Annotated in this window: 95 protein-coding genes and 1 pseudogene; 56 read left to right on the top strand and 40 right to left on the bottom strand. The window is 54.5% G+C overall.

Features of this window, described 5'->3' with window-relative positions:
* The 5 genes from ftsZ to mutT form a co-directional block, all read left to right on the top strand.
* Positions 1-1,127: cell division protein FtsZ (gene ftsZ / locus RT644_RS21730; protein WP_313628065.1), on the top strand; the 1,127-nt coding region annotated here is incomplete at its 5' end.
* A 100-nt stretch (positions 1,128-1,227) separates the two neighbouring features.
* Positions 1,228-2,145: a UDP-3-O-acyl-N-acetylglucosamine deacetylase gene (lpxC, locus tag RT644_RS21725; RefSeq protein ID WP_020456551.1), complete on the top strand. Its 918-nt coding sequence runs from the start codon at positions 1,228-1,230 to the stop codon at positions 2,143-2,145.
* A 278-nt stretch (positions 2,146-2,423) separates the two neighbouring features.
* Positions 2,424-2,930 carry a secA translation cis-regulator SecM gene (secM, locus tag RT644_RS21720; RefSeq protein ID WP_313628064.1) on the top strand — a complete coding sequence of 169 codons (507 nt, stop codon included), beginning with the start codon at positions 2,424-2,426 and terminating at the stop codon, positions 2,928-2,930.
* Between the two features lie 60 nt (positions 2,931-2,990).
* Entirely contained in the window at positions 2,991-5,696 is a 2,706-nt protein-coding gene (gene secA / locus RT644_RS21715) for a preprotein translocase subunit SecA (RefSeq protein WP_020456553.1), read from the top strand.
* Positions 5,697-5,755: 59 nt separating this feature from the next.
* The gene (gene mutT, locus RT644_RS21710) at positions 5,756-6,145 is read left to right on the top strand and encodes an 8-oxo-dGTP diphosphatase MutT (protein ID WP_020456554.1); all 390 of its coding nucleotides are present in this window, start codon (positions 5,756-5,758) and stop codon (positions 6,143-6,145) included.
* Positions 6,146-6,172: 27 nt separating this feature from the next.
* Here mutT and yacG read toward each other — a convergent pair whose 3' ends face one another.
* Genes yacG through coaE form a run of 3 tightly spaced genes read right to left on the bottom strand, consistent with a single transcriptional unit; the run spans position 6,173 to position 7,742 of the window.
* A complete protein-coding gene (yacG, locus tag RT644_RS21705) occupies positions 6,173-6,367 on the bottom strand; it encodes a DNA gyrase inhibitor YacG (protein ID WP_160271175.1) in 195 nt (64 codons plus the stop codon).
* 11 nt (positions 6,368-6,378) lie between these two features.
* On the bottom strand, positions 6,379-7,122 hold the full coding sequence (zapD, locus tag RT644_RS21700) for a cell division protein ZapD (protein WP_097406981.1): 744 nt from the start codon (positions 7,120-7,122) through the stop codon (positions 6,379-6,381).
* On the bottom strand, positions 7,122-7,742 hold the full coding sequence (gene coaE / locus RT644_RS21695; protein WP_313628061.1) for a dephospho-CoA kinase: 621 nt from the start codon (positions 7,740-7,742) through the stop codon (positions 7,122-7,124). The genes zapD and coaE overlap by 1 nt, the downstream gene beginning before the upstream one ends.
* 319 nt (positions 7,743-8,061) lie before the next feature.
* Here coaE and RT644_RS21690 point away from each other — a divergent pair, with 319 nt between their 5' ends.
* The gene (locus tag RT644_RS21690) at positions 8,062-9,105 is read left to right on the top strand and encodes a GMP reductase (RefSeq protein WP_020456557.1); all 1,044 of its coding nucleotides are present in this window, start codon (positions 8,062-8,064) and stop codon (positions 9,103-9,105) included.
* Positions 9,106-9,137: 32 nt separating this feature from the next.
* Here the strand turns inward: RT644_RS21690 and hofC are convergent, their stop codons facing one another.
* The 4 genes from hofC to nadC all read right to left on the bottom strand — a co-directional run bounded on the left by hofC (position 9,138) and on the right by nadC (position 13,238).
* Positions 9,138-10,340 carry a protein transport protein HofC gene (gene hofC / locus RT644_RS21685; RefSeq protein ID WP_313628059.1) on the bottom strand — a complete coding sequence of 401 codons (1,203 nt, stop codon included), beginning with the start codon at positions 10,338-10,340 and terminating at the stop codon, positions 9,138-9,140.
* Complete coding sequence (gene gspE / locus RT644_RS21680) at positions 10,330-11,724, bottom strand: type II secretion system protein GspE (protein WP_313628057.1); 1,395 nt, start codon at positions 11,722-11,724, stop codon at positions 10,330-10,332. Before gspE ends, hofC begins: the two co-directional genes overlap by 11 nt.
* A 36-nt stretch (positions 11,725-11,760) precedes the next feature.
* Complete coding sequence (gene ppdD / locus RT644_RS21675; RefSeq protein ID WP_313628055.1) at positions 11,761-12,168, bottom strand: prepilin peptidase-dependent pilin; 408 nt, start codon at positions 12,166-12,168, stop codon at positions 11,761-11,763.
* Positions 12,169-12,344: 176 nt separating this feature from the next.
* Complete coding sequence (gene nadC, locus RT644_RS21670; RefSeq protein WP_044489563.1) at positions 12,345-13,238, bottom strand: carboxylating nicotinate-nucleotide diphosphorylase; 894 nt, start codon at positions 13,236-13,238, stop codon at positions 12,345-12,347.
* A 129-nt stretch (positions 13,239-13,367) separates the two neighbouring features.
* Here nadC and ampD point away from each other — a divergent pair, with 129 nt between their 5' ends.
* Together ampD and ampE are read left to right on the top strand one after the other, a co-directional pair.
* The gene (ampD, locus tag RT644_RS21665; RefSeq protein ID WP_020456562.1) at positions 13,368-13,931 is read left to right on the top strand and encodes a 1,6-anhydro-N-acetylmuramyl-L-alanine amidase AmpD; all 564 of its coding nucleotides are present in this window, start codon (positions 13,368-13,370) and stop codon (positions 13,929-13,931) included.
* The gene (gene ampE, locus RT644_RS21660) at positions 13,928-14,782 is read left to right on the top strand and encodes a beta-lactamase regulator AmpE (protein ID WP_020456563.1); all 855 of its coding nucleotides are present in this window, start codon (positions 13,928-13,930) and stop codon (positions 14,780-14,782) included. Before ampD ends, ampE begins: the two co-directional genes overlap by 4 nt.
* A 15-nt stretch (positions 14,783-14,797) precedes the next feature.
* Here the strand turns inward: ampE and RT644_RS21655 are convergent, their stop codons facing one another.
* The 3 genes from RT644_RS21655 to aroP form a co-directional block, all read right to left on the bottom strand.
* A complete protein-coding gene (locus RT644_RS21655) occupies positions 14,798-15,748 on the bottom strand; it encodes a family 43 glycosylhydrolase (protein WP_313628053.1) in 951 nt (316 codons plus the stop codon).
* Positions 15,748-17,154: a glycoside-pentoside-hexuronide (GPH):cation symporter gene (locus RT644_RS21650; RefSeq protein ID WP_045511951.1), complete on the bottom strand. Its 1,407-nt coding sequence runs from the start codon at positions 17,152-17,154 to the stop codon at positions 15,748-15,750. Before RT644_RS21650 ends, RT644_RS21655 begins: the two co-directional genes overlap by 1 nt.
* Positions 17,155-17,326: 172 nt before the next feature.
* On the bottom strand, positions 17,327-18,700 hold the full coding sequence (gene aroP, locus RT644_RS21645) for an aromatic amino acid transporter AroP (protein ID WP_313628068.1): 1,374 nt from the start codon (positions 18,698-18,700) through the stop codon (positions 17,327-17,329).
* Between the two features lie 534 nt (positions 18,701-19,234).
* Between aroP and pdhR the strand changes: the two genes are divergently transcribed.
* From pdhR to yacL, 8 genes and pseudogenes are all read left to right on the top strand, one after another.
* Positions 19,235-19,999, top strand: a complete 765-nt coding sequence (gene pdhR / locus RT644_RS21640; protein ID WP_017457950.1) for a pyruvate dehydrogenase complex transcriptional repressor PdhR — start codon at positions 19,235-19,237, stop codon at positions 19,997-19,999.
* A gap of 179 nt (positions 20,000-20,178) precedes the next feature.
* On the top strand, positions 20,179-22,842 hold the full coding sequence (gene aceE, locus RT644_RS21635) for a pyruvate dehydrogenase (acetyl-transferring), homodimeric type (RefSeq protein ID WP_020456568.1): 2,664 nt from the start codon (positions 20,179-20,181) through the stop codon (positions 22,840-22,842).
* Between the two features lie 14 nt (positions 22,843-22,856).
* Positions 22,857-24,761, top strand: coding sequence for a pyruvate dehydrogenase complex dihydrolipoyllysine-residue acetyltransferase (gene aceF / locus RT644_RS21630; protein WP_313628050.1), 1,905 nt, complete (start codon positions 22,857-22,859; stop codon positions 24,759-24,761).
* Between the two features lie 204 nt (positions 24,762-24,965).
* Positions 24,966-26,390: a dihydrolipoyl dehydrogenase gene (gene lpdA / locus RT644_RS21625; protein WP_044489788.1), complete on the top strand. Its 1,425-nt coding sequence runs from the start codon at positions 24,966-24,968 to the stop codon at positions 26,388-26,390.
* 62 nt (positions 26,391-26,452) lie between these two features.
* Positions 26,453-26,710 (top strand): annotated as a pseudogene (gene traT, locus RT644_RS21620) (complement resistance protein TraT); the annotation flags it as partial.
* Positions 26,711-26,897: 187 nt separating this feature from the next.
* Positions 26,898-28,331, top strand: a complete 1,434-nt coding sequence (locus RT644_RS21615) for a hypothetical protein (protein ID WP_313628048.1) — start codon at positions 26,898-26,900, stop codon at positions 28,329-28,331.
* 272 nt (positions 28,332-28,603) lie between these two features.
* On the top strand, positions 28,604-31,201 hold the full coding sequence (gene acnB, locus RT644_RS21610; protein ID WP_020456573.1) for a bifunctional aconitate hydratase 2/2-methylisocitrate dehydratase: 2,598 nt from the start codon (positions 28,604-28,606) through the stop codon (positions 31,199-31,201).
* Between the two features lie 197 nt (positions 31,202-31,398).
* Positions 31,399-31,761 (top strand): protein YacL, encoded by a 363-nt coding sequence (gene yacL, locus RT644_RS21605; RefSeq protein ID WP_020456574.1) that lies wholly within the window; start codon positions 31,399-31,401, stop codon positions 31,759-31,761.
* A 29-nt stretch (positions 31,762-31,790) separates the two neighbouring features.
* Here the strand turns inward: yacL and speD are convergent, their stop codons facing one another.
* The 3 genes from speD to RT644_RS21590 all read right to left on the bottom strand — a co-directional run bounded on the left by speD (position 31,791) and on the right by RT644_RS21590 (position 33,900).
* The gene (gene speD / locus RT644_RS21600; protein ID WP_020456575.1) at positions 31,791-32,585 is read right to left on the bottom strand and encodes an adenosylmethionine decarboxylase; all 795 of its coding nucleotides are present in this window, start codon (positions 32,583-32,585) and stop codon (positions 31,791-31,793) included.
* Positions 32,586-32,605: 20 nt separating this feature from the next.
* Positions 32,606-33,466 carry a polyamine aminopropyltransferase gene (speE, locus tag RT644_RS21595; RefSeq protein WP_020456576.1) on the bottom strand — a complete coding sequence of 287 codons (861 nt, stop codon included), beginning with the start codon at positions 33,464-33,466 and terminating at the stop codon, positions 32,606-32,608.
* Between the two features lie 86 nt (positions 33,467-33,552).
* Positions 33,553-33,900, bottom strand: coding sequence for a YacC family pilotin-like protein (locus tag RT644_RS21590; protein WP_020456577.1), 348 nt, complete (start codon positions 33,898-33,900; stop codon positions 33,553-33,555).
* A 144-nt stretch (positions 33,901-34,044) separates the two neighbouring features.
* Between RT644_RS21590 and cueO the strand changes: the two genes are divergently transcribed.
* Entirely contained in the window at positions 34,045-35,730 is a 1,686-nt protein-coding gene (cueO, locus tag RT644_RS21585) for a multicopper oxidase CueO (protein ID WP_313628045.1), read from the top strand.
* 113 nt (positions 35,731-35,843) lie between these two features.
* Here the strand turns inward: cueO and RT644_RS21580 are convergent, their stop codons facing one another.
* Entirely contained in the window at positions 35,844-38,234 is a 2,391-nt protein-coding gene (locus RT644_RS21580; protein ID WP_045511963.1) for a glucose/quinate/shikimate family membrane-bound PQQ-dependent dehydrogenase, read from the bottom strand.
* Between the two features lie 202 nt (positions 38,235-38,436).
* Between RT644_RS21580 and hpt the strand changes: the two genes are divergently transcribed.
* Positions 38,437-38,973 carry a hypoxanthine phosphoribosyltransferase gene (hpt, locus tag RT644_RS21575; protein ID WP_017457963.1) on the top strand — a complete coding sequence of 179 codons (537 nt, stop codon included), beginning with the start codon at positions 38,437-38,439 and terminating at the stop codon, positions 38,971-38,973.
* 30 nt (positions 38,974-39,003) lie between these two features.
* Here hpt and can read toward each other — a convergent pair whose 3' ends face one another.
* Positions 39,004-39,666 carry a carbonate dehydratase gene (gene can, locus RT644_RS21570; RefSeq protein WP_044489565.1) on the bottom strand — a complete coding sequence of 221 codons (663 nt, stop codon included), beginning with the start codon at positions 39,664-39,666 and terminating at the stop codon, positions 39,004-39,006.
* A 107-nt stretch (positions 39,667-39,773) separates the two neighbouring features.
* Here can and RT644_RS21565 point away from each other — a divergent pair, with 107 nt between their 5' ends.
* The 3 genes from RT644_RS21565 to RT644_RS21555 all read left to right on the top strand — a co-directional run bounded on the left by RT644_RS21565 (position 39,774) and on the right by RT644_RS21555 (position 42,847).
* A complete protein-coding gene (locus RT644_RS21565; protein WP_020456581.1) occupies positions 39,774-40,700 on the top strand; it encodes an ABC transporter ATP-binding protein in 927 nt (308 codons plus the stop codon).
* Complete coding sequence (locus RT644_RS21560) at positions 40,697-41,467, top strand: ABC transporter permease (RefSeq protein ID WP_017457966.1); 771 nt, start codon at positions 40,697-40,699, stop codon at positions 41,465-41,467. The genes RT644_RS21565 and RT644_RS21560 overlap by 4 nt, the downstream gene beginning before the upstream one ends.
* A 135-nt stretch (positions 41,468-41,602) precedes the next feature.
* Positions 41,603-42,847 carry a polysaccharide deacetylase family protein gene (locus tag RT644_RS21555; RefSeq protein WP_020456582.1) on the top strand — a complete coding sequence of 415 codons (1,245 nt, stop codon included), beginning with the start codon at positions 41,603-41,605 and terminating at the stop codon, positions 42,845-42,847.
* A gap of 4 nt (positions 42,848-42,851) precedes the next feature.
* Here RT644_RS21555 and panD read toward each other — a convergent pair whose 3' ends face one another.
* From panD to thpR, 9 genes are all read right to left on the bottom strand, one after another.
* Positions 42,852-43,232: an aspartate 1-decarboxylase gene (panD, locus tag RT644_RS21550; RefSeq protein WP_020456583.1), complete on the bottom strand. Its 381-nt coding sequence runs from the start codon at positions 43,230-43,232 to the stop codon at positions 42,852-42,854.
* Positions 43,233-43,369: 137 nt separating this feature from the next.
* Positions 43,370-44,224 (bottom strand): pantoate--beta-alanine ligase, encoded by an 855-nt coding sequence (gene panC / locus RT644_RS21545; protein WP_097406990.1) that lies wholly within the window; start codon positions 44,222-44,224, stop codon positions 43,370-43,372.
* Positions 44,225-44,235: 11 nt separating this feature from the next.
* Positions 44,236-45,027, bottom strand: coding sequence for a 3-methyl-2-oxobutanoate hydroxymethyltransferase (gene panB / locus RT644_RS21540; RefSeq protein WP_313628039.1), 792 nt, complete (start codon positions 45,025-45,027; stop codon positions 44,236-44,238).
* Between the two features lie 108 nt (positions 45,028-45,135).
* Positions 45,136-45,615 carry a 2-amino-4-hydroxy-6-hydroxymethyldihydropteridine diphosphokinase gene (gene folK / locus RT644_RS21535; RefSeq protein WP_097406992.1) on the bottom strand — a complete coding sequence of 160 codons (480 nt, stop codon included), beginning with the start codon at positions 45,613-45,615 and terminating at the stop codon, positions 45,136-45,138.
* The gene (gene pcnB / locus RT644_RS21530) at positions 45,612-47,009 is read right to left on the bottom strand and encodes a polynucleotide adenylyltransferase PcnB (protein WP_238328404.1); all 1,398 of its coding nucleotides are present in this window, start codon (positions 47,007-47,009) and stop codon (positions 45,612-45,614) included. Before pcnB ends, folK begins: the two co-directional genes overlap by 4 nt.
* Positions 47,010-47,064: 55 nt before the next feature.
* Complete coding sequence (gluQRS, locus tag RT644_RS21525) at positions 47,065-47,961, bottom strand: tRNA glutamyl-Q(34) synthetase GluQRS (protein ID WP_313628037.1); 897 nt, start codon at positions 47,959-47,961, stop codon at positions 47,065-47,067.
* An 87-nt stretch (positions 47,962-48,048) separates the two neighbouring features.
* A complete protein-coding gene (gene dksA, locus RT644_RS21520) occupies positions 48,049-48,504 on the bottom strand; it encodes an RNA polymerase-binding protein DksA (RefSeq protein WP_007373199.1) in 456 nt (151 codons plus the stop codon).
* A 173-nt stretch (positions 48,505-48,677) separates the two neighbouring features.
* Positions 48,678-49,382 (bottom strand): DNA/RNA nuclease SfsA, encoded by a 705-nt coding sequence (gene sfsA / locus RT644_RS21515; RefSeq protein ID WP_020456588.1) that lies wholly within the window; start codon positions 49,380-49,382, stop codon positions 48,678-48,680.
* Positions 49,383-49,391: 9 nt separating this feature from the next.
* Positions 49,392-49,922, bottom strand: a complete 531-nt coding sequence (gene thpR / locus RT644_RS21510) for an RNA 2',3'-cyclic phosphodiesterase (RefSeq protein WP_017457974.1) — start codon at positions 49,920-49,922, stop codon at positions 49,392-49,394.
* 73 nt (positions 49,923-49,995) lie between these two features.
* Here thpR and hrpB point away from each other — a divergent pair, with 73 nt between their 5' ends.
* From hrpB to fhuB, 6 genes are all read left to right on the top strand, one after another.
* A complete protein-coding gene (hrpB, locus tag RT644_RS21505; protein ID WP_313628035.1) occupies positions 49,996-52,425 on the top strand; it encodes an ATP-dependent helicase HrpB in 2,430 nt (809 codons plus the stop codon).
* A 117-nt stretch (positions 52,426-52,542) separates the two neighbouring features.
* Complete coding sequence (mrcB, locus tag RT644_RS21500) at positions 52,543-55,071, top strand: bifunctional glycosyl transferase/transpeptidase (RefSeq protein ID WP_017457976.1); 2,529 nt, start codon at positions 52,543-52,545, stop codon at positions 55,069-55,071.
* A 252-nt stretch (positions 55,072-55,323) separates the two neighbouring features.
* Positions 55,324-57,576 carry a ferrichrome porin FhuA gene (fhuA, locus tag RT644_RS21495; protein ID WP_020456591.1) on the top strand — a complete coding sequence of 751 codons (2,253 nt, stop codon included), beginning with the start codon at positions 55,324-55,326 and terminating at the stop codon, positions 57,574-57,576.
* Positions 57,577-57,623: 47 nt separating this feature from the next.
* On the top strand, positions 57,624-58,421 hold the full coding sequence (fhuC, locus tag RT644_RS21490) for a Fe3+-hydroxamate ABC transporter ATP-binding protein FhuC (RefSeq protein WP_269232216.1): 798 nt from the start codon (positions 57,624-57,626) through the stop codon (positions 58,419-58,421).
* Positions 58,421-59,311, top strand: a complete 891-nt coding sequence (fhuD, locus tag RT644_RS21485) for a Fe(3+)-hydroxamate ABC transporter substrate-binding protein FhuD (protein ID WP_045511994.1) — start codon at positions 58,421-58,423, stop codon at positions 59,309-59,311. Before fhuC ends, fhuD begins: the two co-directional genes overlap by 1 nt.
* A complete protein-coding gene (gene fhuB / locus RT644_RS21480; protein WP_313628031.1) occupies positions 59,308-61,290 on the top strand; it encodes a Fe(3+)-hydroxamate ABC transporter permease FhuB in 1,983 nt (660 codons plus the stop codon). Before fhuD ends, fhuB begins: the two co-directional genes overlap by 4 nt.
* 36 nt (positions 61,291-61,326) lie before the next feature.
* Here the strand turns inward: fhuB and hemL are convergent, their stop codons facing one another.
* Positions 61,327-62,607 (bottom strand): glutamate-1-semialdehyde 2,1-aminomutase, encoded by a 1,281-nt coding sequence (hemL, locus tag RT644_RS21475; protein WP_097406997.1) that lies wholly within the window; start codon positions 62,605-62,607, stop codon positions 61,327-61,329.
* Positions 62,608-62,777: 170 nt separating this feature from the next.
* On the opposite strand from hemL, the gene clcA reads away from it, so the two are divergent.
* Positions 62,778-64,184 carry a H(+)/Cl(-) exchange transporter ClcA gene (gene clcA, locus RT644_RS21470; protein ID WP_269232212.1) on the top strand — a complete coding sequence of 469 codons (1,407 nt, stop codon included), beginning with the start codon at positions 62,778-62,780 and terminating at the stop codon, positions 64,182-64,184.
* Between the two features lie 81 nt (positions 64,185-64,265).
* Positions 64,266-64,610, top strand: coding sequence for an iron-sulfur cluster insertion protein ErpA (gene erpA / locus RT644_RS21465; protein ID WP_017457984.1), 345 nt, complete (start codon positions 64,266-64,268; stop codon positions 64,608-64,610).
* 47 nt (positions 64,611-64,657) lie between these two features.
* Here erpA and RT644_RS21460 read toward each other — a convergent pair whose 3' ends face one another.
* From RT644_RS21460 to mtnN, 3 genes are read right to left on the bottom strand one after another with little or no spacing between them, the layout of a single operon-like run.
* Complete coding sequence (locus RT644_RS21460) at positions 64,658-65,281, bottom strand: TRIC cation channel family protein (RefSeq protein WP_020456597.1); 624 nt, start codon at positions 65,279-65,281, stop codon at positions 64,658-64,660.
* A 14-nt stretch (positions 65,282-65,295) separates the two neighbouring features.
* Positions 65,296-66,096, bottom strand: a complete 801-nt coding sequence (btuF, locus tag RT644_RS21455; protein ID WP_020456598.1) for a vitamin B12 ABC transporter substrate-binding protein BtuF — start codon at positions 66,094-66,096, stop codon at positions 65,296-65,298.
* Entirely contained in the window at positions 66,089-66,787 is a 699-nt protein-coding gene (gene mtnN / locus RT644_RS21450; RefSeq protein WP_313628026.1) for a 5'-methylthioadenosine/S-adenosylhomocysteine nucleosidase, read from the bottom strand. The genes btuF and mtnN overlap by 8 nt, the downstream gene beginning before the upstream one ends.
* A 106-nt stretch (positions 66,788-66,893) precedes the next feature.
* Between mtnN and dgt the strand changes: the two genes are divergently transcribed.
* The 3 genes from dgt (at position 66,894) to cdaR (ending at position 71,296) form a co-directional block, all read left to right on the top strand.
* Complete coding sequence (dgt, locus tag RT644_RS21445; RefSeq protein ID WP_045512012.1) at positions 66,894-68,408, top strand: dGTPase; 1,515 nt, start codon at positions 66,894-66,896, stop codon at positions 68,406-68,408.
* A 133-nt stretch (positions 68,409-68,541) separates the two neighbouring features.
* Positions 68,542-69,978, top strand: a complete 1,437-nt coding sequence (gene degP / locus RT644_RS21440) for a serine endoprotease DegP (RefSeq protein ID WP_044489568.1) — start codon at positions 68,542-68,544, stop codon at positions 69,976-69,978.
* A gap of 160 nt (positions 69,979-70,138) precedes the next feature.
* On the top strand, positions 70,139-71,296 hold the full coding sequence (gene cdaR, locus RT644_RS21435) for a DNA-binding transcriptional regulator CdaR (protein ID WP_020456602.1): 1,158 nt from the start codon (positions 70,139-70,141) through the stop codon (positions 71,294-71,296).
* A gap of 52 nt (positions 71,297-71,348) precedes the next feature.
* On the opposite strand, the gene RT644_RS21430 is transcribed toward cdaR, so the two are convergent.
* The 4 genes from RT644_RS21430 to map form a co-directional block, all read right to left on the bottom strand.
* Positions 71,349-71,738: a DUF3461 family protein gene (locus RT644_RS21430; protein WP_017457991.1), complete on the bottom strand. Its 390-nt coding sequence runs from the start codon at positions 71,736-71,738 to the stop codon at positions 71,349-71,351.
* Between the two features lie 121 nt (positions 71,739-71,859).
* On the bottom strand, positions 71,860-72,684 hold the full coding sequence (gene dapD / locus RT644_RS21425; protein ID WP_017457992.1) for a 2,3,4,5-tetrahydropyridine-2,6-dicarboxylate N-succinyltransferase: 825 nt from the start codon (positions 72,682-72,684) through the stop codon (positions 71,860-71,862).
* A 32-nt stretch (positions 72,685-72,716) separates the two neighbouring features.
* Positions 72,717-75,392, bottom strand: a complete 2,676-nt coding sequence (gene glnD / locus RT644_RS21420; protein ID WP_313628023.1) for a bifunctional uridylyltransferase/uridylyl-removing protein GlnD — start codon at positions 75,390-75,392, stop codon at positions 72,717-72,719.
* A gap of 156 nt (positions 75,393-75,548) precedes the next feature.
* On the bottom strand, positions 75,549-76,340 hold the full coding sequence (gene map, locus RT644_RS21415; RefSeq protein ID WP_020456604.1) for a type I methionyl aminopeptidase: 792 nt from the start codon (positions 76,338-76,340) through the stop codon (positions 75,549-75,551).
* A 309-nt stretch (positions 76,341-76,649) separates the two neighbouring features.
* Here map and rpsB point away from each other — a divergent pair, with 309 nt between their 5' ends.
* From rpsB to tilS, 20 genes are all read left to right on the top strand, one after another.
* Positions 76,650-77,375, top strand: coding sequence for a 30S ribosomal protein S2 (rpsB, locus tag RT644_RS21410; RefSeq protein ID WP_020456605.1), 726 nt, complete (start codon positions 76,650-76,652; stop codon positions 77,373-77,375).
* Positions 77,376-77,513: 138 nt separating this feature from the next.
* The gene (gene tsf, locus RT644_RS21405) at positions 77,514-78,365 is read left to right on the top strand and encodes a translation elongation factor Ts (RefSeq protein WP_017457996.1); all 852 of its coding nucleotides are present in this window, start codon (positions 77,514-77,516) and stop codon (positions 78,363-78,365) included.
* Between the two features lie 147 nt (positions 78,366-78,512).
* A complete protein-coding gene (gene pyrH / locus RT644_RS21400; RefSeq protein WP_017457997.1) occupies positions 78,513-79,238 on the top strand; it encodes a UMP kinase in 726 nt (241 codons plus the stop codon).
* A 149-nt stretch (positions 79,239-79,387) separates the two neighbouring features.
* A complete protein-coding gene (gene frr / locus RT644_RS21395) occupies positions 79,388-79,945 on the top strand; it encodes a ribosome recycling factor (RefSeq protein ID WP_017457998.1) in 558 nt (185 codons plus the stop codon).
* A gap of 97 nt (positions 79,946-80,042) precedes the next feature.
* A complete protein-coding gene (gene ispC / locus RT644_RS21390) occupies positions 80,043-81,242 on the top strand; it encodes a 1-deoxy-D-xylulose-5-phosphate reductoisomerase (protein ID WP_045512021.1) in 1,200 nt (399 codons plus the stop codon).
* A 183-nt stretch (positions 81,243-81,425) separates the two neighbouring features.
* On the top strand, positions 81,426-82,184 hold the full coding sequence (ispU, locus tag RT644_RS21385) for a (2E,6E)-farnesyl-diphosphate-specific ditrans,polycis-undecaprenyl-diphosphate synthase (protein ID WP_017458000.1): 759 nt from the start codon (positions 81,426-81,428) through the stop codon (positions 82,182-82,184).
* Positions 82,185-82,196: 12 nt separating this feature from the next.
* Entirely contained in the window at positions 82,197-83,054 is an 858-nt protein-coding gene (cdsA, locus tag RT644_RS21380) for a phosphatidate cytidylyltransferase (RefSeq protein WP_020456608.1), read from the top strand.
* A gap of 11 nt (positions 83,055-83,065) precedes the next feature.
* Complete coding sequence (gene rseP, locus RT644_RS21375; protein WP_020456609.1) at positions 83,066-84,415, top strand: sigma E protease regulator RseP; 1,350 nt, start codon at positions 83,066-83,068, stop codon at positions 84,413-84,415.
* A 31-nt stretch (positions 84,416-84,446) separates the two neighbouring features.
* Complete coding sequence (gene bamA / locus RT644_RS21370; protein WP_020456610.1) at positions 84,447-86,864, top strand: outer membrane protein assembly factor BamA; 2,418 nt, start codon at positions 84,447-84,449, stop codon at positions 86,862-86,864.
* A gap of 117 nt (positions 86,865-86,981) precedes the next feature.
* Entirely contained in the window at positions 86,982-87,476 is a 495-nt protein-coding gene (gene skp, locus RT644_RS21365) for a molecular chaperone Skp (protein ID WP_020456611.1), read from the top strand.
* Positions 87,477-87,479: 3 nt separating this feature from the next.
* Positions 87,480-88,508: a UDP-3-O-(3-hydroxymyristoyl)glucosamine N-acyltransferase gene (gene lpxD, locus RT644_RS21360; protein WP_020456612.1), complete on the top strand. Its 1,029-nt coding sequence runs from the start codon at positions 87,480-87,482 to the stop codon at positions 88,506-88,508.
* Positions 88,509-88,669: 161 nt separating this feature from the next.
* Positions 88,670-89,125, top strand: coding sequence for a 3-hydroxyacyl-ACP dehydratase FabZ (fabZ, locus tag RT644_RS21355; RefSeq protein ID WP_017458006.1), 456 nt, complete (start codon positions 88,670-88,672; stop codon positions 89,123-89,125).
* Between the two features lie 3 nt (positions 89,126-89,128).
* Complete coding sequence (gene lpxA, locus RT644_RS21350) at positions 89,129-89,917, top strand: acyl-ACP--UDP-N-acetylglucosamine O-acyltransferase (RefSeq protein ID WP_020456613.1); 789 nt, start codon at positions 89,129-89,131, stop codon at positions 89,915-89,917.
* Positions 89,917-91,065 carry a lipid-A-disaccharide synthase gene (gene lpxB / locus RT644_RS21345; RefSeq protein WP_313628019.1) on the top strand — a complete coding sequence of 383 codons (1,149 nt, stop codon included), beginning with the start codon at positions 89,917-89,919 and terminating at the stop codon, positions 91,063-91,065. The genes lpxA and lpxB overlap by 1 nt, the downstream gene beginning before the upstream one ends.
* A complete protein-coding gene (gene rnhB, locus RT644_RS21340) occupies positions 91,062-91,658 on the top strand; it encodes a ribonuclease HII (protein ID WP_020456615.1) in 597 nt (198 codons plus the stop codon). Before lpxB ends, rnhB begins: the two co-directional genes overlap by 4 nt.
* Before the next feature lie 39 nt (positions 91,659-91,697).
* A complete protein-coding gene (gene dnaE / locus RT644_RS21335; RefSeq protein WP_020456616.1) occupies positions 91,698-95,180 on the top strand; it encodes a DNA polymerase III subunit alpha in 3,483 nt (1,160 codons plus the stop codon).
* A 12-nt stretch (positions 95,181-95,192) separates the two neighbouring features.
* Positions 95,193-96,152, top strand: coding sequence for an acetyl-CoA carboxylase carboxyl transferase subunit alpha (accA, locus tag RT644_RS21330; protein WP_020456617.1), 960 nt, complete (start codon positions 95,193-95,195; stop codon positions 96,150-96,152).
* A 99-nt stretch (positions 96,153-96,251) separates the two neighbouring features.
* Entirely contained in the window at positions 96,252-98,390 is a 2,139-nt protein-coding gene (locus RT644_RS21325; RefSeq protein WP_313628017.1) for a lysine decarboxylase LdcC, read from the top strand.
* Positions 98,391-98,447: 57 nt separating this feature from the next.
* Positions 98,448-98,837, top strand: coding sequence for a VOC family protein (locus RT644_RS21320; RefSeq protein ID WP_020456619.1), 390 nt, complete (start codon positions 98,448-98,450; stop codon positions 98,835-98,837).
* Between the two features lie 62 nt (positions 98,838-98,899).
* On the top strand, positions 98,900-100,195 hold the full coding sequence (gene tilS, locus RT644_RS21315) for a tRNA lysidine(34) synthetase TilS (RefSeq protein WP_313628015.1): 1,296 nt from the start codon (positions 98,900-98,902) through the stop codon (positions 100,193-100,195).
* A 27-nt stretch (positions 100,196-100,222) separates the two neighbouring features.
* Here tilS and rof read toward each other — a convergent pair whose 3' ends face one another.
* On the bottom strand, positions 100,223-100,483 hold the full coding sequence (gene rof, locus RT644_RS21310; protein ID WP_017458015.1) for a Rho-binding antiterminator: 261 nt from the start codon (positions 100,481-100,483) through the stop codon (positions 100,223-100,225).
* Positions 100,470-100,670, bottom strand: a complete 201-nt coding sequence (locus RT644_RS21305) for a YaeP family protein (protein ID WP_017458016.1) — start codon at positions 100,668-100,670, stop codon at positions 100,470-100,472. The genes rof and RT644_RS21305 overlap by 14 nt, the downstream gene beginning before the upstream one ends.
* 195 nt (positions 100,671-100,865) lie before the next feature.
* Here RT644_RS21305 and RT644_RS21300 point away from each other — a divergent pair, with 195 nt between their 5' ends.
* The 3 genes from RT644_RS21300 to nlpE are packed head-to-tail and all read left to right on the top strand — an operon-like array spanning position 100,866 to position 102,564.
* Entirely contained in the window at positions 100,866-101,414 is a 549-nt protein-coding gene (locus RT644_RS21300; protein ID WP_020456621.1) for a YaeQ family protein, read from the top strand.
* The gene (arfB, locus tag RT644_RS21295; protein WP_313628012.1) at positions 101,411-101,833 is read left to right on the top strand and encodes an alternative ribosome rescue aminoacyl-tRNA hydrolase ArfB; all 423 of its coding nucleotides are present in this window, start codon (positions 101,411-101,413) and stop codon (positions 101,831-101,833) included. The genes RT644_RS21300 and arfB overlap by 4 nt, the downstream gene beginning before the upstream one ends.
* A gap of 35 nt (positions 101,834-101,868) precedes the next feature.
* A complete protein-coding gene (gene nlpE / locus RT644_RS21290) occupies positions 101,869-102,564 on the top strand; it encodes an envelope stress response activation lipoprotein NlpE (RefSeq protein WP_269232201.1) in 696 nt (231 codons plus the stop codon).
* Between the two features lie 205 nt (positions 102,565-102,769).
* Here nlpE and proS read toward each other — a convergent pair whose 3' ends face one another.
* From proS to metN, 6 genes are all read right to left on the bottom strand, one after another.
* Positions 102,770-104,488, bottom strand: a complete 1,719-nt coding sequence (gene proS / locus RT644_RS21285) for a proline--tRNA ligase (RefSeq protein ID WP_020456624.1) — start codon at positions 104,486-104,488, stop codon at positions 102,770-102,772.
* 112 nt (positions 104,489-104,600) lie between these two features.
* The gene (tsaA, locus tag RT644_RS21280; protein ID WP_020456625.1) at positions 104,601-105,308 is read right to left on the bottom strand and encodes a tRNA (N6-threonylcarbamoyladenosine(37)-N6)-methyltransferase TrmO; all 708 of its coding nucleotides are present in this window, start codon (positions 105,306-105,308) and stop codon (positions 104,601-104,603) included.
* Entirely contained in the window at positions 105,305-105,709 is a 405-nt protein-coding gene (gene rcsF, locus RT644_RS21275) for an Rcs stress response system protein RcsF (RefSeq protein ID WP_020456626.1), read from the bottom strand. The genes tsaA and rcsF overlap by 4 nt, the downstream gene beginning before the upstream one ends.
* 108 nt (positions 105,710-105,817) lie before the next feature.
* Entirely contained in the window at positions 105,818-106,633 is an 816-nt protein-coding gene (gene metQ, locus RT644_RS21270; RefSeq protein ID WP_017458023.1) for a methionine ABC transporter substrate-binding lipoprotein MetQ, read from the bottom strand.
* Between the two features lie 42 nt (positions 106,634-106,675).
* Positions 106,676-107,329 carry a methionine ABC transporter permease MetI gene (locus tag RT644_RS21265; RefSeq protein ID WP_017458024.1) on the bottom strand — a complete coding sequence of 218 codons (654 nt, stop codon included), beginning with the start codon at positions 107,327-107,329 and terminating at the stop codon, positions 106,676-106,678.
* Positions 107,322-108,353 (bottom strand): methionine ABC transporter ATP-binding protein MetN, encoded by a 1,032-nt coding sequence (metN, locus tag RT644_RS21260; RefSeq protein ID WP_020456628.1) that lies wholly within the window; start codon positions 108,351-108,353, stop codon positions 107,322-107,324. Before metN ends, RT644_RS21265 begins: the two co-directional genes overlap by 8 nt.
* 189 nt (positions 108,354-108,542) lie before the next feature.
* Here metN and gmhB point away from each other — a divergent pair, with 189 nt between their 5' ends.
* Complete coding sequence (gmhB, locus tag RT644_RS21255) at positions 108,543-109,109, top strand: D-glycero-beta-D-manno-heptose 1,7-bisphosphate 7-phosphatase (RefSeq protein ID WP_045512055.1); 567 nt, start codon at positions 108,543-108,545, stop codon at positions 109,107-109,109.
* Positions 109,110-109,229: the final 120 nt, after the last annotated feature.

The following is a 109,229-nucleotide window of genomic DNA, read 5'->3' as shown; positions in this document are numbered from 1 at the left end:
CCAACGACGCGGTGATTAAAGTCATCGGCGTCGGTGGCGGCGGCGGTAACGCCGTAGAGCATATGGTGCGCGAGCGCATCGAAGGGGTTGAGTTCTTCGCGGTGAATACCGACGCACAGGCGTTGCGTAAAACAGCGGTGGGGCAAACCATTCAGATCGGTGGTGGTATCACCAAAGGTCTGGGCGCTGGGGCAAACCCTGAAGTTGGCCGTAACGCGGCGGAAGAGGATCGTGAAGCGCTACGCGCTGCGCTGGAAGGTGCTGACATGGTCTTTATCGCAGCGGGAATGGGCGGCGGTACCGGTACCGGTGCGGCACCTGTAGTGGCTGAAGTTGCAAAAGATCTGGGTATCCTGACCGTTGCTGTCGTGACCAAGCCTTTCAATTTTGAAGGCAAGAAGCGTATGGCATTTGCGGAGCAGGGGATTACTGAGCTGTCTAAGCATGTGGACTCGCTGATTACCATCCCTAACGACAAACTGCTGAAAGTGCTGGGTCGTGGTATTTCTTTGCTGGACGCATTTGGCGCGGCGAACGATGTTCTGAAAGGCGCAGTGCAGGGTATTGCCGAGCTGATTACGCGCCCGGGTCTGATGAACGTCGACTTTGCTGACGTGCGTACCGTGATGTCCGAAATGGGCTACGCGATGATGGGTTCTGGCGTTGCCAGCGGCGAAGATCGCGCGGAAGAAGCGGCCGAAATGGCGATTTCCAGCCCGCTGCTGGAAGATATCGATCTGTCTGGTGCGCGAGGCGTGCTGGTTAACATTACGGCGGGCTTTGACCTGCGTCTGGATGAGTTCGAGACTGTGGGTAACACTATCCGTGCGTTTGCATCGGATAACGCAACCGTGGTTATCGGTACTTCCCTTGACCCGGATATGAATGACGAACTGCGTGTTACTGTTGTTGCGACCGGTATCGGTATGGACAAGCGTCCGGAAATTACCCTGGTCACCAATAAACAAGCGCAGCAGCCGGTAATGGATCGCTATCAGCAGCACGGCATGCAGCCGATGCAGCAGGAGCAGAAACCAGCGAAAGTGGTTAACGACAATACGCCGCAGACCACCAAAGAGCCTGATTATCTGGATATTCCAGCGTTTTTGCGTAAACAAGCCGATTAAGAATTTGCTGGAAGTTGGGCTTCGTCGCTCTTTGTGCTAAACTGGCCGTCCGATTGTGTTATACAATTTGGATGGATTGGTAATTAGGCGAGATTATACGATGATCAAACAAAGGACACTTAAACGTATCGTTCAGGCGACTGGTGTCGGTTTACATACCGGCAAAAAAGTCACACTGACGTTGCGCCCTGCGCCGGCAAATACCGGGGTCATCTATCGTCGCACTGACTTAAATCCACCGGTAGACTTCCCGGCTGATGCTAAATCTGTGCGTGATACAATGCTCTGTACTTGTCTGGTCAACGAGCATGACGTGCGCATTTCAACCGTTGAGCACTTGAATGCTGCTCTGGCGGGTTTAGGCATCGACAACATTATTGTTGAAGTTGACGCGCCGGAAATTCCGATTATGGATGGCAGTGCAGCACCATTCGTTTACCTGCTGCTGGATGCAGGGCTCGAAGAGCTGAACAGCGCCAAAAAATTTGTTCGCATCAAAGAAACGGTGCGCGTTGAAGACGGTGACAAGTGGGCTGAGTTCAAACCGCATAACGGTTTTACACTCGACTTCACCATCGACTTTAACCACCCGGCAATTGATGCCAGTACGCAACGTTACGCAATGAACTTCTCTGCCGACGCGTTTATGCGCCAGATTAGTCGCGCGCGTACTTTCGGTTTCATGCGTGATATCGAATACCTCCAGTCTCGTGGACTGTGCCTGGGCGGTAGCTTCGATTGTGCCATCGTAGTTGATGATTATCGCGTACTGAACGAAGACGGCCTGCGTTTCGAAGATGAATTTGTTCGCCACAAAATGCTGGATGCAATTGGTGATCTGTTCATGTGTGGTCACAATATTATTGGTGCATTTACCGCTTATAAATCTGGTCATGCTCTGAATAATAAACTGTTGCAGGCTGTTCTGGCGAAACAGGAAGCCTGGGAATATGTGACTTTCGAAGACGAAGCAGAACTGCCGCTGGCATTCAAAGCCCCGTCAATGGTTCTGGCGTAACGCCATAACCTCAAAATCGACTGGTTAACCTGGCACTCTCTCCGGTCAGGGAAACCAGTCGTTTTTATTTGTGCATTTCATCAAAAACGCCGGTGCGCGGATTAAATTCAAAACCTTTCTCCCGCTTTTTTTAGCGCGACTGCTGCTTTCCTGTCCAGTTTTCTGCCTTGCTATGCCCGAATACTGCTGTGGCGTGATGGCTTTAGTGGTAAGATTTGGGGCGCAAAACGACATACACTGACGCATTTTGAGACAGGTGTGATTTTAGGGTGGAGCAAGTGAGCGGAATACTGACGCGCTGGCGACAATTTGGCAGACGCTATTTCTGGCCGCATCTCTTATTAGGGATGGTCGCGGCGAGTTTTGGTTTGCCTGCACTTGCCTGCAATACAGAAACCGCTCAGCCAGCACGCGAAACGACCCGCAATCACGATAACGCCAGCGCGGTCAATTTCAGCAGCTTTGCCTTGCTGGAAGCCACACGCCGTCCGAACTTCACCGTCGACTACTGGCATCAACATGCCATTCGCACCGTTATTCGCCACCTTTCGTTCGCCATGGCACCGCAAGCGCTGCCGGTGGCAACGGAAGAGCCGTTGCCGATTCAGGCACACCATCTTGCTTTGCTGGACACGCTCAGCGCGCTGCTGACGCTGGAAAGTAAGCCGCCAGCAATTGTTCGTCTTGCAGCCCAAACCACCTTCGTACCGCATACCGCGTTTCGCGTTTCCACCTGGATAAGCCAGGTACAAGGTATCCGCGCCGGGCCTCAGCGTCTCAGCTAAAAAACGAGTCTTTTTATCCATTTTTTAGCTCCGTAAAACGGGGCGCTTGAGATTTTTATTATGCTTACCAATTTGTTAACTAAAGTATTCGGTAGTCGTAACGATCGTACGCTGCGTCGCATGCGTAAAACTGTTGCCCAGATTAACGCCATGGAACCGGCCATGGAGCAGCTCAGCGATGACGAGCTGAAAGGTAAAACTGCTGAGTTTCGCGCGCGTCTGGAAAAAGGCGAAAGCGTAGATAGCCTGCTACCAGAAGCGTTCGCTGTCGTGCGAGAAGCGAGTAAACGCGTGTTTGGCATGCGCCATTTCGACGTGCAACTGCTGGGCGGTATGGTGCTTAACGATCGCTGTATCGCAGAGATGCGTACCGGTGAAGGGAAAACATTAACCGCAACATTGCCGGCCTACCTGAACGCCCTGAGCGGTAAAGGCGTGCACGTCGTAACGGTGAACGACTATCTGGCGCAACGTGACGCCGAAAATAACCGTCCACTGTTTGAATTCCTCGGCCTGAGCGTTGGCATCAACCTGCCGGGCATGCCGTCTGTTGCTAAACGCGAAGCCTACGCCGCTGACATTACTTACGGTACAAACAACGAATACGGCTTCGATTACCTGCGCGATAACATGGCGTTCAGCCCTGAAGAACGCGTGCAACGTAAACTGCACTACGCACTGGTGGATGAGGTCGACTCCATCCTGATCGATGAAGCGCGTACTCCGCTGATCATCTCTGGTCCGGCGGAAGACAGCTCCGATCTGTATAAAAAAGTGAACAAAATCATCCCGCATCTGATTCGTCAGGAGAAAGAAGATTCTGACACTTTCCAGGGTGAAGGCCACTTCTCCGTAGACGAGAAAGCGCGTCAGGTTACCCTGACCGAACGTGGTCTGGTGCTGATTGAAGAGCTGCTGGTAAAAGAAGGCATCATGGAAGAGGGCGAGTCGCTCTACTCTCCTGCGAATATCATGCTGATGCACCACGTCACTGCTGCTCTGCGTGCCCACGCGCTGTTTACCCGCGATGTTGACTACATCGTGAAAGATGGCGAAGTCATTATCGTTGATGAACACACCGGGCGTACCATGCAGGGTCGTCGCTGGTCCGATGGTCTGCACCAGGCCGTTGAAGCCAAAGAAGGCGTGGAAATCCAGAATGAAAACCAGACTCTGGCCTCGATCACCTTCCAGAACTATTTCCGCCTGTATGAAAAACTCGCCGGGATGACCGGTACTGCGGATACCGAAGCGTTCGAATTCAGTTCAATCTATAAACTGGATACCGTTGTCGTTCCGACTAACCGCCCAATGATCCGTAAAGATATGCCGGATCTGGTCTATATGACTGAAGCGGAAAAAATTCAGGCGATTATCGAAGACATTAAAGAGCGTACGGCTAAAGGACAGCCAGTGCTGGTGGGGACTATCTCCATCGAAAAATCAGAAGTTGTGTCCAATGAGCTGACAAAAGCGGGCATCAAGCACAACGTTCTGAACGCCAAATTCCACGCCAAAGAAGCAGATATCGTGGCGCAAGCGGGATACACCGGTGCGGTGACCATTGCGACGAACATGGCCGGTCGTGGTACGGATATCGTGCTGGGCGGGAGCTGGCAGGCTGAGCTGGCTGAGATCGAAGATCCAACGCCTGAGCAAATCGCCAAAGTGAAAGCCGACTGGCAGGTGCGTCACGACGCGGTGCTGGCGGCTGGCGGCCTGCACATTATCGGTACTGAGCGTCACGAATCACGCCGTATCGATAACCAGTTGCGTGGTCGTTCCGGTCGTCAGGGTGATGCGGGTTCCTCCCGTTTCTACCTCTCCATGGAAGATGCGCTGATGCGTATTTTTGCCTCCGACCGTGTTTCCGGCATGATGCGTAAGCTGGGGATGAAGCCGGGCGAAGCGATTGAACACCCGTGGGTCACCAAAGCCATTGCCAACGCCCAGCGTAAAGTGGAAAGCCGCAACTTTGACATTCGTAAGCAGCTGCTGGAATACGATGATGTGGCCAACGATCAGCGTCGCGCGATTTACACCCAGCGTAACGAATTGCTGGACGTATCTGATGTTAGCGAAACGATTACCAGCATTCGTGAAGATGTCTTTAAAGCGACTATTGATGGTCATATTCCGCCGCAGTCTCTGGAAGAGATGTGGGATGTTCCTGGTCTGCAGGAACGTCTGAAAAACGACTTCGACCTCGACCTGCCGATCGCAGAATGGCTGGATAAAGAGCCGGATCTGCATGAAGAAACGCTGCGTGAACGTATTCTGCAAAGCGCGGTTGAAACCTATCAGCGCAAAGAGGAAGTTGTTGGCGCAGAGATGATGCGTCACTTCGAAAAAGGCGTAATGCTGCAAACGCTTGATTCCTTGTGGAAAGAGCACCTGGCGGCGATGGATTATCTGCGTCAGGGTATCCACCTGCGTGGCTATGCGCAAAAAGATCCGAAGCAGGAATATAAGCGTGAATCTTTCGCCATGTTTGCTGCGATGCTGGAGTCGCTGAAATACGAAGTCATCAGCACGCTGAGTAAGGTACAGGTGCGTATGCCGGAAGAAGTGGAAGAGATGGAGCAGCAGCGCCGTCAGGAAGCTGAACGTCTGGCGCAGATGCAGCAACTGAGCCACCAGGATGACGAATCCGCCGCTGCGGCTGAACTTGCCGCACAAACTGGCGAACGCAAAGTAGGGCGCAACGATCCGTGCCCGTGTGGTTCCGGTAAAAAATACAAACAGTGCCACGGGCGTCTGGCATAACGCGTTAATAATAATTACGAAGGCGCAGATATCTGCGCCTTTTTTATGGGATCTGCAGAATGAAAATACTCAACATCGCCGTAGGGATCATCCGTAATCCGCAAGGAGAAATCTTTATTACCCGGCGAGCCGCCGATGCGCATATGGCAAATAAACTGGAATTCCCCGGCGGCAAGATTGAAGCCGGTGAAACCCCTGAGCAGGCCATGATCCGCGAACTACAGGAAGAAGTGGGTATAACACCTGTTGAAGCGGTACTGTTTGATAAGCTGGAATATCAGTTCCCGGATCGCCATATCACGTTGTGGTTCTGGCTGGTAGAGCGCTGGGAAGGGCAGCCCTGGGGTAAAGAGGGACAACCAGGCGAGTGGATAGCGCAGGATAAGCTGAATGCGGAAGATTTCCCGCCGGCGAATGAACCCGTTATTACCAGGCTGGCGCAGCGCTAAGCAACACGCCAGCCGGTTCGTTGGCGATTACGGCTGCTCTTCACTCCAGTCATCGCTGTCGGAGAGATCGCCTGAACTTGGAATACGCTTCTCTTCTGCAGCCCATTCACCTAAGTCAATAAGCTGGCAGCGTTTGGAGCAGAAGGGGCGAAACGGGCTTTCTTCACCCCAGACCACAGTTTTGCCGCAGGTTGGGCAGTTAACCATCGTAGCTTCAGTCATTACGGAACTCCTTAACAGCAGGCCAGTTCAAAATCCAGCCGCTCCGGTACCAGGCCGTTTTCGCTGTCGAGGGGCATAAAACGTATAGCAAAGCGGCTCTTATGGCCGGAAATTTGTGGATATAAACGCTCTTTCAAAGGCAATTGCAGGCGCAGAAGGTCGGCATCTTCGCCATTATCCTGGTAAAAACCATTCAGGCTGGTCTGGCGACGAAATGGTGCAGCGTTGCGAATAAGATCAAGGATCAGCGATAGCGTTGCGCGCAGCGGTTCAAGGCTTGCAAGCCATATTTCGATTTGCGCATCGCGCTGTTCTTGCGGTAAGTGCAGCCACATATGCAACGTGGGCAAATCGAAACTACAACATCCGCCGGGGATACTCAGGCGCTGTCGCACCAGCCCAATCAGGCGATCTTCACGTAATAACTGACCGATGCGTGGTGCGGTCATCAACACAGCGCCGCTCTCTTTCAACTGCTGGCGGATAGCCTCAATACGATTGAGATCAACGCCGGGCACTTCGCTCCAGGCGCGCAGTTTACGTTGCTGACGTTCCAGCTCTTTCAGTAATTCAGTGCGGGTATCGCCCCGCTCAAACACATCCAGCAATTCACCTACGTTGCGGAAAAAGTGCAGCGCGCCTGCGTGATCGCTTACCGGTAAATGAACCGAAAGTTGTTGCAGTAAAAACTCAACGCGCAGCCAGGTACGCATCTTTTCATTAAGCGGATGTTCAAAAAGGATGTGGGTGTGCATTACGGTTTTTCCTGTGATACGGCCTGCGAAGCATAACGTAGATAGGCTGCATGCAGGCGGGCAACATCCGATGCTATCGCATCTGGTGCGCCATTATTGTCAATAACATCATCCGCGATGGCAAGTCGCGCTTCACGCGTGGCCTGAGCCGTGAGAATTTTTTCTGCATGTTCTCGGCTGACGCCATCGCGCTGCATGGTGCGTAAAATTTGTGTCTCAACCGGGACGTCGATGACTAAAACGCGATCGGCTTTATCATAAAGCTGGTTTTCCACCAGCAACGGAACAACCCACAGTACATAAGGTGACGTCGCTTGCGCAATCTGGTGCTGGGTCAGTTTTTGAATAAGCGGGTGGAGCAAACCGTTTAGCCATGCTTTATCGGCTGGGGATGCAAAAATATGTTCGCGCAACAAACGACGATTCAGTGATCCGTCCTTAAGCAGCATTTCAGCGCCGAAATGTCCGACAATGGCGCGTAATGCTTCGGTTCCGGGTTCCACAACCTGACGTGCGATAATATCCGCGTCGATAACATTAACACCCAATGCAGCAAAGGCATTTGCCACGGTGCTTTTACCGCTGCCGATGCCGCCAGTTAACGCGACCGTATACCCCATAACGCTTAGTCCTAAAATAGCCTGCTATTCACCACTCTGCGCCTTTTTTCCTGCTTTCGTAACGGTATTTTGCCGTCTCTGATAAGAGAAAAACGCAAAAGTGCTAATATAATTATTAGATTATTCAGTTGGTTGTGATTAAAGCAAGCGACAATGAAATCAATTAACCCAAACTTGCCTGTTCACCAGGTAAATTTATAGGATTGTAGCGTAAAAAAAGAGAATTTCGCAGTCTTGCACGGTCCTTATTAGCGCGTATGATAGCGTCACTGGAGTTGTGAGTTTGTCATGTCGCCATTAACCCCAGGAATCTGCACACATGCGTATTGAAGAAGATCTGAAATTAGGTTTCAAAGACGTTCTTATCCGCCCTAAACGTTCTACCCTCAAAAGCCGTTCCGATGTTGAACTGGAGCGCAAATTCACATTTAAACATTCCGGGATGAACTGGTCCGGCGTACCCGTTATCGCTGCCAATATGGATACCGTTGGCACGTTCGCGATGGCGAAAGCGTTGGCGTCCTTCGATATTCTTACCGCTGTACACAAACACTACTCTGTTGAAGACTGGAAAGCCTTTATTCAGCGTGAGTCTGCAGATGTGCTGCGTCATGTGATGGTTTCTACTGGCACATCCGATGCCGATTTCGAAAAAACCAAACAGATCCTCGCGTTACATGCAGATCTGAATTTTGTCTGCATCGATGTGGCGAACGGTTACTCAGAACATTTCGTGCAGTTCGTTGCTAAAGCACGTGAAGCCTGGCCAAATAAAACTATCTGTGCCGGTAACGTCGTCACGGGTGAAATGTGTGAGGAGCTGATTCTTTCCGGCGCCGACATCGTGAAAGTGGGTATCGGCCCGGGTTCTGTGTGCACCACTCGCGTAAAAACCGGCGTCGGTTACCCTCAGTTGTCTGCGGTGATCGAGTGTGCCGATGCGGCTCATGGCCTCGGGGGGCAGATTGTCAGTGACGGTGGCTGTACCGTACCTGGCGATGTGGCGAAAGCTTTCGGCGGCGGCGCGGATTTCGTTATGCTCGGCGGTATGCTGGCGGGCCATGAAGAGAGTGGTGGAACCATCGTTGAAGAAAACGGTGAGAAATACATGCTTTTCTATGGCATGAGCTCTGAATCCGCCATGAATCGCCACGTTGGTGGTGTTGCAGGTTACCGCGCGGCGGAAGGCAAAACCGTGAAGCTGACGCTGCGTGGCCCGGTGGAAAATACCGCGCGCGATATCCTCGGTGGTTTGCGTTCAGCCTGTACTTATGTTGGCGCTTCCCGCCTGAAAGAGCTGACCAAACGCACCACCTTTATCCGCGTTCAGGAGCAGGAAAACCGCGTTTTCAATAGCCTCTGACGAGTTTGCAGGCGCACAGCGTTGCGCCTGCATTATCCGCCACCACTCATCGCATCTCCCAGATGAAAGATGGGCAAATACATTGCCACAACTAATACCCCGATAATAAGCCCAGTAACCACCAGTAAGAGCGGTTCCAGCACTGCGGCCAGACCATCAGCCTGACGCTGGGTTTGTTCGCTATGATGCCGGGCCAGATTCTCCAGCATGCTGTCCAGCGCGCCAGAAACTTCCCCTGTGCGAACCAACTGAATGCACAATGGTGGGAATTCACCACTCTGTTGTAACGCTGCCGAAATAGCCGCACCCTGAGTAATTTCCTGATGCGCGCGTTGCAGCACCGCCTGCCAGTAAGGGCAGGAGAGAGTTTCCCGTACGCTCTCCAGCCCTTGCAAAAACGCGATCCCCGCACGCTGCGTCAGTGCCAGGACGGTAAATATCTGGCTCAGGCGCTGGCCACGAACCAGCGGGCCAATGATCGGGCTTGCCAGTAGTAACCGCTGCCGATGGCGTTGCCAGCCTATATGGTTGCGCAGCATCCGTAAAACACCACCTGTTAATAATGCGCACACCATTAAGGGCAGTGCCGCTTGCTGCATGATCGCAGCACCCGCAATGACACCTCGCGTCAGCATCGGCAGCGGGGTATTGAATGTCCGGTAAATGGCGGTGAATTCCGGTAGTACCAGATAGATCATGGCCAGCACCACGACGGCAGTCAGTGCGAGGATTATTAACGGATAGCGCAGTGCTTTTTTCACTTTCAGTGTTAACTCTCGTTGCGCTTTTTGCTGGCTGGCGAGTTTAAAGCAGCACTCATCCAGCTTGCCGGTTAATTCACCGGTGCGAATCATCGCCAGCCAGAGCGGTGGAAACACCTCTGGCCATTGGCGCAGCGCAGCGGAGAAGGTTTCACCCTGTTCCAGCGCTTGTGCCAGATGATGTAACAATGCGCGCCATTGCTTTGCAGGGTGCTGTTCAGCCAGAAGTTGTAACCCTTCCGGCAACGTGAGTCCTGCCCGCAGTAAAGTTGCCAGTTGATGAAGTAACTGGCTGCTGTGTTCCGGCTTCCAGAGTGCGCGCCGTATAACGCAGCGCTTTATCGCAAGCGGATGAATTTGCTGTTGGTTCAACAGCAACAGTGTGCTGGTGCGGTTTTCGCTCCAGAACAACCCACTTTGCAGTTCACCGCTTTTTTCGAGCCCGGACCATTGCCAGAGTTGTTTACTTGCCATCAGGGAAACCCAATATGCGTACCAGCTCCTCGAACGTGGTCAGCCCTTGTTCAACGGCGAGGCAGCCATGCTGAAAAAGGGTAGTCATCCCCCCTGCGCGTGCCCGCTGTTCGATCTCATCCGCGCTGAGATCGCTGGCGATGGCCTGGCGAACGTCCGGGGTGATGGCGAGTACTTCGAATAACGCGACGCGTCCATAGAAACCGTGATAGCACTGCTCACAACCTTCGGCGCGCCAGCGAGGCAGCGGGCGCGGCCACAGATTGTCGGGCAAATGGTTGTTTTCCACTCCCAGCTTGCGGCAATGCGGGCACAGTTTTCTCACCAGCCGCTGTGCGACAACCAACGAAAGCGCGGAAGAGATCATCCAGCGCGCAACCCCCATTTGCTGAATGCGCACCAGCGTTTCGCTGGTCGAGTTGGTGTGTAATGTCGACAGCACCAGGTGGCCGGTTTGTGCGGCTTTGATGGCGATTTCCGCCGTTTCGCCATCGCGGATTTCGCCGACCATAATGATATCGGGATCCTGGCGCAGTAAGGCGCGCAGCACACTTTGAAAGGTCAACCCGGCACGTGGGTTAATCTGCGTCTGATTCAAACCGTTCAGCGGGATCTCGACCGGATCTTCAACGCTACAGATGTTGACCTCCTGTTTGTTACGCGCCTGAAGTGCGCTGTATAGCGTCACTGTTTTACCACTGCCGGTAGGCCCGGTGACCAGCAACAGCCCCTGTGGTTGCGCCAGCGCGTTATTAAAGAGCGCCATTTGCGTTTCCGTCATACCAAGGGCGGCGATCTCCAGCGCCTGGTTAACCTGGTGCAAAAGCCGTAAGACGACTTTTTCGCCGTGGCGGCAGGGCAGGGTTGCGATACGAAACGAAACAGACTGCCCTGACAACTCGACATTGAACTGTCCATCCTGCGGGAGACGTCGTTCGGCGATATCAAGATTACCGAGCACTTTTAGCCTTGCTGTCAGTGTGCTGGCAAGTGTGCCGGGGAGCGGCGTTAAAGCATGCAGTACCCCGTCAACACGCAGGCGAATGACATACTGGGTTTCGCCGGGCTCAAAATGGATGTCGGAAGCGCGTAGTATCAGTGCCTGTTGCAGCGTGTGGTTTAAAATTTCTACCGCAGAGCCGCTCTCTTCTTTGGGCTCTTGTATTACCGGTACTGGGGGCTGCGCGGTTACCTGCTGGTGCTTATCCATCTGTTCCGGTGTCCAGCAGCGGATATCGATGCGTTTTTGCACCGCGAATTGCAGCGATTCCATCAGCTCTGTGCTGGGGCTATCCACGACTGCAATAGTGAGCACATCGATTTCGTTATTGAGCACAACCGCATTGTGGCGCTGGCAGAGCGCGATAAGTTTGTCCTCTTTCATTGCTGCTCCTTAGCGTCCGGTACGGAAAACATCTTCTCAAGCCTGTTGCAGTGCGCTATCCGCTTGCGTATTGCATGTGCGCGTCCAACCCTGCATCCCCTCGGCACTGTTCCACTGTGGCGTCATGACCACACTCAGCCCGTTCAGGCTCTCTTGTCCGGTCAGCGTGACGATGCCTTTTGCAACGCTCATGGCAGAAACATATCGCGTGGTTGTTGGCGCGGGGATGCCATTACTGCTGGCATCGCAGGTATCTAAGCCACCGCGCTCCAGCGCGCATAACTCGATTGCGGTGCGATAGGGAACATAGGCTTGCAGCATGTCGGTTAGCGCGGCTTTACGCAGGTAGTTTTGGTAGGCAGGAATACCGATAGCGCTCAAAATGGCAATGATGCCAATAACCACCATCAGCTCAATTAAGGTGAATCCTTGCTGTCTGTTCATAAACGGCTCCTTGTTTTGAGCCGCTACTCTGTCAGCCTCTGGACTGGCTGGCGAGACGCAAAAAGAAGAGTGGGAAAGAGGCTTCCAGCGTTGTTGATGAAATTGCAGTTCACAACAAAAAAGGTGCGAGTTAGCACGCAAAAAAAACGGGCCTGTGGCCCGTTCAAAAGTGAGGACTAACGAAAGCGCATTGACAGGTCGAGCGCGCGAACATGTTTGGTGAGTGCCCCGACCGAGATGTAATCAACACCGGTTTCGGCGTATTCGCGCAGGGTTTCCTGCGTCACGTTGCCGGAAACTTCCAGCCGCGCCTGACCATGGGTACGCTTCACGGCTTCGCGCATTTGTTCAGTGGCGAAGTTATCCAGCATGATGATGTCCGCGCCGGCTTTCAGGGCGTCATCCAGCTCTTCCAGCGATTCCACCTCGACTTCAACCGGCACATCCGGATGCATCCAGAAGGCTTGCTCAACGGCCTTACGTACAGAACCCGCAGCGATAATGTGGTTCTCTTTGATGAGGAATGCATCGGATAGACCCAGCCGGTGGTTCGCGCCGCCACCGCATAGCACCGCGTATTTCAGGGCGGTGCGCAGCCCCGGCAGCGTTTTGCGGGTATCCAGCAGCTGTGTTTTAGTACCGCTGAGTAGATCCACATAGCGGCGTACTTCGCTGGCGACACCGGAAAGTGTCTGGACAAAATTGAGCGCGGTACGCTCGCCGGTCAACAACACGCGCGAAGGGCCTTCAAGCTCAAATAGCGGCTGGTTAGCGTGAATCACGTCGCCATCCGCGACATGCCAGGTGATGGCGACATCATCGCCCGCCAGTTGAATAAAGACCTCTTCAACCCAGCGTTTGCCGCAGAATACGCCGTCTTCACGGGTGATGATCACCGCATGAGAGCGGTTCTCTGGCGGTAACAATTGCGCGGTAATGTCGTTATTTGCATCGACTTCTCCACCCAGGTCTTCACGCAGGGCCTGAGCCACGGCGGCGGGGATATCCAGCTCGATGCGTTCGAGCAGCGCGTCACGTCGGTGATCGGGGTTATAGCGGCGAGGCGGCATGATAAACTCCAAAAAGGGTAACGAATCACAAAGTTAGGTGATGTCCTGCTGGCAACGCCATTACGGGACACAGTGCAAACATGCTACTCTGAAGCGTGTTTCAGCACCATCCTCTATAAGGAGTTCCTTATGCAGTTACGCAAGGGCTGGCTGGTTGAGGCGCGGCATGTGCCGTCTCCCCATTTTGATTGCCGCCCGGACGATGAACAGCCTTCATTACTGGTGGTACATAATATTAGCTTGCCCCCCGGTAAATTTGGCGGCCCGTGGATAGACGCGCTGTTCACCGGCACGCTGGATGCCAGCGCCGATCCGTTCTTCGAAGAGATTGTTCATCTGCGCGTTTCCGCACACTGCCTGATTCGCCGTGATGGCGAGATTGTGCAGTATGTGCCTTTTGATAAACGCGCCTGGCATGCGGGCGTCTCTTCGTATCATGGGCGGGAACGCTGTAACGACTTTTCCATTGGTATCGAGCTTGAGGGCACCGATCATCTGCCTTATACCGATGCGCAATACCGCCAGCTGGCGGCGGTGACACGAACGGTGATTGAGCTTTACCCGTCGATTGCCGACAATATGACCGGGCATAGCGATATCGCCCCCGAACGCAAGACCGATCCCGGGCCGGCTTTTGATTGGGCGAGATTTCGTGCGCTGGTTGCCGGTATGTCAGAAAAGGAGATGCCATGACGTTATTCACCCTGTTGCTGGTATTAGCAGCAGAACGGCTGTTTAAACTGGGCGAGCACTGGCAACTGGATCATCGGATGGAAGTGCTGTTCCGGCGGGTAAAACACTACTCCATGTTCAGAACGTTGCTGATGACCGCGCTGGCGATGCTGGTCACCTTCCTGATTTTGCGCGCATTGTATGGGCTGTTTTTCAATGTTCCGCTGCTGGTGGTGTGGATTTTGCTCGGCGTGTTGTGTATCGGCGCGGGTAAAGTGCGGCTGCACTATCACGCCTATCTGAAAGCGGCAGCGCGCAATGACGCACATGCCCACACGGCAATGGCGAATGAGCTGACGCTGATCCACGGCGTGCCGCCAGGCTGCGACGAGCGCGAGTTTCTGCGCGAGCTGCAAAACGCGCTGGTATGGATCAACTTCCGTTTTTATCTCGCGCCAATGTTCTGGTTTATCGTCGGTGCGTCGTGGGGACCCGTGTTGCTGGTCGGTTACGCCTCATTGCGTGCGTGGCAATACTGGCTGGCGCGTTACAAAACGCCAAACGAGCGTCAGCAGTCTGGCATTGACGCGATTTTGCATCTGCTGGATTGGATACCGGTGCGCCTCGCGGGTGTGGTCTACGCGCTGGTTGGGCACGGTGAAAAAGCGCTCCCGGCCTGGTTTGCGTCGTTGGGCGATCGCCATACTTCACAATACCAGGTGCTGACGCGTCTTGCGCAGTTCTCGCTGGCGCGCGAGCCGCACACCGATAAAGTCGAAACGCCGAAAGCCGCTGTCTCAATGGCGAAAAAAACGTCGCTGGTGCTGGTGGTCGTGGTGGCGCTGTTAACGATTTACGGCACGCTGATTTAACCGCGTGCCGCAGTATCACTGATTATCTGCTGCCGGGATGCCGAAATCGGGCATCCCGTTTTCTTGCCAGCAAATTGTTTTCAGGCGGGTATGGCGATTGGGATCGTAAAGCGGATCGCCTTCAATTTCGGTGTAATTCCGTGCGTGATAGACCAGTACATCTTCCCCTTCCGGCGTTTGCGTAAAACTGTTGTGCCCCGGGCCGTACTGGCGGTTTTCATAACTGGTTTTAAACACCGGCTGCGGCGATTTATGCCAGTTTTTGGGATCCTGCGGGTTGGCGGTGATATCGATCCACAACAAGCCCATACAGTAATTTTCGTCAGTAGCGCTGGCGGAATAACTCACAAAGAGTTTATCGCCGTGGAACAATACCGCCGGGCCTTCATTGACCAGAAAACCACGACACTCCCAGTCAAATTCCGGTTTGCTTAACATTACCGGTTCGCCTTTCAGCGTCCACGGGTTTTCCATTTCCGCCAGGTAGAGGTTGGAGTTCCCGGCAATATGCGGCGCTTTTTGCGCCCATAAATACCAGCGTTTCCCCTGATGCTCAAAGGTCGTGGCATCGAGCGCAAAGGTATCGAAAGGCGTTTTTACCTGGCCTTTTTCGACCCAGCGACCGCTGAGCGGATCGGCATCCGCGCACTCCAGTACGAACATGCGGTGCTGGAACATATTCAGCGCATCCAGCGCTTTGGTCCAGGTCGCGGCAAAGTAGAGATACCATTTGCCATCAATGTGATGCAGCTCCGGTGCCCAGATAAGCTCGCTCATTGGGCCGCTTTGCGGTTTGCGCCAGACTACCACGCCCTCGGCATCCCGCAGGCCTTCCAGCGTACTGGCGCGGCGGATCTCCAGCCGGTCATATTCCGGCACCGAGGCAACGAAATAGTACTCGCCTTGATGGCGCAGGATAAACGGGTCAGCGCGCTGTTCAATAAACGGGTTCGGCCAGTTATTCATTATGCATTCCTTACGTTATCGCCCGCCGGTAAATGCTGATTTTCGGTCAGTTCATGGTAGTTGACGCGGCGTTTTTCCAGATCCGCCTGGATCTGTTTCATCAGTTCACGGTCGACTTTCAGCAAGCGCACCACGCCTGCGGTGATCAGGTAGCCGACGCCCGGAATAATGGTAAACAGCAGCATGATGCCGTTAATGGCGCTGGCGCTTTGCTGTTTAGCTCCGGCGTCATAGCCATACCAGGAGAGCAGGAAACCGACCATCGCCCCGGCAACTGCCAGCCCCACTTTCAGGAAGAACAGGTTGCCGGAGAAGCTCATACCGGTAATGCGTTTGCCGGTTTTCCACTCGCCGTAATCATCGACATCCGCCATCAGCGACCAGTGCAGCGGGGAAGGGATCTGATGCAGAATGTTCAGCAGGAAGTAGAGCACCACAATCAGCACCGTGGCGTGCGGGTCAAAGAAGTAAAAGGCACAGGAGAAGAACGCCAGCACGATATTGGTCCAGAAGAAGACTTTCAGTTTACACCAGCGGTCGGTCAGCACTTTTGCCAGCATACTGCCGAGCATCATGCCGACCACGCCAAGGCTAATAAACATCGTCGCGAAATGGGTGCTTTCCCCCATCACCCAGGTGACGTAATACATGGTGGCCGCCATGCGGATAAAACCAGGGCAAACATTGCAGAGCGTCAGCAGGAGGATGCGCACCCACTGATCGTTTTTCCACACGTCTTTGAAATCTTTTTTCAGATCATCATTGGTTGGCACCGCCGGGCGGATACGTTCGCGCACGGTGGCAAAGCAGAACAGGAACATACACATGCCGATAAACGCCAGCACCGTCATCGCCATCTGGTAGCCTTTGGCTTTATCCGCACCGCCGAACCACTCGGCCATCGGCAGCAGCGTGAGCGACAACAGCAGGGTGGCAATGCCGACCATCACAAAGCGATACGACTGGCAGGCAACGCGCTCTTTCGGGTCGTTAGTGATAACACCGCCCAGCGAGCAGTAGGGGATATTGATCGCGGTATAGGTGAGCGACAACAGGAAATAGGTGACAAAGGCATAGATAACTTTGCTGTTATAAGTCCATTCCGGCGTGGTGAACATCAGCACGCTGAAGACGGCGTAAGGTACGGCTATCCACAACAGCCACGGGCGAAAACGGCCATATTTACTTTGTGTCCGGTCAGCGAGCGCCCCCATTAGCGGGTCAGTCACCGCATCAATCACGCGAATCGACAGCAGTAATACCCCAACCAGCGCAGGTGCGAGGCCGAAGATATCAGTATAGAAATAGTTAACAAACAGCATGATAGCGCCAAAGATAATGTTGCATCCGGCGTCGCCCATGCCATAGCCAATCTTTTCTTTAACAGACAGTTTGTTGTTGTCCATTGCCGGTTCTCCCTTTGAGATATGGCATGAAGTATTTGTCTGTAAATTTTTGTTTGCGTAGCAGGATCAGGCCACAGAGATGGACAAAATGGCTATGGGAAGGAAAGTGTGAGGAAGGTAACACAGTGATAACACCCCTCTCCCTGGCGGGAGAGGGGGGAGTGGGTAAGGATTAATGCGCTTTCACGGCATTGGCGTTTTTCTGCTTCAGCAGGTAGCCGACGCCGAGGATGGCTATCCACACCGGGATCAGGTAGACGGAGATCGCCATGCCGTCTGTCATCAGCATGATCACCAGCACCGCTGCCATAAAGATCAGGCAGACCCAGTTCCCTAGCGGATAGAACAGCGCCGGGAAACGCGGCGTAACCCCTTGCTGCTGCTTGGCGCGGCGAAAACGCATGTGCGCCAGGCTAATCATTGCCCAGTTGATCACCAGCGCGGAAACCACCAGCGCCATCAGCAGACCAAACGCGGATTCCGGGGCGAAGTAGTTGATCAGCACACACAGCGCGGTAAACAGCGCAGAGGTGATGATGGTGTTCACCGGCACGCCGCGTTTATCCACGTGTTGCAGTATTTTCGGCGCGTTGCCCTGTTTCGCCAGACCGAACAGCATACGGCTGTTGCAGTACACGCAGCTGTTATAAACAGAGAGCGCGGCAGTCAGCACCACAATGTTCAACGCGTTGGCCACAAACGAGTCACCCAGTTCATGGAAGATCAGCACAAACGGGCTGGTGTCAGCCGTAACACGCGTCCACGGCAGCAGGGAGAGCAGCACGGCCAGCGAACCCACATAGAAAATCAGAATGCGGTAGATAACCTGGTTGGTGGCTTTCGGAATGCTTTGTTCCGGGTTATCGGCTTCTGCGGCGGTGATCCCCACCAGTTCCAGACCACCGAAGGAGAACATGATGATTGCCATCATCATCACCAGCCCACCGATGCCGTGCGGCAGGAAACCGCCCTGTTCCCACAGGTTACGCACGGTAGCCTGCGGGCCAGCGCTGCCGCTAAACAGCAACCAGCCGCCAAATACGATCATCGCGACAACCGCGAAAACCTTAATAATGGCGAACCAGAACTCCATCTCACCAAACACTTTCACGTTGGTCAGGTTGATGGCGTTGATAATGACAAAGAACACGGCGGCGGAAACCCATGTTGGAATTTCTGGCCACCAGAACTGCACATATTTTCCGACGGCGGTAAGCTCCGCCATCGCCACCAGCACGTACAGCACCCAGTAGTTCCAGCCGGAAGCAAAGCCTGCAAAGTTGCCCCAATATTTGTAAGCGAAGTGGCTGAATGAGCCTGCTACCGGCTCTTCAACCACCATTTCGCCAAGCTGGCGCATGATGAGAAACGCGATAAAACCGGCAATGGCATAACCCAGAATTATCCCCGGACCGGCAGATTGAATGACGGATGCGCTGCCCAGAAACAGGCCAGTCCCAATAGCGCCACCCAGCGCGATAAGCTGAATGTGGCGGTTCTTAAGGCCGCGCTTTAGCTGATCGCCGTGCTGTTGACCTTCCATTATGAAACCTCGTGTGTGGTTGTTATTTGTACGCTGCGGTTTGCGTGTAATAAATAAATTCCGTTTTTTGTATTTTTTTGTTTACGAAATGTCGACGTGTTTTTTCGTCAATCCCTTTCATAGGGCTCAGAATAGTGATAAGTGCGCGGGAATGCATCTGCTTTATGAAACTCTGATGACGAGCGGATAAAAAAGAAACCGTTTCTGCGTACCCCATCTACTCCCTCAATGGCCTTATTTCTTTGTTTTATGCGCATTAAAAGAATATTTATTCATATATTGGCGAACTGAATCGGTTCATATGCCTTAATTGGCGTTTCAGGAAAGTTAAAACTGCCTCTTTCGTGGTAAACGAGGCATTTGTGCAAGGTTACATCTTTGAAACGCTATTTCTGTAACATTGTTAAAATGTGCGTGGTTTCCTGATTTCAATCAAAACCTGTATGGACAGAAGGTGAATACTTTGTTACTTTAGCGTCAAGAACATGAAATTGGTAAGACCAATTTACTCCGGGCGAGTGGTAGAGACAGGGAACAATGGCCTACAGCAAAATCCGCCAACCAAAGCTTTCCGATGTGATTGAGCAGCAACTGGAGTTTTTGATTCTCGAAGGTACGTTGCGTCCCGGCGAGAAACTGCCTCCAGAGCGCGAACTGGCCAAACAGTTCGATGTTTCTCGTCCTTCACTGCGCGAGGCCATTCAGCGCCTCGAAGCGAAAGGCCTGCTCCTTCGTCGCCAGGGTGGCGGTACTTTTGTCCAAAGCAGTCTGTGGCAAAGCTTCAGCGATCCGCTGGTTGAGCTTCTGGCCGATCATCCCGAATCCCAGTTTGACCTGCTTGAAACCCGCCACGCGCTGGAAGGCATTGCTGCATATTACGCGGCGCTGCGCAGCACCGATGAAGACAAAGCGCGGATCAGCGAGCTGCACCAGGCCATTGAGCGGGCGCAGCAGTCCGGGGATTTGGACGCGGAATCCAGTGCCGTCGTGCAGTATCAAATAGCCGTAACCGAGGCGGCACATAATGTTGTGCTGCTTCATCTGCTACGCTGCATGGAGCCCATGTTGGCGCAAAACGTTCGTCAGAACTTTGAATTGCTGTACGCGCGCCGCGAAATGCTGCCGCTTGTCAGCAACCATCGCTCGAGTATTTTCGCGGCGATCATGGCCGGGAAGCCGGAAGAGGCGCGTGAAGCGTCGCACCGCCACCTGGCGTTTATTGAAGAGATTTTGCTGGATCGTAGCCGTGAGCAGAGCCGTCGTGAACGCTCGCTTCGCCGGTTAGAGCAGAGAAAGAATTAAGATTTTCTGGTGCAGGTTGTACCGGAAGAGTTGTAACACCAGCGCCAAACTTTAGAGCGCGGCAACTAAACGCAGAACCTGTCTTATTGCACTTTTGTGGTTTGAACGAAAAGGCATGAGAATGCAATGGGACAGGTTCCAGACAAATCAACGTATTAGATAGATAAGGAATACCCCCCATGTCAGAACGTTTCCAAAATGACGTGGATCCGATCGAAACTCGCGACTGGCAACAGGCGATCGAATCGGTCATCCGTGAAGAAGGTGTTGAGCGTGCTCAGTATCTGATTGACCAGCTCCTTTCTGAAGCCCGCAAAGGCGGTGTGAAAGTGGCAGCTGGCACAGGGGCGAGCAACTATGTAAACACTATTGCCGTTGAAGATGAACCGGAATACCCGGGCAATCTGGAACTGGAACGCCGCATTCGTTCAGCTATCCGCTGGAACGCCATCATGACGGTTCTGCGCGCGTCCAAAAAAGACCTTGAGCTGGGCGGCCACATGGCGTCCTTCCAGTCTTCCGCGACCGTTTATGAAGTTTGCTTCAACCACTTCTTCCGCGCGCGTAACGAGAAAGACGGCGGCGACCTGGTGTACTTCCAGGGCCACATCTCTCCGGGCATCTACGCACGTGCATTCCTGGAAGGTCGTCTGACTGAAGAGCAGATGAACAACTTCCGTCAGGAAGTTCACGGTAAAGGCCTCTCCTCTTACCCGCACCCGAAACTGATGCCGGAATTCTGGCAGTTCCCGACTGTATCCATGGGCCTGGGCCCGATTGGTGCGATCTATCAGGCGAAGTTCCTGAAATATCTGGAACACCGTGGTCTGAAAGATACCTCTGAGCAAACCGTTTACGCCTTCCTCGGCGACGGTGAGATGGATGAGCCGGAATCCAAAGGCGCTATCACCATCGCCACCCGTGAAAAACTGGATAACCTGTGCTTCATCATCAACTGTAACCTGCAGCGTCTGGATGGCCCGGTAACCGGTAACGGCAAAATCATCAACGAACTGGAAGGCATCTTCGCAGGTGCTGGCTGGAACGTTATCAAGGTGATGTGGGGCGGTCGTTGGGATGAGCTGCTGCGTAAAGATACCAGCGGTAAACTGATCCAGCTGATGAACGAAACCGTCGACGGCGATTACCAGACCTTCAAATCCAAAGATGGCGCGTATGTGCGTGAGCACTTCTTCGGTAAATACCCGGAAACCGCAGCGCTGGTTGCAGACTGGACTGATGAGCAGATCTGGGCCCTGAACCGTGGCGGCCACGATCCGAAGAAAGTTTACGCGGCACTGAAAAAAGCGCGTGAAACCAAAGGTAAAGCGACTGTTATCCTGGCCCACACCATCAAAGGTTACGGCATGGGCGATACCGCAGAAGGTAAAAACATCGCTCACCAGGTTAAGAAAATGAACATGGACGGCGTGCGTTATATCCGCGATCGTTTCAATGTTCCGGTTACCGATGAGCAGGTTGAAAACCTCTCTTACATCACCTTCCCGGAAGGTTCTGAAGAGCACAAATACCTGCACGAACGTCGTCAGGCGCTGAAAGGCTACCTGCCGTCTCGTCAGCCGAACTTCACCGAAAAACTGGATCTGCCTGCGCTGGAAGACTTCTCCCAGCTGCTGGAAGAGCAGAATAAAGAGATCTCCACCACCATCGCTTTCGTGCGTGCCCTGAACGTGATGCTGAAGAACAAGTCGATCAAAGATCGCTTGGTGCCGATCATCGCCGACGAAGCGCGTACCTTCGGTATGGAAGGTCTGTTCCGTCAGATTGGTATTTACAGCCCGAACGGCCAGCAGTACACCCCGCAGGACCGTGAGCAGGTTGCTTACTACAAAGAAGACGAGAAAGGTCAGATCCTGCAGGAAGGCATCAACGAACTGGGTGCTGGCGCATCCTGGCTGGCGGCTGCGACTTCTTACAGCACCAACAACCTGCCGATGATCCCGTTCTACATCTACTACTCCATGTTCGGGTTCCAGCGTATCGGTGACCTGTGCTGGCAGGCTGGCGACCAGCAGGCTCGCGGCTTCCTGATTGGTGGTACTTCGGGTCGTACGACCCTGAACGGCGAAGGTCTGCAGCACGAAGATGGTCACAGCCATATTCAGTCGCTGACTATCCCGAACTGTATCTCTTACGACCCGTCTTACGCGTACGAAGTGGCAGTCATCATGCATGACGGTCTGCAGCGTATGTACGGTGAAGCGCAAGAGAACATTTACTACTACATCACCACGCTGAACGAAAACTACCACATGCCGGCGATGCCGGAAGGTGCCGAGGAAGGTATCCGCAAAGGTATCTACAAACTCGAAACCGTTGCCGGTAGCAAAGGTAAAGTTCAGCTGCTGGGCTCCGGTTCTATCCTGCGTCACGTGCGTGAAGCAGCGCAGATCCTGGCGAACGACTACGGCGTGGGCTCTGACGTGTACAGCGTCACCTCCTTCACTGAACTGGCGCGTGATGGCCAGGATTGTGAGCGCTGGAACATGCTGCACCCGCTGGAAACGCCGCGCGTTCCGTACATCGCTCAGGTGATGAACGACGCACCGGCTGTGGCATCAACTGACTATATGAAACTGTTCGCCGAGCAGGTTCGTACTTACGTACCGGCTGATGACTACCGCGTACTGGGTACTGATGGCTTCGGTCGCTCCGACAGCCGTGAAAACCTGCGTCACCACTTCGAAGTTGATGCTTCTTACGTGGTGGTAGCAGCACTGGGCGAACTGGCTAAACGTGGCGAAATCGACAAGAAAGTGGTGGCGGAAGCAATCACCAAATTCAACATCGATGCAGAAAAAGTTAACCCGCGTCTGGCGTAAGAGGTAAAGAGATAATGGCTATCGAAATCAAAGTACCGGACATCGGGTCTGATGAAGTTGAAATCACCGAGATTCTGGTCAAAGTGGGCGACACCGTTTCCGCTGAACAGTCGCTGATCACCGTAGAAGGCGACAAAGCCTCTATGGAAGTTCCGTCTCCGCAGGCTGGCGTTGTTAAAGAGATCAAAGTCTCTGTTGGCGACAAAACCGAGACGGGCAAACTGATCATGATTTTCGATTCCGCCGATGGTGCAGCAGCCGCTGCACCTGCTCCGGCAGAAGAGAAGAAAGAAGCCGCTCCGGCCGCTGCTGCGCCAGCAACCGCGGCAGCGAAAGAAGTGAACGTCCCTGACATCGGCGGTGACGAAGTTGAAGTCACCGAAATTCTGGTGAAAGTGGGCGACACCGTTGCGGCAGAACAATCTCTGATCACCGTAGAGGGCGACAAAGCCTCTATGGAAGTTCCGGCGCCGTTCGCAGGCACCGTGAAAGAGATCAAAATCAACACCGGCGACAAAGTCTCTACCGGCTCGCTGATCATGATCTTCGAAGTGGCGGGTGCTGCACCTGCTGCGGCTCCGGCTCAGGCAGCCGCTCCGGCTGCGACGAGCGCACCGGCAGCTGCGGCTGGCGCGAAAGAAGTCAACGTACCTGACATCGGCGGTGACGAAGTAGAAGTGACCGAAGTGCTGGTGAAAGTGGGTGACAAAGTCTCCGCTGAACAGTCTCTGATCACCGTAGAAGGCGACAAAGCCTCTATGGAAGTCCCGGCACCGTTCGCCGGTGTTGTTAAAGAGCTGAAAGTGAACGTGGGCGACAAAGTCTCCACTGGCTCGCTGATCATGGTATTCGAAGTGGAAGGCGCTGCGCCTGCCGCGGCTCCGGCTGCCGCTCCGGCATCTGCTGCTGCCCCGGCTCAGGCTCAGGCTGCTAAACCTGCTGCGGCACCGGCTGCGAAAGCAGAAGGTAAATCTGACTTCGCGGAAAACGACGCTTACGTCCACGCTACTCCGCTGATCCGCCGCCTGGCGCGCGAATTCGGCGTTAACCTGGCAAAAGTGAAAGGCACCGGTCGTAAAGGCCGTATCCTGCGCGAAGACGTTCAGGCTTACGTGAAAGACGCAGTGAAACGCGCTGAATCCGCACCTGCCGCTGGCGCGACTGGCGGTTCTCTGCCGGGTCTGCTGCCGTGGCCGAAAGTGGACTTCAGCAAGTTCGGCGAAATCGAAGAAGTGGAACTGGGCCGTATCCAGAAAATCTCTGGTGCGAACCTGAGCCGTAACTGGGTGATGATCCCGCACGTTACGCACTTCGACAAAACCGATATCACCGATCTGGAAGCGTTCCGTAAACAGCAGAACGCCGAAGCTGAGAAGCGCAAACTGGATGTGAAATTCACCCCGGTTGTCTTCATCATGAAAGCCGTCGCTGCTGCGCTTGAGCAGATGCCACGCTTCAACAGCTCGCTGTCTGAAGACGGTCAGCGCCTGACACTGAAGAAATACATCAACATCGGTGTTGCGGTGGATACCCCGAACGGTCTGGTTGTTCCGGTCTTTAAAGACGTGAACAAGAAGAGCGTTACCGAGCTGTCCCGCGAACTGACGGTGATTTCCAAGAAAGCGCGTGACGGTAAGCTGACCGCAGGCGAAATGCAGGGCGGTTGCTTCACCATCTCCAGCATCGGCGGCCTGGGAACTACCCACTTCGCGCCGATTGTGAACGCGCCGGAAGTCGCTATCCTGGGCGTCTCCAAATCTGCAATGGAGCCGGTCTGGAACGGTAAAGAGTTCGTACCGCGTTTGATGATGCCGATTTCGCTCTCCTTCGACCACCGTGTGATTGACGGTGCTGATGGTGCGCGCTTTATCACCATCATCAACAACATGCTGTCTGACATTCGCCGTCTGGTGATGTAATCGAAGAAGCCGGCCTGACGGCCGGCTTTTTTCTGGTAATCTCATAGGGCTGTTGGGGTTATCAGGGGCAAAAGGACAAATCGTTTGCCGTTTGTTGTTTCAAAATTGTTAACAATTTTGTAAACTGCGGGCGGATAGAACGTCCCGGTGGATGAAGGGCGACATGAAGTACCCCTGACCGCCGGAAATCAATAAGAGGTCATGATGAGTACTGAAATCAAAACTCAGGTCGTGGTACTTGGGGCAGGCCCGGCAGGTTACTCTGCTGCCTTCCGTTGCGCTGATTTAGGTCTGGAAACCGTCATCGTTGAACGTTACAACACTCTCGGCGGTGTTTGTCTGAACGTGGGTTGTATCCCTTCTAAAGCGCTGCTGCACGTTGCAAAAGTTATCGAAGAAGCCAAAGCGCTGGCTGAACACGGTATCGTCTTCGGCGAGCCGAAAACCGATATCGACAAGATTCGTACCTGGAAAGAGAAAGTTATCACTCAGCTGACCGGCGGTCTGGCGGGTATGGCCAAAGGCCGTAAAGTGAAAGTGGTTAACGGTCTGGGTAAATTCACCGGGGCGAACACCCTGGAAGTGGAAGGCGAAAACGGCAAAACCGTGATCAACTTCGACAACGCTATCATCGCGGCGGGTTCCCGTCCGATCCAGTTGCCGTTCATTCCGCATGAAGATCCGCGCGTATGGGATTCTACCGACGCCCTGGAACTGAAATCCGTACCGAAACGCCTGCTGGTTATGGGTGGCGGTATCATCGGTCTGGAAATGGGTACTGTGTACCATGCGCTGGGTTCAGAGATTGACGTGGTTGAAATGTTCGACCAGGTTATCCCGGCCGCAGACAAAGATATCGTTAAAGTCTTCACCAAACGCATCGGTAAGAAATTCAACCTGATGCTGGAAACCAAAGTGACCGCCGTTGAAGCGAAAGAAGACGGCATTTACGTTTCCATGGAAGGCAAAAAAGCCCCTGCTGAAGCGCAGCGTTACGACGCCGTGCTGGTGGCTATCGGCCGTGTGCCGAACGGTAAAAACCTCGACGCTGGCAAAGCAGGCGTGGAAGTGGACGAACGCGGCTTTATCCGTGTTGATAAACAGCTGCGCACCAACGTGCCGCACATCTTCGCTATCGGCGATATCGTCGGTCAGCCGATGCTGGCGCACAAAGGCGTGCATGAAGGCCACGTGGCCGCTGAAGTTATCGCCGGTAAGAAACATTACTTCGATCCGAAAGTTATCCCGTCTATCGCCTACACCGAGCCGGAAGTTGCATGGGTGGGTCTGACCGAGAAAGAAGCGAAAGAGAAAGGCATCAGCTACGAAACCGCCACCTTCCCGTGGGCTGCTTCCGGCCGTGCTATCGCTTCTGACTGCGCTGACGGTATGACCAAACTGATTTTCGACAAAGAGACGCACCGTGTTATCGGTGGCGCGATTGTCGGCACCAACGGCGGCGAGCTGCTGGGTGAAATCGGTCTGGCTATCGAAATGGGCTGTGATGCGGAAGACATTGCGCTGACCATTCACGCGCACCCGACGCTGCATGAATCCGTCGGTCTGGCGGCTGAAGTGTTCGAAGGTAGCATTACCGACCTGCCGAACCCGAAAGCGAAGAAAAAGTAAGTTTCGCCAGTTTAAGATAAGGCAGCCTGCGGGCTGCTTTTTTTTGCCTTTTTCCCGTTGACTGGAGCCAGGCCAGCGTGCTGAAAGTCGACAAAATGGATCTGCCTGAAACCCTGGTATACCGGAAAAGTGGTTACGAAGGTGCAGCGCTGCGTCAGGGCACTTCCGGTATCAAGCTGCAAACCAGCACCGAAGAAGGCAACCGCGCGAAATACCAGACGCGTGTTGTGTCTAACGCGAACAAAGTGAACCTGAAATTCGAAGAAGCCAAACCGGTTCTCGAAGCGCAGCTGGCGAAATCTGTCGCTAACATTATGTAAGCCGCCTTTGCATTCCACATGATGAATGCATGGGTAGCCTGAAATAGGCGAGTCAGGGAACTGGCTCGCTTTTTTTATTGTATTTCGTGATGAATTCAGGGTTTTCATCCGCAAAGTATAAAGATTGTGCAAAAACTGCCGATGGTAGATGACTACCACTATCGGTGAGAGAGGGAGTTTCATCGTCATGATCCGCGGACTTAGTTTTGCCTTACAGCTGCCTTCTGTTACGCGCGTGAACGCGACAACACAGGTTGGCGCTGCTGCACGTGCCGCCAGCAGTAATAACGCCGTCGCTAACAATAACACCTCGGCGAAAGTGATGTTCGGTAGCCAGACTTCAGAGATTTCGGCGGTTTATAGCCTGTCACCGAAAAAAATGAGCACCGGTGTTGCACAGCAGTCCAACCCCATTATTGAGGGGCTGATGCAATCGGCACTGGGCAGTGCTTCGGTTTCCTCGATGGCAGGCCTTGGCAGCGCGCTGCTTGGCAATCTGAAGGAGAACCGTGGCGATTTCACCCAGGCACTGACCGGGGTGAGCACAGATGTGGGGGCCAGCGCCGGTGCGAACAAATCAGCGGTGACGCTCAGTATCGCCACCAAATCCGGCTCGACTGTTCACCTGACGATGACCCAGCAGGACAACGGCATCGCGGTTGAGGTGAAAACGGAGGGCGAGGCGCTAAATGATGATGATGCGGCGGCAGTGGCGAACCTCGGCAGTGCGTTAAGCAAAGCGCTCAGCGGACTGGGGCAGCAACCGCCGAAACTGGATATCTCCGGTTTAACCAACTTTGATAGCAACCGCTTGAAATCCGTCGATCTGAAAACCGATATACGCAATGGCGATGATTCGCTGCAGTCGCTTAATTTCCATGCCGATGACAAAGCGCGCTCCGTTGCCTACCAGGATGGCGACTATTCGCTGAAGATGAGCAGCGATATGTCCAAACCTGCGCTCTCCGGCAGCTACGGCCAACAGCAGCTGGCGCTGAAGGCGTATGACGATAAATTCGATAAAGCGCGTATTGCCGGAAATGGCGATCGTGGCCAGATGGAAGCGATGAAATCTGTATTCCGCGCGCTGAACACCACTCGCGATGCGGAAAGCGCCAAAGTCACCCCAGGCCAAAACCTCACCCTTGATACGAGTGGCGTTTCGCAATTAAGCGGGCTGAATGATTTTTCGCTGTCGCTCGTGCAAACCGAGAAATCACCTAATCCGTTGCATGAAGAAGAGAAAGATCGCTTCGCTTATACCGCCTCGCAGTCTTCCGAAGAGCAGACACGTGATGACGGCTCAAAAACCGTGAAGCAGACGGCACGCAGCCATCTGAGCGCCGCCTGGCATGAGGCTATCGACCCGTCGATTCCGCTGGCGCTGAACAAAATGAAGTCGTCGCAAAACTACTTCTACCATCTGGTTGAAAACGATGAAGAGAACACCACCACGCTCAACTATAACGGTCGCGGGCAACTGGCAAGCGTCGGTCATAACGAGCAGGTGAACAACCGCTCAACGGTGCAAAAATACGTACTGGGTAAGCTGGTGGATCAAACCGTCACCCCGGAAAAGTATGCCAACAGTAATGTGCGTTCGTTGTTAGGTTCGGCGTAACAGCTATGTAACCAAACGGCCCTGCGGGGCCGTTTTTCATTCCGGTGGGCGAGGATTCTCTGTCGTTAAAACCTTCTCCCGCCTGCTTTATTCCGTCCTTAACGATTCAGCAAGTATTTAATGTTGCTTTTTTGTAAACAGATTAACACCCCCTGAAAATCCTGCTATGCTGCCCGACGCGGTTCGCGGATTTACCCTACAAACTGCTGTCTCACAGGAGCGTGAAGAGAAACGCCTGCCGCATTATGACAATGAGAGCGAGGAGAACCGTCGTGCTAGAAGAATACCGTAAGCACGTAGCTGAACGTGCCGCTGAGGGGATTGCGCCAAAACCATTAGATGCAACCCAAATGGCAGGGCTTGTCGAGCTGCTGAAGAACCCGCCTGCTGGCGAAGAAGAATTTCTGATTGACCTGCTGGCTAACCGTGTCCCACCAGGCGTTGATGAAGCTGCCTATGTAAAAGCGGGTTTCCTTGCCGCTATCGCCAAAGGCGATGCCACCTCCCCACTGGTTACCCCTGAAAAAGCGATCGAACTGCTGGGCACCATGCAGGGCGGCTATAACATTCATCCGCTGATTGACGCGCTGGACAACGAAAAGCTCGCGCCGATCGCCGCCAAAGCCCTGTCCCACACGTTGCTGATGTTCGATAACTTCTACGATGTGGAAGAGAAAGCGAAAGCGGGCAACGTGTACGCCAAACAGGTGATGCAGTCCTGGGCCGATGCCGAATGGTTCCTGAGCCGCCCGGCGCTGGCCGAGAAAATCACCGTTACCGTGTTCAAAGTCACGGGCGAAACCAACACCGATGATCTCTCCCCGGCACCGGATGCCTGGTCGCGCCCGGATATCCCGCTGCACGCGCTGGCGATGCTGAAAAACGCCCGTGAAGGCATTGAGCCGGATCAACCGGGTAGCGTTGGCCCGATCAAGCAAATTGAAGCATTGGCGAAAAAGGGCTTCCCACTGGCCTATGTGGGCGACGTTGTGGGCACCGGTTCTTCGCGTAAATCCGCCACCAACTCGGTGCTGTGGTTTATGGGCGACGACATTCCGTTTGTGCCGAACAAACGCGGCGGCGGCCTGGTGCTCGGCGGCAAAATCGCGCCAATTTTCTTTAACACCATGGAAGATGCCGGCGCGCTGCCGATCGAAGTGGATGTTAACAGCCTGAACATGGGCGACGTCATTGACGTTTACCCGTTCAAAGGCGAAGTCCGTAATCACGAAACCGGCGAACTGCTGGCGAGCTTTGAGCTGAAAACCGAAGTGCTGATTGACGAAGTGCGCGCCGGTGGCCGTATTCCGCTGATTATCGGTCGTGGCTTGACCACCAAAGCGCGTGAAGCGCTGGGCCTGCCGCACAGCGACGTTTTCCGTCAGGCGAAAGACGTGGCGGAAAGCAACCGTGGTTATTCGCTGGCGCAAAAAATGGTTGGCCGTGCCTGCGGTGTGGCCGGTGTCCGCCCTGGCGCCTACTGCGAACCGAAAATGACCTCTGTAGGTTCTCAGGACACCACCGGGCCGATGACGCGTGATGAGCTGAAAGACCTGGCGTGCCTGGGCTTCTCGTCCGATTTGGTGATGCAATCCTTCTGTCACACGGCGGCGTATCCGAAGCCGGTTGACGTGACCACGCACCACACGCTGCCCGACTTCATCATGAACCGTGGCGGTGTTTCGCTGCGTCCGGGCGACGGCGTTATCCACTCGTGGCTGAACCGTATGCTGCTGCCGGATACGGTTGGTACCGGTGGCGATTCGCATACCCGTTTCCCGATTGGTATCTCCTTCCCGGCGGGTTCAGGTCTGGTGGCGTTTGCCGCTGCGACCGGCGTGATGCCGCTGGATATGCCGGAATCGGTGCTGGTGCGCTTTAAAGGCAAAATGCAGCCGGGTATTACACTGCGCGATCTGGTGCATGCGATCCCGCTGTACGCGATCAAACAGGGTCTGCTGACCGTTGAGAAGAAAGGTAAGAAAAACATCTTCTCCGGCCGCATTCTGGAGATCGAAGGTCTGCCGGATCTGAAAGTCGAGCAGGCGTTTGAGCTGACCGATGCTTCTGCTGAGCGTTCCGCTGCTGGTTGTACCATTAAGCTGAACAAAGAGCCGATTATTGAGTATCTGAACTCCAACATCGTGCTGCTGAAGTGGATGATTGCCGAAGGCTACGGCGACCGCCGTACGCTGGAGCGCCGCATCCAGGGCATGGAGAAATGGCTGGCCGATCCGCAACTGCTGGAAGCGGATGCCGACGCGGAATACGCGGCGGTGATCGAGATCGATCTGGCGGAAATCAAAGAGCCGATCCTCTGTGCACCGAACGATCCGGACGATGCGCGTCTGCTCTCTGACGTTCAGGGCGCAAGCATCGACGAAGTGTTCATCGGTTCCTGCATGACCAACATCGGTCATTTCCGCGCTGCCGGTAAACTGCTGGATAGCCATAAAGGCCAGTTGCCGACCCGCTTGTGGGTAGCGCCGCCGACCCGTATGGACGCCGCGCAGTTAACCGAAGAGGGTTACTACAGCGTGTTTGGTAAGAGCGGTGCGCGTATTGAGATCCCGGGTTGCTCCCTGTGCATGGGTAACCAGGCGCGTGTTGCAGACGGCGCGACGGTGGTGTCCACCTCAACCCGTAACTTCCCGAACCGTTTAGGTACCGGTGCGAACGTCTACCTGGCTTCTGCGGAGCTGGCGGCGGTTTCGGCGCTGATCGGTAAACTGCCAACGCCGGAAGAGTATCTCAACTTTATGGCGCAGGTGGATAAAACCGCTGTCGATACTTACCGTTACCTCAACTTTGACCAGTTGAACCAGTACACCGAAAAAGCGGACGGCGTGATTTTCCAGACTGCCGTCTGATAACGAAGGCCACCCTGCGGGGTGGCTTTTTTTTGCCCGCCTGTTGTTATTCCCGTCGCTAAAACGCCTGCCGCGCTTATTTTCTCCACGCCTGAGCGGTTATTTTTCCTCGCTTCCGGCCGCTGCGCTTTTTTTCTTGTATTGTGCTGCGATAATTACAGCATAGGCGGCTATCTGGCCTGCATGAGGAAGCGAATATGGATTACGAATTCTTGCGTGATATCACCGGAGTGGTAAAGGTGCGCATGTCGATGGGCCACGAAGTGGTGGGGCACTGGTTCAATGAAGAAGTGAAAGAGAACCTGGCGCTGCTCGATGAAGTGGAGCAGGCGGCGAAAACGGTGAAAGGCAGCGAACGTACCTGGCAACGCGCGGGTCATGAATATACGCTGTGGCTGGATGGCGAAGAGGTGATGATCCGCGCGAACCAGCTGGAATTTTCCGGCGATGAAATGGAAGAGGGAATGAGTTACTACGACGAAGAGAGCCTGTCGCTGTGTGGCGTTGAGGATTTTCTTCAGGTGGTGGCGGCTTACCGGCAGTTCCTCCAGCAGCGTTAATCAGGGCGCGTCCTTGCGCCCCTGGTGCGTTACACGGCCGGAATGTTGCGGCCGTAGTAGATCTCGCGCATCTCTTTCCACAGCGCTTCGGTGATCTCTTTACGTTCTTGCGGCGTCAAATCTTCCGGTCTGGTATGAAACATGTAGTGCTTAAGGTCGAACTCTTTAAGCAACATCTTGGTATGGAAGATATTTTCCTGATACACGTTGACGTCCACCATGTCATACAGCGATTTCATATCATCCGACATAAAGTTCTGAATCGAATTAATCTCATGATCGATAAAGTGTTTCATGCCGTTGATATCGCGGGTAAAGCCGCGCACGCGGTAGTCGACGGTGACGATATCGGATTCGAGCTGGTGGATCAGGTAATTCAGCGCTTTCAGCGGTGAAATCACGCCGCAGGTTGAGACTTCAATATCCGCGCGGAAGGTGCACAAACCACCTTCCGGATGGCTTTCCGGATAGGTGTGTACGCAGATATGGCTTTTATCCAGATGCGCGACGACGGCTTCCGGCAGCGGGCCCGGGTGCTCGGTTTTGTCGATAAGCTGCGGGTCGACAGGCTCTTCACTGACCAGAATGGTTACGCTCGCGCCCTGCGGCTCGTAATCCTGGCGGGCAATGTTCAGAATGTTGGCGCCAATGATGTTACAGGTTTCCGTGAGGATCTCCGTCAAACGGTTGGCGTTGTAGAGTTCATCGATATAGGCAATATAGCCATCACGCTCTTCTGCGGTTTTGGCGTAGCAAATGTCGTAGATACAAAAACTCAGGCTTTTGGTCAGGTTGTTAAAGCCATGTAGTTTAAGCTTTTTCAATTTTTATCACCCCCTTAGTGTTACTGTGCAGCCAGTGCATCATGTAAATATTGCGGCAGGGCAAAGGCTGCCGTATGAATCGCCGGGTTGTAGTAGCGGCAGGTGAGATTGGCGTTGCGGAAACGAGCGGCAATAATCTCGGTGGAGAGATGGCGCAGTGCCTCGTTATCCGTGGCCCAGGCGAACGTCATAATGCCGCCGTAATAGGTTGGCACCGCCGCCTGATAGAAGCCGACATCGCTGAAATAGTGGCCGAGCTTGCGGTAGCTGTCGACCGCTTCATCTTGCTGTAAGAAGCTGACGCCGTTCTGCGCGACGAAGATCCCGCCAGGGGTCAGGCAGCGTTTGCAGCCTTCATAAAACGCAGAGGTAAACAAGCTCTCGCCTGGCCCGATAGGATCGGTACAGTCCGAGATAATCACGTCAAACGTCTGGTCAGTGTGAGTAACAAAATTCACGCCGTCGTCGATCACCAGCGTAAAACGCGGATCGTCATAGGCGCCTGCATTGTGCTTTGGCAGATACTGGCGGCAGAAAGAGACGACGCCAGCGTCGATTTCTACCATGGTGATGGTTTCAATATTTTTATGGCGGCTGACTTCGCGCAGCATCGCGCCGTCGCCGCCGCCGATGATCAGCACGTGTTTCGCGTGGCCGTGTGCCAGCAGCGGAACATGGGTCATCATTTCGTGATAGATAAATTCGTCACGTTCGGTGGTTTGCACCACGCCATCCAGCGCCATAACGCGGCCAAAAGCGGCGTTCTCGAAAATAATCAGATCCTGATGATCGGTCTTTTCGTGATACAGCACCTTATCAACGGCAAAGTATTGACCAAAATGGTCGTGCAGCGTCTCTTGCCATACGTTGTTATCGGCCATCGGTAGCTCCTCTGTTAACACCCGCTAAAAACGGGCGCAACATCATAGCTAACTCTGATTAGCGATGCACGGTCAAAAGTTCACCGTTATTTGACGTAGGCAAGCAGGCTCAGGGAGTCGCGGGCGAGGGCTTTACATTTTTTCGCGGTCGGAATGCCAATACCGCTCAGATCGCGGTAACTCTCTTCACCAAGCGATTTCATGTCCCACGTGTCATAGTTGCTGAGATCCCACTGGTTTTGCTGGGCGAAAAAAACCAGTGCGCGGCGGATCTGCCCATTCGGTAAGTTGTTATAACCGCAGTCGTTTTTCAAAAATACAAACACTGCCGTGAGATCGGCCATGTCTTCAGCTTCGGATTCACTCAGTGCATAACTGTTGGCGGAGACAGCCAGCAAGCTGCCCAGGACAATTGTTCTGAAAAACGTCTTCATTATTTCTACCACGGCGTAACGGAATTTAAACGTTAGCACAGTCCGGATATGGCGACGATATTTATTATTGTCTCTTTTCTTGACCTTCCGGCAGGGGGAGGGTTTAAGCTCAAAAGATGACCTGCAATCGATAAGGAAATGCCCATGCAACGCCGAGATTTCTTGAAATATTCCGCTGCGCTGGGGGTGATGAGCGCGCTGCCGTTATGGAGCCGTTCGCTGTTCGCCGCTGAGCGCCCCGCATTGCCTGTACCACCGTTACTCGCCGCCGACGCGCAAAACCGTATTGCGTTAACGGTGCAGGCAGGTGAAACCCTGTTTGGCAATAAACGCGCCGCTACCTGGGGATACAACGGTGCGCTGTTAGGCCCGGCGCTTCAGCTCCGTCAGGGGCGTGAGGTCACCGTTGAGATCCGCAATACGCTGGCCGAAGAGACCACCGTGCACTGGCACGGCGTTGAGGTGCCGGGCGAAGTCGATGGCGGGCCGCAAGGCATTATTAAACCCGGTGGTAGCCGAACCGTGACCTTTACCCCGACACAGCAGGCGGCGACATGTTGGTTCCACCCGCATCAACACGGCAAAACTGGTCGACAAGTGGCGATGGGGTTAGCAGGGCTGGTGCTGATTGAGGATGAAAACAGCCGTAAGTTGCGCCTGCCGCAACAGTGGGGCATTGATGATGTACCGGTCATCGTGCAGGACAAAAAATTCGCCGCCAACGGCCAGATTGATTACCAACTGGATGTGATGAGCGCAGCCGTTGGCTGGTTTGGCGATACGCTGCTCACCAACGGTGCCATTTACCCGCAACATTCCGCCCCGCGCGGCTGGCTGCGCTTGCGATTGTTGAACGGCTGCAATGCGCGTTCACTGAAGTTTGCCACCAGCGATCAACGGCCGTTGTATGTGGTAGCAAGCGACGGTGGTTTGCTTGGGGAGCCGGTGAAAGTGAGCGAGTTACCGGTGCTGATGGGCGAGCGCTTTGAAGTATTGGTCGATACCGGCAATGGTAAGCCATTTGATCTGCTGACCTTACCGGTTCAGCAGATGGGAATGACCGTTGCGCCGTTTGACCAGCCGCAACCGGTGCTGCGCATCCAGCCATTACAGGTGACCGCTTCCGGCACGTTACCGGATACGCTGGCGACACTGCCGGGTTTACCCGCGCTTGAAGGATTAACGCAGCGCACCTTGCAACTGTCGATGGATCCGATGCTCGACATGATGGGTATGCAGGCGCTACAGCAGAAGTATGGCGATAGCGCGATGGCCGGGATGATGGGCCACGGGCAGATGGGTAATATGCAAATGGGTCATGGCCAGATGAACCATAGCCAGATGGGCAAGATGCAAATGGATAATGGTCAGATGGACCATAGCCAGATGGGCAAGATGCAAATGGATAATGGTCAGATGGACCATAGTCAAATGGGTAACATGCAAATGGGTAGCGGCCAGATGAACCACGGCGGCAACGGTTTTGATTTCCATAACGCCAACCGCATCAACGGCAAAGCCTTTGATATGGCGACACCACAATTTGCCGCGCGGAAAGGGCAATATGAGCGCTGGGTGATCTCCGGCGAGGGCGACATGATGTTGCACCCGTTCCATATTCACGGCACGCAGTTCCGCATTCTGTCGGAAAATGGCAAACCGCCAGCGGCGCATCGCGCAGGCTGGAAAGATACGGTTGAAGTGTATGGCGCGCGCAGCGAAGTATTAGTCCGTTTCCAGCATGATGCGCCGAAAGAATTTGCCTATATGGCGCACTGCCATCTGCTGGAGCATGAAGATACCGGGATGATGTTAGGCTTTACGGTTTAGCGCTTCACTTTCCGCTTTACTCCGGCGGCAGGCGGTCGCAGAAAAGAAAATCCCCTCATGCCAGATGGCAGAGGGGATTTTTTATAACGACTTCCGGTCAGGGAGAAGAGAGATTACTTTGCGTCATCCGGCAGCGCATAAGCGACAATGTAATCGCCCATTTTGGTACCGAACGAACCGTGACCGCCTGCGGAAATGACCACGTACTGCTTGCCATTAACCTCATAAGTCATCGGTGTCGCCTGGCCACCAGCCGGCAAACGGCCTTGCCACAGTTTCTCACCGTTGCTCATGTTATAAGCGCGCAGGTAGTTATCTGCGGTCGCGGCGATAAACAGCACATTACCGGCGGTGGAAATTGGGCCGCCGAGCATCGGCATCCCCATATTGAACGGCACCGGAACCGGCATCGGGAACGGCATGCTGTCTTGCGGTGTACCAATACGTTTTTTCCATACCACCTGGTTGGTTTTCAGATCCAGTGCGGAAATGTAACCCCAGGCCGGTTGTTTACAAGGCAGGCCGAACGGCGAGAGGAACGGGTTCAGCGTCACGCCAAACGGCACGCCATACTGCGGCTGAATACCAGATTCCGAACCGGTACCTTTCGCATCTTTCGGCGGCTCCATCGGGTTGCCTGGACCGCGCGGGATCAGTTTTGACACAAACGGCAGCGCCATTGGGTTGGCAATCGCCACCTGACGGTTTGGATCAACGGAGATACCGCCCCATTCGAACATTCCCAGGTTACCCGGGAATACCAGCGTGCCCTGCTCAGATGGCGGCGTGAAGATACCTTCATAGCGCATCTGGTGGAACATCACGCGGCACACCAGTTGGTCGAACATGGTGGCGCCCCACATATCCGCGCCGCTCAGGTTTTTCGTCGGGCGGAAACTCAGCTCGGAGAAGGGCTGGGTTTTGGCTACGTAGTCGCCTTTTGCCGCGCCTTGCGGAACCGGTTTTTCCGGTGCCGGAACCACCAGCTTACCGTTGGTACGATCGAGGACGAAAATGTTACCGGTTTTCGCCGGCGCATAAATAACCGGTACGGTTTTGCCGTTCACGGTAATGTCCGCCAGCGTCGGCTGGGACGGCATATCCATATCCCACAGATCGTGGTGTACGGTCTGATAGCTCCAGGCGAGCTTACCGGTGGTGGCGTTCAGCGCGACGATCGAGCTGGCGTAGCGCTCCTGCTCCGGTGTGCGGTTGCCGCCCCAGATATCCGGGGTGGTGACGCCCATCGGCAGATAGACTAAATCCAGTTTCGCGTCATAAGCCGCAGGCGCCCACGAGTTCGGCGAGTTAAAGGTGAAGGTGTGTTCATCCGAGGGGATCGCGTTCGGATCTTTCGCGCCCGGATCGAAGGCCCACAGCAGTTTACCGGTATTCACGTCGAAACCACGGATAACACCGGAGGTTTCACGGGTGGAGAAGTTATCCGTTACCGAACCGGCAATCACGATGGTTTTATCGGTGATGATCGGCGGAGACGTTGGCTCATACAGACCCGGCGTGGTATCCGGCATATTAGTCTGCAGATTCAGGATCCCTTTGTTGGCAAAGGTTTCGCACAGCTTGCCGTTATCCGCATTCAGCGCAAACAGACGACCATCGTTCACCGGCAGAATAATGCGGCGCGGGCAGTCAGCAACGACATCCGGGCTGGCGTTATCGGCGCGCGCTTCATGGTAAGAAACACCGCGGCAGGTCACATGCTGGAACGAAGTATTGGTGTTCAACTGCGGATCGAAATGCCACTTCTCTTTGCCGGTGGCGGCATCAATCGCAAACAAACGCTGGTGCGCGGTACACAGAAACAGCGTGTCGCCCACTTTAATTGGCGTCACTTCGTTGGTTATTTCACCGGGATCGTTTGGCATTTTCAGGTCGCCGGTGCGGAACACCCAGGCTTCCTTCAGGTTTTTCACGTTATCGGCATTGATCTGTTTCAGCGGAGAGTAGCGCTGGCCTTCCTGGTTACGCCCATAGGCTGGCCAGTCGCCATCGGCCACCTGTGAAATCGGCGCTGCCGGTGTGGCATCGGCGCTCAGGGTGCCGTGAACTTCTTGCGGATCGTTAAAACCCGCCCAGGTGAGAATGCCACCGCTAATTAACAGTGCCACCACCAGCGCGGCTACCGCACCGCTGGAAGGCACAATCAACCGCCGCCAGACGAACGGCAGAATCAGCCAGATGCCGAAGAAGACGAGGATATCGCTACGCGGCGTCAGCGCCCAGAAGTCGAAACCGACTTCCCACACGCCCCAAATCATGGTTGCCAGCAGCAGGGCGGCATACAGCCACAGCGCGGCGCGCTTCCCTTTCCACAACAGCCATGTCACGCCGAGCATGACCAGACCGGCGATGGGGTAGTACCAGGAACCGCCAATGCTGACGAGCCAGACCCCACCGATTAAAAGATACAGCCCGCAGAAGGCTGCAAAGAGCGTCGTCAGCGTGACAAGCAGCCGCGACCGTTGAGTTTTTGTTTCCGCCATAAAACACATCCGTTGATTTGTTAATATTTTGATAGCAAGTAATTATAGGAGTTAACAAGTGTGACCGTCATCACAAAATGAGCTTTGTAGCGGAATAACCCGCAACAATCTTTTTGCTGGTATACTGCGCACCTTGCGTTTCAATCACTGGTTTAAGCACCGGTATTGAGTGATTTACTCTTTAAATCATATGGTTAGTAAAATGAAACACACTGTTGAAGTGATGATCCCGGAAGCGGAGATCAAAGCGCGTATCGCTGAGCTGGGTCGTCAAATCACTGAGCGTTATAAAGATAGCGGCAGCGAAATGGTGCTGGTTGGGCTGCTGCGCGGCTCGTTTATGTTTATGGCTGACCTGTGCCGTGAAGTGCAGGTGTCGCACGAAGTCGACTTTATGACCGCCTCCAGCTACGGCAGCGGCATGTCCACCACCCGCGATGTGAAAATCCTCAAAGATCTCGACGAAGATATTCGTGGCAAAGATGTTCTGATCGTGGAAGACATTATCGATTCGGGTAACACGCTGTCGAAAGTGCGCGAGATCCTGCGCCTGCGCGAGCCAAAATCACTGGCGATTTGTACCCTGCTGGATAAACCGTCGCGTCGTGAAGTGGATGTGCCGGTCGAATTCGTCGGTTTTGCTATCCCGGACGAGTTTGTGGTGGGTTACGGTATTGATTACGCGCAGCGTTATCGCCATTTGCCGTATGTCGGCAAAGTGGTGATGCTGGACGAGTAAAAAAAACGGGGCCAATAATGGCCCCGATTGTTATTTGTGGTTGCTGTGCTTCTGACTCAGGTTTGACACGCCCTGACGATAGCGCTGTTCCAGCGACTCGCGGTTAGTGGCGGTGACGTCCAGATCGCGCAGCAGACCATCGTGAATGCCGTAGGCCCAGCCGTGAATGGTCACTTTCTGGCCACGTTTCCACGCGGATTGCATGATGGTTGAATGGCCCAGGTTGTAGACCTGTTCCATCACGTTCAGTTCGCACAGCGTGTCGAGACGACGCTCCGGCGGCATTTCGCCCAGCAGCGAGCTATGTTTAAACCAGATATCGCGAATGTGCAGCAGCCAGTTGTTGATTAGGCCCAGTTCCGGGTTTTCAACCGCCGCTTGCACGCCGCCGCAACCGTAGTGACCGCAGATGATAATGTGCTCAACTTCCAGCACATCCACCGCGTACTGCACTACGGAGAGGCAGTTCAGATCGGTATGGATAACCAGGTTTGCAACATTACGGTGTACAAACAGTTCACCCGGTTCGAGCCCGGTAAGACGTTCTGCGGGTACGCGTGAGTCGGAGCATCCAATCCAGAGAAAGCGCGGCTTCTGTGCTTGCGCCAGTGTTTCGAAAAATCCAGGATCTTCTTCCACCAGCATTTTTGACCATAGTGCATTGTTGCTGATGAGTGTATCTATGTCTTTCATGGAGGTTAACGACCTGTAACCAGATAAGTGCGTTGCGCTAATATAGGTGAACTCTCCGTCTTTTTAAACCACACATCGAGTGTGAGAAAACAGGTAAGTGATAATTCATGACCATTGCACTGGAGCTTGAGCAGCTTAAAAAAACCTATCCGGGCGGCGTTCAGGCGCTGCGCGGCATTGATTTACAAGTAGAAGCGGGCGATTTCTATGCGCTTCTCGGACCAAATGGTGCCGGCAAATCCACCACCATTGGCATTATCAGCTCGCTGGTAAATAAATCTTCCGGGCGCGTTAGCGTCTTTGGTTACGACCTCGAAAAAGACGTGGTGAACGCGAAGCGCCAACTGGGGCTGGTGCCGCAGGAGTTCAACTTTAACCCGTTTGAAACCGTGCAACAGATAGTGGTTAACCAGGCAGGTTACTACGGCGTCGATCGTAAAGAAGCCCTCGTACGTAGCGAAAAGTACCTGACTCAGCTTGATCTGTGGGAAAAACGCAACGAACGTGCGCGGATGCTTTCCGGTGGTATGAAGCGCCGTCTGATGATTGCCCGCGCGCTGATGCACGAGCCAAAACTGCTGATCCTCGACGAGCCAACCGCGGGTGTCGATATCGAACTGCGCCGCTCAATGTGGGGCTTTTTGAAAGATCTCAATGACAAAGGCACCACCATCATTCTGACGACGCACTACCTGGAAGAAGCCGAGATGCTGTGTCGCAACATCGGCATCATTCAGCGTGGCGATCTGATTGAAAACACCTCGATGAAAGCGCTGCTGTCGAAGCTGAAATCGGAAACTTTTATTCTCGATTTAGCGCCGAAAAGCCCGCTGCCGAAGCTGGAAGGGTATCAATACCGGCTGGTGGATACGTCCACGCTTGAGGTGGAAGTGCTGCGTGAGCAGGGCGTGAACAGCGTGTTCAGCCAGCTTAGCGCGCAGGGTGTACAGGTATTGAGTATGCGTAACAAAGCCAACCGTCTCGAAGAGCTGTTTGTCACGCTGGTTCATGACAGAAAAGGAGAAAGCGCATGATGCAGCTGTTCTGGGTGGCGCTGAAGAGTATCTGGTACAAAGAGATCCAGCGTTTTATGCGCATTTGGGTGCAAACACTGGTGCCGCCGGTGATCACCATGACGCTCTACTTTATTATTTTCGGCAACCTGATCGGTTCGCGTATCGGTGAAATGCACGGCTTTACCTACATGCAGTTTATCGTGCCGGGCTTGATCATGATGGCGGTGATCACCAACGCGTATGCCAACGTGGCGTCGTCATTCTTTAGCGCCAAGTTCCAGCGCAATATTGAGGAGCTGCTGGTGGCACCGGTGCCGACGCATGTCATTATCGCCGGATATGTTGGCGGCGGTGTGGCGCGCGGGCTGTGTGTGGGCATCCTGGTCACGGCGGTTTCGCTGTTTTTCGTGCCGTTTCAGGTACATTCATGGCTGTTTGTTGGCCTGACGCTGCTGCTGACGGCGGTGCTGTTTTCACTGGCCGGGCTGTTGAATGCGGTATTTGCCAAAACCTTTGATGACATCAGCCTGATCCCGACCTTTGTGTTGACGCCGCTGACTTATCTGGGCGGGGTGTTTTACTCCCTGACGCTGCTGCCGCCGTTCTGGCAGGCGCTGTCGCACCTCAACCCGATCGTGTACATGATTAGCGGCTTCCGCTTTGGTTTCCTCGGCATTTCCGATGTGCCGCTGTTTACCACCGTGGGGGTTTTAGTGGTGTTTATCATCGTCTTTTACCTGCTGTGCTGGTATCTGATCAACCGCGGACGCGGGCTGCGTAGCTGATCCCGTTTGCAACGGCTCTCTTCACTGGAAGAGAGCCAATCCTCAGGATTAGGCTGTTTTTTAGCCTGCTCATTGCCGTTGGTTTCTCCCGTTCTGTTGCTACAATAGGTGCAGTTTTTCTATTCGGTCCGTCTCATGTCTCGTTTGATTACCCTTTTACTGTTGCTGGTTGCCTTGAACGCATCTGCCAGTATTGTCAGTGAACAACGCATTCCCGCGCGCTATATGCAAACCACCGAAGATGCCAATATCTGGGCGCAGGTGGGGGATAGAGTCGTTACCGTCGGCAATATTCGCGCCGGTCAGATCCTGGCGGTGGTGCCGGGGGCGGAAGATTATTACGCGTTTCGCTTTGGTTTCGGCAGCGGGTTTATCGACAGAGGCCATCTTGGCACGGTGTCAGGTAATGAGCGGGTAGAAGATACGCTGGGCGATCTGAATAAGCCGCTCAGTAATCAAAACCTGATCACCTGGCAGGATACGCCGCTCTATACGTCGCCGGATATCACCAGTAAACAGGTTGGCACGCTGGCGGAAAACCTGCGTTACCCGATAATCGATAAGCTGAAAGACCGCCTGAACCAGACCTGGTTTCAGATCCGCATCGGCAACCGGCTGGCGTGGATCAGCAGCCTGGATGCGCAAGAAGATAGCGGCATTCCGGTGCTGACTTATCATCACATCTTGCGCGATGAAGAAAATACCCGCTTTCGCCACACCTCGACCACCACCTCGGTGCGTGCTTTTACCAACCAGATGACCTGGCTGCGCGATCAGGGTTACACCACGTTGTCGATGTACCAGCTGGAAGGTTATGTGCGTAACCGCATGAATTTGCCCGCGCGTTCGGTGGTGATCACCTTTGATGATGGGCTGAAATCGGTCAGCCGTTACGCTTATCCGATCCTGCGAGAGTACGGTTTTAAAGCGACAGCGTTTATCATTTCGTCACGTATTAAGCTCAAGCCGCAGCCGTGGGATCCGAAATTCCTGCAGTTTATGAGCGTGTCGGAGCTGAATCAGATTCAGGATGTGTTCGATGTGCAGTCACATACCCATTTCCTGCACCGGGTTGATGATGCCATGCACCCGATTTTGCTCAGCCGCAACTATCACAATATTCTGTTCGATTTTAAACGCTCGCGCCGCGCGCTGGCGCAGTTCAACCCGCATGTGCTTTACCTTGCCTATCCCTTTGGCGCGTATGACGACAAAGCGGTGAAAGCGGCGAATGACGCCGGTTTTCATCTGGCGGTGACCACGGTGCGTGGCAAGGTGAAACCGGGAGATAACCCGTTTTTACTGAAAAGGCTGTACGTACTGAGAACGGATTCGCTGGAGACAATGTCGCGGCTGATCAGTAATCAGCCGCAGGGGTAGGACATCAGGCAACCTGAACCGGCACGGCTTTCGCGGTGCGTTTCATCTCATTGTCGCCATCAAAATAGGCCACTTTCGGCTGCCAGCTACGGGCAACTTCATCCGGCACGGTGACGTAGCTGGCGATAATCAGGATATCGCCGACATCCGCGCAGTGCGCTGCCGCGCCGTTAACCGAGATAATGCGTGAGCCGCGCTCGCCGGCAATCGCGTAGGTAGAAAAGCGTTTGCCGTTGGTCACGTTATAAATATCGATGGCTTCGTATTCCAGAATACCGGCCGCCTCAAGGAAATCCTGGTCAATCGCGCAGGAACCTTCGTAGTGCAGGTCGGCCTGCGTCACTTTGACGCGGTGGAGCTTGCCTTGCAGCATCGTGCGAATCATAAGTTAAACCTTCATTACTGATAATTAACCTGAAAATGGAGGGCGGCTCCCTGCGAATCCCTCGTGTGCTCGCGCCACGTCCTGGCGGGCGTAAGGGCAAGCCAGGAGTGGAGTATTGCCCGATTTTTTCGCCCTGTCTAGCGGGCTAACTCAACGACTTTGTTGTCGATAAGCCGCGCCTGACCAAGCCATGCCGCCATCAAAATCACCGCGCGTTTACTGTCCTCAGACAGCGCCAGCAGCGTATCTGCATCGCGGATCTGAATATCATCGGCGCGCAGACCCGCGTCGTTGATCTCCTGCCCGGCAATGGCAATCAGTTCTTCTTCATTGCGCTCGCCTGCCAGCAGTTTATCGGCAATCGAATTCATCACTTTGCTGAGCGCCGGGGCAATTTTGCGCTGTTCGGCAGTGAGATAGCCATTACGCGAACTCAGCGCGAGGCCATCTTTTGCGCGCACGGTCGGCACGCCGACAATCTCAATGTCGTAGCCCATGTCGGCCACCATTTTGCGGATCAACTGCAACTGCTGGTAATCCTTCTCGCCAAAACAGGCGATATCCGGTTGTACCAGGTTGAACAGCTTACTGACGATAGTCGACACGCCACGGAAATGGCCAGGACGGCTTGCGCCTTCCAGCATGGTGGAGATACCCGGCACATCAACATACGTTTGAGTGTCGGTGCCCTGCGGGTAGATATCTGCTGGTGCGGGGGCGAAAACAAGATCGACTTTGCGCTTGTTCAGCTTCTCGCAATCTTCCTGCAGGGTGCGTGGGTAGCGCACTAAATCATCCGGGCGGTCGAACTGCATTGGGTTAACGAAAATACTCACAACCACCACATCGGCGCGGGCTTTCGCTTCGTCGACCAGCTTCATATGGCCATCGTGCAGGTTGCCCATCGTTGGCACCAGCGCAATACGCTTACCTTCCTGATGCAGCCTGCGGATGTGCTGGCGCAGCAGCGGGAGGGTTTCAATAATCAACACAGTAAGGCTCCTTAATGGAAACTATGTTCTTCACCCGGATAGGCTCCGGATTCGACGTCGGCAACATACTGCCTGACCGCTGCGCGCATGTCGCCTGCTTCATTGAGGAAATTTTTCGCGAATTTCGGGATATGCCCGCCGGTAATGCCGAACGCGTCATGCATCACCAGAATCTGGCCGTCGGTGACATTGCCTGCGCCAATACCAATTACCGGAATGGTTAACGCCGACGTGATGCGCTGCGCCAGCTCGACCGGAATACACTCCAGCACTAGCAGTTGCGCGCCAGCGGCTTCCAGCGCCAGCGCATCGTCAAGCAGCCCTTGTGCCGCGTCGCCGCGCCCCTGAACTTTATAACCGCCGAAAATATTAACAGACTGCGGCGTCAAACCCAGGTGGCCGCACACCGGCACGGCGCGCTCGGTCAGCATTTTCACCGTCGGCGCCAGCCAGCGACCGCCTTCGATTTTCACCATATTGGCACCTGCGCGCATGACCTCGGCGGAGTTGTCAAACGCCTGCTCCGGCGTGGCGTAGGCCATAAACGGCAGATCGGCGAGCAGCAGGCAGGCCGGTGCGCCACGGCGAACAGCCTGGGTGTGATAAGCGATATCGGCAACCGTTACCGGCAGAGTGGAGTCGTGACCTTGTACCGTCATCCCTAACGAATCACCAACCAGCATCACGTTAATCCCTTCTTCGGCAAACAGTTTCGCGAAGCTGTAGTCGTATGCGGTGATAGTGGCGAAGCGTCTCTTTTCCTGCTTGCACTTGTGCAGCCAGGAGATCGTGGTGGGTTTCATAGCGTTTCCTGATAGTCGAAAGCGATTCTGGCGCATTCTAGCAGCAACCATCAGGTGGGCAATGATTTTAGGCAAGCGGTGAGCGCGGGGCGTGACGAAAGCGGGAAATTACCAGGCGTCGGGTTTCGGCGCGTTCAGGTTCGCAAGAATTTCCTGCAACGATGTGCCGTCCGGGAAGTGCAGATCGGGCGCAATTTCAAACAGTGGCCACAACATAAAGCCACGGTTTTTCATGTCGTAGTGCGGCACCGTCAGGCGTTCGGTATTCAGGGTAAGATTGCCGAACAGCATGATATCGAGATCGAGCGTGCGCGGTCCCCAGCGTTCTGCTTTACGTACGCGGCCTTGCTGGAGTTCAATGCGTTGCGTGTGATCGAGCAGCGTTTCTGGCGTAAGGTCGGTTTCCAGCGCCACGGCGGCGTTGAGATAGTCCGGTTGATCCGGCGGGCCAAGCGGGGGAGTGCGATATAACGAAGAGACCGCCACGATGCGGCTTTGTGGGATCTCTCCGAGGGCGGTCATCGCGGCGTTAACCTGGTCGAGCGGTGACGCCAGGTTGCTACCGAGCGCGATATACGCGAGGGTCATGCGCTACCTTCGCGGCGCGGCGTGCGTTTGCGCGGGCGGCGGTGGCGACGGCGTTCTGCCGGTTCATCGCCTAAATCATTGAGCATATCTTTCTGGGCTGGCGGTGCGGAAACCTGGAATTCACCCCACCATTTCGCCAGACGTTGCAGCTCGCCGTTATTTTCGGCTTCGGCGCGCAGCGCCAGTAAATCATAGGCCGCGCGGAATTTCGGGTGTTCCATCAGTTTCCATGAGCGCTTGCCCTGGCGACGGGACATCCGCAATTGCAACTGCCAGATATCACGGATCAGCGTGGTGATGCGTTTTGGGATCGCCAGTGAACGGCACGCTTCATCCAGCACGTCGTTCATCGCCAGCGCGAAAGCGTCATAATAGGCCAGACCGCCTTCCTGGGTAATGCGCTGGGCGTTTTCCAGCAGCGGATACCAGAACATCGCAGCAAACAAAAACGCCGGATTGACGCGCATGTCGTTGCGAATGCGGTTGTCGGTATTCTTCAGCACCTGGTCAATAATCCGCTCCATCGGGCTGTCGCCTTTTTCGGTGAAGTAGCGGGTGATGCTGGGGAACAGCGGCTGGAACAGACCATATTCACGCAGTAAACGGTAGGTTTCGTAACCGTAACCGGCCTGCAGCAGTTTCAGCGATTCCTCAAACAGGCGCGCAGGAGGAACATCGTTAATCAGCGTTGCCAGGCGCGGGATCGGCTCGGCGGTCTCTTCGCTGATACGCATATTGAGCTTGGCGGCAAAGCGCACCGCGCGCAGCATGCGCACCGGATCTTCGCGATAGCGGGTTTCCGGGTTACCAATCAGGCGAATCACACCCTCTTCCAGGTCACGCATACCGCCGACGTAATCACGCACGGTGAAATCAGCAACGCTGTAATAAAGGCTGTTGATGGTGAAGTCGCGGCGCTGGGCATCTTCTTCGATGGAACCGAAAATGTTGTCACGCAGCAGCATGCCATTCTGCCCGCGCTGGGAGATGGTGCGATCGGTTTGTTGTTCGTCGTGATGACCACGGAAGGTGGCGACTTCGATAATTTCCGGCCCGAACATCACATGTGCAAGGCGGAAACGGCGGCCGACCAGGCGGCAGTTGCGGAACAGTTTACGCACCTGGTCCGGCGTTGCGCTGGTGGTCACGTCAAAATCTTTTGGTTTTTTGCCCAGCAATAAATCGCGCACGCCGCCGCCTACCAGGTAAGCGTCGTAGCCCGCTTTATTCAGACGATAGAGCACCTTGAGCGCATTTTCACTGATATCTTTGCGGGAAATAGCGTGCTGCTCACGCGGAATAACCGTCATCTGCGGTTGGGCCATAGCCTCAACGACCATGCTCTCTTCGCGGCTTAGCACCTTGCGGCAAAAATTAGCGACTCGGGTAAAAATAGTACACCTCGGTAGTGTCAAACGTCAGGACAAAAAAATAGCGGCTAATCATAGCTCAGCGCGAGCCGTTTGAGAATGCTGTATTCGCATCCACGGCATCTGGCACACGGCAAAGCGTCCAGTTTTCCACCGCTTTTTGCAGCAGCGCGTCGATGCGCAGATCCTGCCACTCATTTGTTACATCCTGGTTCAAAAATTGTAAAGCCCTGATTATTACCGGGCGCGGATCGCCTTCAGGCAACGCGGGGGCGTGGTTTTGCTTGGAAAGCTTATTTCCCTGCTCGTTGAGCGCCAGCGGCAAATGAACATACGTCGGCACCGGCCAGCCAAACTGGTTATAAAGGGAGATTTGCCGCACCGTGGGTTCTATCAGATCCGCGCCGCGCACAATTTCTGTGACGCCCTGAAAATGGTCATCGACCACCACCGCGAGATTGTAGGCAAACAGCCCGTCGCGGCGGTGAATAATAAAATCTTCCCGCGCCAGTTTTTCGTCGGCGGTGATGCGCCCGCGTAATTTATCGTCGAAGTGCAGCACCGGATGCTGCTGTACCAGCCGTACGGCGGCGTTTTGCGGGCCATTTTGTAATGTCCGGCAATGCCCGTCGTAGGTGCCACCGATGCTGTGGATGCGGGCGCGCGTGCAGGTACAAAAATAGCTCAGGCCTTTGCGTTGTAAGGTGGCGAGCGCCTCGCGGTAGGCGTCATGGCGACGGGATTGCCATAGCACATCGCCGTCCCAGTGCAGACCATAATGCTCAAGCTGGCGAAGAATGGTGTTTGCCGCGCCGGGAACTTCTCTGGGGGGATCGATATCTTCGATGCGAACAAGCCAGGTGCCTTGGCTGGCGCGGGCTTGCAGATAGCTGCCGAGAGCAGCAATTAACGAACCAAAATGCAGTTCACCGGATGGGGATGGCGCAAAGCGCCCAATATAGTGTGATTCAGGCATGTCGCTGGCAAAAATATAGGCGGGAATCGATCCCGCCGTATAGGGCGCACCACGCCTTAGCGGTGCGCCGTTGAAGACGTCAGGGGATTAACCCGCCATCTGTTTTTCGCGGATTTCCGCCAGGGTTTTGCAGTCGATGCACAGGTCGGCAGTCGGACGTGCTTCCAGACGACGGATACCAATTTCAACGCCACAGGATTCGCAGAAGCCGAAATCTTCGTCTTCCACTTTTTTCAGCGTCTTCTCGATCTTTTTAATCAACTTGCGCTCGCGATCACGGTTACGCAGTTCGAGGCTGAACTCTTCTTCCTGCGCGGCACGGTCGACCGGATCGGGGAAGTTAGCTGCTTCGTCCTGCATGTGCGTGACGGTGCGATCGACTTCATCCCTAAGTTGATTACGCCATGCTTCAAGAATACGCTTGAAGTGCGCCAGCTGGGCTTCGTTCATATACTCTTCGCCCGGTTTCTCTTGATACGGCTCCACCCCAGCGATGGCGAGAATACTCAGGGACGATGTTTTACGGTTTTGCCCTTCTTGCATGTTGCTTCTCCTTAACACGCACTATCGATCCCCGTGTGGGGGAAAAATCAGGCCGCTATAAATAGCAGATGCTTTTACGGATGGCAAATATCTAAACGTAACACTTGACAACCCTGTGAAGAAAAGCGTATTTGCGCACGCGACCAAATCACTTACTCGTCAAAAGCTTGCCTTTATACCGTAAAAGGTAGTGGCAACTTAAGAGTGATATTATCGGCAGAAAGTTCCGCTTTATAAGCGATAACTTCTACCCCCCGGTGTTGTGCCTCATTCAATAATCGTGCGTATTCCTCGTCAATATGGCGTGCCGGAGAAAAATGTTCAACGGCGGAGTGCAGAACGGCAAACAGAATTACCGCGCGATCGCCGTTGGCCGCGACGCTCATTAATTCCCGTAAATGCTTCTGCCCACGCAGGGTGACGGCATCCGGGAAGTAGCCTGACTGCTGCTCGGCGAGCGTGACCGATTTCACTTCAATATAGCAGTTGCGCCGGTCATCCGCCTGTAACAGAAAATCAATTCTGCTACCTTCCGCACCATATTTTACTTCGCTTTTCAGCGCGCTATATCCGCTGAGTTCAGGCACCTGGTCAGCAAGTATTGCTTCTTTTGTCAGCATATTTGCCCGCTGAGTATTGACGCAAATAAATGCCCCCTGTTGGGTTTGGGATAATTCCCACGTATGGGCATATTTACGCTTAGGATTATTCGACGTGGAATACCAGACCGTGTCGCCTGGCGTCGCGCAACCGGTCATCGCACCGGTATTCGGGCAATGCAGCGTGAGGGTTTCCCCTTCAGGCGTGATCACATCCGCAAGAAAGCGTTTATAACGCTGAATCAGCGTGGCGGATTTAAGCGGCGGGGAAAAATCCATGGAAAATCCTTATTTTTTAAGCGTCCAGCGATGCAACGGCGTGTAGCGGGTTCGACCCTGGATAAATTGTGATTCATACAATGCAAACGCCGTCACCGGAAACGACCAGCGAAAACCCGGCGGTGGGATCGTGACAGCGTGGCTGGCGTCGCGCAGTAGCGTAATGTGCGGGTGAAACGGCTGCGGGCTTTGGTAACATCCGCTGCGGGACGCCTGGGCGCGGAGCATATCCGCCAGTTGCAGCAACCCTCGCGGCGGCTGGCGTGAACCGAGCCAGACGACACGCGAACGCAGCCATTGCCCGGCATCATCCAGCGTGAGCGTGAAACCGGGCTGGCGTATCCGGCCGGCCAGCGCTTCCAGTGCGCGCTGTTTTTCCGCGCTGATTTCGCCGAGAAACGCCAGCGTCAGATGCAGATTCGCCGCTGCAATCGGCCGCCCCGCATCCGGCGGGAACTGTTGCGCACGCCATTGCACCACCTGCGTCTGAATATCCGCAGGGAGTTCAAGGGCGAAAAACAGCCTTTTTGGTTCAGACATGGCGGGCTCGAGGTCAAAGGTTTACGGCGATGTTATACTGCTGGCCGGCTTATGTTAACCCTCCGGAGCTTTTGTGTCCTCACTGCCAGTCGCCGCCGTTCTGCCCGACATTCTTTCTGCCCTGCGCACCGCGCCACAGGTGCTGTTAAGCGCACCCACCGGCGCAGGGAAATCGACCTGGTTGCCGTTGCAGCTGCTGCAACAAGGCGACATTACTGGCCGTATTTTGCTGCTTGAGCCGCGTCGGCTGGCGGCGCGCAATGTGGCACAGCGGCTGGCGGAGCTGCTGGATGAAAAGCCAGGCGAAACCGTGGGTTACCGGATGCGTGCGGAAACCTGCGTGGGGCCAAATACCCGGCTCGAAGTCGTGACGGAAGGCATTTTAACGCGGCTGGTGCAGCAAGATCCGGAACTCAGCGGTGTGGGACTGGTGATCCTCGATGAGTTTCACGAGCGCAGCCTGCAAGCGGATCTTGCCCTGGCATTGCTGTTAGACGTGCAGCAAGGGCTGCGCGATGACCTCAAACTGCTGGTGATGTCGGCAACGCTCGATAATGCCCGTTTGCAGGCGTTGTTGCCTGAGGCCCCGACCATTGTGTCTGAAGGGCGGGCGTACCCCGTTGAGCAGCGTTATCAACCGTTGCCTTCTCATCTTCGTTTTGATGAAGCCGTCGCCCAGGCGACCGCTGAATTACTGCGTAATGAACCCGGTTCGCTGCTGCTGTTTTTACCGGGCGTCGGGGAAATCCAGCGTGTGCAGGAGCAACTGGCTTCCCGCGTCGGCAGCGATGTTCTCCTCTGCCCGCTCTATGGTGCGCTGCCGCTCAATGAGCAGCGCAAAGCCATTTTGCCCGCGCCCGTCGGGCAGCGAAAAGTAGTGCTAGCGACTAATATCGCCGAAACCAGTTTGACCATTGAAGGCATTCGCCTGGTGGTGGATAGCGCCCAGGAGCGCGTCGCGCGGTTTGATGCCCGCAGCGGTTTAACACGGCTGGTGACGCAGCGCATTAGTGTTGCTTCGATGACGCAGCGTGCCGGACGTGCCGGTCGTCTTGAACCTGGCATTTGTGTGCATTTACTGAGTAAAGAGCAGGCGGAACGCGCGGCGGCGCAGAGCAGCCCTGAAATAGTGAGTAGTGATTTATCCGGACTGTTAATGGAATTAATCCAGTGGGGATGCCAGGAGCCTGCCCAGCTCAAATGGCTGGATCTGCCGCCAGCGGTGAATCTCGCGGCGGCGCGCAAGCTGCTCAGCCAGTTGCAGGCGCTTGAGGACGGGCGACTGACGCCGTTTGGGCAGCGCATGGCGGCGCTCGGTAACGAGCCGCGCCTGGCTGCGATGCTGGCGGCGGCAAATGGTCGCGATGAAATTGCCACGGCGGCGAAGCTGGCGGCGATTCTGGAAGAGCCACCACGCGGCGCAAACAGTGACTTGAGCGCGGCGTTTTCACGCAACCAGCCGAACTGGCAGCAGCGCGCGCGCCAGCTGGCCCGCCGCCTGAAAAGCAGCGATGGCGAGCCGGACAACACCGTACTTGCGCCGTTGCTGGCAAGCGCCTTTGCCGATCGCATTGCCCGCCGGCGCGGACAGGAAGGTCGCTATCAACTGGCGAACGGCATGGGCGCAACGCTGGACGTCGATGATGCGCTCAATCGTCACGAATGGCTGATAGCACCTCTGCTGTTGCAGGGTAGCGCATCACCGGATGCGCGGATTTTGCTGGCGCTGCCGCTGGATATCGACGCGCTTGTCACCCGCTGCCCACATTTATTGCAGCAGTCCGACACGGTTGAGTGGGACGAGGCGCAGGGCACGTTAAAAGCCTTTCGCCGCAGCCAGATAGGCCAATTGACATTAAAAGTACAACCGCTGGCGAAACCCTCCGAAGAGGAGTTGCATCGGGCAATGCTGAACGGTATCCGTGATAAAGGCTTGCGCGTGCTGAACTGGACGCCGGACGCCGAGCAACTGCGTTTGCGTCTGCATTGTGCGGCGAAGTGGCTGCCGGAAGTGGACTGGCCAGCGGTCGATGAGGCTTCGTTGCTGGAGAACCTTGAGCAGTGGTTATTGCCGCAAATGAGCGGTATTCGTTCGCTGCGTGAGCTGAAAGCGCTCGATTTAAGCCAGGCGTTACAAAATGCGATGCCGTGGTCATTACGTCAACGTCTGGATAGTGAGCTGCCTGCGCATTACACTGTGCCGACGGGAAGCCGGATAGCGATTCGTTATCACGAAGATAACCCGCCGGCGTTGGCGGTGCGCATGCAAGAGATGTTTGGCGAAGCGACAACGCCTGTCATCGCGCAAGGGCGTGTGGCGCTGGTGCTGGAACTGCTTTCCCCTGCGCAACGTCCGCTGCAAATCACCCGTGATTTAAGCGCGTTTTGGGCAGGCGCGTATCGCGAAGTGCAAAAAGAGATGAAAGGGCGCTACCCGAAGCATGTCTGGCCGGACGATCCGGCCAATACGGCACCGACGCGGCGCACTAAAAAGTATTCGTAACAGGGATGGGCTTTTCGCCATCGAACCGTGCGATAAATTGAGAGATTTCTTCTTCTGCCCCGGTGCGGAAGAGTTGAGAATCAGGCCCTTGCGCCTGAAAGTTGCGGAGAGTAAAGCATGGCGGGGAATGACCGCGAGCCAATTGGACGCAAGGGTAAACCTGCGCGTCCGGCGAAAGAGAAAATCAGCCGTCGTCGACTTCGGGAAGAGGAGTACGACGAGTATGAAGATGACGATGAAGACGAGGAACCGATGCCGAAAAAAGGAAGAGGCAAAGGCAAGAAGCCACGCGGCAAACGCGGCTGGTTCTGGCTGCTGTTAAAAATTGCCATCGTTCTGGCCGTGTTGTGCGCCATTTATGGCGTGTATCTGGATCAAAAAATCCGTGCCCGTATCGACGGAAAAGTCTGGCAACTGCCTGCCGCGGTATATGGCCGTATGGTCAACCTCGAACCGGATATGGCAATCAGTAAAAACGAGATGGTGAAACTGCTGGAAGCTACTCAGTACCGCCAGGTGACGAAGATGACCCGTCCCGGCGAGTTTACCGTGCAGGCGAAAAGCATTGAGATGATCCGCCGTCCGTTTGATTTCCCGGACAGTAAAGAAGGGCAGGTGCGTGCGCGTCTGACTTTTGACGGCTCTCGTCTGGAAACCATCGAGAATATGGACAGCAACCGCCAGTTCGGTTTCTTCCGCCTCGATCCACGCCTGATCACCATGCTCTCTTCGCCTAATGGCGAGCAGCGCCTGTTTGTGCCGCGTAACGGTTTCCCGGATCTGCTGGTGGATACGCTGCTGGCGACCGAAGACCGCCACTTTTACGAGCACGACGGCATCAGCTTTTACTCCATTGGCCGTGCGGTGCTGGCGAACCTGACCGCCGGACGCACCGTGCAGGGGGCGAGTACGCTGACGCAGCAGCTGGTGAAAAACCTGTTCCTCAGCAGCGAGCGCTCCTACTGGCGTAAAGCCAACGAAGCCTATATGGCGCTGATTATGGATGCCCGCTACAGCAAAGATCGTATTCTTGAGCTGTATATGAACGAGGTGTACCTCGGTCAGAGCGGCGACAACGAGATCCGCGGTTTCCCGCTGGCGAGCCTCTACTATTTTGGCCGCCCGGTGGAAGAGTTGAGCCTTGATCAGCAGGCATTGCTGGTGGGGATGGTTAAAGGTGCGTCAATCTATAACCCATGGCGTAACCCGAAACTGGCGCTGGAGCGTCGTAACCTGGTGCTGCGCTTGCTGCAACAGCAGAACGTTATCGACCAGGAGCTGTATGACATGCTGAGCGCGCGTCCGCTCGGCGTGCAGCCGCGCGGCGGGGTGATTTCACCGCAGCCAGCGTTTATGCAGATGGTGCGTCAGGAGTTGCAAGCGAAGCTCGGTGATAAAGTGAAAGATCTCTCCGGCGTGAAGATCTTCACTACTTTTGATTCCGTGGCGCAGGACGCCGCCGAAAAAGCCGCCGTGGAAGGTATTCCGCTGCTGATCAAGCAGCGCAAGCTGACCGATCTTGAAACGGCAATGGTGGTGGTCGACCGCTACACCGGTGAAGTGCGCGCGATGGTCGGCGGTGCGACGCCGCAATTCGCGGGTTATAACCGTGCGATGCAGGCGCGCCGCTCCATTGGTTCGCTGGCGAAACCGGCAACCTACCTGACGGCGCTAAGCCAGCCGAACATCTATCGCCTGAATACCTGGATTGCCGATGCGCCGATTTCACTGCGCTTGTCTAACGGCCAGGTGTGGGCACCGCAGAACGATGACCGTCGTTTTAGCGGCCAGGTGATGCTGGTCGATGCGCTGACCCGGTCGATGAACGTACCGACAGTGAACCTCGGGATGGCGGTAGGGTTGCCTGCGGTGACGGACACCTGGCAGAAACTCGGCGCGCCGAAAGATCAACTGACCGGCATGCCGTCTATGCTGCTTGGTGCGCTGAACCTGACGCCAATTGAAGTGGCGCAGGCTTTCCAGACCATCGCCAGCGGCGGTAACCGCGCACCACTTTCCGCGCTGCGTTCGGTGATTGCTGAAGATGGCACGGTGCTGTATCAGAGCTTCCCGCAGGCCGAACGTGCCGTACCGGCGCAGGCGGCGTACATGACGCTGTGGACGATGCAGCAGGTTGTCCAGCGCGGCACTGGTCGTCAGCTTGGCGCGAAGTATCCGGGCCTGCATCTGGCGGGTAAAACCGGTACGACCAACAACAACGTCGATACCTGGTTTGCGGGTATCGACGGGCGCGAAGTGACCATTACCTGGGTTGGTCGCGATAATAACCAGCCGACGAAGCTGTATGGTGCCAGCGGCGCGATGGCGATTTACCAGCGTTATCTGGAAAACCAGTCGCCGATCCCGCTGGATCTGACGCCGCCGGAAGACATCACCAATATGGGTGTTGATGACATGGGGAATTTCGTTTGCGGCGGTGGCGGTGTGCGCCAGCTTCCGGTCTGGACGACCAGCCCGGAAACGCTGTGCCAGCAAAACCAGGTGCAGCCGCAAACCGGCAACCCGTTTGATCAGTCCCAGCAGCCGCAGCAACCCGCGCAGCAGCAGCCTCAACAGCCACCGCAGCAGGAGCAGAAAAGCGATGGTGTCGCAGGCTGGATCAAAGAGATGTTCGGCGGTAACTAACTTTCTGCCGTGACGAAACCTGAAACCTCCGATGGCAACATCGGGGGTTTTTTAACGCCCTAAACATGCAAATAACGTTGTATTAAACCCCTGTTAACCACCTGCTTTTCGTCTGGTTATTTCTTCATCCTTCGGGCCGTTTCAGGCGGCTTACTGCTTGCTATGCGCACAGCGCTTCGCATATTATGCTGCGGTCATAATAATAATTCTCGTTTACGTTATCGTTCACTCATTTGAATCAGAGATAAACTAATGGCGCGTCCTAACACTGCTCAGCCAGTCAACACTACGCTGCGTAAAATCGCGGTTGTAGTAGCCACAGCGGTTAGCGGCATGTCTGTTTACGCACAGGCTGCAACAACCCAAAAAGAAGAAACCATCACCGTTACCACCAGCGCCGCTCCGCAGGAAAGCGCATGGGGACCGGCTGCGACTATTGCCGCGAAACACACGGCGACGGCGACGAAAACCGATATGCCGCTGGAGAAAACGCCGCAATCCATCTCGGTGGTGACCAGCGAGGAGATCGCGCTGCATCAGCCGAAATCCGTGAAAGAAGCCCTCAGTTATACGCCGGGTGTCGCTGTCGGTACGCGTGGCGCCTCCAATACCTATGACTACCTGATTATTCGTGGTTTTGCCGCCGACGGGCAGAGCCAGAACAACTACCTCGACGGTTTGAAGATGCAGGGCAACTTCTATAACGACGCGGTAATTGATCCTTACATGGTTGAGCGTGCGGAAATTCTGCGCGGCCCCACTTCCGTGCTGTACGGAAAAAGCAGCCCGGGCGGTCTGTTGAATATGGTCAGCAAGCGCCCGACCACCACGCCGCTGTATGAAGTACAGTTTAAAGCCGGCACCAATAACTTGTTCCAGACCGGCTTTGATTTTAGCGACGCGCTGGATGATGACGGTGTTTTCTCCTACCGCTTAACCGGGCTGGCGCGTTCTGCTAACGCGCAGCAGGAAGGGGCAAAAGAACAGCGCTACACCATTGCGCCATCGTTTAGCTGGCGTCCTGATGACAAGACCAACTTCACTTTCTTGTCCTATTTCCAGAACGAGCCGGATACCGGTTATTACGGTTGGTTGCCGAAAGAGGGAACCGTTGAGCCGCTGCCAAACGGCAAGCGTTTATCGACCGATTTCAACGAAGGTGCGAAGAACAACACCTATTCGCGTAATGAGAAAATGGTGGGTTACAGCTTCGAACACGCGTTCGACGACACCTTTACCGTGCGCCAGAATCTGCGTTACGCGCAAAATAAAACCTCGCAAAACAGCGTGTACGGTTATGGCATGTGCTCGGATCCGCTCTATTCCGGCAATCCATCAACCAGCCCGTGTGCAGGTATCGCCCAGTCTGAATGGGGACACTACCTGACGCGCCAGTACGTGATTGATAGCGAGAAATTGCAGAACTTCTCTGTTGATACGCAACTGCAAAGCACCTTTTCCACCGGTGATATCGATCATATCCTGCTGACCGGTGTCGACTACATGCGTATGCGCAATGACATCAATTCATGGTTTGGTTATGCCGGTTCTGTTGCGCCGTCGGATATTTACAATCTGGATCGCAGCGATTTCGACTTCGACGCGCATTCCACGCCTTCCGGTGCGTATCAGATCCTGAACCGCCAGCAGCAAACGGGGCTTTATGCTCAGGATCAGGCGCAGTGGGATAAAGTGCTGGTGACGCTGGGCGGACGTTACGATTGGGCTAAACAGAGCGCGTACAACCGCACCTCCGACACCACAACGAAACGCGACGATAACCAGTTCACCTGGCGCGGTGGCGTTAACTACCTGTTCGACAACGGCGTAACGCCGTATTTCAGTTACAGCGAATCGTTCGAACCGGCGTCCACTTCAGGGGCGAGCGGTGCGATCTTCGCGCCGTCGAAAGGCAAGCAATACGAAGCCGGTGTGAAATACAGCCCGAAAGATCGTCCGGTTGTGTTGACCGGCGCGGTCTATCAGCTTACCAAGAGCAACAACCTGATGGCCGATCCAGCAGGTTCTTTCTGGTCGGTTGAAGGCGGTGAAATTCGCGCGCGCGGCGTTGAAATCGAAGCCAAAGCGGCGCTGTCAGCCAACCTGAATATGGTCGGTTCTTACACCTATACGCAGGCGGAATACACCACCGACACCAATTACAAAGGCAACACCCCGGCGCAGGTGCCAAAACACATGGCATCGCTGTGGGGCGACTACACCTTCTACGACGGCGCGCTCTCGGGCCTGACATTAGGCACCGGCGCTCGCCTGACGGGTTCCAGCTATGGCGATCCGGCGAACTCCTTCAAGGTGGGTAGCTACACGGTTGTCGATGCGCTGGTTCGTTACGATCTGGCTCGCTTCGGTATGGCTGGCTCCAACGTGGCGGTTCACGTCAACAACCTGCTCGATCGTGAATACGTCGCAAGCTGCTTTAACACCTACGGCTGCTTCTGGGGCGCAGAACGCCAGGTGGTGGCGACGGCAACCTTCCGCTTCTAATCTCTCTTCGGGCACGGTTAGCCGTGCCCATTTATAAGTTGGCAATCATGCAGGAAAACAACGCGCTTCCCGATACCACCTTTCAACTCAGCGATGTCACCTTTCGTGTGCCCGGCCGCACGCTGCTGCACCCGCTGTCGCTGACCTTTCCGGTGGGTAAAGTCACTGGTTTGATTGGCCACAACGGCTCCGGAAAATCCACATTGCTGAAAATGCTTGGCCGCCACCAGCCGCCCTCGGACGGTGATATTTTGCTGGATGGGCAGCCGCTCGCTAGCTGGAGCAGCAAAGCCTTTGCCCGCAAAGTGGCCTACTTGCCGCAGCAGTTGCCGCAGGCGGAAGGGATGACGGTTCGTGAACTGGTGGCGATTGGCCGCTACCCGTGGCACGGGGCGTTGGGACGCTTTGGCATTGCCGACAGAGAAAAAGTTGAAGAAGCGATTGCGCTGGTGGGCTTAAAGCCGCTGGCGCACCGCCTGGTTGATAGCCTCTCCGGCGGCGAACGCCAGCGCGCGTGGATCGCCATGCTGGTGGCGCAGGACAGCCGCTGCCTGCTGCTGGATGAACCTACCTCGGCGCTGGACATCGCCCATCAGGTGGATGTGCTGGCGCTGGTACACCGCTTGAGCCAGCAGCGCGGGCTGACGGTGATTGCCGTGCTGCACGATATCAATATGGCGGCGCGGTATTGCGATTATCTGGTGGCGCTGCGCGGTGGTGAGATGATCGCCGAAGGCACGCCGGACGTATTAATGCGCGCCGAAACGCTGGAACACATTTACGGCATCCCGATGGGGATCCTGCCGCATCCTGCGGGGGCGGCACCGGTGAGTTTTGTCTACTGATGGCTGGATTACATCACATTAGCCGTCGTCGCTTACTGACGGCGATGGCGCTCTCTCCCCTGTTGTGGAACATGCGCAACGCGCACGCCGCGGCGATCGATCCCACGCGCATTGTCGCGCTGGAGTGGTTGCCGGTTGAATTGCTGCTGGCGCTCGGCGTCGCGCCTTATGGCGTTGCGGATGTGCAGAGTTACAACTTATGGGTCAACGAGCCTGCGTTGCCCGCTTCGGTGATTGACGTTGGGCTGCGTACCGAGCCGAATCTCGAATTGCTGACGCAAATGAAACCCTCCTGGCTGGTATGGTCGGCAGGTTATGGCCCTTCCGAAGCGAAGCTGGCGCAAATCGCGCCGGGGCGCGGCTTCACGTTTAGCGATGGCAAAAAGCCGCTCGCCATGGCGAAGCACTCGTTAAACGAGATGGCGCAGATCCTCAATCTGGAGGCCGCCGCGAAAAAACATCTCGACGAATTTGATGCCCTCATTGAAGCGCGAAAACCGCATTTTGCACGTCGCGGCGATCGCCCTTTATTGATGATCACCTTGCTCGACCCGCGCCATGTGCTGGCGTTCGGGCCGAACTGCCTGTTCCAGGAAGTGCTCGATAGCGTGGGCATTCGTAACGCCTGGCACGGTGAAACCTCTTTCTGGGGCAGCGTGGCGGTGGGTATCGATCGGCTGGCGGAATACAAAGACGTTGATGTTATCTGTTTCGATCACGGTAACGAGCAGGATATGCAAAAACTGATGGCGACGCCGTTGTGGCAGGCGATGCCCTTCGTGCGTGCCGGGCGTTTCCAGCGGGTGCCGGCGGTCTGGTTTTATGGCGCGACGCTGTCGGCGATGCATTTTACCCGCGTGCTGGATAATGCGCTGGGAGGCCGGGCATGAACCGACGTGTTTCACCTTTTCCCGCGTTGCTGCTGACGGTGCTTTTTATCGCCGCTGCCGTGCTTAGCTGGAACAATTTAACCGTCGCTTTGCCGCGCGCGCAGTGGGCGCAGGCCTTCGTCGCGCCGGACATTAACCTTATCGATCAGATGCTGTTTCACTACAGCCTGTTGCCGCGTCTGGTGATTTCTCTGCTGGTCGGTGCCGGGCTTGGCCTGGTCGGTGTGCTGTTTCAGCAGGTGCTGCGGAACCCGCTTGCCGAACCGACAACGCTGGGCGTGGCAACCGGGGCGCAACTGGGCATCACCATTACCACGCTGTGGTCGATCCCCGGCGTGCTGGCTTCACAGTTTGCCGCGCTTGCCGGGGCATGTGCAGTCGGCGCGCTGGTGTTTGGCGTGGCCTGGGGAAAGCGTTTGTCGCCGGTGACGCTGATCCTCGCCGGTCTGGTGGTGAGCCTCTATTGCGGGGCGATTAACCAACTGCTGGCGCTGTTCCATCACGATCAACTACAAAGCATGTTTTTATGGAGCACCGGGACGCTAACGCAAACCGACTGGAGCATCGTGCAGCGTTTGTGGCCGCAGCTGCTTGGTTGTGCGGTGTTAACGCTGCTGCTGTTGCGCCCGCTAACGCTGATGGGGCTGGATGACGGCGTTGCGCGTAATCTTGGCCTGGCGCTGTCGCTGGCGCGCCTGGCTGCCCTGACGCTGGCGATTGCGTTGAGTGCGTTGCTGGTCAATGCGGTCGGCATTATCGGTTTTATCGGCCTGTTTGCGCCGCTACTGGCGAAAATGCTCGGCGCACGTCGCTTGTTGTCGCGCTTGTTGCTGGCACCGCTGATTGGCGCGCTGATCCTCTGGCTCTCCGATCAAGTTATCTGGTGGCTGACTCGCGTGTGGATGGAAGTTTCCACCGGTTCGATCACTGCGCTGATTGGCGCGCCGCTGCTGTTGTGGTTGTTGCCGCGCCTGCGCAGCATGAGCGCACCCGCGATGGACGCCGGAGATAACGTGGCGGCTGAGCGCCAGCACATTCAGTGGTTTGCGCTGGGCGGTTTCGTACTTCTGTTGCTGGCGATGGGGTTAGCGCTGACGTTCGGGCGTGACGCGACAGGCTGGCATTTTGCCAGTGGACAGTTGCTCGACGAATTGATGCCGTGGCGCTGGCCGCGCATTGTCGCTGCGCTCACTGCCGGCGTGATGCTGGCGGTGGCGGGGTGTATCATTCAGCGCCTGACCGGCAACCCGATGGCCAGCCCGGAAGTGCTGGGGATAAGCTCAGGCGCGGCGTTTGGCGTGGTATTGATGTTGTTCTTCGTACCGGGTAACGCGTTTGGCTGGCTGATGCCCGCCGGGAGCCTGGGAGCCGCGGCGACGTTACTGATTATTATGTTCGCCGCCGGGCGCGGTGGCTTTTCGCCGCACCGCATGCTGCTGGCAGGGATGGCGTTAAGCACGGCGTTTACCATGTTGTTGATGATGTTACAGGCAAGCGGCGACCCACGCATGGCAAAGATCCTGACGTGGATTTCCGGCAGCACTTACAATGCCTCTGGCGAACAGGTTTGGCGTACTGGCGTGATGATGGTGATGTTGCTGGCGCTGACACCGCTGTGTCGCCGCTGGTTAACGATCTTACCGCTCGGTGGTGATACCGCGCGTTCAGTAGGGATGGCGCTGACACCGTCGCGCGTCGGCCTGCTGTTACTGGCGGCAGCGCTCACGGCAACGGCGACCATGACCATTGGCCCGCTGAGTTTTGTTGGCCTGATGGCACCGCATATCGCGCGGATGATGGGGTTTCGTCGCACAATGCCGCATATGGTGATTTCAGCGCTGGTGGGGGGAGTACTGCTGGTGTTTGCTGACTGGTGCGGGCGGATGCTGCTGTTTCCGTTTCAGATCCCCGCCGGGTTGCTGTCGACCTTTATCGGCGCGCCATACTTTATCTATTTGCTGAGAAAGCAGAGCCGCTAAAAGAGAGCCTCTCCCGCCGGGGAGAGGCTTTGCCGATTACAATTTGGCGAACACGCGACGTGCAGCGTCGATGGTGTTGTCAATATCCTCTTCGCTATGCGCAACAGACATAAAGCCCGCTTCAAACGCCGACGGCGCAAGGTATACGCCTTCTTCCAGCATCAAATGGAAGAAGCGTTTAAAACGTTCTACGTCGCACTTCACCACATCCTGATAGCTGGTCACGCTTTCGGCATCGGTAAAGAACAGACCAAACATCCCACCGACATGGTTGACCACCAGTGGAATGCCGGCTTCCTGCGCGGCGTTCAGCAGACCGTTGGCCAGTTGCGTGGTCAGTTCGGTCAGCGTGGCGTGAATGCCCGGCTGGGCGACTTCGGTTAAACAGGCATAGCCTGCCGCCATGGCAATCGGGTTACCGGAGAGCGTACCCGCCTGGTAGACCGGGCCGGTAGGTGCCAGCGCGTCCATCACCTCGCGACGCCCGCCAAATGCGCCGACCGGCATGCCGCCACCGATAATTTTGCCAAGGCAAGTCAGATCCGGTGTCACACCGTAATAATCCTGTGCACCCGCCAGCGCGACGCGAAAACCAGTCATTACTTCATCAATAATCAGCAGCGCACCGAACTCATCGCACAGCGCGCGCAGGCCCGGCAGGAATTCCGGCAGCGGCGGCACGCAGTTCATGTTTCCGGCGACCGGTTCGACGATGATACAGGCGATATCCTGCGGATATTGCTCAAACGCCGCGCGTACCGAGCTGAGATCGTTATACGTGCAGGTCAGCGTGTGTTTAGCGAAATCGGCCGGGACGCCCGGTGAGTTCGGCTGACCGAGCGTCAGCGCACCGGAACCGGCTTTCACCAGCAGGCAGTCGGCGTGGCCGTGGTAGCAGCCTTCAAATTTGATAATTTTATCGCGGCCGGTAAACCCGCGCGCCAGACGAATAGCGCTCATTGTCGCTTCGGTGCCAGAGTTCACCATGCGCACCATATCCATGGTCGGCACCAGTTCGGTGACCAGCTGCGCCATGTTGACTTCCATTTCGGTAGGCGCGCCAAAGCTCAGGCCGCGGCTGGCCGCTTCGATCACCGCGTTGCGAATTGCCGGGTGGTTGTGACCGAGCACCATAGGGCCCCAGGAACCGACGTAATCGATATAGGCTTTGCCGTCGACATCATACAAATAAGCACCGTCAGCACGCTCGATAAACAGCGGCGTACCGCCCACGCCGGTAAAGGCGCGTACCGGTGAGTTCACACCGCCCGGGATAAGCTCACGCGCTGCGTTATAGAGGTTTTCAGACTTACTCATGCTTTTCATTCCTGGTTCGTGGAAAAATCAATGTCGGTCATTCTATGTGATTACGGGAATGTTATGAAAGTTTTGCCCCGGTGAAACGACATATTTTGCAGGGATTTTACCCGCGACGCGCCGAGGCTTGCCGGGTAAAATGCCCCTTTTGTATTACTTATCGAAAATCAATGTCAGCGCAAATCCCTTCATTTGAACAGCAGCAGGTTGAGCAACGGCGACGCCGCAACATCATGCGCCAGATGCTGCAACGCGATAAAACGCCACTGGCGATTTTGCTGGTTGCCGCCGTCGCGGGCGCAGTCACAGGATTAGTGGGCGTCTTTTTTGAAAAAGCCGTGAATGCGGTGTTGAACGCACGTATTGGCGCGCTGGCGCAGATGGCGGACAGCGCACTGGTGTGGCCGCTGGCATTTATTGGCTCGGCAGTGCTGGCGATGATTGGCTATTTTCTGGTGCGGCGATTCGCGCCCGAAGCCGGCGGCTCGGGGATCCCGGAAATTGAAGGTGCGCTGGAGGAACTGCGTCCGGTGCGCTGGTGGCGAGTCTTACCGGTTAAGTTTTTTGGCGGGATGGGAACACTTGGCGCGGGCATGGTGCTGGGGCGGGAAGGGCCGACCGTGCAGATCGGCGGCAATATCGGGCGCATGATGAGCGATCTGTTTCGCCTGCGCAGCGGTGAAGCACGTCATACGTTGCTGGCGACCGGCGCGGCAGCCGGGCTTTCCGCCGCGTTTAATGCGCCGCTGGCGGGTATTCTTTTCATCATTGAAGAGATGCGTTCGCAGTTTCACTACAACCTAATCTCAATTAAAGCCGTGTTCACCGGCGTGATTATGTCGAGCATTGTCTTTCGCGTGTTTAACGGCGAGGCGGCAGTAATTGACGTCGGTAAGCTTAGCAATGCGCCGGTTAATACACTGTGGCTCTATCTGGTGTTGGGGATGATTTTTGGCGGCATCGGACCGCTATTTAACACGCTGGTGTTGCGCACCCAGGATCTGTTTCAGCGTATCCATGGCGGGCATACCGGGAAATGGGTGCTGATTGGCGGTATCATCGGCGGTTGTTGCGGCGTGCTTGGGTTGATTGCACCTGCGCTTTCCGGCGGGGGGTTTGCGCTTATCCCGATTGCGACCGCCGGAAACTATACCGTTGGCGCACTGCTGTTTATTTTCCTGATTCGTGTGGCAACCACGTTACTCTGTTTTAGCTCTGGCGCGCCGGGCGGCATATTTGCGCCGATGCTGGCGCTTGGCACGGTATTAGGCATGGCGTTTGGCAGCGCGAGTGCCGCGATTTTTCCGCATTATCAGCTCGATGCGGGGACATTCGCCATTGCCGGAATGGGCGCATTACTGGCCGCGTCGCTGCGTGCGCCGCTGACCGGCATCGTGCTAGTTCTGGAAATGACTGACAATTATCAGCTTATTTTGCCAATGATCATTACCTGTCTTGGTGCGACACTGTTAGCACAGTTTTTGGGCGGAAAACCGCTCTATTCCGCGATCCTGGCACGTACGCTTGCCAGGCAGGATGCGGCTCGCGAACGCGAGTTGCCGCGGGAGAATACTTGAACGATTTAGTAGCGTATTGGATAATAGCTGAAAAGGTCGGGTTACTATTTGACCAGATCGCAGTATCAACGGGAGCAAGACATGAGTGATGACGTAGCGTTGCCGCTGCAGTTTACCGACGCAGCAGCCAACAAAGTAAAAAACCTGATTGCGGACGAAGATAACCCAAATCTGAAGCTGCGTGTCTACATCACCGGTGGTGGTTGCAGCGGCTTCCAGTATGGTTTTACCTTTGACGATCAAATCAACGATGGTGATATGACCATTGAGAAGCAGGGCGTTGGCCTGGTGGTTGACCCGATGAGCCTGCAATATCTGGTTGGCGGTTCAGTTGATTACACTGAAGGTCTGGAAGGTTCCCGCTTTGTGGTGACTAACCCGAATGCGACCAGCACCTGTGGTTGCGGTTCTTCATTCAGTATTTAATGAATCCTTCATATATAAAAAGCCGTGTCACTGACACGGCTTTTTTGTTATCTGCCTGATTCATCCAGCGCAAACGTGGGTAACTTCAGGTGCCAGCGAATCGCTGCCAGCCTGATAACCAGCGTGACCACCATGCCCAGCATACTTGCCGTTTCCAGCGGTACAGCAAAGAAGTGATACGCCGTTGCATGCACAATGCCACCCGCAATACAGGCGGTAGCGTAGATTTCGGTACGCAGGATCATCGGCACTTCGCGCGCCAGCACGTCACGAATGATACCGCCACCAACACCGGTTACCACGCCCATACAAATCGCCACCAGCGGGCCAGTTTCGGCGAGAAAGGCTTTATTTACGCCAATACCGACAAACACCGCCAGCCCGACGGCATCCAGTACCGGTAATATCCATTTCGGCAAGCGGCGCGGCTGGCGTACCAGCACAATGGTTAACATGCAGGTCACCATCGCCACCACTAAATCCGTTGGATCTTTAACCCAGAATACCGGGCCGTGCGCCAGCGCCATATCACGGATCGTCCCGCCACCAACGGCGGTCACGACGCCGAGTACCAGCACACCAAACGGATCCATTCGCAGTTTTCCCGCCAGCAGAACGCCTGATATAGCAAATACGGCGGTGCCGATAATATCCAGCCAGTAAACCAGCATGGTGAATTCCCCGGTTATTTCACCTGCGCAAGGGCAGTGCAGAGTTGTTGAGCGGCGAGGATAATACGCGGGCTTGCCCGTTCAAACCAGTCACCGTGCAGAGAAATAATCGGTACATTGAGCTGATTTCGCCAGAACTGTTCGATTCGCGGGATCTCTTTTTCATCACCTGCCACCACGATCGCCTGCGGCTGGCGCGCCAGCACCTGTTCACGGCTCACTTGTGGCCAGGGAACGCGGCTGGCGGCAAAGATGTTTTCCCCACCGCACAGCTCCAGCACCTGGTTTTGAATCGAGCCTTTTCCGCTGGTAAACAGCGGCTGCGCGCCAAATTGCAGGAACACACGCTTTTTCGGCAGGCTGGCGTAGCGGGTTTTCAATTCGTTGTACTGGGAAAGCAGTTTCTGCGCCGCCTGTTCCGCCTGCTGCGGATGCGGGCTATATACTTTGAGCTTACGCAGCGTCTCGATGACCTGCTCAATGGTGATCGCATCCACCCACATCACGGTGATACCGAATTGCTTGAGCTGATTCACCTGACGTTCGGTGTTACCGCCACGCCATGCCAGCACCAGATCCGGTTTCAGCGCGACAATACGTTCCAGATTCATCCCTTGCCAGCTTGCCACCTGCTCAATCTGCGCGGCTTGTGGCGGGTAATCGGAATAGCTACTTACGCCGACAGGTGTAATGCCCGCAGCGAAAAGCAGTTCGGTATTGGCTGGCGAAAGTGAGATAACACGCGGCGCGGCGAAAAGCCACGCCGGAAGCAGAATAAGCAGGGCGGCAAGCGCCCTGAAAAGAGAGTTAACCACGCGCCAGTTTCTGTACCAGGGTTTCAACCATCAGGCTGGATTGCTTCGCAGCCACAACCAGGAATTCATCGAAGCTCAGGTGGGATTCCTGATCCGCCACGTCGGAAATAGCGCGAACCACCACAAACGGTACGCTGTAGTTATGGCAAACGTGCGCGATGGCGGTCGCTTCCATCTCAACGGCGATCGCCTGCGGGAAGTTATGGCGGATTTTCGCCAGGCCTTCGGCACCGTTAATAAAGGCATCGCCGCTCACAATAAGGCCGCGTACGGCATGCAGGTTCAGTTCACCAATGCAGGCTTCTGCTGCGGCAATCAGGCTGTCATCCGCTTTGAAACCCGCCGGGCAACCGGGTAATTGACCAATATCATAGCCAAAAGCGGTCACGTCAGCATCGTGATAACGCGCTTCGTCGGAAACCACGATATCGCCCACTTTCAGCGTTGCTGCAAGGCCACCGGCGGAACCGGTGTTGATAATCACATCCGGCTGGCAGCGCTCCAGCAGCAGCGTCGCGCCCATGGCGGCAGCCACTTTACCAATGCCGGATTTCAGTAGCGCAACCTCTGTACCATTCAGCGTACCGGTGTAGATTTCGCTCCCGCCGACGTTCAGCGTCTGACGGTTCTCGATTTTGTCACGCAGCAGCGTAACTTCTTCTTCCATTGCACCAATAATGCCAATTTTCATGGAGATACTCGCTAATGTGATAAGACAGGATTACGTTTTCAGGGCATAGTCTATCATGGCATACACAATTGCATGATATCCCGTGACGCTAAGCACAGGAGAGGAAATGGCAGAGATCGACTTTCGCAACAAGATAAACTGGCGTCGCCGATACCGTTCGCCGCAGGGTGTAAAAACCGAACGTGAAATACTGCGCATCTTTGAAAGCGATCGTGGGCGCATTATCAACTCTGCCGCCATCCGACGTTTACAGCAAAAAACACAGGTTTTCCCGCTGGAGCGTAACGCGGCGGTGCGCACGCGTTTGACGCATTCGCTGGAAGTTCAGCAAGTGGGGCGTTATATCGCCAAAGAGATTTTGAGCCGCCTGAAAGAGCAGCGCCTGCTGGAAACTTACGGTCTGGATGAATTGACCGGGCCGTTTGAAAGCATCGTTGAGATGGCGTGCCTGATGCATGATATCGGCAACCCGCCGTTTGGCCATTTCGGCGAGGCGGCAATCAATGACTGGTTTCGTCAGCGCCTGGCGCCGGATGATGCGGTGAGCCAACCGCTGTCGGACGATCGCTGCGAAGTGGTGGCGCTTAAATTGCGTGAAGGCGAAGACACGCTGAACGCATTACGCCGGAAAGTGCGCCATGATTTAAGCCATTTTGAAGGTAACGCGCAGGGGATCCGCCTGGTGCATACATTAATGCGTATGAACCTGACCTGGGCGCAGGTCGGCTGTATTTTAAAATATACGCGCCCGGCGTGGTGGATTGGCGAGCCGCCAGCCTCACACAGTTATTTAATGAAAAAACCGGGCTACTATTTTTCTGAAGAAGCCTATGTAGAACGGCTGCGTAAAGAATTAAACCTCGATACTTACAGTCGCTTTCCGCTGACGTGGATAATGGAAGCGGCGGATGATATTTCCTATTGCGTGGCGGATTTAGAAGATGCGGTAGAAAAACGGATATTTAGCGCGGAACAACTTTATCAGCATCTTTATGACGCCTGGGGGGAGCATGAAAAAGGATCGTTGTTTGCGCAGGTGGTCGAAAACGCGTGGGATAAATCACGCGCTAATTCGATGAGCCGCAGCGCGGAAGATCAATTTTTCATGTATCTGCGCGTCAATACGCTGAATAAACTGGTGCCGTACGCGGCACAGCGTTTTATTGATAACTTGCCGCAGATTTTCAATGGTGAATTCAATCACGCGTTACTGGAAGATGAAAGCAGCTTTAGTCAGCTACTTGAATTATATAAAAATGTCGCCATAAAACAGGTGTTCAGCCATCCCGACGTTGAGCAGCTCGAATTACAGGGCTATCGCGTTATCAGTGGTTTGCTGGATATTTACCGTCCGCTGTTACAATTATCGACGGCGGATTTTGCCGAGCTGGTGGAAAAAGAGCGTTTGCGTCGTTTCCCGATTGAATCGCGCCTGTTTCAAAAACTTTCGACGCGCCACCGGCTAGCCTACGTTGAGGCGGTGAGCAAATTATCGCCCGACGCAGCAGAGTACCCGGTGCTGGAGTATTATCACCGTTGTCGATTAATTCAGGATTATATTAGCGGGATGACGGATCTATATTCATGGGATGAATATCGTCGTTTGATGGCGGTGGAATAATGCCGTTGAATTGTAAAGAACGACAATAAATTTTTACTTTTTCCAGACACTTAATGCCGGAACTTCACGCTATAAATCGACTCTGAGTGACACATACACAGCAGTTTGCGTTAATCGGTAAAGAGTGAGAGACATGAAAAAAACCACGTTAGCAATGAGTGCACTGGCTTTGAGTTTAAGTTTAGCGCTGTCTCCTCTGTCGGCTATGGCAGCGGAAACAGCATCGTCTACAGCTGCGACATCACAACAAATGCCTAGCCTCGCGCCGATGCTGGAAAAAGTGATGCCGTCGGTGGTGAGTATCAATGTTGAAGGCAGCACCACGGTAAACACGCCGCGTATGCCGCGCAACTTCCAGCAGTTCTTTGGTGATAATTCACCGTTCTGCCAGGAAGGCTCTCCGTTCCAGAGCTCACCGTTCTGTCAGGGCGGCGGCGCACCGGGCGGGCAGGGTGATAGCCAGCAGCAGAAATTTATGGCGCTGGGTTCCGGCGTGATCATTGATGCGGCGAAAGGCTATGTGGTGACTAACAACCATGTGGTCGATAACGCTAACACCATCAAAGTGCAATTAAGTGACGGGCGTAAATTTGACGCCAAAGTGGTGGGTAAAGACCCGCGTTCCGACATTGCGCTGATTCAGATTCAGGACCCGAAAAACCTGACCGCGATTAAACTGGCGGACTCCGATGCCCTTCGCGTGGGGGATTACACCGTGGCGATTGGTAACCCGTTTGGTCTCGGTGAAACGGTCACTTCCGGGATTGTCTCCGCACTGGGTCGCAGCGGCCTGAATGCGGAAAACTATGAAAACTTTATCCAGACGGATGCCGCGATCAACCGCGGTAACTCCGGCGGCGCGCTGGTGAACCTGAACGGCGAACTGATCGGTATTAACACCGCAATCCTCGCACCGGATGGTGGCAACATCGGTATCGGTTTTGCGATCCCAAGTAACATGGTGAAAAACCTCACCGGGCAGATGGTCGAGTTCGGTCAGGTTCGCCGTGGTGAGCTGGGCATTATGGGTACCGAACTCAATTCCGAGCTGGCGAAAGCGATGAAAGTCGATGCGCAGCGCGGGGCGTTTGTCAGCCAGGTAATGCCGAATTCCGCCGCCGCGAAAGCCGGTGTGAAAGCAGGGGATGTGATTACATCTCTGAACGGTAAACCGATTAGCAGCTTTGCTGCGCTGCGTGCGGAAGTCGGTTCTATGCCGATTGGCAGCAAAGTTGCACTTGGCCTGCTGCGCGATGGCAAACCGGTAAATATTACGCTCGAGTTGCAGCAGAGCAGCCAGAACCAGGTTGATTCCAGCACCATCTTCAGCGGTATTGAAGGCGCGGAAATGAGCAACAAAGGCAAAGACGGCGGCGTGGTGGTTAATTCGGTGAAAGCCAATACCCCGGCTGCGCAGATTGGCCTGAAAAAAGGCGATGTGATTGTCGGCGCGAACCAGCAGCCGGTGAAAAATATCGCTGAGCTGCGCAAAATCCTCGACAGTAAACCTTCGGTGCTGGCGTTGAACATTCAACGCGGTGACACCTCTATCTATCTGCTGATGCAGTAATCCGCTGTAAACCCTCTTCCCGGATCACGGGAAGAGGGCCTCTCCTCTGTTTTGTGAAGCCTTCCACAACTCCATACTTCTGAATGCCGCTTTGTGCATTTGCACAGTGCGTACGGGAATTTTCTTCCCTATGCTTGGGCTCTGCACACGGGAGGGTTACATGGCTGGCTGGCATCTTGATACCAAAATGGCACAGGATATCGTGGCGCGCACGATGCGCATCATTGATACGAACATTAACGTGATGGATGCACGGGGTCGCATCATTGGTAGTGGTGACCGCGAACGTATTGGTGAATTGCACGAAGGCGCGTTACTGGTGCTCTCGCAAGGCCGCGTGGTGGATATCGACGATGCGGTTGCCCGCCATCTGCATGGTGTGCGTCAGGGTATCAACCTGCCGTTACGTCTTGAAGGGGAAATCGTGGGTGTTATTGGCCTGACGGGCGAACCGGAAACGTTGCGCAAATACGGCGAATTAGTCTGCATGACCGCCGAGATGATGCTGGAACAATCCCGTCTGATGCATCTGTTGGCGCAGGATAGCCGTTTGCGCGAAGAGCTGGTCATGAACCTGATCCAGGCGGAAGAGCACACGCCCGCATTGACCGAATGGGCGCAGCGTTTAGGCATTGATTTAAACCAGCCGCGCGTGGTGGCGGTGGTGGAAGTGGATAGCGGCCAGTTGGGCGTGGATAGCGCCATGGCCGAGTTGCAGCAACTGCAAAATGCCCTCACCACTCCTGAGCGCAACAACCTGATTGCTATTGTTTCGCTGACCGAAATGGTGGTGCTGAAACCAGCGCTTAACCAGTTTGGTCGCTGGGATGCCGAAGATCACCGCAAGCGGGTGGAACAGCTGATCACGCGCATGAAAGAGAACGGCCAGTTGCGTTTTCGTGTCGCGCTGGGTAATTACTTCACCGGCCCTGGCAGCATTGCCCGTTCTTACCGTACGGCGCGCACCACCATGATGGTGGGTAAACAGCGTATGCCGGAAAGCCGTAGCTATTTTTACCAGGATTTGATGTTACCGGTGTTGCTCGATAGCTTACGCGGTGGTTGGCAGGCCAACGAGCTGGCACGCCCGTTGTCGCGGCTAAAAGCGATGGATAATAACGGCTTGTTGCGCCGTACGCTGGCGGCGTGGTTTCGCCACAACGTGCAGCCGCTGGCAACATCTAAAGCGCTGTTTATCCATCGCAATACGCTGGAGTATCGTTTGAACCGCATCTCGGAACTGACCGGGCTGGATTTAGGAAACTTCGACGACAGGCTGCTGCTGTATGTGGCGCTGCAGTTAGACGAACAACATTAAAGTGATGTTGTGCCGGGTCGTTAACCCGGCACAATGCGATAGACCCCGCGATTTACTTCCCGCGTGTCAGCTTTTCAAGATCGGATTCGATTTCGTTGATCTTGTTAGTCACAACGCTTTCCAGGTGGCGCAGATCGTCCAGGATCTTACGTTTCAGATCCACTTCCGTGCGATCGCGCTGGCAGATTTGATCCAATTCATCAATTACATAGCGCAGGTTAGGACTGATTTCCTGCACTTCTTTGTACCCCTGGCCGACACCATCGGCGACAACGGTTTTACGCTGGCGCGGGTATTTGAATTTGACGCTCTTGGCAAAAAACTCGCCTTTATCCTTATGAAAATAGATTTTCAGAATATCGTTATTGGCTTCCTGGCGGAGACTATAGCGATCGATTTCATCGGGATTGGTGATGCCTAAACTTTTCAGATTATCGTACATAGCGGTACCCTTAAGCTCAACATAACCTATGAATAATTAACGAAAAAATCTATTTTTGCCACCTGTGAATGCAAAAAAGGCGGGATATATCACCCTCTTCCGGACAGGAAGAGGGACAGACTTAATCGATTGTGCGCAGCAGTTCGTTAATACCTACTTTACCGCGCGTTTTCGCATCCACTTTTTTCACGATTACTGCGCAATACAGGCTGTATTTGCCATCTTTAGACGGCAGGTTGCCGGAAACAACCACTGAGCCCGCCGGTACGCGGCCATAATGCACTTCGCCGGTTTCACGATCATAAATACGCGTACTCTGACCGATGTACACACCCATCGAGATGACAGAACCTTCTTCTACGATAACACCTTCGACTACTTCAGAACGTGCGCCAATAAAGCAGTTATCTTCAATGATAGTCGGGTTTGCCTGCAGCGGTTCGAGAACGCCGCCAATACCTACGCCGCCGGAGAGGTGAACGTTTTTACCGATCTGAGCGCAGGAGCCTACGGTCGCCCAGGTGTCAACCATGGTGCCTTCATCAACATAGGCGCCGATATTGACATAAGACGGCATCAGCACGGTATTGCGGGCGATAAACGCGCCCTGGCGCACCGCTGCTGGCGGCACTACGCGGAAGCCTTCTTTCTGGAAACGCGCTTCGTCGTAGTCGGCGAATTTCATCGGGACTTTGTCGAAGTAGCGGCTTTCCGCACCGTCGATAACCTGGTTATCGTTAATGCGAAAAGAGAGCAGAACCGCTTTTTTCAGCCACTGGTGGGTGACCCATTGACCATCGATTTTCTCTGCGACGCGAAGCGCGCCGGAATCGAGCAGGGCAATAACCTGATTCACCGCTTCACGGGTAACGGTATCGGCATTTGCCGGGGTGATCTCTGCGCGACGCTCGAAAGCGGCTTCAATAACGTTCTGTAACTGCTGCATTGTTTACTCTTTCCATCTGTGTAAAAAAATAATCACCCTTTATCGTTTGGATTGAGGGCCTCTGTCAACCGTTGTTGTACCTCCTTTTGCAGCGCATTATTAAGGCCACGCCGGTCGGCAGTCGCGATTATAAATAAATCTTCTACTCGCTCACCAATGGTTGTAATTCTCGCCCCGTGCAGCGAAATTCCCAGATCCGCAAACACCTGCCCGACGCGGGCAAGTAGCCCTGGCTGGTCAAGGGCAATCAATTCAAGAAACGATTTTCTGTCGGTATGTGTCGGCAGGAAATTCACTTCGGTATCGACGGTAAAGTGGCGCAGTTTGGCCGGCTGACGGCGCGGTTGCGGCGGCTGCCAGGTGTGCTGCGTAATGGCCTGTTCCAGCCCAAAACAAATCGCGTCGTGGCGATCGGCGGAGAGCGGGCTGCCGTCCGGTTCCAGCACAATAAAGGTGTCCATTGCCATACCGTCGCGGGTGGTAAAAATCTGCGCGTCGTGAACGCTCAGGTTGCGACGATCAAGCTCGGCGCACACCGCTGCAAACAGATACGGGCGATCCGGGCTCCAGATAAAGATCTCGGTGCCGCCGCGCGTAGCCTGTGGGCTGAGCAAAATCATCGGCTTGCTCAGATCATGTTGCAGCAGGTGGCGCGCATGCCAGGCAAGCTGGTTTGGGCTATGGCGAACAAAATAGTTCGCCCGACAGCGCGCCCAAATCTGATGCAATTGCTCTTCATCAATATTATCCATACGCAGCAGAGCCAGCGCCTGAAGCTGGTGATGGCGCACGCGTTCGCGCATATCCGGCGTATTTTGCATACCGCGACGCAGCTGTTTTTCAGTGGCGAAATAGAGTTCGCGCAGCAGGCTCTGCTTCCAGCTGTTCCACAGGGTTTCGTTGGTGGCACAGATATCCGCCACGGTCAGGCAGACAAGGAAGCGCAGACGGTTCTCCGTTTGCACTTCTTCGGCAAACTGCTTGATGACTTCCGGATCCTGAATATCACGGCGCTGGGCGGTGACCGACATCAATAGATGATGGCGCACCAGCCAGGCGACAAGCTGGGTTTCGCGTGAGTTAAGTCCATGTAATTCAGCGAACTTCAGCACATCCTGCGCCCCTAGTACGGAGTGGTCGCCGCCACGGCCTTTGGCGATATCATGAAACAACGCCGCAATCAGGATCAGCTCCGGGTGGGTTAAGCGCGGCCACAGTTCCACGCATAGAGGGTGCTTATTGCGCGTCTCTTCTTTGGCAAAACTTTCCAGTTTCAGCAATACGCGAATGGTGTGCTCATCCACGGTATAAGCGTGGAACAGGTCAAACTGCATCTGACCGACGATGTGCGACCACTGCGGCATATAGGCCCACAACACGCTGTGGCGGTGCATTGGTAGCAGACCACGGCTGACGGCGCCTGGATGGCGCAACATGCTGAGGAAAATTGAGCGCGCTTCGGCGATATAGCACAGCGGCTGTGTCAGATGGCGGCGGGCGTGACGCAAGTGGCGCAGCGTGGTGGAGTAGATGCCGGTAATGTTGCTGTTGCGCACCATAATATAGAACATGCGCAGGATGGCCTGCGGCTCACGGATAAACAGCGTTTCGTCACGCAGATCGATAAGCGAACCGCGCAGTTGAAATTCATCGTCAATCGGGCGCGGTTTCTCGTCGGTGGTCAGCGCCAGAATCGCTTCATCGAAAAGCTGTAACAGCATCTGGTTCAGTTCCGCGACGCGGCGGGTGACGCGGAAGAAATCCTTCATCATATGTTCGACAGGCTGGTTGCCTTCACCAACATAATTCAGACGCTGTGCTACGCTCAGTTGGCGGTCGAACAGCAGGCGGTTGTCGTAGCGACTCACTTCCAGATGCAGCGCGAAACGGATACGCCAAAGCAAGTGCAGACATTCGTTCAGCTCATTGCGCTCGGCTTCGGTCAGAAAGCCAAAGCCCACCATTTCATCCAGCGATGTGGCACCAAAGTGACGGCGGGCAACCCATTGCAGGGTGTGAATATCGCGCAGACCGCCAGGGCTGCTTTTTATGTCGGGTTCCAGGTTGTAACTGGTGCCGTGATAACGCTGGTGGCGCTCGTTTTGTTCCGCCACTTTTGCCGGGAAAAAGGTTTCCGATGGCCAGAAGCTGTCGCTAAAAATATGCTTTTGCAGTTCCAGAAACAGCGCGACGTCGCCAATCAGCAGACGTGATTCAATTAAGTTGGTCGCGACAGTGAGATCCGATAACCCTTCCTGTAAGCACTCATCCAGCGTACGAACGCTGTGTCCCACTTCGAGTTTGACATCCCACAGTAGCGTGAGCAGTTCGCCAATTTTCTGCGCTTGTTCGTCGGAAAGTTTGCTGCGGCTGAGGATCAGTAAATCAATATCCGATAACGGATGCAGCTCACCGCGACCGTAACCGCCGACCGCTACCAGCGCAGTATCGCTGACGTCGCCAAAACCGTACTCCAGCCATAAGCGTTGCAGAAGTTGATCAATAAATTCGGTGCGCGCCTCGATTAATTGCTCGGCTGAAATACCGGCGTCAAAGACGTGCCCGAGCCACTGCTGGAAAGCCTCGATACGCGCTTTGATGTTGGCGCACTGGAATTCGTCTTGTGACCAAACGCCTGGATATTCAGGCTGGCCGGGAAGGGTGGGTTGTACCGCGCTGACAAATTGTTCTGAAGTGATGTTGCTCATTATGGGCCACCCGTCTGGAGTGCATATGCATAGCAAAACAACTTAAAAGAGATAATGAAAAATGAAAAGTCGTTTATATGTATGACGCTGCAGGGGAGAGTGGTAAAAAAAACGGCCCGCAGAGCGGACCGTTTATCGTATTTAGCAATGTCAGAATCAGGCGGCGGTTAGCACGGCATCGATGGTGTCATCTTTGCGCAGCGTCAGGATCTCGCAGCCGGTTTCAGTAACGACAATTGTGTGCTCATACTGCGCAGACAGGCTGCGGTCTTTGGTTTTCACCGTCCAGCCGTCTTTCATGGTGCGAATACGGTAATCGCCCGCGTTTACCATCGGCTCGACGGTAAATGTCATGCCCGCTTGCAGCACTACACCGCCATCGTCAGCATCATAGTGCAGCACCTGCGGCTCTTCATGGAAGCCGCGGCCAATACCGTGACCACAATATTCGCGCACGACAGAGAAGCCCTGGGCTTCAACATATTTCTGAATTGCTGCGCCAAGGGTGCGCAGGCGGATACCCGGTTTGACCATGCGCAGCGCCAGATAGAGACTCTCTTGCGTGATATGGCACAGACGCTCCCCCAGAATGGTCGGCTTACCGACGATAAACATTTTGGAGGTGTCGCCGTGGTACTCGTCTTTAATCACGGTCACATCGATGTTGACGATATCGCCATCTTTCAGCAGTTTTTCGTCATCCGGAATACCGTGGCACACCACTTCGTTAATAGAGATGCACACCGATTTCGGGAAGCCGTGATAACCCAGGCAGGCGGAAATGGCATGCTGCTCGTTGACAATGTAGTCGTTGCAGATGCGATCGAGTTCACCCGTGCTGACGCCCGGCTTAATGTACGGTTCAATCATTTCCAGCACTTCGGCGGCGAGTCGGCCCGCGACGCGCATTTTTTCGATTTCTTCAGGTGTCTTAATAGAGATAGCCATGGAATGTGTCCATCAGTGTCGATTTTTTCGACTATACCAGGATTAGTGCTGTCAATGGTAACAGTCGGGCAAGTGTTGTGCCAAATCGAGAATCATTAACAGCACTCTGCGTCAACAACTATTGGTTTCCGGCGGTGTTTTATGGTATAAAGCGCGCCGGACTTCCGTTCCTGTTTTGGGATGGGAGCCACAAATCTCACTTTGTGTAATAACACACACGTATCGGCACATATTCCGGGGTGCCCTTCGGGGTCGGTAATATGGGATACGTGGAGGCATAACCCCAACTTTTATATAGAGGTTTTAAACATGGCAACTGTTTCCATGCGCGACATGCTCAAGGCTGGTGTTCACTTTGGTCACCAGACCCGTTACTGGAACCCGAAAATGAAGCCGTTCATCTTCGGTGCGCGTAACAAAGTTCACATCATCAACCTTGAGAAAACTGTACCGATGTTCAACGAAGCGCTGGCTGAGCTGAACAAAATTGCTGCTCGTAAAGGCAAAATCCTGATCGTTGGTACTAAACGCGCTGCAAGCGAAGCGGTGAAAGAAGCTGCACAGAGCTGCGACCAGTTCTTCGTGAACCATCGCTGGCTGGGCGGTATGCTGACTAACTGGAAAACCGTTCGTCAGTCCATCAAACGTCTGAAAGACCTGGAAACTCAGTCTCAAGACGGTACCTTCGACAAGCTGACCAAGAAAGAAGCGCTGATGCGCACTCGTGAGCTGGACAAGCTGGAAAACAGCCTGGGCGGTATCAAAGACATGGGCGGTCTGCCGGACGCACTGTTTGTTATCGACGCTGACCACGAGCACATCGCAATCAAAGAAGCAAACAACCTGGGTATCCCGGTATTTGCTATCGTTGATACCAACTCCGATCCGGACGGCGTTGACTTCGTTATCCCGGGTAACGATGACGCAATCCGTGCTGTTAGCCTGTACCTGAATGCCGTTGCTGCTACCGTTCGTGAAGGCCGTTCTTCGGATCTGGCTACTCAGGCGGAAGAAAGCTTCGTAGAAGCTGAGTAATAAGGCACGCTCGTTGAGCCCCTTATTGAGCAGGTAGTACCGAGTTTGGTTAGGGGGCCTGTTAATGGCCCCCTTTTTCACTTTTAAGCCTGTTTGGTTGCAAACCGTGCAGGTCATATCTCTCCCGAGGAATAAAGAATGGCTGAAATTACCGCATCCCTGGTAAAAGAGCTGCGTGAACGTACTGGCGCAGGCATGATGGATTGCAAAAAAGCGCTGACTGAAGCGAACGGCGACATCGAGCTGGCGATCGAGAACATGCGTAAGTCTGGTGCGATCAAAGCGGCGAAAAAAGCAGGCAACGTTGCTGCTGACGGCGTGATCATCACCAAAATCGACGGCACCTACGGCATCATTCTGGAAGTTAACTGCCAGACTGACTTCGTGGCAAAAGACGGTGGTTTCCAGGCATTTGCTAACAAAGTTCTGGACGCAGCGGTTGCTGGCAAAATCACTGACGTTGAAGTTCTGAAAGCGCAGTTCGAAGAAGAGCGCGTTGCACTGGTTGCTAAAATCGGTGAGAACATCAACATCCGTCGCGTTTCTGCGCTGGAAGGCGAAGTGCTGGGTTCTTACCAGCATGGCGCACGTATCGGTGTTCTGGTTGCGGCTAAAGGCGCTGATGACGAGCTGGTTAAACAGCTGGCAATGCACATCGCTGCAAGCAAGCCGGAATTCGTTAAACCGGAAGACGTATCTGCTGAAGTCGTAGAAAAAGAGTACCAGGTTCAGCTGGACATCGCCATGCAGTCTGGCAAACCGAAAGAAATCGCAGAGAAAATGGTTGAAGGCCGCATGAAGAAATTCACCGGCGAAGTTTCTCTGACTGGCCAGCCTTTCGTTATGGATCCGAGCAAATCTGTTGCTCAGCTGCTGAAAGAGCACAACGCTGACGTAACTGGCTTCATCCGCTTCGAAGTGGGCGAAGGCATCGAGAAAGTTGAGACTGACTTCGCAGCAGAAGTTGCTGCCATGTCCAAGCAGTCTTAATCAATAAAAGGAGCCGCCTGAGGGCGGCTTCTTTTTATGCCCTTCATCTGAAAATCAGCCAGCACACTAGTGTTTGCGCTGGCAGGCGACGTATCATAAGCGCCGGTATTAACCCCGTCCAATTGTTGACAGTCTCAGGAAAGAAACATGGCTACCAATGCAAAACCCGTCTACAAACGCATTCTGCTTAAGCTGAGCGGCGAAGCGCTCCAGGGATCCGAAGGCTTCGGTATTGACGCAAGCATTCTTGACCGTATGGCGCAGGAAATTAAAGAGCTGGTTGAACTGGGTGTTCAGGTTGGCGTGGTGATTGGTGGCGGCAACCTGTTCCGTGGGGCGGGTCTGGCGAAAGCGGGGATGAACCGCGTAGTGGGCGACCACATGGGTATGCTGGCGACCGTGATGAACGGCCTGGCAATGCGTGATGCGCTGCATCGTGCCTATGTGAACGCACGTCTGATGTCCGCGTTCCCGTTAAATGGCGTTTGCGACAACTACAGCTGGGCAGAGGCGATTAGCCTGCTGCGTAACAACCGCGTGGTCATTTTCAGCGCCGGTACAGGTAACCCGTTCTTTACTACCGATTCTGCAGCGTGCCTGCGCGGTATTGAGATTGAAGCGGATGTGGTGCTGAAAGCGACCAAAGTAGACGGCGTGTTTACTGCCGATCCGGTGCTCGATCCGACTGCCACGCTGTGCGAACAGCTGAGCTACAGCGAAGTGCTGGATAAAGAACTGAAAGTGATGGATCTGGCGGCCTTTACGCTGGCTCGCGACCATAAACTGCCGATTCGCGTGTTCAACATGAACAAACCTGGCGCGCTGCGTCGCGTTGTCATGGGCGAAAAAGAAGGCACATTGATTACGGAATAATTCCCGTAAGCAATAAATAAAGGTAAGATTCCGCTTTAATTTATTGAGCAATTCTTTCTGGCATCTTCAGGGTGCCAAAAATTGAACAGGCTATACTTAGCACACCCGCCGTATGGCCTGCCTGCGACAAGATTTCAAGGATCCGTAACGTGATTAGCGATATCAGAAAAGATGCTGAAGTACGCATGGATAAATGCGTCGAAGCGTTCAAAACTCAAATCAGCAAAGTGCGCACTGGTCGCGCTTCCCCGAGTCTGCTCGATGGCATCGTTGTGGAATACTACGGTACGCCGACTCCGCTGCGCCAACTGGCGAGCGTTACCGTTGAAGACTCCCGTACGCTGAAAATCAACGTGTTTGACCGCTCAATGAGCCCGGCTGTTGAAAAAGCCATTTTGACCTCCGATCTCGGTTTAAACCCGAGCTCTGCGGGTAGCGATATTCGCGTTCCGCTACCGGCACTGACCGAAGAGCGTCGTAAAGATCTGATCAAAGTTGTACGCGGCGAAGCTGAACAAGCGCGCGTTGCGGTTCGTAACGTTCGTCGTGACGCGAACGATAAAGTGAAAGCACTGCTGAAAGATAAAGAGATCAGTGAAGACGACGATCGTCGTTCTCAGGATGACGTACAGAAGCTGACCGATGCTGCAATCAAAAAAGTGGATGCGGCGCTGGCGGATAAAGAAGCGGAACTGATGCAGTTCTGATTCGAAACAAACCGACTAAAACGCCGTACAGAGAGCCGCGAGAGTGGCTTTGCTGGCGGCGTTTTGCTTTTTATCCTTGCAACGTTGCGAGCGTTTCATGAAGCATTTAACTCTTCTGGGCTCAACGGGTTCTATTGGTTGCAGCACGCTGGCCGTGGTTCGCCACAATCCCGATCGTTTCTCCGTTACTGCACTGGTTGCCGGTAAAAATGTTACCCGCATGGTTGAGCAGTGCCTTGAGTTTTCTCCCAAATTTGCGGTGATGGACGATGACGAAAGCGCGCAACAGGTAAAGCGTGCTTTGCGGGAACATGGTAGCCGAACAGACGTGCTGAGCGGCCAACAGGCAGCCTGTGAAATGGCGGCGCTAAGCGGCGTCGATCAGGTGATGGCGGCCATTGTGGGCGCTGCGGGCCTGGTACCAACGCTTGCGGCTATTCGTGCCGGGAAAACGGTGCTGCTGGCGAATAAAGAGGCTCTGGTGACGTGCGGCCGTCTGTTTATGGAGGCGGTGAAGGAGAGCGGGGCGCAGCTTTTGCCGGTAGACAGCGAGCATAACGCTATTTTTCAGAGTTTACCGGAAACAATTCAACATAACCTGGGGTACGCTGATCTGGAGCAGAATGGCGTTTCGTCTATTCTGCTTACCGGGTCTGGTGGCCCGTTCCGGGAGACCCCACTTTCCGATCTGGCCGCAATGACGCCGGATCAGGCGTGTCGGCACCCGAACTGGTCAATGGGGCGCAAGATCTCCGTTGACTCCGCCACTATGATGAATAAAGGTCTGGAATACATTGAAGCGCGCTGGTTGTTTAATGCCTCTGCCCGCCAGATGGAAGTGCTGATTCACCCGCAATCGGTGATCCACTCCATGGTGCGTTACCAGGATGGCAGTGTATTGGCACAACTGGGTGAGCCGGATATGCGTACGCCCATCGCTCATACGATGGCCTGGCCGGAACGAGTGCCGTCAGGTGTTAATGCCCTCGATTTTTGCAAACTAAGTTCGTTAAGTTTCGCGCAGCCCGATTTTGACCGCTATCCTTGCCTGAAGCTGGCCATTGATGCTTCTGACGAAGGGCAGGCGGCAACAACGGCGCTCAATGCGGCGAATGAGGTCACTGTTTCGGCATTCCTGGCATCGGCTATCCGTTTCACAGATATTGCTGCCCTGAATCTTTCTGTGCTTGAACAGATGGATTTGCGCGAACCGCAGAGCATTGATGACGTGCTGGCTGTGGATGCACAGGCACGCGATGTTGCGCAAAAACAAGTGATGCGCCTCGCAAGCCAGTGATATTACAGCGATGAGTGACGGTGCTATTTGTTAGCGTTGGGCTTCGGTGATATAGTCTGCGCCACAAAATTGCCAGTTGGTATTATGGCGTTTGGTGTAAGCCGTGGTTTACACGGCTTTTTTGCGTAAAGGCTTTTGTATTCCTGAGTACCGCTAAATCCTTTTCAGGGACTAAAACGCGTTATGTTGTCTGCTAACCAACCGATAAGCGAAAGTTTGCCAACGCATGGCTGCCGCCATGTAGCGATAATTATGGATGGCAATGGTCGCTGGGCGAAAAGACAAGGGAAACTTCGGGCTTTTGGTCATCGGGCCGGAGCGAAGTCTGTACGCCGTGCGGTCTCTTTTGCCGCCAATAATGGTATTGATGCACTGACGCTTTATGCTTTTAGTAGCGAGAACTGGAATCGCCCGGCGCAGGAAGTGAGTGCGCTGATGGAGTTGTTTGTGTGGGCGCTGGATAGCGAAGTAAAAAGCCTGCACCGCCATAATGTGCGTTTACGCATTATTGGCGATACCAGTCGTTTTAATACGCGTTTGCAGGAGAGAATCCGCAAAGCGGAAGCGTTAACTGCCCAGAACACCGGGCTGACGCTGAATATCGCAGCGAACTATGGTGGGCGCTGGGATATCGTACAGGGAGTCCGGCAGCTTGCCGAGCAGGTGCAGGAAGGGCTGTTGCGCCCGGATCAAATTGATGAAGAAACGCTCAATAAGCAAGTCTGCATGCATGAGCTGGCTCCCGTGGATTTAGTGATTAGGACTGGTGGGGAACATCGCATAAGTAATTTTTTACTTTGGCAAATTGCCTATGCCGAACTTTACTTTACAGATGTTCTTTGGCCCGATTTTGATGAACAAGACTTTGAAGGTGCGCTGCATGCCTTTGCCAATCGAGAGCGTCGTTTCGGCGGTACCGAGCCAGGTGGCGACAAAGCCTGATGGGGGTTGCTTTTGCTGAAGTATCGCCTGATTTCTGCTTTTGTATTGATACCCATTGTTATTGCAGCGCTTTTTTTGCTGCCGCCGGTGGGATTTGCGATCGTTACGCTCGCTGTTTGCATGCTCGCTGCGTGGGAGTGGGGGCAACTGAGCGGCTTTACGTCCCGGACTCAGCGGGTTTGGTTGGCCGTATTATGCGGGTTTTTACTCGCCCTTATGCTATTTACGTTGCCGGAATATCACCATAATACCCATCATCCGCTGGTGACGTTCTCGCTCTGGGCCTCTCTGGCCTGGTGGCTGGTGGCGTTGGTGTTAGTCCTCAGTTACCCGTCATCCGCTGCGGCGTGGCGCCACTCTAAAATTTTGCGCCTGATTTTCGGTATCTTGACGATTATCCCTTTTTTCTGGGGCATGCTGGCGCTGCGCGTGTGGCATTACGATGTAAACCACTACAGCGGCGCGCTGTGGTTGTTGTACGTGATGATCCTCGTTTGGGGAGCAGATTCAGGCGCTTATATGTTCGGCAAACTGTTTGGCAAACATAAACTTGCACCAAAAGTCTCGCCGGGGAAAACCTGGCAAGGTTTCCTGGGAGGCCTGCTGACTGCGGGTATTATCTCCTGGGGTTATGGCGCATGGGCGAACCTGGATGTAACCTCATCTACGCTCTTTATTTGCTCGGTGGTCGCGGCGTTAGCCTCAGTATTGGGCGATCTCACGGAAAGTATGTTCAAGCGTGAAGCCGGAATTAAAGATAGTGGGCATCTTATTCCGGGTCATGGCGGTATACTGGATCGCATTGACAGCCTGACAGCGGCAGTTCCTGTATTTGCCTGCCTGTTATTGCTGGTTTTCAGGACGATTTGACGGAAGGTTTTATGCTGAGCATTCTCTGGAATCTGGCGGCGTTCATTGTTGCGCTTGGTGTATTGATCACCGTGCATGAATTTGGCCATTTCTGGGTTGCTCGCCGCTGTGGCGTGCGGGTTGAGCGTTTTTCCATCGGTTTTGGTAAAGCGCTCTGGCGTCGCACTGACAAACACGGCACCGAATTCGTCATCGCCCTGATCCCCCTGGGTGGTTATGTCAAAATGCTGGATGAGCGCGTTGAGGCGGTTACGCCGGAAATGCGCCACTACGCTTTCAATAATAAAACGGTCGGCCAGCGTGCCGCCGTTATCGCTGCCGGCCCCATCGCTAACTTTATCTTTGCCATCTTCGCTTACTGGCTGGTGTTTATCATCGGTGTCCCTGGCGTTCGTCCGGTTGTTGGTGAAATAACGCCCAACTCTATCGCTGCAAACGCGCAAATTGCACCTGGCACGGAACTTAAAGCGATTGATGGCATCGAAACGCCTGATTGGGATGCTGTGCGCTTACAGTTGGTGTCTAAAATCGGCGATAGCCAGACGACCGTCAGCGTAGCGCCATTCGGCAGTAACAATCGCCAGGATAAGGTGCTGGATTTACGTCACTGGGCCTTTGCGCCTGATAAAGACGATCCGGTTATGTCGCTGGGGATCCGTCCCCGTGCGGCACAGCTTGAACCGGTGCTTGCGGAGGTGCAACCCGGTTCCGCTGCCAGCAAAGCGGGTTTGCAAGCTGGCGACAGGATCGTTAAAGTCGATGGTCAGCAGTTAACGCAGTGGATGACGTTCGTTACGCTGGTACGGGATAACCCAGGTACGTCGTTAGCGCTGGAAGTAGAAAGACAAGGGGCTCCCTTGTCTTTGACGTTGATACCGGATACAAAGCCCGGTAGCAAGGCAGAAGGGTTTGCGGGCGTGGTGCCCAAAGTCATTCCTCTGCCAGATGAATACAAAACAGTACGCCAGTACGGGCCATTTAGCGCCATTGTTGAAGCCACGGATAAAACCTGGCAGTTGATGAAGCTAACGGTCAGTATGTTGGGGAAATTGATCACCGGTGATGTAAAACTGAACAACCTCAGTGGGCCGATTTCTATCGCTCAGGGGGCTGGGATGTCAGCGGAGTTCGGGTTGATTTACTACCTGATGTTCCTCGCTTTGATCAGCGTGAACTTAGGCATCATTAACCTGTTCCCTCTGCCTGTTCTTGATGGCGGGCATCTGCTGTTTTTGGCGATTGAGAAGCTGAAGGGCGGACCGGTATCCGAGCGAGTTCAAGACTTTAGTTATCGCATTGGCTCTATCTTGCTGGTGCTGTTAATGGGGCTTGCACTTTTCAATGATTTCTCTCGCTTGTAAGAGAGTTTGTTAGGAAGAACGCATAATAACGATGGCGATGAAAAAGTTGCTCATAGCGTCGCTGCTGTTTAGCAGCGCCACCGTATACGGTGCTGATGGATTCGTAGTGAAGGATATTCATTTCGAAGGCCTACAGCGTGTCGCCGTTGGTGCGGCCCTCCTCAGTATGCCAGTTCGTCCTGGCGATACGGTGAATGATGAAGATATCAGTAACACCATTCGCGCGTTGTTTGCCACCGGCAACTTCGAGGATGTTCGTGTCCTGCGTGATGGTGATACGCTCCTCGTTCAGGTGAAAGAACGCCCGACAATCGCCAGCATCACCTTCTCCGGCAACAAGTCGGTGAAAGATGACATGCTGAAACAGAACCTTGAAGCTTCTGGCGTCCGTGTGGGTGAATCACTGGATCGCACCACCCTCTCCGATATCGAAAAAGGGCTGGAAGACTTCTACTACAGCGTGGGTAAGTACAGCGCCAGCGTCAAAGCTGTCGTCACCCCATTGCCGCGTAACCGCGTTGACCTGAAGCTGGTCTTCCAGGAAGGCGTTTCCGCGCAAATCCAACAGATTAATATTGTCGGCAACCATGCCTTCACGACGGAACAGCTGATCTCCACATTCCAGCTGCGTGATGAAGTGCCGTGGTGGAACGTTGTCGGCGATCGTAAATACCAGAAACAGAAACTGGCGGGCGACCTGGAAACGCTGCGTAGCTACTATCTGGATCGCGGTTACGCACGTTTCAACATTGATTCGACGCAGGTTAGCCTGACGCCGGACAAAAAAGGCATCTACATTACTGTTAACGTGACCGAGGGCGATCAGTACAAACTCTCTGGTGTGCAGGTTAGCGGTAATCTCGCAGGCCACTCTGCGGAAATTGAAAGCCTGACCAAAATCGAGCCGGGCGAGCTGTATAACGGCGCCAAAGTGACCAAAATGGAAGATGACATTAAAAAGCTTCTCGGTCGCTATGGTTACGCCTACCCGCGCGTTCAGTCGCAGCCTGAAATCAACGACACGGACAAAACGGTTAAGCTGCATATCAACGTTGATGCTGGCAACCGCTTCTACGTGCGTAAGATTCGCTTTGAAGGTAACGACACCTCTAAAGATTCCGTACTGCGTCGCGAAATGCGTCAGATGGAAGGTGCGTGGCTGGGCAGCGATCTGGTCGATCAGGGTAAAGAGCGTCTGAACCGCCTGGGCTATTTTGAAACTGTCGATACGGAAACCCAGCGTATCCCGGGTAGCCCGGACCAGGTTGATGTGGTCTATAAGGTGAAAGAGCGTAACACCGGTAGCTTCAACTTCGGCGTTGGCTACGGTACCGAAAGCGGCGTCAGCTTCCAGGTTGGCGTTCAGCAGGATAACTGGTTAGGTACCGGTTATTCCGTTGGTATCAGCGGAACCAAAAACGACTACCAGACCTACTCCGAGTTCTCCGTTACCAACCCGTACTTTACGGTTGATGGCGTGAGCCTTGGCGGTCGTATCTTCTATAACGACTTTAAAGCTGACGATGCGGATCTGTCGTCCTATACCAACAAGAGCTACGGTCTTGATGGTACGCTCGGTTTCCCGATCAACGAATACAACACGCTGCGCGCTGGTTTAGGCTATGTTCATAACAGCCTGTCGAAGATGGAACCGCAGGTGGCAATGTGGCGTTACCTGGATTCCGTGGGGCAGAATGCCAGCACGCAGAACGACAGCAACGGTTATTCGGCGGATGATTTCACCTTTAACTACGGCTGGACTTATAACAACCTTGACCGCGGTTATTTCCCGACGAAAGGTTCACGCGTCAACCTGAACGGTAAAGTGACGGTTCCGGGCTCGGATAACGAGTTCTACAAAGTCACTGTCGACACTGCGTCTTACTTCCCGATTGACGACGATCACAAATGGGTGGTCTTAGGCCGTACACGTTGGGGTTACGGTGACGGTTTAGGTGGCAAAGAGCTGCCGTTCTATGAGAACTTCTACGCAGGTGGCTCCAGCACTGTGCGTGGCTTCCAGTCCAACAACATTGGTCCGAAAGCGGTTTACTACGGTGGCAACAACCAAAGCAACTGTAAGAATACCGTTGCAGACTCGCTCTGTAAGTCTAATGATGCGGTGGGCGGTAACGCAATGGGCGTGGTCAGCGCCGAGCTGATTACACCAACGCCGTTTATCAGTGATAAATACGCCAACTCTGTGCGGACCTCGTTCTTCTGGGATGCGGGTAGCGTGTGGGATACAAACTGGCAAAATACCGCGCAGATGAAAGCGCTGGGTATTCCGGATTATAGCGATCCGAGCAATATCCGCATGTCTGCCGGTATCGCATTACAATGGATGTCCCCATTGGGGCCGTTGGTTTTCTCCTACGCCCAGCCGTTTAAAAAGTACGATGGAGACAAAGCGGAACAGTTCCAGTTTAACATCGGTAAAACCTGGTAACGCCGTACTGCAATGGAATGCACCAGCAGTGTAGTGATGGCTGAGGCTTTCAATGGAAAGCCCGGCCACGCAAAGAACTGTACCTCCGGGTACAAACGGGATGGTAAGGAGTTAATTGTGAAAAAGTTGTTATTAGCTGCAGGTTTCGGTTTGGCAATGGCTGCGTCAGCCCAGGCCGCTGACAAAATTGCGATTGTTGATATGGGTAGCCTGCTGCAGCAGGTTGCGCAGACTTCCGGCGTTTCTCAGACCATGAAAAACGAATTCGGCGGCCGCGCGAGCGAACTGCAAAGCATGGAATCCGACCTGCAAGCAAAAGCACAGCGTTTGCAGCGCGATGGTTCCACGATGAAGGCAAGCGATCGCAGCAAGCTGGAAAAAGACATCACTTCTGGTCGCCAGGCATTCGCTCAAAAAGCGCAGGCTTTCGAGCAGGATCAGGCCCGTCGTTCTAATGAAGAACGCGGCAAGCTGGTGACTCGTATCCAGACCGCAGTGAAAAAAGTGGCTTCTGATCAGGGTGTTGATCTGGTTATTCCTTCCAACGCCGTTATTTACAACAGCAACGATGTAAAAGACATCACCGCTGATGTACTGAAACAGGTTAAATAAGTAATGCCTTCAATTCGACTGGCTGATTTAGCTCAGCAGTTGGATGCAGAACTACACGGTGATGGCGATATCGTCATCACCGGCGTTGCGTCCATGCAATCTGCCGTAGCGGGCCACATCACTTTCATGGTCAATCCTAAGTACCGTGAACACCTGACCGCATGTCAGGCCTCTGCCGTTGTAATGACGCAGGACGATCTTCCCTTTGCCAACAGCGCTGCGCTGGTCGTAAAAAATCCTTACCTGACCTACGCACGTATGGCGCAAATTCTTGATACCACGCCGCAGCCTGCGCAGAACATCGCGCCTGGAGCAGTGATTGATCCTACGGCTCAGCTGGGTAGCAACGTAGCAATTGGCGCGAACGCCGTGATCGAATCTGGTGTTAGCCTGGGCGATAACGTGGTCATCGGTCCGGGTTGCTTCGTTGGGAAAAATACGAAAATTGGCGCGGGTTCGCGTCTGTGGGCCAATGTATCCATTTACCATGAGATTGAGATCGGTGAAAATTGCCTGATCCAATCCGGCACGGTGATAGGTTCCGATGGCTTTGGCTATGCCAACGATCGTGGCAACTGGGTTAAAATCCCACAGCTTGGTCGCGTCATTATCGGCAACAACGTTGAGATCGGTGCATGTACGACCATCGATCGTGGTGCACTGGATGATACCTGCATTGGTAACGGCGTCATCATTGATAACCAGTGTCAGATTGCACATAACGTTGTGATTGGCGACAATACTGCGGTTGCCGGTGGCGTCATCATGGCGGGTAGTTTAAAAATTGGTCGCTATTGCATGATTGGCGGCGCCAGCGTAATCAACGGGCACATGGAAATTTGCGACAAGGTTACCGTAACGGGGATGGGGATGGTCATGCGTCCTATCACTGAGCCGGGTATTTACTCCTCAGGTATCCCGCTGCAACCGAACAAAGTGTGGCGAAAAACCGCAGCCCTGGTGATGAATATTGATGATATGAGCAAGCGCCTGAAAGCTATCGAGCGCAAGGTTAATCAACAAGACGAATAATTCATCCGCATAACGCTTGTACACAGAAGAATTCGCGGGACAGAAAAGCCTCTGCACCTCGAAGAATAAAGTGTATATACTTCCCGGCCTGTTGGCATTCTTATGATTGCCGCGGGCCGTGTTATTATTGCCTTTTAGTATATTTGGACAGGAAGAGTATTTTGACTACTGACACTCATACTCTGCACATTGAAGAGATCCTGGAGCTTCTGCCGCACCGCTACCCGTTCTTACTGGTTGATCGCGTGCTGGATTTTGAAGAAGGTCGTTTTCTGCGCGCAGTCAAAAATGTTTCGGTAAACGAGCCGTTTTTCCAGGGGCACTTCCCTGGCAAACCGATTTTCCCGGGCGTGCTGATTCTTGAAGCAATGGCGCAGGCAACCGGTATTCTGGCGTTTAAAAGCGTTGGTAAACTGGAGCCGGGTGAGCTGTATTACTTCGCCGGTATCGACGAAGCGCGCTTTAAGCGTCCTGTTGTGCCAGGCGATCAGATGATCATGGAAGTCACTTTCGAAAAAACCCGCCGTGGCCTGACCCGTTTTAAAGGGGTTGCGCTGGTAGACGGTAAAATTGTTTGTGAAGCTACTATGATGTGTGCACGTAGCCGGGAGGCCTGATACGTGATTGATAAAACCGCCTTTATTCATCCTACTGCCATTGTTGAAGACGGTGCCGTTATTGGTGCTAACGCTCATATTGGCCCATTTTGTATTGTGGGACCTCACGTTGAAATTGGTGACGGTACCGTACTGAAATCTCACGTCGTGGTGAATGGTCATACGACTATTGGTCGTGACAACGAGATTTATCAGTTCGCCTCCATCGGCGAGGTGAACCAGGATTTGAAATATGCTGGTGAACCGACTCGTGTGGAAATTGGCGATCGCAACCGCATCCGCGAAAGCGTCACCATCCACCGTGGCACAGTACAGGGTGGTGGATTGACGAAGGTGGGCAGCGATAACCTGCTGATGATCAACGCGCACATTGCGCACGATTGTACGGTTGGAAATCGCTGTATCCTCGCAAATAACGCGACGCTGGCGGGGCATGTTTCCGTCGACGACTTTGCCATCATCGGCGGCATGACCGCAGTGCATCAGTTCTGCATTATCGGTGCGCACGTGATGGTTGGCGGGTGTTCCGGCGTTGCCCAGGACGTACCGCCTTACGTGATCGCTCAGGGCAACCATGCCACACCGTTTGGTGTGAACATTGAAGGTCTGAAACGTCGCGGCTTTAGCAGAGAAGCGTTAGTGGCTATTCGTAATGCGTACAAATTGCTGTACCGCAGCGGTAAAACGCTGGAAGAGGCGAAACCGGAAATTGCTGAGCTTGCTGCGAAGCACCCGGAAGTTGACGCATTTATGCAGTTCTTTGAGCGCTCAACACGTGGTTTGATCCGTTAATGATCGACGCGCGTCCTCTTACGATAGCCCTCGTCGCCGGAGAAACCTCCGGCGATATTCTTGGTGCCGGTCTTATCCGCGCGCTGCGAGCTCGCCTGCCGAATGCTCGTTTTGTCGGGGTCGCGGGGCCGCGTATGCAGGCCGAAGGCTGCGAAGCCTGGTATGAAATGGAAGAGCTGGCGGTAATGGGCATCGTTGAGGTGCTGGGGCGTTTGCGCCGTCTGCTGCATATCCGCGCCGATTTAACCCGTCGTTTTAGCGAACTGAAACCGGATGTTTTTGTCGGCATCGATGCGCCGGATTTCAATATTACCCTCGAAGGCAATCTGAAAACGCAGGGTATTAAAACCATCCACTATGTCAGTCCGTCCGTCTGGGCGTGGCGACAAAAACGCGTTTTCAAAATCGGCAGAGCCACCAACCTGGTGCTCGCGTTTCTGCCTTTCGAAAAAGCGTTTTACGATAAATTTAACGTACCGTGCCGTTTTATCGGCCATACCATGGCGGATGCCATGCCGCTGGATCCCGATAAGAACGCGGCGCGGGCGCACCTTGGGATTGCTGATAACGTGCATTGTCTGGCTTTACTGCCGGGCAGTCGCGGGGCGGAAGTCGAAATGCTGAGTGCGGACTTCCTGCGTACCGCCCAGTTGCTGCGTGAGCGCTACCCCGATCTTGAAGTGATTGTGCCGTTGGTCAATGCGAAACGGCGTGAACAGTTTGAGCGCATTAAAGCGGAAGTCGCACCCGAGCTGCCGGTGCATATGCTTGATGGCCAGGCGCGGGAAGCGATGATCGCCGCAGACGCCGCGCTGCTGGCCTCGGGGACCGCTGCGCTGGAGTGCATGCTGGCGAAATGCCCGATGGTAGTTGGCTATCGTATGAAGCCATTCACTTTCTGGCTGGCGAAACGTCTGGTAAAAACGCCCTATGTGTCGCTGCCAAACTTGCTTGCCGGGCGTGAGCTGGTTAAAGAGTTGCTCCAGGATGAATGCAATCCCCGGGCGCTTGCTGCCGCGCTGGAACCCTTACTGGCCAACGGCAAAACCAGCCACGAGATGCACGACATTTTCCGCGAATTGCATTTGCAGATTCGCTGCAATGCCGATGAACAGGCGGCTGACGCCGTACTGGAGTTAGCACAATGATAGAGTTTGTTTATCCGCATACGCATTTGGTCGCGGGTGTGGATGAAGTCGGTCGCGGCCCGCTGGTGGGCGCGGTAGTAACAGCGGCGGTGATCCTCGATCCTGAACGTCCTATTATCGGTTTGAACGATTCTAAAAAATTATCCGAAAAACGCCGTTTGTCGCTCTGCGATGAGATCAAAGAGAAGGCGCTGGCCTGGAGCCTGGGCCGCGCGGAACCGCATGAAATTGACGAGTTGAACATTTTGCATGCCACCATGCTGGCGATGCAGCGCGCTGTTGCCGGGCTGGCAATCGCGCCTGAGTTCGTGCTGATCGACGGTAATCGTTGTCCGGCTTTGCCGATGCCTTCGCTGGCGGTGGTAAAAGGCGATAGCCGCGTCGCAGAAATCAGCGCCGCGTCGATTCTCGCCAAAGTGACCCGCGACGCGGAGATGGCCGAACTTGATATCATTTTTCCGCAATATGGCTTTGCGCAGCATAAAGGCTATCCTACGGCTTTCCATCTGGAGAGACTGGCGGAGCACGGCGCAACCGAGCATCACCGACGCAGCTTTGCGCCGGTCAAACGCGCGTTGGGTCTTGCGTCCTGATTCTTGTGAACGTGAAATAAACCAGGCTGGGATCTAAAAATGGCTGAACCACGTTTCGTACACCTGCGGGTGCATAGCGACTATTCCATGATTGACGGGCTGGCGAAAACCGGACCGCTGGTGAAAAAGGCGGCCGCGCTCGGCATGCCTGCGCTGGCGATCACCGATTTTACCAACCTGTGTGGTCTGGTGAAGTTTTACGGAACGGCGCACGGTGCCGGGATGAAGCCTATCGTCGGTGCTGATTTTCATGTGCAAAGCGATCTGCTTGGCGACGAGCTGACGCAGCTCACCGTTCTCGCTATCAACAACACCGGTTATCAAAACCTGACGCTGCTTATTTCGCGCGCCTACCAGCGTGGTTATGGCGCGCTCGGCCCGTGGATTGACCGCGACTGGCTGCTGGAACTCAATGAAGGGCTGATTCTGCTTTCCGGCGGTCGCATGGGCGACGTGGGTAAAAGCGTGCTGCGTGGCAATAGCGCACTGGTTGAGCAGTGTCTTGAGTTCTATAAAACCCATTTTCACGATCGCTACTATCTGGAGCTGATCCGTACGGGACGAGCGGACGAAGAGTCTTACCTGCATGCCGCTGTCGCACTGGCAGAAGAGCATGACTTGCCGGTTGTTGCGACCAACGATGTGCGGTTTATTGATGCCGACGACTTCGACGCCCATGAGATCCGCGTGGCGATCCACGACGGTTTTACCCTCGACGATCCCAAACGCCCGCGTAACTATTCGCCGCAGCAATACATGCGCAGCGAAGAGGAGATGTGCGAACTCTTCTCGGATATCCCGGAAGCGCTGGAGAATACGGTCGAAATCGCCAAACGCTGTAACGTCACCGTTCGTCTTGGCGAATATTTCCTGCCGCAGTTCCCGACGGGGGATATGACCACCGAGGATTTCCTCGTGGCGAAATCCAAAGAGGGGCTGGAAGAACGACTGGCATTTCTCTTCCCGGATGAAAACGTGCGCGCCGAAAAGCGCCCGCCTTACGATGAACGTCTCGATATTGAACTCCAGGTTATCAACCAGATGGGGTTCCCGGGCTACTTCCTCATCGTGATGGAATTTATCCAGTGGTCGAAAGACAACGGCGTACCGGTAGGGCCGGGACGTGGTTCCGGTGCGGGTTCGCTGGTAGCGTATGCGCTGAAAATTACCGACCTCGATCCGCTGGAGTTTGACCTGCTGTTCGAACGTTTCCTTAACCCGGAACGTGTGTCGATGCCTGACTTCGACGTCGATTTCTGTATGGAAAAACGCGACCAGGTTATCGAGCACGTGGCGGATATGTACGGGCGCGATGCGGTATCGCAGATCATCACCTTTGGTACCATGGCGGCGAAAGCGGTTATCCGCGACGTTGGCCGCGTGCTTGGCCACCCGTATGGCTTTGTCGACCGAATTTCAAAACTGGTGCCGCCGGATCCGGGCATGACGCTGGCTAAAGCGTTTGAAGCCGAACCGCAACTGCCAGAAATTTACGAAGCCGACGAAGAGGTCAAAGCGCTGATCGATATGGCGCGCAAGCTGGAAGGGGTGACGCGAAACGCCGGGAAACACGCCGGTGGTGTGGTGATCGCGCCAACCAAAATTACCGACTTTGCGCCGCTGTATTGTGATGAAGCCGGTCAGCATCCGGTCACCCAGTTCGATAAAAACGACGTGGAATATGCGGGGCTGGTGAAGTTCGACTTCCTTGGGCTGCGTACGCTGACCATCATTAACTGGGCGCTGGAGATGATTAACGCCCGGCGCGAGAAGAACGGCGAGCCGCCGCTGGACATTGCCGCTATTCCGCTGGATGACAAGAAAAGTTTCGACATGCTGCAACGCTCGGAAACCACGGCGGTTTTCCAGCTTGAATCCCGCGGCATGAAAGACCTGATCAAACGCCTGCAGCCTGACTGCTTCGAAGATATGATCGCTCTGGTGGCACTGTTCCGTCCGGGTCCGCTGCAATCAGGCATGGTGGATAACTTTATCGACCGTAAGCACGGGCGTGAAGAGATCTCCTACCCGGATGTTCAGTGGCAGCACGAGAGTCTGAAGCCAGTGCTGGAGCCAACCTATGGCATCATCTTGTATCAGGAACAGGTGATGCAGATTGCGCAGGTGCTTTCGGGTTACACCCTTGGCGGCGCAGATATGCTGCGCCGTGCGATGGGTAAGAAAAAGCCAGAAGAGATGGCCAAGCAGCGCTCGATTTTTGAAGATGGTGCGAAGAAAAACGGTATCGACGGCGAACTGGCGATGAAAATCTTCGACCTGGTGGAAAAATTCGCCGGTTACGGATTTAACAAATCGCACTCTGCCGCCTATGCTTTGGTGTCGTACCAGACGCTGTGGCTGAAGGCGCACTATCCGGCCGAGTTTATGGCGGCGGTAATGACTGCCGATATGGACAACACCGAGAAAGTGGTTGGCCTGGTCGATGAGTGCTGGCGCATGGGGCTGAAAATCCTGCCGCCGGATATCAACTCGGGTCTGTACCATTTCCACGTTAATGACGATGGCGAAATTGTTTACGGCATCGGCGCGATCAAAGGCGTGGGGGAAGGCCCGATCGAGGCGATCATTGAAGCGCGCAACAACGGTGGCTACTTCCGCGAATTGTTCGATCTTTGCGCCCGTACCGACATCAAAAAACTCAATCGTCGGGTACTGGAAAAGCTAATTATGTCCGGGGCGTTTGATCGCCTTGGCCCGCATCGCGCTGCGCTAATGAACGCGCTGGGCGATGCGCTGAAAGCCGCCGATCAGCACTCGAAAGCCGAGGCGATTGGGCAGGCGGATATGTTTGGTGTGCTGGCAGAAGAGCCGGAGCAGATCGAGCAGTCCTACGCCAGTTGCCAGCCGTGGCCGGAACAGGTGGTGCTGGATGGCGAGCGTGAAACGTTAGGGTTGTACCTGACAGGTCACCCGATTAACCAGTATTTAAAAGAAATTGAGCGCTATGTCGGAGGCTACCGGCTGAAAGACATGCATCCGACCGAGCGTGGGAAAGTGACCACGGCGGCGGGGCTCGTCATTGCCGCGCGGGTTATGGTCACCAAGCGCGGCAATCGTATCGGCATCTGTACCCTGGATGACCGTTCCGGGCGTCTTGAAGTGATGTTGTTCACTGACGCCCTGGATAAATACCAGCAACTGCTGGAAAAAGACCGCATACTTATCGTCAGCGGACAGGTCAGCTTTGATGACTTCAGTGGGGGGCTTAAAATGACCGCCCGCGAAGTGATGGACATTGACGAAGCCCGGGAAAAATATGCCCGTGGGCTTGCTATCTCGCTGACGGACAGGCAAATTGATGACCAGCTTTTAAACCGACTCCGTCAGTCTCTGGAACCCCACCGTTCGGGAACCATTCCAGTACATCTCTACTATCAGAGGACGGATGCGCGCGCGCGATTACGCTTCGGCGCAACGTGGCGTGTCTCTCCGAGCGATCGTTTACTCAACGATCTGCGTGGCCTCATAGGTTCGGAGCAGGTGGAACTGGAGTTTGACTAATACAGGAATACTATGAGTCTGAATTTCCTTGATTTCGAACAGCCGATTGCTGAGCTGGAAGCGAAAATCGATTCTCTGACCGCCGTTGGCCGTCAGGATGAAAAACTGGATATTAACATCGACGAAGAAGTGCATCGTCTGCGTGAGAAAAGCGTTGAGCTGACACGTAAAATTTTCGCCGATCTTGGCGCATGGCAGGTCGCGCAGTTGGCTCGCCATCCGCTGCGTCCATACACCCTGGATTATGTCCGCCTGGCTTTCGACGAGTTCGACGAACTGGCTGGCGATCGTGCTTACGCTGACGATAAAGCCATTGTTGGCGGTATCGCGCGTCTGGATGGGCGTCCGGTGATGATCATCGGCCACCAGAAAGGCCGCGAAACCAAAGAAAAAATCCGCCGTAACTTCGGTATGCCGGCACCGGAAGGGTATCGCAAAGCGCTGCGCCTGATGGAAATGGCAGAACGCTTCAACATGCCGATCATTACCTTTATCGACACGCCGGGGGCTTATCCGGGCGTGGGCGCGGAAGAGCGTGGTCAGTCTGAAGCGATCGCGCGTAACCTGCGTGAAATGTCCCGCCTGAGCGTGCCGGTTATCTGCACCGTGATTGGCGAAGGCGGCTCCGGCGGCGCACTGGCGATTGGTGTGGGCGATAAAGTGAATATGCTGCAATACAGCACCTATTCTGTTATCTCCCCGGAAGGTTGCGCATCGATTCTGTGGAAAAGCGCCGATAAAGCGCCGCTGGCTGCCGAAGCGATGGGGATTATCGCCCCGCGTCTGAAAGAACTGAAACTGATCGACTCGATCATTCCGGAACCGCTGGGCGGTGCTCATCGTAACCCGGAAGCGATGGCGGCGTCGCTGAAAGCACAACTGCTGGCCGATCTGGCCGATCTGGATGTGCTGAGCAAAGACGATCTGCGTAACCGCCGTTACCAGCGTCTGATGAGCTACGGCTACGCCTGATCCTCATCCCACTCTGAAAAGCCGCACCGCTGTGCGGCTTTTTTTATACCTGCCGTTTACCTCAACTATGCTTAGCTAAGGTTTTTAACGGAGGTAGCCGTGAATATTATTGCCATCATGGGACCACATGGCGTTTTCTATAAAGATGAGCCAATTAAGGAGCTGGAGCAGGCATTACAGGCCCAGGGCTTTCAACTTATCTGGCCGCAAAACAGCACCGACTTACTGAAATTTATCGAACACAACCCGCGCATCTGCGGCGTTATCTTTGACTGGGATGAGTACTCCCTCGATCTGTGCAGCGAAATCAATCAGCTTAACGAATATCTCCCGCTGTACGCCTTTATCAATACTCACTCGACGATGGACGTCAGCATCCAGGATATGCGCATGGCGCTGTGGTTTTTCGAGTATGCGCTGGGTGTGTCCGAGGATATTGCTACGCGTATCGGTCAGTACACCCGCGAGTATCTCGAAACCATCACGCCGCCGTTTACCCGCGCGCTGTTTACTTACGTTAAAGAAGGCAAATATACCTTTTGTACGCCGGGGCATATGGCGGGCACGGCTTATCAGAAAAGCCCGGTTGGCTGCCTGTTTTACGATTTTTTCGGTGGCAATACGTTAAAAGCAGATGTCTCTATTTCGGTCACGGAGCTGGGCTCGTTACTGGATCACACAGGCCCACATCTGGAAGCCGAAGAGTATATCGCCCGCACCTTTGGCGCGGAGCAGAGCTACATGGTGACCAACGGCACCTCGACCTCGAATAAAATCGTCGGCATGTATGCCGCACCGGCCGGCAGCACATTGTTGATTGATCGTAACTGCCATAAGTCACTGGCACATCTGCTGATGATGAGCGACGTTACGCCGCTATGGCTGAAACCCGGGCGCAATGCGCTGGGGATTCTGGGCGGGATCCCTCGTCGTGAATTTACCCATGCCAGCATCGAACAGAAGGTGGCAAAAACAGCGGGCGCACGCTGGCCGGTACATGCGGTGATCACCAACTCCACTTATGACGGACTGTTGTATAACACTGACTGGATCAAAAAGACGCTTGATGTGCCGTCGATCCACTTCGATTCTGCCTGGGTTCCTTATACCAATTTCCACCCGATCTACGCCGGGAAAAGCGGCATGAGCGGCGAGCGGGTGCCGGGAAAAGTGTTCTTTGAAACCCAGTCGACGCACAAAATGCTGGCGGCATTTTCACAGGCATCGCTGATTCATATTAAAGGTGAATATGATGAAGACACCTTTAACGAAGCATTTATGATGCACACCACCACCTCGCCGAGTTACCCGCTGGTGGCCTCCATCGAAACGGCGGCTGCGATGCTGCGCGGTAATCCCGGCAAACGTCTGATTAACCGTTCCGTCGAGCGCGCGCTGCATTTCCGTAAAGAAGTTCAGCGGCTGAAAGATGAAGCCGATGGCTGGTTCTTTGATATCTGGCAGCCAGAAGAGATTGAAGAGGCGGACTGCTGGCCTGTTGCGCCCGGTGAAGCATGGCACGGTTTTCGCGATGCGGATGCCGACCATATGTTTCTCGATCCGGTTAAAGTGACCATCCTGACGCCGGGCATGGACGAGCTGGGGAACATGAGCGACGAGGGGATCCCGGCGGCGCTGGTGGCGAAGTTCCTCGATGAGCGTGGCGTTGTAGTCGAGAAAACCGGGCCATATAACCTGCTGTTCTTATTCAGTATTGGTATTGATAAAACCCGCGCGATGGGGTTGCTGCGCGGATTGATGGAGTTTAAACGCGCCTACGATCTGAATCTGCGCGTGAAGAATATGCTGCCCGATCTCTACGCCGAAGATCCGGATTTCTACCGCAATATGCGCATTCAGGATCTGGCTCAGGGGATCCATAAGCTCATCCGCCAGCACGATCTTCCACGTTTAATGCTGCAAGCGTTTGATGTATTACCGGAAATGAAACTGACGCCGCACCAGGCCTGGCAGCGGCAAATTCAGGGCGAGGTGGAAACCATTGAGCTTGAGCGACTGATAGGGCGAATCTCGGCGAATATGATCCTGCCTTATCCGCCAGGCGTGCCGCTGGTGATGCCCGGCGAAATGATCACCGAAGCGAGCAGAGCCTTGCTGGATTTCCTGCTGATGCTTTGCGCTATTGGCCGCCACTATCCCGGTTTTGAGACGGATATTCATGGCGCGAAGCGGGACGAAGAGGGCGTTTATCGGGTACGAGTCCTAAAAAACCACTGAGCTATTGCGGGCAAACACCGGCAGGCGTAACGTTCTGGCATCAAAAAAGGAGAGACTATGCTGGGTTTAAAACAGGTTCATCATATTGCCATCATTGCCACGGACTACGCGAAGAGCAAAGCGTTTTACTGCGATATCCTCGGGTTTACGCTGCAAAGCGAGGTCTATCGCGAAGCACGTGATTCATGGAAAGGCGACCTGGCGCTGAACGGCCAGTATGTGATTGAGCTGTTTTCTTTCCCGTTCCCGCCTGCGCGCCCCAGCCGACCAGAAGCCTGCGGGCTGCGCCATCTGGCGTTTAGCGTTGATGACATCGACAAGGCGGTGGCGCATCTGGCGGCTCACGGTGTGCAGTGCGAAGAGATCCGCATCGATCCTTACACCGATAAACGCTTCACCTTCTTTACCGATCCTGATGGCCTGCCGCTCGAGCTTTACCAGCAGTAATACTTGCCACTTCCGCTAATGCCCGGTAACGTGCCGGGCATTACTCCGTTTTGATAATCGCTATGACCACGCCCTTTTTTGCATCAATGCCAACCACATCGCGCCAGTTTCTGGTGGCATTTAGCGGTGGGCTGGATTCAACCGTCCTGCTGCATAAATTGATGCTTTGGCGTCAGCAATTACCCGAACTCAAGTTACGCGCCATCCATATTCACCACGGGCTTAGTCCGCACGCCGACGCCTGGGCGGAGCATTGTGAGGATATTTGCGCGCGCTGGCAGATCCCACTCAGCGTCGTTCGCGTTCAACTGGTGAACAACGGGGAAGGGATTGAAGCGCAGGCGCGCAGCGCGCGTTATCAAGCATTTGCGGAGGCGCTGCTGCCCGGTGACGTGCTGGTAACGGCTCAGCATCTGGACGATCAGTGTGAAACGTTCCTGCTGGCGTTAAAACGCGGCAGCGGGCCTGCCGGGCTGGCGGCCATGCCCGAAAGTATGCCTTTTGCCGGCACTCAGCTTATTCGACCGTTACTGACACAAACTCGCGATGAGCTGCACCAGTGGGCGCTTCACCATGCGCTGTCATGGATTGAGGATGAAAGTAACGCCGACGCCAGCTTCGATCGCAATTTTTTACGCTTGCAGGTTTTACCGGTGCTGGCGGCACGCTGGCCACATTTCGCCGACGCTGTTGTGCGAAGTGCCGCGCTGTGTGGCGAGCAAGAGCAGTTACTTGATGAGCTACTGGCGGCGGAACTTGATGCGGCGACGACGGATGAAGGGGCGCTGGAGCTTGTCCCTCTTTATACGCTAAGCGATGCGCGCCGTCGGGCACTGCTGCGTCGCTGGCTGGCGCAGCGCGGCGCGGTCATGCCGTCACGCGGCATGCTTGATCGCTTGTGGCAGGAAGTGGCGCTGGCGCGAGAAGATGCCTCACCGTGTCTGCGACTTGGTGAGTTCGAAGTGCGTCGTTATCAGTCGTGCTTGTGGTGGATCCGCGCCATTGAAAGTCAGCGTGATACGCAACTGCCGTGGCTGGCACCTTTCGAGCCGCTAACATTACCGGCGGGTCTTGGTGAGCTGTCGCTAGTGGCGGGGGGGGAAATTCGCCCCCCCAACGCTGATGAGGCGGTTTCGATCCGCTTTCAGGCACCCGGTATGTTGCATATCGTCGGGCGCAGCGGCGGGCGTAAGCTGAAGAAAATCTGGCAGGAACTTGGCGTGGCGCCCTGGCGGCGCGATACCACGCCGCTGCTGTTTTATGGTGAAACGTTGATGGCGGCGGCGGGGTTATTCGTTACGCGAGAAGGGGCGAAAAGCGCGGAGCAAAAAGGCGTACGGCTGGCGTGGCGAAGATAACGGGCAACAGGCGCTGCCCGCAAAATGTCAGGACTCGCTCACCACAACGGTGCCGATTTCAGGATGGCTGAAGCTGGCAATTTTATCGAGACGCAGTTCGCGCGCGGCGCCTGCGACATCAACCACCAGATACTCCACATTTTTACGTGAGACTAAATCGTTGGCTTTGGCGCTGAGCACCTCGCCATCTTTCATTTCCAGCTTCAATAAAAGATGATGCTGGCAGGCGAGTTCAAGGTTGTCATAGTCATCACAGTTGATGGGTTGATAGGCATCATTCATTGACATAATCGCTCACCAGTAAGTTCGCGGCAGCATACGCCGCCTTTTCCCTGACCGACTCTGAAAGGGTGTCATCCGACGCCATTTCATTCAGCACTTTCAACACGCACCCCAGCGCATCCGGGATATACCCTAAATCTCCGCTGGCGATTTCCGCATAACGTCTGCGTACTAACTCACAATAATTGTTCACATCACCTCCTGTCAGCAACCTGACTTTACTGTGAGATAACACTAAGCCTACGAAGTTAAACTCTGTTTAGCAAGGTGACTATACCACAGCTTATTCATCATTATCAGGGCGATGAATATCCACTGCGACAAGAGATAACAGCGCTTTATGCTTATATTCGCTACAATAGCGACCATTTTATGAAGGAGCGGTGACATGGCATTAAAAGCGACAATTTATAAAGCGACGGTGAACGTTGCCGATTTGGATCGTAATCAGTTTTTAGATGCAACGCTGACGCTGGCTCGCCATCCTTCTGAGACGCAAGAACGCATGATGCTGCGCCTGCTGGCGTGGATGAAATATGCGGATGAACGCCTGCAATTTACCCGCGGTCTCAGTGCTGACGATGAACCGGAACTGTGGCTACGCAATGATTATCTCGGTATCGATCTGTGGATTGAGCTGGGGCTGCCGGAGGAAAAACGGCTGAAGAAAGCCTGCTCACAGGCGAAAGAAGTGGCGCTTTTTACCTATAATTCACGCGCGGCGCAGATCTGGTGGCAGCAGAACCAGTCGCGCTGCGCGGCATTTAGCAATCTGAGCATCTGGTATCTGGATGATGTGCAACTGGCCGGGTTGAGCGCGTTTGCCAGCGATCGTACCATGACGCTGCAAGCGACGTTGCAGGATGGCGCTATCTGGTTATCGGATGAGAGCCAGAATCTGGAGATCCACCTTGAAGCCTGGCAGCAGCCGCAATGATTGAGGTCTCCCGTTCGGTCTCCATCGCTGACGAAGAGCTGGAAATCACGGCGGTGCGTGCGCAGGGCGCGGGCGGTCAGCATGTCAATAAGAGCTCAACGGCGATCCACCTGCGTTTTGACATCCGGGCTTCAAGCCTGCCAGAGTATTACAAAGCGCGTTTACTGGAGGCGTCGCACCATCTGATTAGCAGCGAAGGCTGGGTGGTGATAAAAGCACAGGAATATCGCAGCCAGGAGATGAACCGCGAAGCAGCAATCGCTCGCCTGGTGGCGTTAATTAAAGAATTAACCGTCGTGCAAAAGAGCCGTCGGGCAACGCGCCCAACCCGCGCATCGAAAGAGCGCCGGTTATCGGGCAAGGCGCAAAAGTCGTCGGTAAAAGCGTTACGCGGTAAAGTTCGGGGTCATGAAGGCTGACGGGTAATAACAGAATCGGGCATAAGGAATTGGGTGTGAAAAAAGCGATTTTAGCGGTGCTGGCGGGGTGTACGCTCTTTGCGCTTTTCGGATGTAACAACCGTGGCGATGTTGAGACGGTACAGCCAACACAAGTTGAAGAATTGAAACCGATGCAGCAAAGCTGGCGCGGTGTTTTGCCCTGCGCGGATTGCGAAGGGATTGAAACCTCTCTGTTTCTCGAGAAAGACGGGAGCTGGGTGATGAACCAGCGCTATCAGGGAGGAAAAGCGCCCTCGGTGTTTGCCACGTATGGTAACTGGGCGCGCACGGCGGATAAACTGATCCTCACTGATACGCACGGTGATAAAACCTTTTTCCGCGCCAAAGGCGATGCGCTGGAGATGCTGGACCAGCAAGGCAATCCCATCACTTCTCAGCTCAATTACACGTTACAGCCAGTAAAAGCCGCGCTACCGGCAACGCCGATGGCGATGCGCGGCATGTATATGTATATGGCTGATGCGGCGGTATTTACCGATTGTGCAACCGGCAAGAAGGTAACCGTTGCCAGCAATGCGCAGCTTGAGCGCGACTATGCGGCAGCGCGCGGAACAGAAACCAAACCGATTCTGCTGGTGGTCGAAGGGCATTTCACCGTTGAGCCAAACCCCGACACCGGTGCGGCGCAGAAAGTGCTGGTGACGAATAAACGCGGTAAGTTTAGCCCCAATAAAGGCTGTGATGATTAAGCATTAGCAGTGCAAAAACCGCCTTCACAGAAGGCGGCATGATTAGCGTGAAGGGCATGCGAAACCTGCGCTTAAAATGAAACCTGTTGGTCATGCTTGATTTAAGCCCAGTAATAATAAGGCAGCGTTAAAACCAGATGCCCGTCACGTGGTATTTCGGTAGCTATAAAAAAGCCCCGCATTGCGGGGCGTTTTGTTGGGGCGCTTAGCCTTTGATGGCTTTGACCAGATAATCGAGGATATCCCCGGTTTTGATCAGCTGCTTCTCGCCATTGCGACGGTATTTATATTCGATATCGTCATTGTCGAGGTTACGATCGCCAATCACCACCGTATGCGGGATACCGATCAGTTCCATATCGGCAAACATCACACCCGGGCGCTCTTTACGATCGTCCATCAGCACTTCAATACCCTGCGCACGCAGCTCGGCGTAGAGTTTCTCCGCCAGTTCCTGCACGCGATAAGATTTGTGCATGTTCATTGGCAGCAGCGCGACCTGGAACGGCGCAATGGCGTCAGGCCAGATGATCCCGCGCTCGTCGTTGTTCTGCTCAATGGCCGCAGCCACAACACGCGTTACACCGATACCGTAGCAACCCATGGTCAGGATCTGGTTACGACCATCTTCGCCCTGCACGGCGGCGTTCAGCGCCTGGGAGTACTTGGTGCCCAGCTGGAAGATGTGACCGACTTCGATACCGCGCTTGATAAGCAGCGTACCTTTGCCATCCGGGCTCGGATCGCCGGCAACAACGTTACGGATATCTGCCACTTCCGGGGTCGCTACATCACGATCCCAGTTGATGCCGAAGTAGTGTTTGCCATCGATATTCGCGCCAGCAGAAAAATCGCTCATCGCCGCAACGGTACGGTCAATCACAACCGGAACCGGCATGTTCACCGGGCCGAGCGAGCCTGGGCCTGCATTCACTACCGCGCGGATTTCCGCTTCGGTGGCGAAGGTCAACGGCGCGGCAACCTGCGGCAGTTTTTCCGCTTTGACTTCGTTCAGCTCATGATCGCCGCGCACCAGCAGCGCAACCAGCGGGGAGCTGCTGCCTTCAACGGCTTTAACCAGCAGGGTTTTCACGGTTTTTTCAATCGGCAGGTTGAACTGCTCAACCAGCTCAGCGATGGTTTTGGCGTTCGGTGTGTCAACCAGCGTCATTTCCTGCGTTGCCGCGGCGCGCGGCTCTTTTGGTGCCAGCGCTTCGGCAAACTCAATGTTGGCGGCAAAATCGGAGGAGTCAGAGAAGATCACATCGTCTTCACCGCTCTGCGCCAGCACCTGGAATTCGTGCGAGGCGCTACCGCCGATCGAGCCGGTATCTGCCTGTACGGCGCGGAAATCCAGACCCATACGGCTGAAGATTTTGCTGTAGGCGGCGTACATTGCATCGTACGTCTCCTGCAACGATTCCTGAGATGTATGGAAAGAGTAGGCATCTTTCATCAGGAATTCGCGTGAGCGCATGACGCCAAAACGCGGGCGCACTTCATCACGGAACTTGGTCTGGATCTGGAAGAAGTTCAGCGGCAACTGCTTGTACGAGTTCAGCTCGTTACGAATCAGGTCGGTGATCACTTCTTCATGCGTTGGGCCGAGGACAAACGGACGATCGCCGCGATCGACAAAACGCAGCAGTTCCGGGCCATATTGCTCCCAGCGGCCGCTTTCCTGCCACAGGTCGGCGGGCTGCACTACTGGCATGGACACCTCAATCGCACCGGCGTTATTCATCTCTTCACGCACGATGTTTTCGACTTTTTTCAGAACGCGCAAACCGGTTGGCAGCCAGGTGTATAACCCGGAGGCCAGTTTGCGGATCATCCCGGCGCGCAGCATCAGCTGGTGGCTGATGACTTCGGCGTCGGCAGGCGTCTCCTTCAGAGTGGAGAGCAAGTATTGGCTAGTACGCATGTTGTTACGGTTCCATTTGGACAATCGGAACAGGCCTAAGACAGGCCTGACACAGAAAAAAGTGGTTTAGTTTATCAGCCTGGCAGAGATGCCAAAAGAGAGGGGGATAAAATTAGCGCGCTTCGAGCGCAAACACTTCAAAGCCGCCATCGGTTACGCGCCAGCGCACATTAAAATCCAACAGCCAGACGGCGTAGGTTTTTCCCTGCTCTTCCCCTTTCTTATAAGCCGGGCGCGGATCCTGCGCCAGCACTTCGCACAGAAAGGTTTTGAAATGCGGGTAGCGCTTTTCAAGCCCACTAAGCTGCGCTTCGACATCCGGCGTAAAAGTGACGGCTACATCAGCAGAAGGTGCCTGTTGCGCGTAGCTAGCTTGCGCATCGGGCAAGGCTTCAGCAAACGGCAAATAGGGCTTGATATCCACCACCGGCGTGCCATCGACCAGATCAAGACTGCCAAGTTGTAAAATCACCTGATCTTTCTGGCAGCGGATGCCGTGCAACTCAACCAGCGACATGCCGATCGGGTTAGGCCGGAAGGTTGAACGCGTGGCGAAAACCCCCATTCTCGCGTTTCCTCCCAGCCGGGGCGGGCGCACGGTTGGTCGCCAGCCGCCTTCCATCGTTTGATGAAACACGAAAAGTACCCACAGGTGGCTGAACTCTTCAAGGCCACGCACGGCATCGGGCTGGTTATAAGGAGGAAGCAAGTGAAGTTCGCCGCCGCCGTGTTTCACCAGACCTGGCTGGCGCGGTACGGCAAACTTCTCTTTATACGGTGAGCGGATAACGCCGATTTGCTCGAAAGCAAATGTACTCATTTGGATGAGATATTCAGTGCAGAACCTACGCAAACCGCCTGACGGTAGCAACCCGGCGTGCCGCTGGTCACTTCGCAGCTGTGCTGCAGAACCGCGTTAGCTTTCAGCTTAGATGCATTGATTTGCATGCGTTTACGCGCGGTAGGAATATTCGGCGGAGAGTCCTGATTGCTGGCCTGGCAGGATTCACCGGTAACTTCGCCCAGATCGCGGAACGGTTTACCGACCAGCTCGGTGGCATCCGTAATGACCCGTACAGGGACAGGGCGCGTGACTTTCGGTTTCTCCGGTTCTACTTTTGGCGCCGCAGCGGTGCTTTTTACAGGTTCGACAGGAGATCTGCTTAGCAAGGAGCAGCCACTTAACATGAGTGCTAATAAACAGATCGGTAAAGCACGCATAATATATCCTCGAAGTAATTTTCTTAACGCCGCTTATTGAATCAGGCGCGTGCACAAATGACAAGGCGGGCTTGCGCCCGCCTTGAATGATATTACAGACTGAGGAGATTACCAGCCTTTCACTGCGCCGCCGTTGAAGACTTTATTTGCCGCTTCGCTGACTTCGTCAGACTGGTAAGCCTGCACGAATTTCTTCACGTTTTCCGCGTCTTTGTTATCTTCGCGCGCAACGATCAGGTTGACGTACGGGGAGTCTTTATCTTCAACGAAGATGCCGTCTTTTTCCGGCGTCAGGCCAATCTGGCTAGCGTAAGTGGTGTTGATGACCGCCAGCGCAATCTGCGCATCGTCCAGGGAACGCGGCAGTTGCGGGGCTTCCAGTTCAACAATTTTCAGGTTTTTCGGGTTTTCGGTGATATCCAGCACGGTTGGCAGCAGACCCACGCCATCTTTCAGTTTGATAAGACCTTGTTTTTGCAACAACAGCAGGGAACGGCCGAGGTTGGTTGGGTCGTTCGGAACGGCTACCTGAGAACCATCCTGCAGCTCAGACAGGGCTTTGATTTTTTTGGAGTAGCCAGCGATCGGGTAAACGAAGGTGTTGCCGACCGGAACCAGTTTGAAACCACGGTCTTTAATCTGCTGATCCAGATACGGTTTATGCTGGAAAGCGTTCGCGTCAATGTCGCCTTTACTCAGCGCTTCGTTCGGCAGCACGTAGTCGTTAAAGGTAACCAGCTCAACGTCCAGGCCATATTTCTCTTTTGCGACTTTCTGTGCGACTTCAGCAACTTGCTGTTCGGCGCCCACAATCACACCGACTTTGATGTGATTCGGATCTTTTTCGTCCTGGCCGCAACCAGCCAGCGCCAGAGAACCCAGCAGAGCACCAACTGCTGCAAAGGTCTTGAATTTAAAAGCCATGATATTTTCCTTTCTATCTGAGTCGTTATGTTGTGTGTAACGTTATTTATGCGTCACAGCCCGGACGATACGATCGCCAGCGAACTGAATTAAGTAAACCAGAACCACGAGCAATATCAGTACGGTATTCATCACTAATGGATTGTAGGTCACATAGCCGTATTGGATACCCAACTGACCTAAACCACCCGCACCAACGGCACCGCCCATCGCTGAGTAACCCACCAGGGTAATCAGCGTAATGGTCGCCGCGTTAATCAGCCCCGGCAGCGCTTCCGGCAGCAGAACTTTGCGGATGATCTGCATCGGGGTTGCGCCCATGGCGCGTGATGCCTCAATCAGACCCGCAGGCAGCTCCAGCAGAGTATTTTCTACCATGCGGGCAATAAACGGCGCGGCGCCTACGGTCAGTGGAACGATGACGGCATACAGACCAATAGATGTACCAACAATCACGCGGGTGAAAGGAATCATCCACACCAGCAAAATGATAAATGGGATGGATCGGAAAATATTCACCAGCGCGGAAATCACGCGATACAGCCCAGGGTTTTGCATGATTTGACCCGGACGCGTCACATATAGCAGTACGCCGAACGGCAGCCCGACGATAAAACCCAGCAAGCCTGAAGCAAAGGTCATAAATAACGTTTCCCAGATGCTGCGGGCAAAAAGCCACATCATTGCCTCAGACATAACCGAGTACCTCTACTTTTACATGGTGTTCTTGCAGCCAGGCGATTGCGGCCTGGGTATCCTCCGGGGTGCCGTGCATTTCGGTCAGCATAATGCCAAACTTCACGCCGCCCGCGTAATCCATCTGCGCGCTAATAATATTGTTGTTCACGTTAAAACGGCGCGCCGTTTCCGACAGCAGCGGGGCATCGACGGATTGACCGGTAAACTCCATCCGCAACATCGGTACGCTGTCCGTTTGCGGCTGCGCCTGTAAGCGTTGCAGGTAATCTTCCGGAATGTCGAGGTGCAGTGTGGACTGGATAAACTGCTGCGCCAGCGGTGTTTTCGGATGGGAGAACACTTCGCTCACCGTATCCTGCTCAATCAGTTCGCCGTTGCTGATTACCGCCACGCAATCACAAATGCGTTTTACCACATCCATTTCATGCGTAATGAGCAGGATAGTTAGCCCGAGGCGACGGTTAATGTCTTTGAGCAATTCAAGAATAGAACGTGTGGTTGCCGGATCCAGTGCGCTGGTGGCTTCATCACATAACAACACTTTCGGGTTGCTGGCCAGCGCTCGAGCAATGGCGACGCGCTGTTTTTGCCCGCCGGAAAGATTGGCCGGGTAGCTGTCGTGCTTATCAGCCAGACCCACCAGATCGAGAAGTTCTGTTACCCGGCGATTGATCTCGTCGCGCGAGGTGTTATCCAGCTCCAGCGGTAAAGCAACGTTACCGAAAACGGTTCGCGAAGAGAGCAGGTTAAAGTGCTGGAAGATCATGCCAATTTGGCGGCGCGCTTTGGTTAATTCCGCTTCTGACAACTGCGTCAGATCCTGGCCGTCAACCAGAACGCTGCCCTGTGATGGGCGTTCAAGTAAGTTGACGCAGCGGATAAGCGTACTTTTCCCCGCCCCTGACGCGCCAATAACGCCATAAATTTGACCAGCTGGAACGTGCAGGCTTACGTTGTTCAGCGCCTGAATCGTACGGTTCCCTTGCTGGAACACTTTGGTGATATTCGAAAGTTTAATCATTAGATTATTTTTATCGTATGAGAGTTAGCCGTGGCATTTTCTTCTGCCGGTTACGACTTTCAGCCGTAAACAGAGCGGATGGTAAGGCATCCAGACGTCTAAATCAATGTCACTCATCAACGATGAGCACTTTCCTGTGTAGCGAAACATGAGATACTAAGGACATATGCCTTTTTCAGGAGCAAACCCGTGGCAAAGTCTGTACCCGCTATTTTTCTCGATCGTGATGGCACTATTAATGTTGATCACGGCTACGTTCATGAGATCGACGAATTTGAATTTATTGATGGTGTTATTGACGCCATGCGCGAACTGAAAGAAATGGGTTATGCGTTGGTGCTGGTGACTAACCAGTCTGGTATTGCACGCGGCAAATTCACCGAGGCGCAGTTTGAAACGTTAACCGAATGGATGGACTGGTCTTTAGCCGATCGCGGCGTTGATTTGGATGGCATCTACTATTGTCCACATCACCCGCAGGGAACAGTAGAAGAGTTCCGTCAGGTTTGTGACTGCCGTAAACCGCACCCGGGCATGCTCATCTCGGCGCGCGATTTTCTGCACATTGATATGGCCGCTTCTTATATGGTTGGCGATAAGCTGGAAGATATGCAGGCGGCATCTGCTGCACAAGTAGGAACAAAAGTACTGGTACGCACCGGGAAACCCGTCACGCCGGAAGCTGAAAATAGCGCCGATTGGGTGATTAATAGCCTTGCGGAGCTGCCAGCAGCCATCAAAAAGCACCAAAAATAGCCTTTATGACGAAAAGATGAGCGGTTGAAATAAAAATGTGTTTTTCCGCTTGTCATTCAGCTCGGGCTCCCTATAATGCGCCTCCATCGACACGGCGGATGTGAATCACTTCACACAAAC

This window comes from Kosakonia sp., assembly GCF_032104925.1.
GTDB lineage: Bacteria > Pseudomonadota > Gammaproteobacteria > Enterobacterales > Enterobacteriaceae > Kosakonia.
Note: the sequence above shows the minus strand (reverse complement) of the source record. Positions and strands in the feature narration are given on the sequence as shown.

Bases quoted from the DNA above. Each gene is read 5' to 3' on its own strand.
- lpxC (WP_020456551.1), top strand. From the start codon at position 1,228: ATGATCAAACAAAGGACACTTAAACGTATCGTTCAGGCGACTGGTGTC.
- secA (WP_020456553.1), top strand. From the start codon at position 2,991: ATGCTTACCAATTTGTTAACTAAAGTATTCGGTAGTCGTAACGATCGT.
- mutT (WP_020456554.1), top strand. From the start codon at position 5,756: ATGAAAATACTCAACATCGCCGTAGGGATCATCCGTAATCCGCAAGGA.
- yacG (WP_160271175.1), bottom strand. From the start codon at position 6,367: ATGACTGAAGCTACGATGGTTAACTGCCCAACCTGCGGCAAAACTGTG.
- zapD (WP_097406981.1), bottom strand. From the start codon at position 7,122: ATGCACACCCACATCCTTTTTGAACATCCGCTTAATGAAAAGATGCGT.
- coaE (WP_313628061.1), bottom strand. From the start codon at position 7,742: ATGGGGTATACGGTCGCGTTAACTGGCGGCATCGGCAGCGGTAAAAGC.
- RT644_RS21690 (WP_020456557.1), top strand. From the start codon at position 8,062: ATGCGTATTGAAGAAGATCTGAAATTAGGTTTCAAAGACGTTCTTATC.
- hofC (WP_313628059.1), bottom strand. From the start codon at position 10,340: ATGGCAAGTAAACAACTCTGGCAATGGTCCGGGCTCGAAAAAAGCGGT.
- gspE (WP_313628057.1), bottom strand. From the start codon at position 11,724: ATGAAAGAGGACAAACTTATCGCGCTCTGCCAGCGCCACAATGCGGTT.
- ppdD (WP_313628055.1), bottom strand. From the start codon at position 12,168: ATGAACAGACAGCAAGGATTCACCTTAATTGAGCTGATGGTGGTTATT.
- nadC (WP_044489563.1), bottom strand. From the start codon at position 13,238: ATGCCGCCTCGCCGCTATAACCCCGATCACCGACGTGACGCGCTGCTC.
- ampD (WP_020456562.1), top strand. From the start codon at position 13,368: ATGCAGTTACGCAAGGGCTGGCTGGTTGAGGCGCGGCATGTGCCGTCT.
- ampE (WP_020456563.1), top strand. From the start codon at position 13,928: ATGACGTTATTCACCCTGTTGCTGGTATTAGCAGCAGAACGGCTGTTT.
- RT644_RS21655 (WP_313628053.1), bottom strand. From the start codon at position 15,748: ATGAATAACTGGCCGAACCCGTTTATTGAACAGCGCGCTGACCCGTTT.
- RT644_RS21650 (WP_045511951.1), bottom strand. From the start codon at position 17,154: ATGGACAACAACAAACTGTCTGTTAAAGAAAAGATTGGCTATGGCATG.
- pdhR (WP_017457950.1), top strand. From the start codon at position 19,235: ATGGCCTACAGCAAAATCCGCCAACCAAAGCTTTCCGATGTGATTGAG.
- aceE (WP_020456568.1), top strand. From the start codon at position 20,179: ATGTCAGAACGTTTCCAAAATGACGTGGATCCGATCGAAACTCGCGAC.
- aceF (WP_313628050.1), top strand. From the start codon at position 22,857: ATGGCTATCGAAATCAAAGTACCGGACATCGGGTCTGATGAAGTTGAA.
- lpdA (WP_044489788.1), top strand. From the start codon at position 24,966: ATGAGTACTGAAATCAAAACTCAGGTCGTGGTACTTGGGGCAGGCCCG.
- RT644_RS21615 (WP_313628048.1), top strand. From the start codon at position 26,898: ATGATCCGCGGACTTAGTTTTGCCTTACAGCTGCCTTCTGTTACGCGC.
- yacL (WP_020456574.1), top strand. From the start codon at position 31,399: ATGGATTACGAATTCTTGCGTGATATCACCGGAGTGGTAAAGGTGCGC.
- speE (WP_020456576.1), bottom strand. From the start codon at position 33,466: ATGGCCGATAACAACGTATGGCAAGAGACGCTGCACGACCATTTTGGT.
- RT644_RS21590 (WP_020456577.1), bottom strand. From the start codon at position 33,900: ATGAAGACGTTTTTCAGAACAATTGTCCTGGGCAGCTTGCTGGCTGTC.
- cueO (WP_313628045.1), top strand. From the start codon at position 34,045: ATGCAACGCCGAGATTTCTTGAAATATTCCGCTGCGCTGGGGGTGATG.
- RT644_RS21580 (WP_045511963.1), bottom strand. From the start codon at position 38,234: ATGGCGGAAACAAAAACTCAACGGTCGCGGCTGCTTGTCACGCTGACG.
- hpt (WP_017457963.1), top strand. From the start codon at position 38,437: ATGAAACACACTGTTGAAGTGATGATCCCGGAAGCGGAGATCAAAGCG.
- can (WP_044489565.1), bottom strand. From the start codon at position 39,666: ATGAAAGACATAGATACACTCATCAGCAACAATGCACTATGGTCAAAA.
- RT644_RS21565 (WP_020456581.1), top strand. From the start codon at position 39,774: ATGACCATTGCACTGGAGCTTGAGCAGCTTAAAAAAACCTATCCGGGC.
- RT644_RS21560 (WP_017457966.1), top strand. From the start codon at position 40,697: ATGATGCAGCTGTTCTGGGTGGCGCTGAAGAGTATCTGGTACAAAGAG.
- RT644_RS21555 (WP_020456582.1), top strand. From the start codon at position 41,603: ATGTCTCGTTTGATTACCCTTTTACTGTTGCTGGTTGCCTTGAACGCA.
- panD (WP_020456583.1), bottom strand. From the start codon at position 43,232: ATGATTCGCACGATGCTGCAAGGCAAGCTCCACCGCGTCAAAGTGACG.
- panB (WP_313628039.1), bottom strand. From the start codon at position 45,027: ATGAAACCCACCACGATCTCCTGGCTGCACAAGTGCAAGCAGGAAAAG.
- folK (WP_097406992.1), bottom strand. From the start codon at position 45,615: ATGACCCTCGCGTATATCGCGCTCGGTAGCAACCTGGCGTCACCGCTC.
- gluQRS (WP_313628037.1), bottom strand. From the start codon at position 47,961: ATGCCTGAATCACACTATATTGGGCGCTTTGCGCCATCCCCATCCGGT.
- dksA (WP_007373199.1), bottom strand. From the start codon at position 48,504: ATGCAAGAAGGGCAAAACCGTAAAACATCGTCCCTGAGTATTCTCGCC.
- sfsA (WP_020456588.1), bottom strand. From the start codon at position 49,382: ATGGATTTTTCCCCGCCGCTTAAATCCGCCACGCTGATTCAGCGTTAT.
- thpR (WP_017457974.1), bottom strand. From the start codon at position 49,922: ATGTCTGAACCAAAAAGGCTGTTTTTCGCCCTTGAACTCCCTGCGGAT.
- mrcB (WP_017457976.1), top strand. From the start codon at position 52,543: ATGGCGGGGAATGACCGCGAGCCAATTGGACGCAAGGGTAAACCTGCG.
- fhuA (WP_020456591.1), top strand. From the start codon at position 55,324: ATGGCGCGTCCTAACACTGCTCAGCCAGTCAACACTACGCTGCGTAAA.
- fhuC (WP_269232216.1), top strand. From the start codon at position 57,624: ATGCAGGAAAACAACGCGCTTCCCGATACCACCTTTCAACTCAGCGAT.
- fhuD (WP_045511994.1), top strand. From the start codon at position 58,421: ATGGCTGGATTACATCACATTAGCCGTCGTCGCTTACTGACGGCGATG.
- fhuB (WP_313628031.1), top strand. From the start codon at position 59,308: ATGAACCGACGTGTTTCACCTTTTCCCGCGTTGCTGCTGACGGTGCTT.
- hemL (WP_097406997.1), bottom strand. From the start codon at position 62,607: ATGAGTAAGTCTGAAAACCTCTATAACGCAGCGCGTGAGCTTATCCCG.
- clcA (WP_269232212.1), top strand. From the start codon at position 62,778: ATGTCAGCGCAAATCCCTTCATTTGAACAGCAGCAGGTTGAGCAACGG.
- erpA (WP_017457984.1), top strand. From the start codon at position 64,266: ATGAGTGATGACGTAGCGTTGCCGCTGCAGTTTACCGACGCAGCAGCC.
- RT644_RS21460 (WP_020456597.1), bottom strand. From the start codon at position 65,281: ATGCTGGTTTACTGGCTGGATATTATCGGCACCGCCGTATTTGCTATA.
- mtnN (WP_313628026.1), bottom strand. From the start codon at position 66,787: ATGAAAATTGGCATTATTGGTGCAATGGAAGAAGAAGTTACGCTGCTG.
- dgt (WP_045512012.1), top strand. From the start codon at position 66,894: ATGGCAGAGATCGACTTTCGCAACAAGATAAACTGGCGTCGCCGATAC.
- degP (WP_044489568.1), top strand. From the start codon at position 68,542: ATGAAAAAAACCACGTTAGCAATGAGTGCACTGGCTTTGAGTTTAAGT.
- cdaR (WP_020456602.1), top strand. From the start codon at position 70,139: ATGGCTGGCTGGCATCTTGATACCAAAATGGCACAGGATATCGTGGCG.
- RT644_RS21430 (WP_017457991.1), bottom strand. From the start codon at position 71,738: ATGTACGATAATCTGAAAAGTTTAGGCATCACCAATCCCGATGAAATC.
- dapD (WP_017457992.1), bottom strand. From the start codon at position 72,684: ATGCAGCAGTTACAGAACGTTATTGAAGCCGCTTTCGAGCGTCGCGCA.
- glnD (WP_313628023.1), bottom strand. From the start codon at position 75,392: ATGAGCAACATCACTTCAGAACAATTTGTCAGCGCGGTACAACCCACC.
- map (WP_020456604.1), bottom strand. From the start codon at position 76,340: ATGGCTATCTCTATTAAGACACCTGAAGAAATCGAAAAAATGCGCGTC.
- rpsB (WP_020456605.1), top strand. From the start codon at position 76,650: ATGGCAACTGTTTCCATGCGCGACATGCTCAAGGCTGGTGTTCACTTT.
- tsf (WP_017457996.1), top strand. From the start codon at position 77,514: ATGGCTGAAATTACCGCATCCCTGGTAAAAGAGCTGCGTGAACGTACT.
- pyrH (WP_017457997.1), top strand. From the start codon at position 78,513: ATGGCTACCAATGCAAAACCCGTCTACAAACGCATTCTGCTTAAGCTG.
- ispC (WP_045512021.1), top strand. From the start codon at position 80,043: ATGAAGCATTTAACTCTTCTGGGCTCAACGGGTTCTATTGGTTGCAGC.
- ispU (WP_017458000.1), top strand. From the start codon at position 81,426: ATGTTGTCTGCTAACCAACCGATAAGCGAAAGTTTGCCAACGCATGGC.
- rseP (WP_020456609.1), top strand. From the start codon at position 83,066: ATGCTGAGCATTCTCTGGAATCTGGCGGCGTTCATTGTTGCGCTTGGT.
- bamA (WP_020456610.1), top strand. From the start codon at position 84,447: ATGGCGATGAAAAAGTTGCTCATAGCGTCGCTGCTGTTTAGCAGCGCC.
- lpxD (WP_020456612.1), top strand. From the start codon at position 87,480: ATGCCTTCAATTCGACTGGCTGATTTAGCTCAGCAGTTGGATGCAGAA.
- lpxB (WP_313628019.1), top strand. From the start codon at position 89,917: ATGATCGACGCGCGTCCTCTTACGATAGCCCTCGTCGCCGGAGAAACC.
- rnhB (WP_020456615.1), top strand. From the start codon at position 91,062: ATGATAGAGTTTGTTTATCCGCATACGCATTTGGTCGCGGGTGTGGAT.
- dnaE (WP_020456616.1), top strand. From the start codon at position 91,698: ATGGCTGAACCACGTTTCGTACACCTGCGGGTGCATAGCGACTATTCC.
- accA (WP_020456617.1), top strand. From the start codon at position 95,193: ATGAGTCTGAATTTCCTTGATTTCGAACAGCCGATTGCTGAGCTGGAA.
- RT644_RS21320 (WP_020456619.1), top strand. From the start codon at position 98,448: ATGCTGGGTTTAAAACAGGTTCATCATATTGCCATCATTGCCACGGAC.
- tilS (WP_313628015.1), top strand. From the start codon at position 98,900: ATGACCACGCCCTTTTTTGCATCAATGCCAACCACATCGCGCCAGTTT.
- rof (WP_017458015.1), bottom strand. From the start codon at position 100,483: ATGTCAATGAATGATGCCTATCAACCCATCAACTGTGATGACTATGAC.
- RT644_RS21300 (WP_020456621.1), top strand. From the start codon at position 100,866: ATGGCATTAAAAGCGACAATTTATAAAGCGACGGTGAACGTTGCCGAT.
- arfB (WP_313628012.1), top strand. From the start codon at position 101,411: ATGATTGAGGTCTCCCGTTCGGTCTCCATCGCTGACGAAGAGCTGGAA.
- proS (WP_020456624.1), bottom strand. From the start codon at position 104,488: ATGCGTACTAGCCAATACTTGCTCTCCACTCTGAAGGAGACGCCTGCC.
- tsaA (WP_020456625.1), bottom strand. From the start codon at position 105,308: ATGAGTACATTTGCTTTCGAGCAAATCGGCGTTATCCGCTCACCGTAT.
- rcsF (WP_020456626.1), bottom strand. From the start codon at position 105,709: ATGCGTGCTTTACCGATCTGTTTATTAGCACTCATGTTAAGTGGCTGC.
- metQ (WP_017458023.1), bottom strand. From the start codon at position 106,633: ATGGCTTTTAAATTCAAGACCTTTGCAGCAGTTGGTGCTCTGCTGGGT.
- RT644_RS21265 (WP_017458024.1), bottom strand. From the start codon at position 107,329: ATGTCTGAGGCAATGATGTGGCTTTTTGCCCGCAGCATCTGGGAAACG.
- metN (WP_020456628.1), bottom strand. From the start codon at position 108,353: ATGATTAAACTTTCGAATATCACCAAAGTGTTCCAGCAAGGGAACCGT.